The organism is Vibrio sp. D54, assembly GCF_021728075.1.
GTDB classification, from domain to species: Bacteria; Pseudomonadota; Gammaproteobacteria; order Enterobacterales; family Vibrionaceae; genus Vibrio; species Vibrio alginolyticus.
Window position 1 is genome coordinate 1 of sequence record NZ_JAKKCS010000001.1, and the last position, 115,343, is coordinate 115,343.

At 45.7% G+C, this 115,343-nt stretch carries 114 protein-coding genes, 1 rRNA gene and 1 riboswitch; of the genes, 63 read left to right on the forward strand and 52 right to left on the reverse strand.

Annotation, left to right across the window (positions count from 1 at the left end; translation table 11 throughout):
• Window positions 1-372: ribosomal RNA gene (locus tag L3V37_RS00005) — 16S ribosomal RNA — on the reverse strand; the annotation flags it as partial.
• 468 nt (window positions 373-840) lie between these two features.
• Window positions 841-1,365, reverse strand: coding sequence for a DUF3087 domain-containing protein (locus tag L3V37_RS00010; RefSeq protein WP_237305593.1), 525 nt, complete (start codon window positions 1,363-1,365; stop codon window positions 841-843).
• 160 nt (window positions 1,366-1,525) lie between these two features.
• Here L3V37_RS00010 and trmY point away from each other — a divergent pair, with 160 nt between their 5' ends.
• A complete protein-coding gene (gene trmY, locus L3V37_RS00015; protein ID WP_017634347.1) occupies window positions 1,526-2,125 on the forward strand; it encodes a tRNA (pseudouridine(54)-N(1))-methyltransferase TrmY in 600 nt (199 codons plus the stop codon).
• A 77-nt stretch (window positions 2,126-2,202) separates the two neighbouring features.
• Here trmY and L3V37_RS00020 read toward each other — a convergent pair whose 3' ends face one another.
• A complete protein-coding gene (locus tag L3V37_RS00020; RefSeq protein ID WP_237305594.1) occupies window positions 2,203-3,546 on the reverse strand; it encodes a TldD/PmbA family protein in 1,344 nt (447 codons plus the stop codon).
• Window positions 3,546-4,931 carry a TldD/PmbA family protein gene (locus tag L3V37_RS00025; protein WP_104976329.1) on the reverse strand — a complete coding sequence of 462 codons (1,386 nt, stop codon included), beginning with the start codon at window positions 4,929-4,931 and terminating at the stop codon, window positions 3,546-3,548. Before L3V37_RS00025 ends, L3V37_RS00020 begins: the two co-directional genes overlap by 1 nt.
• Window positions 4,932-5,242: 311 nt before the next feature.
• Window positions 5,243-5,350: riboswitch (TPP riboswitch) on the forward strand.
• A 97-nt stretch (window positions 5,351-5,447) separates the two neighbouring features.
• Here L3V37_RS00025 and thiD point away from each other — a divergent pair.
• The 8 genes from thiD to L3V37_RS00065 all read left to right on the forward strand — a co-directional run bounded on the left by thiD (window position 5,448) and on the right by L3V37_RS00065 (window position 11,980).
• Window positions 5,448-6,305, forward strand: coding sequence for a bifunctional hydroxymethylpyrimidine kinase/phosphomethylpyrimidine kinase (thiD, locus tag L3V37_RS00030; RefSeq protein WP_005383329.1), 858 nt, complete (start codon window positions 5,448-5,450; stop codon window positions 6,303-6,305).
• Window positions 6,295-7,050 carry an ABC transporter ATP-binding protein gene (locus L3V37_RS00035; RefSeq protein ID WP_213969193.1) on the forward strand — a complete coding sequence of 252 codons (756 nt, stop codon included), beginning with the start codon at window positions 6,295-6,297 and terminating at the stop codon, window positions 7,048-7,050. Before thiD ends, L3V37_RS00035 begins: the two co-directional genes overlap by 11 nt.
• Window positions 7,043-7,843, forward strand: a complete 801-nt coding sequence (locus L3V37_RS00040) for an ABC transporter permease (protein WP_213886347.1) — start codon at window positions 7,043-7,045, stop codon at window positions 7,841-7,843. The genes L3V37_RS00035 and L3V37_RS00040 overlap by 8 nt, the downstream gene beginning before the upstream one ends.
• A 47-nt stretch (window positions 7,844-7,890) precedes the next feature.
• The gene (locus L3V37_RS00045; RefSeq protein WP_005374293.1) at window positions 7,891-8,841 is read left to right on the forward strand and encodes an ABC transporter substrate-binding protein; all 951 of its coding nucleotides are present in this window, start codon (window positions 7,891-7,893) and stop codon (window positions 8,839-8,841) included.
• Between the two features lie 54 nt (window positions 8,842-8,895).
• Window positions 8,896-9,564, forward strand: a complete 669-nt coding sequence (gene tenA / locus L3V37_RS00050) for a thiaminase II (protein WP_053304011.1) — start codon at window positions 8,896-8,898, stop codon at window positions 9,562-9,564.
• A 12-nt stretch (window positions 9,565-9,576) separates the two neighbouring features.
• The gene (gene thiM / locus L3V37_RS00055) at window positions 9,577-10,368 is read left to right on the forward strand and encodes a hydroxyethylthiazole kinase (protein WP_158159445.1); all 792 of its coding nucleotides are present in this window, start codon (window positions 9,577-9,579) and stop codon (window positions 10,366-10,368) included.
• 61 nt (window positions 10,369-10,429) lie between these two features.
• Window positions 10,430-11,044, forward strand: coding sequence for a thiamine phosphate synthase (gene thiE, locus L3V37_RS00060; RefSeq protein WP_237305595.1), 615 nt, complete (start codon window positions 10,430-10,432; stop codon window positions 11,042-11,044).
• Window positions 11,045-11,254: 210 nt separating this feature from the next.
• Complete coding sequence (locus L3V37_RS00065; RefSeq protein ID WP_206949219.1) at window positions 11,255-11,980, forward strand: phosphatase PAP2 family protein; 726 nt, start codon at window positions 11,255-11,257, stop codon at window positions 11,978-11,980.
• A 70-nt stretch (window positions 11,981-12,050) separates the two neighbouring features.
• Here L3V37_RS00065 and L3V37_RS00070 read toward each other — a convergent pair whose 3' ends face one another.
• Together L3V37_RS00070 and L3V37_RS00075 are read right to left on the reverse strand one after the other, a co-directional pair.
• Window positions 12,051-14,498, reverse strand: coding sequence for a trimethylamine-N-oxide reductase 2 (locus L3V37_RS00070; RefSeq protein ID WP_237305596.1), 2,448 nt, complete (start codon window positions 14,496-14,498; stop codon window positions 12,051-12,053).
• A gap of 22 nt (window positions 14,499-14,520) precedes the next feature.
• Window positions 14,521-15,615, reverse strand: a complete 1,095-nt coding sequence (locus L3V37_RS00075; RefSeq protein WP_237305597.1) for a NapC/NirT family cytochrome c — start codon at window positions 15,613-15,615, stop codon at window positions 14,521-14,523.
• A 270-nt stretch (window positions 15,616-15,885) separates the two neighbouring features.
• Here L3V37_RS00075 and L3V37_RS00080 point away from each other — a divergent pair, with 270 nt between their 5' ends.
• The 5 genes from L3V37_RS00080 (at window position 15,886) to L3V37_RS00100 (ending at window position 18,762) form a co-directional block, all read left to right on the forward strand.
• Complete coding sequence (locus L3V37_RS00080) at window positions 15,886-16,401, forward strand: GNAT family N-acetyltransferase (protein ID WP_130545278.1); 516 nt, start codon at window positions 15,886-15,888, stop codon at window positions 16,399-16,401.
• A gap of 9 nt (window positions 16,402-16,410) precedes the next feature.
• Window positions 16,411-17,142, forward strand: a complete 732-nt coding sequence (locus L3V37_RS00085) for a glucose 1-dehydrogenase (RefSeq protein ID WP_017821007.1) — start codon at window positions 16,411-16,413, stop codon at window positions 17,140-17,142.
• Between the two features lies 1 nt (window position 17,143).
• Entirely contained in the window at window positions 17,144-17,614 is a 471-nt protein-coding gene (locus L3V37_RS00090) for a GNAT family N-acetyltransferase (RefSeq protein WP_237305598.1), read from the forward strand.
• Window positions 17,615-17,733: 119 nt separating this feature from the next.
• Window positions 17,734-18,201, forward strand: a complete 468-nt coding sequence (locus tag L3V37_RS00095; RefSeq protein WP_005374312.1) for an HAD family hydrolase — start codon at window positions 17,734-17,736, stop codon at window positions 18,199-18,201.
• A gap of 33 nt (window positions 18,202-18,234) precedes the next feature.
• Window positions 18,235-18,762: a GNAT family N-acetyltransferase gene (locus L3V37_RS00100; RefSeq protein ID WP_025768768.1), complete on the forward strand. Its 528-nt coding sequence runs from the start codon at window positions 18,235-18,237 to the stop codon at window positions 18,760-18,762.
• 37 nt (window positions 18,763-18,799) lie between these two features.
• Here L3V37_RS00100 and L3V37_RS00105 read toward each other — a convergent pair whose 3' ends face one another.
• The 3 genes from L3V37_RS00105 to L3V37_RS00115 all read right to left on the reverse strand — a co-directional run bounded on the left by L3V37_RS00105 (window position 18,800) and on the right by L3V37_RS00115 (window position 20,797).
• Window positions 18,800-19,390, reverse strand: a complete 591-nt coding sequence (locus tag L3V37_RS00105) for a type II secretion system protein (RefSeq protein ID WP_262591170.1) — start codon at window positions 19,388-19,390, stop codon at window positions 18,800-18,802.
• Between the two features lie 153 nt (window positions 19,391-19,543).
• Window positions 19,544-19,831: a hypothetical protein gene (locus L3V37_RS00110; protein ID WP_005374318.1), complete on the reverse strand. Its 288-nt coding sequence runs from the start codon at window positions 19,829-19,831 to the stop codon at window positions 19,544-19,546.
• A 66-nt stretch (window positions 19,832-19,897) separates the two neighbouring features.
• A complete protein-coding gene (locus tag L3V37_RS00115) occupies window positions 19,898-20,797 on the reverse strand; it encodes a DMT family transporter (protein WP_017634359.1) in 900 nt (299 codons plus the stop codon).
• Window positions 20,798-20,889: 92 nt separating this feature from the next.
• Between L3V37_RS00115 and L3V37_RS00120 the strand changes: the two genes are divergently transcribed.
• Window positions 20,890-22,326, forward strand: a complete 1,437-nt coding sequence (locus tag L3V37_RS00120; RefSeq protein WP_237305599.1) for a PLP-dependent aminotransferase family protein — start codon at window positions 20,890-20,892, stop codon at window positions 22,324-22,326.
• A 96-nt stretch (window positions 22,327-22,422) separates the two neighbouring features.
• Here the strand turns inward: L3V37_RS00120 and L3V37_RS00125 are convergent, their stop codons facing one another.
• From L3V37_RS00125 to L3V37_RS00135, 3 genes are all read right to left on the reverse strand, one after another.
• A complete protein-coding gene (locus L3V37_RS00125; RefSeq protein ID WP_213897428.1) occupies window positions 22,423-23,559 on the reverse strand; it encodes a glycerate kinase in 1,137 nt (378 codons plus the stop codon).
• 16 nt (window positions 23,560-23,575) lie between these two features.
• Window positions 23,576-24,928: a GntP family permease gene (locus L3V37_RS00130; RefSeq protein ID WP_005391886.1), complete on the reverse strand. Its 1,353-nt coding sequence runs from the start codon at window positions 24,926-24,928 to the stop codon at window positions 23,576-23,578.
• Between the two features lie 158 nt (window positions 24,929-25,086).
• Entirely contained in the window at window positions 25,087-26,229 is a 1,143-nt protein-coding gene (locus L3V37_RS00135; protein ID WP_237305600.1) for a sugar diacid recognition domain-containing protein, read from the reverse strand.
• A 233-nt stretch (window positions 26,230-26,462) separates the two neighbouring features.
• Between L3V37_RS00135 and L3V37_RS00140 the strand changes: the two genes are divergently transcribed.
• Window positions 26,463-26,636 carry a hypothetical protein gene (locus L3V37_RS00140; protein WP_005374332.1) on the forward strand — a complete coding sequence of 58 codons (174 nt, stop codon included), beginning with the start codon at window positions 26,463-26,465 and terminating at the stop codon, window positions 26,634-26,636.
• A 70-nt stretch (window positions 26,637-26,706) separates the two neighbouring features.
• Here the strand turns inward: L3V37_RS00140 and L3V37_RS00145 are convergent, their stop codons facing one another.
• Window positions 26,707-27,069, reverse strand: coding sequence for a hypothetical protein (locus L3V37_RS00145; protein ID WP_017634365.1), 363 nt, complete (start codon window positions 27,067-27,069; stop codon window positions 26,707-26,709).
• Window positions 27,070-27,345: 276 nt separating this feature from the next.
• Here L3V37_RS00145 and L3V37_RS00150 point away from each other — a divergent pair, with 276 nt between their 5' ends.
• The 5 genes from L3V37_RS00150 (at window position 27,346) to L3V37_RS00170 (ending at window position 31,378) form a co-directional block, all read left to right on the forward strand.
• Window positions 27,346-29,193: a M3 family metallopeptidase gene (locus L3V37_RS00150; RefSeq protein WP_237305601.1), complete on the forward strand. Its 1,848-nt coding sequence runs from the start codon at window positions 27,346-27,348 to the stop codon at window positions 29,191-29,193.
• A gap of 69 nt (window positions 29,194-29,262) precedes the next feature.
• A complete protein-coding gene (locus tag L3V37_RS00155; RefSeq protein WP_151515199.1) occupies window positions 29,263-29,799 on the forward strand; it encodes a DUF924 family protein in 537 nt (178 codons plus the stop codon).
• Between the two features lie 24 nt (window positions 29,800-29,823).
• The gene (locus L3V37_RS00160) at window positions 29,824-30,153 is read left to right on the forward strand and encodes a DUF4144 domain-containing protein (protein ID WP_017634368.1); all 330 of its coding nucleotides are present in this window, start codon (window positions 29,824-29,826) and stop codon (window positions 30,151-30,153) included.
• 139 nt (window positions 30,154-30,292) lie between these two features.
• Complete coding sequence (locus L3V37_RS00165; RefSeq protein ID WP_005374344.1) at window positions 30,293-30,778, forward strand: VOC family protein; 486 nt, start codon at window positions 30,293-30,295, stop codon at window positions 30,776-30,778.
• Between the two features lie 174 nt (window positions 30,779-30,952).
• Window positions 30,953-31,378: a VOC family protein gene (locus L3V37_RS00170; RefSeq protein ID WP_017821017.1), complete on the forward strand. Its 426-nt coding sequence runs from the start codon at window positions 30,953-30,955 to the stop codon at window positions 31,376-31,378.
• Between the two features lie 77 nt (window positions 31,379-31,455).
• Here the strand turns inward: L3V37_RS00170 and L3V37_RS00175 are convergent, their stop codons facing one another.
• Window positions 31,456-32,592 (reverse strand): MBL fold metallo-hydrolase, encoded by a 1,137-nt coding sequence (locus L3V37_RS00175; RefSeq protein ID WP_237305769.1) that lies wholly within the window; start codon window positions 32,590-32,592, stop codon window positions 31,456-31,458.
• A gap of 180 nt (window positions 32,593-32,772) precedes the next feature.
• On the opposite strand from L3V37_RS00175, the gene L3V37_RS00180 reads away from it, so the two are divergent.
• Window positions 32,773-33,018, forward strand: coding sequence for a Rho-binding antiterminator (locus L3V37_RS00180; protein WP_005374351.1), 246 nt, complete (start codon window positions 32,773-32,775; stop codon window positions 33,016-33,018).
• Between the two features lie 96 nt (window positions 33,019-33,114).
• Here L3V37_RS00180 and L3V37_RS00185 read toward each other — a convergent pair whose 3' ends face one another.
• From L3V37_RS00185 to ompW, 3 genes are all read right to left on the reverse strand, one after another.
• On the reverse strand, window positions 33,115-34,605 hold the full coding sequence (locus L3V37_RS00185) for an MDR family MFS transporter (protein WP_005383288.1): 1,491 nt from the start codon (window positions 34,603-34,605) through the stop codon (window positions 33,115-33,117).
• Window positions 34,602-35,627 (reverse strand): HlyD family secretion protein, encoded by a 1,026-nt coding sequence (locus L3V37_RS00190; RefSeq protein ID WP_054575254.1) that lies wholly within the window; start codon window positions 35,625-35,627, stop codon window positions 34,602-34,604. The genes L3V37_RS00185 and L3V37_RS00190 overlap by 4 nt, the downstream gene beginning before the upstream one ends.
• 214 nt (window positions 35,628-35,841) lie before the next feature.
• A complete protein-coding gene (ompW, locus tag L3V37_RS00195; protein WP_064354457.1) occupies window positions 35,842-36,486 on the reverse strand; it encodes an outer membrane protein OmpW in 645 nt (214 codons plus the stop codon).
• A gap of 495 nt (window positions 36,487-36,981) precedes the next feature.
• On the opposite strand from ompW, the gene L3V37_RS00200 reads away from it, so the two are divergent.
• Genes L3V37_RS00200 through L3V37_RS00210 form a run of 3 tightly spaced genes read left to right on the forward strand, consistent with a single transcriptional unit; the run spans window position 36,982 to window position 38,611 of the window.
• Window positions 36,982-37,632, forward strand: a complete 651-nt coding sequence (locus L3V37_RS00200) for a Qnr family pentapeptide repeat protein (RefSeq protein ID WP_005374358.1) — start codon at window positions 36,982-36,984, stop codon at window positions 37,630-37,632.
• A gap of 9 nt (window positions 37,633-37,641) precedes the next feature.
• Entirely contained in the window at window positions 37,642-37,953 is a 312-nt protein-coding gene (locus L3V37_RS00205) for a cupin domain-containing protein (protein WP_047725283.1), read from the forward strand.
• Between the two features lie 37 nt (window positions 37,954-37,990).
• The gene (locus tag L3V37_RS00210) at window positions 37,991-38,611 is read left to right on the forward strand and encodes an HAD-IB family hydrolase (protein WP_033907205.1); all 621 of its coding nucleotides are present in this window, start codon (window positions 37,991-37,993) and stop codon (window positions 38,609-38,611) included.
• 116 nt (window positions 38,612-38,727) lie between these two features.
• On the opposite strand, the gene L3V37_RS00215 is transcribed toward L3V37_RS00210, so the two are convergent.
• Window positions 38,728-39,906, reverse strand: a complete 1,179-nt coding sequence (locus L3V37_RS00215; protein WP_213905611.1) for a lytic polysaccharide monooxygenase — start codon at window positions 39,904-39,906, stop codon at window positions 38,728-38,730.
• 214 nt (window positions 39,907-40,120) lie between these two features.
• The gene (locus L3V37_RS00220; protein ID WP_031780811.1) at window positions 40,121-40,561 is read right to left on the reverse strand and encodes an Lrp/AsnC family transcriptional regulator; all 441 of its coding nucleotides are present in this window, start codon (window positions 40,559-40,561) and stop codon (window positions 40,121-40,123) included.
• A 114-nt stretch (window positions 40,562-40,675) separates the two neighbouring features.
• Here L3V37_RS00220 and L3V37_RS00225 point away from each other — a divergent pair, with 114 nt between their 5' ends.
• Both L3V37_RS00225 and L3V37_RS00230 read left to right on the forward strand, forming a co-directional pair.
• Window positions 40,676-41,260 carry a LysE family translocator gene (locus L3V37_RS00225; RefSeq protein ID WP_237305602.1) on the forward strand — a complete coding sequence of 195 codons (585 nt, stop codon included), beginning with the start codon at window positions 40,676-40,678 and terminating at the stop codon, window positions 41,258-41,260.
• A 179-nt stretch (window positions 41,261-41,439) separates the two neighbouring features.
• Window positions 41,440-42,213 carry a siderophore-interacting protein gene (locus tag L3V37_RS00230; RefSeq protein ID WP_017821025.1) on the forward strand — a complete coding sequence of 258 codons (774 nt, stop codon included), beginning with the start codon at window positions 41,440-41,442 and terminating at the stop codon, window positions 42,211-42,213.
• A gap of 99 nt (window positions 42,214-42,312) precedes the next feature.
• On the opposite strand, the gene L3V37_RS00235 is transcribed toward L3V37_RS00230, so the two are convergent.
• Both L3V37_RS00235 and L3V37_RS00240 read right to left on the reverse strand, forming a co-directional pair.
• Window positions 42,313-43,185, reverse strand: a complete 873-nt coding sequence (locus tag L3V37_RS00235) for a LysR family transcriptional regulator (protein ID WP_237305603.1) — start codon at window positions 43,183-43,185, stop codon at window positions 42,313-42,315.
• Between the two features lie 80 nt (window positions 43,186-43,265).
• A complete protein-coding gene (locus L3V37_RS00240) occupies window positions 43,266-44,072 on the reverse strand; it encodes an arylamine N-acetyltransferase (protein WP_237305604.1) in 807 nt (268 codons plus the stop codon).
• Between the two features lie 293 nt (window positions 44,073-44,365).
• Between L3V37_RS00240 and L3V37_RS00245 the strand changes: the two genes are divergently transcribed.
• The 5 genes from L3V37_RS00245 to L3V37_RS00265 all read left to right on the forward strand — a co-directional run bounded on the left by L3V37_RS00245 (window position 44,366) and on the right by L3V37_RS00265 (window position 48,833).
• Window positions 44,366-45,514 carry an S-(hydroxymethyl)glutathione dehydrogenase/class III alcohol dehydrogenase gene (locus L3V37_RS00245; RefSeq protein WP_237305605.1) on the forward strand — a complete coding sequence of 383 codons (1,149 nt, stop codon included), beginning with the start codon at window positions 44,366-44,368 and terminating at the stop codon, window positions 45,512-45,514.
• Between the two features lie 62 nt (window positions 45,515-45,576).
• A complete protein-coding gene (gene fghA / locus L3V37_RS00250) occupies window positions 45,577-46,416 on the forward strand; it encodes an S-formylglutathione hydrolase (RefSeq protein ID WP_005374382.1) in 840 nt (279 codons plus the stop codon).
• 444 nt (window positions 46,417-46,860) lie between these two features.
• Entirely contained in the window at window positions 46,861-47,316 is a 456-nt protein-coding gene (locus L3V37_RS00255) for a hypothetical protein (protein WP_005374384.1), read from the forward strand.
• A gap of 5 nt (window positions 47,317-47,321) precedes the next feature.
• Complete coding sequence (locus tag L3V37_RS00260; RefSeq protein WP_005383270.1) at window positions 47,322-48,419, forward strand: GGDEF domain-containing protein; 1,098 nt, start codon at window positions 47,322-47,324, stop codon at window positions 48,417-48,419.
• A gap of 24 nt (window positions 48,420-48,443) precedes the next feature.
• A complete protein-coding gene (locus L3V37_RS00265; RefSeq protein WP_017633832.1) occupies window positions 48,444-48,833 on the forward strand; it encodes a hypothetical protein in 390 nt (129 codons plus the stop codon).
• 94 nt (window positions 48,834-48,927) lie between these two features.
• Here the strand turns inward: L3V37_RS00265 and L3V37_RS00270 are convergent, their stop codons facing one another.
• Complete coding sequence (locus L3V37_RS00270) at window positions 48,928-49,731, reverse strand: HAD family hydrolase (RefSeq protein WP_136976761.1); 804 nt, start codon at window positions 49,729-49,731, stop codon at window positions 48,928-48,930.
• Between the two features lie 94 nt (window positions 49,732-49,825).
• A complete protein-coding gene (locus L3V37_RS00275) occupies window positions 49,826-50,713 on the reverse strand; it encodes a LysR family transcriptional regulator (RefSeq protein ID WP_136976762.1) in 888 nt (295 codons plus the stop codon).
• Window positions 50,714-50,839: 126 nt separating this feature from the next.
• Between L3V37_RS00275 and L3V37_RS00280 the strand changes: the two genes are divergently transcribed.
• The 3 genes from L3V37_RS00280 to L3V37_RS00290 all read left to right on the forward strand — a co-directional run bounded on the left by L3V37_RS00280 (window position 50,840) and on the right by L3V37_RS00290 (window position 54,108).
• The gene (locus L3V37_RS00280) at window positions 50,840-51,697 is read left to right on the forward strand and encodes an MBL fold metallo-hydrolase (protein WP_136976763.1); all 858 of its coding nucleotides are present in this window, start codon (window positions 50,840-50,842) and stop codon (window positions 51,695-51,697) included.
• Entirely contained in the window at window positions 51,691-52,311 is a 621-nt protein-coding gene (locus L3V37_RS00285) for a DsbA family protein (RefSeq protein WP_136976764.1), read from the forward strand. The genes L3V37_RS00280 and L3V37_RS00285 overlap by 7 nt, the downstream gene beginning before the upstream one ends.
• Window positions 52,312-52,428: 117 nt before the next feature.
• Window positions 52,429-54,108: a pseudouridine synthase gene (locus tag L3V37_RS00290; protein WP_237305606.1), complete on the forward strand. Its 1,680-nt coding sequence runs from the start codon at window positions 52,429-52,431 to the stop codon at window positions 54,106-54,108.
• Window positions 54,109-54,206: 98 nt separating this feature from the next.
• Here the strand turns inward: L3V37_RS00290 and L3V37_RS00295 are convergent, their stop codons facing one another.
• Entirely contained in the window at window positions 54,207-55,547 is a 1,341-nt protein-coding gene (locus tag L3V37_RS00295) for an MATE family efflux transporter (protein ID WP_237305607.1), read from the reverse strand.
• 507 nt (window positions 55,548-56,054) lie between these two features.
• Here L3V37_RS00295 and L3V37_RS00300 point away from each other — a divergent pair.
• A complete protein-coding gene (locus L3V37_RS00300; RefSeq protein WP_237305608.1) occupies window positions 56,055-57,203 on the forward strand; it encodes a GGDEF domain-containing protein in 1,149 nt (382 codons plus the stop codon).
• A 3-nt stretch (window positions 57,204-57,206) separates the two neighbouring features.
• Here the strand turns inward: L3V37_RS00300 and L3V37_RS00305 are convergent, their stop codons facing one another.
• Together L3V37_RS00305 and L3V37_RS00310 are read right to left on the reverse strand one after the other, a co-directional pair.
• On the reverse strand, window positions 57,207-57,488 hold the full coding sequence (locus L3V37_RS00305) for a hypothetical protein (protein ID WP_025768744.1): 282 nt from the start codon (window positions 57,486-57,488) through the stop codon (window positions 57,207-57,209).
• A gap of 132 nt (window positions 57,489-57,620) precedes the next feature.
• Window positions 57,621-57,905 carry a pyrimidine/purine nucleoside phosphorylase gene (locus L3V37_RS00310; protein WP_005383244.1) on the reverse strand — a complete coding sequence of 95 codons (285 nt, stop codon included), beginning with the start codon at window positions 57,903-57,905 and terminating at the stop codon, window positions 57,621-57,623.
• Between the two features lie 328 nt (window positions 57,906-58,233).
• Here L3V37_RS00310 and L3V37_RS00315 point away from each other — a divergent pair, with 328 nt between their 5' ends.
• Window positions 58,234-58,737: a DUF2850 domain-containing protein gene (locus tag L3V37_RS00315; RefSeq protein ID WP_237305609.1), complete on the forward strand. Its 504-nt coding sequence runs from the start codon at window positions 58,234-58,236 to the stop codon at window positions 58,735-58,737.
• A gap of 369 nt (window positions 58,738-59,106) precedes the next feature.
• The gene (locus L3V37_RS00320; protein ID WP_237305610.1) at window positions 59,107-61,653 is read left to right on the forward strand and encodes a glycosyl hydrolase family 18 protein; all 2,547 of its coding nucleotides are present in this window, start codon (window positions 59,107-59,109) and stop codon (window positions 61,651-61,653) included.
• A gap of 168 nt (window positions 61,654-61,821) precedes the next feature.
• Here the strand turns inward: L3V37_RS00320 and L3V37_RS00325 are convergent, their stop codons facing one another.
• Both L3V37_RS00325 and L3V37_RS00330 read right to left on the reverse strand, forming a co-directional pair.
• Window positions 61,822-62,679, reverse strand: coding sequence for an alpha/beta hydrolase (locus tag L3V37_RS00325; RefSeq protein ID WP_017633823.1), 858 nt, complete (start codon window positions 62,677-62,679; stop codon window positions 61,822-61,824).
• 128 nt (window positions 62,680-62,807) lie between these two features.
• Window positions 62,808-63,398, reverse strand: a complete 591-nt coding sequence (locus tag L3V37_RS00330; protein ID WP_086047588.1) for a TetR/AcrR family transcriptional regulator — start codon at window positions 63,396-63,398, stop codon at window positions 62,808-62,810.
• A gap of 247 nt (window positions 63,399-63,645) precedes the next feature.
• On the opposite strand from L3V37_RS00330, the gene L3V37_RS00335 reads away from it, so the two are divergent.
• Window positions 63,646-64,671 (forward strand): acyltransferase, encoded by a 1,026-nt coding sequence (locus L3V37_RS00335; RefSeq protein WP_130545296.1) that lies wholly within the window; start codon window positions 63,646-63,648, stop codon window positions 64,669-64,671.
• 420 nt (window positions 64,672-65,091) lie between these two features.
• Window positions 65,092-66,522: a sodium:proton antiporter NhaD gene (gene nhaD / locus L3V37_RS00340; RefSeq protein ID WP_130545297.1), complete on the forward strand. Its 1,431-nt coding sequence runs from the start codon at window positions 65,092-65,094 to the stop codon at window positions 66,520-66,522.
• Between the two features lie 37 nt (window positions 66,523-66,559).
• Here nhaD and L3V37_RS00345 read toward each other — a convergent pair whose 3' ends face one another.
• Entirely contained in the window at window positions 66,560-66,955 is a 396-nt protein-coding gene (locus L3V37_RS00345) for a GFA family protein (protein WP_237305611.1), read from the reverse strand.
• Window positions 66,956-67,155: 200 nt separating this feature from the next.
• Between L3V37_RS00345 and L3V37_RS00350 the strand changes: the two genes are divergently transcribed.
• The gene (locus L3V37_RS00350; protein ID WP_005374427.1) at window positions 67,156-67,764 is read left to right on the forward strand and encodes a YitT family protein; all 609 of its coding nucleotides are present in this window, start codon (window positions 67,156-67,158) and stop codon (window positions 67,762-67,764) included.
• A gap of 70 nt (window positions 67,765-67,834) precedes the next feature.
• On the opposite strand, the gene L3V37_RS00355 is transcribed toward L3V37_RS00350, so the two are convergent.
• From L3V37_RS00355 to L3V37_RS00365, 3 genes are all read right to left on the reverse strand, one after another.
• Window positions 67,835-68,653, reverse strand: a complete 819-nt coding sequence (locus tag L3V37_RS00355) for a hypothetical protein (RefSeq protein ID WP_237305612.1) — start codon at window positions 68,651-68,653, stop codon at window positions 67,835-67,837.
• 100 nt (window positions 68,654-68,753) lie between these two features.
• Window positions 68,754-69,236, reverse strand: a complete 483-nt coding sequence (locus L3V37_RS00360) for a methylated-DNA--[protein]-cysteine S-methyltransferase (RefSeq protein ID WP_237305613.1) — start codon at window positions 69,234-69,236, stop codon at window positions 68,754-68,756.
• A complete protein-coding gene (locus L3V37_RS00365; RefSeq protein ID WP_237305614.1) occupies window positions 69,233-70,600 on the reverse strand; it encodes an AlkA N-terminal domain-containing protein in 1,368 nt (455 codons plus the stop codon). The genes L3V37_RS00360 and L3V37_RS00365 overlap by 4 nt, the downstream gene beginning before the upstream one ends.
• 194 nt (window positions 70,601-70,794) lie before the next feature.
• Here L3V37_RS00365 and L3V37_RS00370 point away from each other — a divergent pair, with 194 nt between their 5' ends.
• From L3V37_RS00370 to L3V37_RS00380, 3 genes are all read left to right on the forward strand, one after another.
• On the forward strand, window positions 70,795-70,998 hold the full coding sequence (locus L3V37_RS00370; RefSeq protein WP_017633816.1) for a hypothetical protein: 204 nt from the start codon (window positions 70,795-70,797) through the stop codon (window positions 70,996-70,998).
• Between the two features lie 324 nt (window positions 70,999-71,322).
• The gene (locus L3V37_RS00375) at window positions 71,323-71,766 is read left to right on the forward strand and encodes a DoxX family protein (RefSeq protein WP_237305615.1); all 444 of its coding nucleotides are present in this window, start codon (window positions 71,323-71,325) and stop codon (window positions 71,764-71,766) included.
• Between the two features lie 9 nt (window positions 71,767-71,775).
• Complete coding sequence (locus L3V37_RS00380; RefSeq protein WP_237305616.1) at window positions 71,776-72,471, forward strand: pirin family protein; 696 nt, start codon at window positions 71,776-71,778, stop codon at window positions 72,469-72,471.
• Between the two features lie 81 nt (window positions 72,472-72,552).
• On the opposite strand, the gene L3V37_RS00385 is transcribed toward L3V37_RS00380, so the two are convergent.
• Window positions 72,553-73,446 carry a LysR family transcriptional regulator gene (locus L3V37_RS00385; protein WP_005374436.1) on the reverse strand — a complete coding sequence of 298 codons (894 nt, stop codon included), beginning with the start codon at window positions 73,444-73,446 and terminating at the stop codon, window positions 72,553-72,555.
• A gap of 149 nt (window positions 73,447-73,595) precedes the next feature.
• Between L3V37_RS00385 and L3V37_RS00390 the strand changes: the two genes are divergently transcribed.
• A complete protein-coding gene (locus L3V37_RS00390; protein WP_005374439.1) occupies window positions 73,596-73,949 on the forward strand; it encodes a DUF413 domain-containing protein in 354 nt (117 codons plus the stop codon).
• 147 nt (window positions 73,950-74,096) lie between these two features.
• Here L3V37_RS00390 and L3V37_RS00395 read toward each other — a convergent pair whose 3' ends face one another.
• Window positions 74,097-74,348 (reverse strand): DUF3081 domain-containing protein, encoded by a 252-nt coding sequence (locus L3V37_RS00395; protein ID WP_005374440.1) that lies wholly within the window; start codon window positions 74,346-74,348, stop codon window positions 74,097-74,099.
• Between the two features lie 374 nt (window positions 74,349-74,722).
• Between L3V37_RS00395 and nagB the strand changes: the two genes are divergently transcribed.
• A complete protein-coding gene (gene nagB / locus L3V37_RS00400) occupies window positions 74,723-75,523 on the forward strand; it encodes a glucosamine-6-phosphate deaminase (RefSeq protein ID WP_005374441.1) in 801 nt (266 codons plus the stop codon).
• A 90-nt stretch (window positions 75,524-75,613) separates the two neighbouring features.
• Here the strand turns inward: nagB and L3V37_RS00405 are convergent, their stop codons facing one another.
• Window positions 75,614-76,480, reverse strand: a complete 867-nt coding sequence (locus L3V37_RS00405; protein WP_005374442.1) for a hypothetical protein — start codon at window positions 76,478-76,480, stop codon at window positions 75,614-75,616.
• 154 nt (window positions 76,481-76,634) lie between these two features.
• Complete coding sequence (gltS, locus tag L3V37_RS00410; RefSeq protein WP_005374443.1) at window positions 76,635-77,861, reverse strand: sodium/glutamate symporter; 1,227 nt, start codon at window positions 77,859-77,861, stop codon at window positions 76,635-76,637.
• A 413-nt stretch (window positions 77,862-78,274) separates the two neighbouring features.
• On the opposite strand from gltS (L3V37_RS00410), the gene L3V37_RS00415 reads away from it, so the two are divergent.
• The 3 genes from L3V37_RS00415 to L3V37_RS00425 are packed head-to-tail and all read left to right on the forward strand — an operon-like array spanning window position 78,275 to window position 80,330.
• A complete protein-coding gene (locus L3V37_RS00415; protein ID WP_237305617.1) occupies window positions 78,275-78,646 on the forward strand; it encodes a GntR family transcriptional regulator in 372 nt (123 codons plus the stop codon).
• Complete coding sequence (locus L3V37_RS00420) at window positions 78,643-79,500, forward strand: ABC transporter ATP-binding protein (protein ID WP_237305618.1); 858 nt, start codon at window positions 78,643-78,645, stop codon at window positions 79,498-79,500. The genes L3V37_RS00415 and L3V37_RS00420 overlap by 4 nt, the downstream gene beginning before the upstream one ends.
• Window positions 79,500-80,330 carry a hypothetical protein gene (locus tag L3V37_RS00425; protein ID WP_237305619.1) on the forward strand — a complete coding sequence of 277 codons (831 nt, stop codon included), beginning with the start codon at window positions 79,500-79,502 and terminating at the stop codon, window positions 80,328-80,330. Before L3V37_RS00420 ends, L3V37_RS00425 begins: the two co-directional genes overlap by 1 nt.
• 99 nt (window positions 80,331-80,429) lie before the next feature.
• On the opposite strand, the gene gltS (L3V37_RS00430) is transcribed toward L3V37_RS00425, so the two are convergent.
• On the reverse strand, window positions 80,430-81,665 hold the full coding sequence (gene gltS, locus L3V37_RS00430; protein WP_005374448.1) for a sodium/glutamate symporter: 1,236 nt from the start codon (window positions 81,663-81,665) through the stop codon (window positions 80,430-80,432).
• Window positions 81,666-82,527: 862 nt separating this feature from the next.
• Between gltS (L3V37_RS00430) and L3V37_RS00435 the strand changes: the two genes are divergently transcribed.
• The 4 genes from L3V37_RS00435 to L3V37_RS00450 all read left to right on the forward strand — a co-directional run bounded on the left by L3V37_RS00435 (window position 82,528) and on the right by L3V37_RS00450 (window position 86,185).
• Complete coding sequence (locus L3V37_RS00435; RefSeq protein WP_005383215.1) at window positions 82,528-83,322, forward strand: DUF4344 domain-containing metallopeptidase; 795 nt, start codon at window positions 82,528-82,530, stop codon at window positions 83,320-83,322.
• Window positions 83,323-83,346: 24 nt separating this feature from the next.
• A complete protein-coding gene (locus tag L3V37_RS00440; RefSeq protein ID WP_031780806.1) occupies window positions 83,347-83,733 on the forward strand; it encodes a thiol-disulfide oxidoreductase DCC family protein in 387 nt (128 codons plus the stop codon).
• A 175-nt stretch (window positions 83,734-83,908) separates the two neighbouring features.
• Window positions 83,909-85,570, forward strand: coding sequence for a methyl-accepting chemotaxis protein (locus L3V37_RS00445; RefSeq protein ID WP_237305620.1), 1,662 nt, complete (start codon window positions 83,909-83,911; stop codon window positions 85,568-85,570).
• Between the two features lie 120 nt (window positions 85,571-85,690).
• Complete coding sequence (locus L3V37_RS00450) at window positions 85,691-86,185, forward strand: peptidylprolyl isomerase (RefSeq protein WP_109169412.1); 495 nt, start codon at window positions 85,691-85,693, stop codon at window positions 86,183-86,185.
• Between the two features lie 140 nt (window positions 86,186-86,325).
• Here the strand turns inward: L3V37_RS00450 and L3V37_RS00455 are convergent, their stop codons facing one another.
• From L3V37_RS00455 to L3V37_RS00485, 7 genes are read right to left on the reverse strand one after another with little or no spacing between them, the layout of a single operon-like run.
• Entirely contained in the window at window positions 86,326-87,117 is a 792-nt protein-coding gene (locus tag L3V37_RS00455) for a LytTR family DNA-binding domain-containing protein (RefSeq protein WP_237305621.1), read from the reverse strand.
• Between the two features lie 15 nt (window positions 87,118-87,132).
• Window positions 87,133-88,155 carry a sensor histidine kinase gene (locus L3V37_RS00460; RefSeq protein ID WP_237305622.1) on the reverse strand — a complete coding sequence of 341 codons (1,023 nt, stop codon included), beginning with the start codon at window positions 88,153-88,155 and terminating at the stop codon, window positions 87,133-87,135.
• Window positions 88,156-89,502: a hypothetical protein gene (locus L3V37_RS00465; RefSeq protein ID WP_237305623.1), complete on the reverse strand. Its 1,347-nt coding sequence runs from the start codon at window positions 89,500-89,502 to the stop codon at window positions 88,156-88,158.
• Between the two features lie 45 nt (window positions 89,503-89,547).
• Window positions 89,548-90,333 (reverse strand): outer membrane lipoprotein-sorting protein, encoded by a 786-nt coding sequence (locus tag L3V37_RS00470; protein ID WP_017821055.1) that lies wholly within the window; start codon window positions 90,331-90,333, stop codon window positions 89,548-89,550.
• Window positions 90,326-91,594 carry an ABC transporter permease gene (locus L3V37_RS00475; protein WP_151515219.1) on the reverse strand — a complete coding sequence of 423 codons (1,269 nt, stop codon included), beginning with the start codon at window positions 91,592-91,594 and terminating at the stop codon, window positions 90,326-90,328. The genes L3V37_RS00470 and L3V37_RS00475 overlap by 8 nt, the downstream gene beginning before the upstream one ends.
• Entirely contained in the window at window positions 91,582-92,280 is a 699-nt protein-coding gene (locus L3V37_RS00480) for an ABC transporter ATP-binding protein (protein WP_237305624.1), read from the reverse strand. Before L3V37_RS00480 ends, L3V37_RS00475 begins: the two co-directional genes overlap by 13 nt.
• 12 nt (window positions 92,281-92,292) lie before the next feature.
• Window positions 92,293-92,958: a hypothetical protein gene (locus L3V37_RS00485; protein WP_053303974.1), complete on the reverse strand. Its 666-nt coding sequence runs from the start codon at window positions 92,956-92,958 to the stop codon at window positions 92,293-92,295.
• A gap of 393 nt (window positions 92,959-93,351) precedes the next feature.
• Between L3V37_RS00485 and rodA the strand changes: the two genes are divergently transcribed.
• Window positions 93,352-94,434 carry a rod shape-determining protein RodA gene (gene rodA, locus L3V37_RS00490; protein ID WP_237305625.1) on the forward strand — a complete coding sequence of 361 codons (1,083 nt, stop codon included), beginning with the start codon at window positions 93,352-93,354 and terminating at the stop codon, window positions 94,432-94,434.
• 73 nt (window positions 94,435-94,507) lie between these two features.
• On the opposite strand, the gene L3V37_RS00495 is transcribed toward rodA, so the two are convergent.
• From L3V37_RS00495 to L3V37_RS00505, 3 genes are all read right to left on the reverse strand, one after another.
• Window positions 94,508-95,224, reverse strand: coding sequence for a YebC/PmpR family DNA-binding transcriptional regulator (locus L3V37_RS00495; protein ID WP_005374482.1), 717 nt, complete (start codon window positions 95,222-95,224; stop codon window positions 94,508-94,510).
• Window positions 95,225-95,359: 135 nt separating this feature from the next.
• Window positions 95,360-95,569: a DUF3283 family protein gene (locus tag L3V37_RS00500; RefSeq protein ID WP_005374484.1), complete on the reverse strand. Its 210-nt coding sequence runs from the start codon at window positions 95,567-95,569 to the stop codon at window positions 95,360-95,362.
• Between the two features lie 100 nt (window positions 95,570-95,669).
• On the reverse strand, window positions 95,670-97,568 hold the full coding sequence (locus L3V37_RS00505; RefSeq protein ID WP_237305626.1) for an ATP-binding protein: 1,899 nt from the start codon (window positions 97,566-97,568) through the stop codon (window positions 95,670-95,672).
• A gap of 68 nt (window positions 97,569-97,636) precedes the next feature.
• Here L3V37_RS00505 and L3V37_RS00510 point away from each other — a divergent pair, with 68 nt between their 5' ends.
• A complete protein-coding gene (locus tag L3V37_RS00510; RefSeq protein ID WP_005374490.1) occupies window positions 97,637-98,392 on the forward strand; it encodes an ABC transporter substrate-binding protein in 756 nt (251 codons plus the stop codon).
• A 68-nt stretch (window positions 98,393-98,460) separates the two neighbouring features.
• Here L3V37_RS00510 and ribA read toward each other — a convergent pair whose 3' ends face one another.
• Window positions 98,461-99,522, reverse strand: coding sequence for a GTP cyclohydrolase II (gene ribA / locus L3V37_RS00515; protein WP_017635221.1), 1,062 nt, complete (start codon window positions 99,520-99,522; stop codon window positions 98,461-98,463).
• 230 nt (window positions 99,523-99,752) lie between these two features.
• Window positions 99,753-99,950: a PA3496 family putative envelope integrity protein gene (locus L3V37_RS00520; RefSeq protein WP_005374493.1), complete on the reverse strand. Its 198-nt coding sequence runs from the start codon at window positions 99,948-99,950 to the stop codon at window positions 99,753-99,755.
• Window positions 99,951-100,311: 361 nt separating this feature from the next.
• On the opposite strand from L3V37_RS00520, the gene L3V37_RS00525 reads away from it, so the two are divergent.
• From L3V37_RS00525 to L3V37_RS00535, 3 genes are read left to right on the forward strand one after another with little or no spacing between them, the layout of a single operon-like run.
• The gene (locus L3V37_RS00525) at window positions 100,312-101,160 is read left to right on the forward strand and encodes an ABC transporter ATP-binding protein (RefSeq protein WP_005374497.1); all 849 of its coding nucleotides are present in this window, start codon (window positions 100,312-100,314) and stop codon (window positions 101,158-101,160) included.
• A 2-nt stretch (window positions 101,161-101,162) separates the two neighbouring features.
• Window positions 101,163-102,095 (forward strand): ATP-binding cassette domain-containing protein, encoded by a 933-nt coding sequence (locus tag L3V37_RS00530; protein WP_053350124.1) that lies wholly within the window; start codon window positions 101,163-101,165, stop codon window positions 102,093-102,095.
• Window positions 102,095-102,562 carry a transcriptional regulator gene (locus L3V37_RS00535; RefSeq protein WP_065275567.1) on the forward strand — a complete coding sequence of 156 codons (468 nt, stop codon included), beginning with the start codon at window positions 102,095-102,097 and terminating at the stop codon, window positions 102,560-102,562. The genes L3V37_RS00530 and L3V37_RS00535 overlap by 1 nt, the downstream gene beginning before the upstream one ends.
• A 289-nt stretch (window positions 102,563-102,851) precedes the next feature.
• Here the strand turns inward: L3V37_RS00535 and L3V37_RS00540 are convergent, their stop codons facing one another.
• On the reverse strand, window positions 102,852-104,822 hold the full coding sequence (locus tag L3V37_RS00540; RefSeq protein ID WP_237305627.1) for a replication initiator protein RctB domain-containing protein: 1,971 nt from the start codon (window positions 104,820-104,822) through the stop codon (window positions 102,852-102,854).
• Window positions 104,823-106,060: 1,238 nt separating this feature from the next.
• On the opposite strand from L3V37_RS00540, the gene L3V37_RS00545 reads away from it, so the two are divergent.
• The 4 genes from L3V37_RS00545 (at window position 106,061) to L3V37_RS00560 (ending at window position 112,324) form a co-directional block, all read left to right on the forward strand.
• Window positions 106,061-107,278 carry an AAA family ATPase gene (locus L3V37_RS00545; protein ID WP_005374503.1) on the forward strand — a complete coding sequence of 406 codons (1,218 nt, stop codon included), beginning with the start codon at window positions 106,061-106,063 and terminating at the stop codon, window positions 107,276-107,278.
• Window positions 107,279-107,285: 7 nt separating this feature from the next.
• Entirely contained in the window at window positions 107,286-108,260 is a 975-nt protein-coding gene (locus tag L3V37_RS00550; RefSeq protein WP_237305628.1) for a ParB/RepB/Spo0J family partition protein, read from the forward strand.
• A gap of 105 nt (window positions 108,261-108,365) precedes the next feature.
• The gene (locus L3V37_RS00555) at window positions 108,366-110,393 is read left to right on the forward strand and encodes a tRNA(Met) cytidine acetyltransferase TmcA (RefSeq protein ID WP_237305629.1); all 2,028 of its coding nucleotides are present in this window, start codon (window positions 108,366-108,368) and stop codon (window positions 110,391-110,393) included.
• Between the two features lie 251 nt (window positions 110,394-110,644).
• Window positions 110,645-112,324 carry a DUF342 domain-containing protein gene (locus L3V37_RS00560; protein WP_237305630.1) on the forward strand — a complete coding sequence of 560 codons (1,680 nt, stop codon included), beginning with the start codon at window positions 110,645-110,647 and terminating at the stop codon, window positions 112,322-112,324.
• Between the two features lie 55 nt (window positions 112,325-112,379).
• Here the strand turns inward: L3V37_RS00560 and catC are convergent, their stop codons facing one another.
• Window positions 112,380-113,039, reverse strand: a complete 660-nt coding sequence (catC, locus tag L3V37_RS00565) for a type C chloramphenicol O-acetyltransferase (protein WP_154204102.1) — start codon at window positions 113,037-113,039, stop codon at window positions 112,380-112,382.
• 88 nt (window positions 113,040-113,127) lie between these two features.
• Between catC and L3V37_RS00570 the strand changes: the two genes are divergently transcribed.
• On the forward strand, window positions 113,128-114,039 hold the full coding sequence (locus tag L3V37_RS00570; protein WP_237305631.1) for a LysR family transcriptional regulator: 912 nt from the start codon (window positions 113,128-113,130) through the stop codon (window positions 114,037-114,039).
• A 208-nt stretch (window positions 114,040-114,247) separates the two neighbouring features.
• Here the strand turns inward: L3V37_RS00570 and L3V37_RS00575 are convergent, their stop codons facing one another.
• A complete protein-coding gene (locus L3V37_RS00575) occupies window positions 114,248-115,303 on the reverse strand; it encodes a porin (protein WP_237305632.1) in 1,056 nt (351 codons plus the stop codon).
• Between the last annotated feature and the right edge of the window lie 40 nt (window positions 115,304-115,343).

Sequence of the window (115,343 nt, forward strand, 5' to 3'; positions counted from 1 at the left end):
CCCCACTGCTGCCTCCCGTAGGAGTCTGGACCGTGTCTCAGTTCCAGTGTGGCTGATCATCCTCTCAGACCAGCTAGGGATCGTCGCCTTGGTGAGCCCTTACCTCACCAACTAGCTAATCCCACCTAGGCATATCCTGACGCGAGAGGCCCGAAGGTCCCCCTCTTTGGCCCGTAGGCATCATGCGGTATTAGCCATCGTTTCCAATGGTTATCCCCCACATCAGGGCAATTTCCTAGGCATTACTCACCCGTCCGCCGCTCGACGCCGTTATCGTTCCCCGAAGGTTCAGATAACTCGTTTCCGCTCGACTTGCATGTGTTAGGCCTGCCGCCAGCGTTCAATCTGAGCCATGATCAAACTCTTCAATTTAAGATTTTGTTCGGCTCAATGAATACTGAACATTACATAAAGTAATGTTTGAATTGACTGTGCTGAATCCGAAGATTCAATGGTCACTTCGTTTCATTGAAACCTAATTTGATACCGAGGTATCGAATTGGATTATCATCAACGAGTGCCCACACAGATTGATAGGTCTATATTGTTAAAGAGCTTGCTTCGTAAGCTTTGCCATCGAAGCGGAGGCGTATTCTAAGGAATTAATTTTCAGTGTCAAACACTTTTTTAAATTAATTTTTAGAAGTTTTCTTTCGCCTTCTTGCCAACCGCTTTTGCGTTTCCGCTTTGCCCTGACAACGGAGGCGCATTATAGGGAGATGATTTTTCTTGGCAACCCCTTTTCAGAAAAAAAATCAAAAAAAAGCGTCGAATGATTAAATCTCACTCAAACGCTTAATTTTAGCACTCAGTTGTTAACTTCAAGTAGCAAATAGGCAATCAATATGTGTCTAGCCAAGACTCTTCAAAGCCTGTGATATCGAGACTCATTGATTGCGCCGCTTCGATTTGCTCGATAGCCTCCAATTCTTTATTTACACTGCTCATCGTCAGTGTGTTGTTGTCTAGCTCAAACACCTGACTTTGAGTCGTATAGTAGAACTTAAGGATCGTCAGCGCTTTTACATCGCCATTGTTCGCGGCTGCTTTAATGCTTCTTAGTTTACGAAAGATCTTGTTGTGCAGCTGCTTGAGTTTCCAAACGTACAGCACTTCTTCCATGTATGGTCGAGTTTTAATTTGATTCAATAAAGAGAGGGAAGTTGCAACTGCGAGAACGACACCAATCAAATTCCAATGGAAATTGCCCGTTGATTGTTCTGGTACGACTTCAGTGTTGCCGAACAAAACAATCAACAAGGTACTAAAGGCAAGAGAGGAGATGGCGAGCAACGCAACAAAACCGCCAATCACAAGGTTTACTTTCTTTTTATAAATGTCTTTATTTATCTGTTTGATTTCCATATACCACTCCTAACAGGGTTGCCTCCTATTCTAACCAGCACACCCAGCTCCACAATCGAAGCTTTGTAAGTAAGTTCACATTTGCTATTAAACTCGCATCCCTTCCCTGCTTGGGTATATACTTCCGCGCATTCACTCTTCCTATATAGAGGCTAAATTCATGCGCTCTTTTGTTTTACGAGCTCGCGCGGCGCCAACCACCAGCAAAGCACTGTTAGAAGGTGTTGGTAATGAAGCGCATACAGAGATTCTTGCTCATACCATGATGAACACGATGTTCGTTGCTCAATCACACCGTGAAGATGTGGTTGTTCACTTGGTTTTAGAAAGCACAAAAGATTTCTCACGCACCATTACTATTCGCTCTAACGACATCACCAACATTGGCGGCTTCCATGAGTCAACCTTGATTGCAGCAGTGGCTCGCGCTTTGGATGCTTCGGTTGGTATGGGCAAAGAGCAACTTCGTGAAGTCGAACCTGGTATTACCGTTCGTACAGTGAGCTTTGAACGCCTAGTACAAGAGCTGGCAGAAGATCACCAACTATATATGCTGGATAAGAAAGGCGAATTTGTTCGTGATGCAGAAATTGGTGAAAATCCATGTTTCTTGCTAACTGACCATATACCGATGCCGAAGAAGTCTTTTAACAGCTTGAAGCGCCTTGGCACAGAGAAAATCAGCTTAGGTCCTAAGATGCTTTTCGCTTCTCAGTGTGTGGTATTGATCCACAATGAGTTGGACATTCGCGAATTTTAATTCTCGCGAGTTAATCACTCTATAAAAGAAAGAGGACTCCATTGAGTCCTCTTTTTGTTTCTATAGGAATGCTACGTTTACTTACCACCAATGCTCAAGCGTGCAAAGCGAACGTCTGGCGAGAAGAAAGTGCGGCTATCGTTAATTAACTGAGTATCACCCACTGCCTCAACTTCTTGCAGCATCTTGTAGAAGTTACCCGCTACTGTAATACCACGTACTGGTTGAATGCGCTCACCATCACGGCACAAGAAGCCACTCGCCCCAAATGAGAAATCACCACTCACTGCATCCGCACCAGAATGGACACCTTGAAGCTCGACTAACTCTAGGTACTCTCCCGCTTTTACTTCTGATGCACTGCTGTTGCCTGTCGCAATCACTTTGTGATTCGCTGATACGTCTAGGCTCGATTTTGCACCGCGAGCGGCACTTGCTGTCGAGACTGCGCCCAAGTAACTTGCGGTCTGGCTGTTGTGTAGCAAGGTTTTCAACTCACCATTAGCAATCATGACATTATCTTGAGTAGCGAAGCCTTCACTATCAAAACTCGCGATTGCCATACCATTTGGCATGTAAGCCGTATCAGTAAAGGTAATTAAATCACTCGCAACACGTTGACCAAGCTTGTCACCCAGTGGCGTAATGCCTTTCATCGCGCTTACGCCAGAGAAAGCACTGCCGAAAGCACCGAATAAACTTGCTAGCGCATTGATGTGGAAAATAGCAGGGTAGTTACCTGTCGCAACCGGAGCACCTTCCAGAAGATCACGAGCAAGGTTGTAGCCACCTTCTATACAGTAAGCTGGATTCAACTCATCAAAACGGCGACCAAGTGACATTCTGCCCGCCATTGACTGTTTGCCATTTTTTTCAAACAAGGTATACGCGTAACAAGTGAACGAGCGCTCGAAGTGTTGACACAATGTGCCTTGAGTATTGGCAATGATCAGTTGTGTTTCGCCATCGCTGTAACCATTGTAAGGTGCGCTAGAAGCGTGAGGCAGAGCCACTACGCCTTGCTCAAGTGCGAGAGACAGTTCGATTTTTTCGTCAACAGAAGTGGTATCTTCTTGCGCTATCTCAGCAACATCAGTCGTGATTTGGCTGTTAACGCAACTAATAGTCTGATGTTCATCTTGCTTGGAAAAGCGAGCACTTTGCAGTGCATTAGTTAGCATTAAATCCAAGCTTGGTTGCTCTAACGACTCAGAGTAGCTTGTCGCAACGCGCGCATCTTTCACAACACGAACACCCAGCACTTGGCTTGAGCTGACTTTGTACTCATCCAGCTTGCCTTGGTTTGCTTTCAGCGAAAAGCTGCTGTTACGGTTCACAATCACATCCGCTTCCGCACCTTGCCGTTTGGCTTCTGACAGGACGTAATCAACCGCGTTAAGAAGTTGTTGTTCTTGGCTCATTAGTTACCGCCTCCTACCAGAATGTTATCGACTTTCAGCGTTGGCTGACCGACTGTTGTTGGCACTGAACCACTTACGGAACCACACATGCCCGGCGCAAGCGCCATGTCTTTGCCGACCATGCTGATTTCTTTTAACACTTTTGGACCCGTGCTGATCAGCGTTGCTGTTTTCAGAGGCTTGGTGATTTTGCCATTTTCAATGAGATAAGCTTCACGAACAGCAAAGTTAAACTCACCCGTACCCGGTTGAACCGAGCCGCCGCCCATCTTCTTCGCATAGATACCACGTTCAATGCCTGCAAGCATGTCATTAAGTGAATGCTCGCCCTCTTCGATAAAGGTGTTACGCATGCGCGAGGTTGGTGCGAACTTGTAGTTTTGACGACGACCAGAACCCGTAGGCTCATAACCTGTCTTCATGCCACCCATTTTATCGACCATGAAGCTGGTTAGCTTACCGTCTTTGATCAGTTGAGTGCGCTGAGTCTTCATACCTTCATCATCAATGTGAATCGAGCCCCATTCGTTGGTCATGGTGCCATCATCGACTGCATTCACTGCGGTGTGAGCAACCATTTCGCCCATCTTGTCGTGGAAGACTGATGCTTTCTTCGCAACGGAAGTGGTTTCTAGCAAGTGACCACATGCTTCATGGAAGATAACGCCGCCAAAGCCGTTACCAATCACCACCGGCATTTCACCCGATGGACAAGCATCCGCGCCAAGTTTTACTAACGCTTGCTGCGCGATAGTTTGACCTAGCTCTTTGGCATCAAGCTGTTCACTGAATTCCCAACCAGCAAGAGCGCCAGGACCTTCCATACCAGAAGACTGCTCATTACCTTTTTGCGCGACAGTATTACCAGCAACTCGTATGTAGTGACGGGTATCGTCAACGTGTAGACCTTCTGAGTTGAAGATAGACACTTGCTGTTCACGCTGAAGCACACTGCCAATGAACTGGCTGATATGTTCACTCTCTGCGCGTGCGGCTTGGTCAACTTGCAACAGGAAAGCAATTTTAGAATCTAGGTTAGCGTCTTTGCCAAGTGGCATACGACAACCATGTTGAATTGGGTAGCGGTTCAAATTCAAAGAACCCGCTGACGCGATTTGCTCACGCTTGTCTTTTGCAGCAAGCAGCGAGGTTACGCGCTTTAGTTCGGCTTCATCTGTGCTGTTGGTGTAACCGTAAAGCACCTTATGACCGAAAAAAAGACGAATACCGATACCAAAATCGATACCTGAGTTAACCTTATCCACTTCACCAGATGCGATCTGGACAGTGTTGGTTTGGTGATGTTCAACGAATAGTTCAGCGAAATCAGCCCCCAAAAAGAGCGCATGATCGATCACTGACTTCGCTGTTACAGAATTAAGCATGAAGTCTCCTTGCTCGATGATCGTCTTAGCCATCCTAATTAACTGTGAAAAAGTTCAACAAAGTTAAATTGGCAACACGTTAAATTTTAACAGTTTTTCAACCTTGTTTTGTGCTAATCCTTGCTTAACGAGACCACGATTATTTATTAAATATTCCAGGTTCTGCTCATTCACCAGAGCGTTGCACTAGTAAATTCCACCCAGCAAACCATTTAGGTGCTTACTTTATCACTCACCTCGCATAATTGAGTACTCATTATAATTACGCTCAAAAAACGTATCCCTTCCGCAATGGTCCTGCTATCATCCGAACGAAATAGTCGGGGGGCCACACGACAAGTGTTGGCTGAGATCGAAATTCGAGACCCGTTGAACCTGATTCAGTTAGCACTGACGTAGGGAACTATGCACACTTTGCCTTTCGTCGCCCCTCTTAGGTAAGCGATAGCGATCGAAAAATCGATCTATCTGCAACGGTCAAAGTCAGTTCCTATACGTCTTGTAGTAGGAGCGACCATGACGCAGCAATCACAACCTCATTCACATCACACGCCAGCCTTGCCTACCCCTATCGTATTGACCATCGCGGGCTCAGACAGTGGTGGCGGTGCAGGTATTCAAGCCGACATCAAAGCGATGTCCGCAACCGGCAGTTTTGCTTGCTCGGTAATCACGGCGATTACTTCGCAAAATACCCAAGGCGTTTCTGCGATTTTCCCCATTCCTCTCGACCATGTAGAGAGCCAACTTGATGCAGTATTTACCGACCTCAACATCGTTGCAGTCAAAGTGGGCATGCTGGCAGATTCCAACATCATCAAAGTCGTTGCAGACAAAATTAAACAATACCAGCCAAAACACCTCGTGATTGACCCTGTAATGGTGGCCACCAGCGGCGATCTATTACTGGAACAGTCGGCAATCAGTACTTTAAAAGAAGAATTGATTCCGCTCGCAGACATCATTACCCCTAACCTACCCGAAGGCGCAGCATTGACGGGTAAGCCAATGCCTCAATCAGAATCTGAAATGAACGATATGATTACCGACCTTCGTGCGCTTGGCGCCAAAGCTATTCTGCTCAAAGGCGGTCACCTTGAAGAAAATGAAAACAGCAACGATCTGCTTATCATGCAAGACAGTGCCGAGTTAATTAGCGCCAAGCGATTTCCAACCAAAAACACCCATGGCACAGGCTGTACACTTTCTTCCGCCATTGCGTCTTATCTTGGCCAAGGCAACAACCTACACAAAGCGGTGCACCTGGGTAAGCAGTACATCAGCCAAGCTATCGCACACGCTGATGAATTGGATGTAGGTAAAGGCCATGGCCCTGTGAACCACTTTTTTGCGGGTCATACTTATGTTCGCTAACGCGATTGGCATTCAGCTTTCCGATGCTAGCCTGCGATACAAAGATAGCCAAACACCGACTTTAGCAGGAATGAACATGACCATTCCCGTCGGTAAATGGACGGTATTACTCGGACGAAGTGGCTGCGGGAAAACCACAATATTGCGTTACTTAGCTGGCCTACTGGATGACCAAGTTGACTGGCATGGCGAACTCATCACAACCGATGGCGCTGCACTGCATGACCGTATCGCTTACATGGCTCAACAGGATTTATTGCTACCGTGGTTGAATGTGTTAGACAACGTCTGCCTCAGTTCTCGATTTTCTCAAGAGCAAGCACCAGAGCAAAATAGACAACGTGCACTGACTTTACTAAGCCAAGTGGGACTCGCCGATTACGCGGATGCTAAGCCAGCTCAGCTCTCTGGCGGCATGAGACAACGTGTTGCCCTTGCTCGTACTCTGATGCAAGACAAGCCTCTGGTTCTGATGGATGAGCCCTTCTCTGCGCTGGACGCGGTTACTCGCCATAAGTTGCAAACCTTGTCTGCCGAATTATTGAAAAATAAGACGGTTGTTCTGATTACCCACGATCCACAAGAAGCGGTGCGATTAGCGCACCAACTCTATGTGTTGCAAGGCACACCTGCGCAAGCTCAGCACTTGGTCGTTCCAGACTCCAAGCCGCCACGAGTTCTCGATGGAGAGTGCGCCGCGCTTCAACAAGCGATTTTGGATCAATTGGAGAAAGACTATGAGTGATATGACTCAGTACAACTCCGTTTCGGCACGTATTAGTAAAAAAGAACGCGTGACCCATCCGGCTCTGCGCTTAGTTATCAGCACAGCGGTGATCTTGGGATTGTGGCAGTTGGTCGTGGTGATATTCGACATGCCAAACTTCATCTTACCTTCACCAATTGAAGTGCTGGATAGATTGGTCACTCGTTACGATGTCCTGCTCAAACATACTTGGGTTACCGCGCAAGAGATCTTATTTGGCTTGGCGCTTGGATTATCGATGGGTTTGCTGTTCGCATTGCAAATGCTGATGTTCGAGCCGCTGAAGCGTTGGTTATTGCCTATTCTGATTGCTAGCCAAGCGATCCCTGTGTTCGCCATCGCGCCAGTGCTCATGCTTTGGCTGGGTTACGGCATTGCATCAAAAGTAGTCATGGCGGCGATCATCATCTTTTTCCCTGTCACGACATGTTGCTATGACGGCTTGCGCAATACGCCAACAGGTTACCTCGACCTTGCCAAGACCATGGGCGCGTCTAAATGGCAGTTACTTCGTCATATTCAATTGCCAGCCGCCCTACCAACTTTAGCCTCAGGCATTCGTGTTGCCGTCGTTATTGCGCCGATTGGAGCAGTGGTCGGTGAGTGGGTAGGTTCAAGTGAAGGCTTGGGTTATCTGATGCTCCAAGCTAATGCTCGCATGATCATTGACGAGATGTTTGCGGCGCTGTTTATCCTCGCCGTACTGTCTATCTCACTCTACTTCATCACCGATAAGTTATTGAAAAAAGCCATCCCTTGGGAAAGCAAATAATTACAGAAAATAACCAAAGAAAATTGGGAAAGAAAAGGAAGAACCCCGTGAATAAAAACAAACTTATGAGCGCTGCTGCTCTACTCGCTTCAGTGGTATCAACCAACGTACTCGCTGCTGAAAAAGAGATGACGCTGATGCTGGATTGGTTCGTCAACCCAAACCATGGTCCTATCGTGATTGCCAAAGAGCGTGGTTACTTCAAAGAACAAGGTTTGAAGGTCAATATTCAAGAGCCTGCAGATCCAAGCACACCACCTAAGTTGGTCGCGGCAGGTAAAGTCGACATGGCGATTTCTTACCAGCCAAGCCTAACTATCGATGTCGCGGCTGGTTTGCCATTAATCCGCTCTGCGACTTTGATTGCTACGCCACTCAACACGTTGATGGTGTTAGACAACGGTAAGAATGAAAACCTTGGCGACTTAAAAGGCAAGAAGATCGGTATTGCGATCGCAGGCAACGAAGAAGCAACAATCGGCACCATGCTAGCTCAAGAGAACGTGAAGTTTTCTGACGTACAAATCATCAACGTAGGTTGGGCGCTGTCTTCGTCTCTTGCGTCTGGCAAGGTGGATGCGATTTGGGGCGGTCTACGTAACTTCGAAACCAACCAACTGGCACTAGAAGGTTATAAAGCTAAGGCCTTCTTCCCTGAAGAACACGGCGTGCCAGCGTATGACGAGTTAGTCTTCGTAGCCAATGCAAAAAACTACGACAAAGAAGCCATCAAGGCATTCAACAAAGCACTAGAGCAAGCGACCACTTACATCGTTAACCATCCAAAAGAGTCGTGGAAAGAGTTCGTGGCTTATTCACCAGACACGCTCAACAACGAGCTTAACCAACGCGCTTGGAACGACACGCTAACTCGTTTCGCTCTTCGTCCATCCGCAGTAGATCTGAAACGCTACGATGATTATGCGCAGTTCATGTATTCACAAAACATCATCGAAACACTGCCAAAAGCGAAAGATTACGTACCGAGCTTTGACTAATTCTACTGACCTTAGGATCTAAGCCTAGGGTCTTTTGATAACGAGATACTCATAATGAAATACCAAGATTTGATCGACGCTTGCCGCCAAGATTGGCAAGAATACACTGAGCATGCTTTCGTGCAGCAATTGGCGCAAGGCACTCTGGCTCAGCCTTGTTTTCTGCATTACCTAAAGCAGGATTTTCTTTTCCTAAAGCAGTACGCACGAGCTTACGCATTAGCGATCTACAAAGCACGTACTTTGGATGACATGCGCCGTGCCCTACCAAGCGTACACGCATTGCTCGATTCTGAAATCGCCCACCACGTGACTTACTGTGAGCAATGGGGACTGACAGAATCCGACTTAGAAAACGAGCCAGAAGATTTCGGCACTGTGGCTTACACCCGTTACGTATTAGATGCTGGCATGACGGGCGATCTTGTTGATCTATACGCGGCACTAGCACCATGCTCTATCGGTTATGCCGTAATCGGTAAGATGCTGATTGAAGACGAAAGCACTGTGCTCGAAGGTAACCCATACGCAAGTTGGATCAACCTCTACGGTGGTGAGGAATTCCAATCTGGTGTCGCAAAAGGTGCAGAACACTTTAATCAGTTATTGGCGGAAATCGATATCAATAGTCAGCGTGGTCAAAACCTGATTCAGGTATTCAAAACTGCAACGCGTATGGAAGTGGCATTCTGGCAACAAGGTCTAAACGCTCAGCAAGATTAATCGGAGAGTCTCATGTTAATTGAACAAATCACCCAAGCATTAACCGCAGTACGCCAGCAAAAGCCATTAGTCGTCAACATCACTAACTACGTGGTGATGAACAACACGGCAAACGCGCTATTGGCTATCGGCGCTTCTCCAATCATGGCGCACTCCAAACAAGAGATGACAGAGATAATGTCGTTCGCTGGCGCATTGGTTATCAACATCGGTACCCTAGACAGCGTTTGGACACCACGTATGAGCTATGCCGTAGAGCAAGCCAATGCCAACGGTAAAATCGTTGTACTCGACCCTGTCGGTTGCGGAGCAAGCTCACTACGTACCGAGACATCACGTGAGATCGCACGCCTTGCCGACAAGTTGATCATTCGTGGTAACGCCTCAGAAATCATCGGTCTCGCTGGCGAACAAGCACAAAGCAAAGGCGTCGATGCGTTAGACAGCAGCGACGCAGCACTTGGCGCAGCGAACTTCTTAGTTTCAGAGTATGGTGCAAGTGTGGTGATTTCTGGCGAGACTGATTACATCATCACGAAAGAGCAAACTGTGCAGCTAAACAACGGTCACGAGATGATGCCATACGTAACCGGAATGGGCTGCACACTAACGGCACTGACGGGTGCTTTCGCTGCTGTTGGTGATCACTCCGGACTTGCTGCCGCGGCGGTACTGGGCGTTGTGGGTGAAATTGCGGCTGAGCAAGCGCGAGGGCCAGGCAGTCTGCAAATGAACCTGTTGGATGAGCTTTACCAACTGGATGAAGAAACACTGGCAAAACGCCTAAAACTCCAAGTGAGTTAAGCTTTCTCTAACAAATACCGGCCTCTCATTCCCTGTAGATGAGAGGCCCAAAGGAAACAAAATGAACGCCTATCGTTTATATTTGGTCACCGATGACCAACAAGATTTAGCCACACTAAAGCGTGTTGTGAGAAAAGCCGTGGAAGGTGGCGTGACCATGGTACAAGTCCGCGAAAAACACGGCGATGTGCGTGCGTTTATCGAACGTGCTCAAGCCGTGAAAGACATCCTTAAAGATACCAATGTGCCTTTGATCATCAATGACCGCGTTGATGTTGCACTGGCAGTTGATGCCGATGGGGTTCACCTCGGGCAATCAGACATGCCCGCAACTATCGCTCGTGAGTTGATTGGACCAAACAAAATCCTCGGCTTATCCATCGAAAATGAAGAACAGCTTGCACAAGCGAACTCTCTTCCGATTGATTACATCGGCTTGAGCGCAATCTTCGCGACGCCGACCAAAACCAACACAAAAAAACATTGGGGTATTGATGGTTTGAAGATGGCGTTAGAGACGACTTCACTGCCGATTGTTGCCATTGGCGGCATTAACGAAAGTAACATTCCACAGCTTAGCGCCACTGGTGTTCACGGCTTAGCTTTGGTTTCAGCGATTTGCCACGCAGAAGATCCAAAAGCCGCATCGGAATATTTATTAGGGTTGATGAGCTAACCTTGCTCACGCCTGACCAAAGCGCTTATGGATGAGCGCGTTTGCCTTTCAGTACTTTCAACAACCTCTCCTTTCACAACGAAGAGCTGCAATGTCACTTTCACGCTCGAATTGACAGAGCGTTGATAAGTTTTTCACGCCAGATAACGTAAGATAAGCCCCTTATTTTCACGTGGTTGAATAACCCTCAATAAAAACAAAACGCTCTCAATGAAAACCAAAAAATATGGATTGATGATGCTCGCCTTGTTTGTTCTTGGCATCATCCCAATGTCGCTGTTTGGCTCTTATCACAATCTCACTTCACAGGTGCCTGAAAGTCTGGGTATTACTTTTACTTTGCTCACAGATTCTGCTGGTAGCAAAGGCTTTTTAATTACGTTAACACTGCTACTGCTTTCTTTATTTCGCTTTAAACCAAGTCGCATTGAGTGGATACAAAGACTCTCAATGTTAGGGTTGTTACTTGTGATTGGTTTTGCCAGCAAAACGGGGCTAAAACTGATGACAGAAAGCCCGCGTCCCTACGCCGAACTGCTTGCTGCAGAGCAATTGATTGAGCACCCAGAAGCGTTTTATCAGTTGGATACAAAGCAGCAAGCCAACGTAATTAACCAGATTTCTGAACACGTCAGTGATTGGCGAACGCGCCATTGGCAAGGCGAGAAAGACTATTCTTTCCCATCCGGCCATACGATTTTCGTTTCGATTTGTTTGGCTTTCTTTGGCGGGTTGTTCTTACAGAACAAGTGCTATATCTCTGCACTGTCATTATGGATGTGGGGAATGAGCGTCGCATATAGCCGCTTATGGCTGGGGATGCATCGCCCTGAAGATTTAATAGGCTCAGTCTTGTTTGTCGCGATTGTATTTACTTTACTCCCGACATTTCAGATTAAGAAACAGATGCCATTTGTTTCTCTCGCTTCGCGCTAATGTGAACGATTACTAGATAAAAAAGAAGCCAGCGATTCGCTGGCTTCTTGCTTTAAAACGCTACTTTTTTCTAGCCATTTTTTGGTGGTTCAAACGCTGTTAGTTCTAATTCTGGGCCAGTGTATTTTTCAATACGAACCAGTGCCGAGTTCGCCGCACAGCCGTTTGCAAGTCGAGAGGTCGGAATATCCAACGTTAACACGTTACAACCGCCGTTCTTACAAATGCCGGTTTTCGGATCCAGATCCGGCCAGCCGCCTTCATGAATACACACTGAACCTTGCTTGATTCGGTCAGTCACTTCTGCACCAACCAATACTTGGCCACGGTTGTTAAACGCACGAACTAAATCGCCCGTTTTAATACCACGCGCTTTCGCATCTTCAGGGTGAATCCAAATAGGTTCACGGTTTGCAATTGCGTACTCTTCGCGAATCTTCGCGTAGTTAAACTGGCTGTGTAGACGATGCGCTGCGTGCGCGGTCATTAGCTGCAACTCGCCGTCTTTTGCATTGCCAGTGTACTCGGTTGGTGCCATCCACGTTGGGTGTGGAGGACAGTCTTCCAACTGATAACCTTCAATGGTTTTCGAGAAGATTTCAATCTTACCACTTGGCGTACCTAGCGGGTTCATGATCGGGTCTTCACGGAAATCTGCGTAACGAACAAACTGTGCGTTCTTCTCGTTCCACTTCATCTCGATCAGTTGGTTATCTTCCCAGAACTTGCTGAAGTTCGGCATTGCTACGCGAGAGCCACGGCCACCTTGTTGCGCCGCCTTGTAGAAGCCGTACAGCCATTCCATTTCGGTTTTGCCTTCGGTGTATACGTCACGGCCACCCGGAGCTAGCATCTCTGCCATGTCCGCGAATACATCGAAGTCATTACGCGCTTCACCTTGCGGCTCAACCACTTGCTTCATTGGCACCAAGTGTTGGTTACTGTAGTCACCCGTCATCGTTAAGTCGTTACGCTCGAACGATGTGGTGATTGGCAGAACAATGTCCGCGTGCTTCGCAGCCGCCGTCCAGTAAGGCTCTGAAATCACGATCAGCTCAGGCTTTTGCCACGCTTTAATCAAGCGGTTGGTGTCTTGGTGGTGAGTAAAGTTCGCACCGCCAGCCCACCAAATCATCTTAATGTCCGGGAACGTCAGTTCATGACCGTTGTGATGGTAGGATTGACCTGGGTTTTCCAACGCCTCAACAATACGTGCCACAGGGAAGCTTTGCACCGCGCCAGACACCGCCCAGTCGTTCCCCGCAGAAGAGCCGCCACCCAGCGATGCCGAAATCGCAGGAAGTACTCCAGCATCACGAGCAGGGTTACCACCGTTTGAGTAGTGGTAAGAGAAACCAAAACCACCGCCCGGTAAACCGATCTGACCCAACATCGTTGCCAGTGTAACCAGCATCCAGTGACGCTGCTCACCGTATTGTTGGCGCTGCATGCCCCAACCCGCCATCAGCATGGTGCGGTTTTTACTGAAGATGTCAGCCAGTAGCTCAAGTTGCTTCGCAGGTACGCCACAGATTTGTGATGCCCATTCTGCTGATTTTTCTACGCCGTCTTCTTCGCCCATCAGGTACGCTTCAAACTTGTCGTAACCTGCGGTGTATTTATCGAGGAAGGCTTTATCGTGCTTACCTTGTTTCACCAAGGTGTGTGCGATACCCATCATCATTGCCACGTCGGTCATTGGGTGAGGAGCAATCCACTCCGCATTCTCGCCAAAGAACTCGATGGTTTCAGAACGAATTGGGTCAATCGCAATAACCGTCTTGCCTGATTTTTTCAATTGATGGAAGAATTCAAGACCAGCACAGTCTGTTGAGCTCCACGCGATTTTTAGAGTGTTGATTGGGTTTAAGCCCCAAAGCACAACCACATCGCTGTGCTCTAATACCACTGGGTACGTGGTTTGTTGCTCGTACACTTCGATAGAGCCCACAACGTGCGGCATGATGATCTGCGCAGCACCCGTTGAGTAGTCACCCAAGTGGCCTGAATAGCCACCCGCCATGCTCATGTAACGTTGCAGCAAGGTTTGTGCTTTGTGCAGCACGCCACTTGAACGCCAGCCGTAAGAGCCTGCAAACACAGAAGCCGGGCCATATTCTTTGCGAATTCGCATGTGCTGTTCGTGGATCAGCTTGTAAGCCTCATCCCAAGACACACGCACAAACTCATCACTACCGCGCACACCTTCTGGCGACGATGGGTTTGCCAAGTAGCCTTTACGTACCATTGGGTACTTCACACGCGCCTTGGTATGCACTTGGTCAGGCCCAGTAGTTTGTAGACTATTTGGTACAGTTTGTGGAAGAGCATTAGTAGTCGAAACCAACTTACCGTCTTGCACTTCACACAGCATTGGGCCCATGCGGCCCGCCGTTAGAATGCCTTTGCCGCGAGCATTAGAAGAAGCAACAGACATAGGTGCAAATGAAGTGAATGCCATTGCACCAGCCGCCATACCAGTGCCTTTTAGAAATCCGCGACGGGTCATATTAGTCATAATCTTATCCTTCTATTTATCGTTAGTGACCAACCACATCTTTCGCGTGGTGCTGGAAGAACTTGGTTAGAATTTCTAGGTTCTCGGCTGAAATATCAGTTCGATCACCCATACTTTTCGCTACCGGTCCCCATGCATTCACTGTGAAGTGATTTGAAGGAATTTTCGCGTGACAAGTTGCACAGTAAACGTTGTCCAATTCTTCTGCGTATGACCATACGGGTTCAAGCGTGTCTACAACTGGAGAATCAATAGCACCTGTTAGAGAAACCGCGCGCCATTCGTTGCCGTAAACATCTGCCTCAAATTCACCAGTTTCAAGCGCTTGTTGGCCTTGCTCTGTTAGCGTTGCTACGATGGCACGTTGACCTTCTCCCATGTAAAGCACTTGCTCTGCGCCTTTCATTTGGAATGCGTTCAACTTAACAGTGCGGTTGTCGCCTTCAGAGCTGATTACTTCCAACTTCGTCGTTGGGTTAATTTTACCCATCTCACCCATTGCGATTTCAGTCACAGGGTAAACGACTTTGGCACCAGGTGATGTTTTTGTGGTGAAGCTCATCAACGTTTCAAATGCCTTGCTGTCTAGCTCTGCTTCTGGTGCAAAGTGCGCCACACCTTTATGACAATCGATACACGTTTGATCGTTTGCTTTCGCGTAAGCGTGCATCTTCGCCGAATCACGTGATTGCTCAAACTCTTCCATTGCATCGAAATCATGACACGAACGACACGTCGCTGAATCATTTTCACGGAACTGAGCCCATACCGTTTCAGCCATATCTTTACGATGTGCTTCATATTTCTCTGGCGTGTCGATCTTACCTGTCACAAATTCATGGTAGATGTCTTTCGACGCGCGAATTTTGGTGATCAGGTAATCCATTGGTTCTTGAGGAATATGACAGTCAGAACATTCCGCGCGAATGCCTTTCGCATTACTGAAGTGCACTGAGCCTTGGTACTCTTTGTAAGGGGTTTCCATAGAGTGGCACGAGAGACAAAATTCAGTATCTGAGGTGTAATGCATTACTGCCGCACTCCCCCCCAAAGTTAACCAGCCCACACCAATGCCGGCAGCAACCAGCAGTGCAACATATCGTTTTTTTATTGACATAATTAGCAACACTTCCAAATAAAATGTAATTATAGGTCGCGAATTACTACTTTATAGGTAGCCCTCTCTTGATCCACATCATTTCCGTGTTGCTCTGTATGCCTCAAGTATGAAATTTTGTTATTTGCATCTCAAAGATGAATATATGGCAATAATCCATTACCCAGCCAACCATTCACCACATAAATCACTTTTCTGAATGCAACTATTTGATTAAACAGATAAGAGGATGAGAGACTAAATCTCCACATTGATGCAGTAAGGACACGCATGTCAGTTTATATCGAGACGCACAGAAGCCAATTAAGACCCATCAAAGCCAGTGACTGGGAACTCTTTCAACGATTACTCTCCGAACAAGAGGTTATTGCACTCTGTTTCGATCGTCCCAGCGAAACAGAAATAAGAGAAAAATTTGCTTCGCGATTATTACCATGGACCCCAAATTGTCAGCATTGGCTTTGCCTTGTAATACTCGATAGGCAATCTGAGCAACCCATCGGCATCACTGGCTTTGCTATTGAAAACGGTAAGGCAGAGGTAGGTTACTTACTTTTGCCGGAATTTCATGGCCAACAGTTTGGAACAGAAACTCTTCAAGCGCTTCTATACTGGGCAACCTCGACACATAACATCAACCACTTTTCCGCGACGGTCACTGAAGGCAATATTGCGTCAGAGCGTGTCCTGATAAAATGTGGTTTCGAACTCATTGAGGTCATTCCAGACGCATACCAAATTGGTGGCAAACCCTACGCCGATAAAATCTACTCACTACAAAAATAAGGACGTATTTTGAATAAAGTAGTCATCATTACCGGCGCAAGCCGAGGCATTGGAGCCGCAGCGGCGAAAAAGCTGGCCGAGCAAGGCTATCGCGTTTGCGTTAATTACCGCACTCAGCAAGAGGCCGCCGACCAAGTTGTGGCAGAAATACAAGCAAACGGTGGCAAAGCGATTGCCATCGCCGCAGACGTAGCCGATGAGAAGCAAGTGCTCTCCTTGTTTGATGAAACAGAACGTGAATTTGGTGCAGTGACGCACTTGGTCAACAACGTTGGCATCCTATTTACTCAATCGCCTTTGTCAGAAATCAGCTTGGAACGCTTTCAGAAAGTAATGAACACCAATGTGAATAGCTGTTTTCTCTGCTGTCGAGAAGCGGCGAGGCGATTCAGTGCAGGCGGTGCAATTGTGAATGTCTCCTCTGGAGCGTCGCGCTCAGGAGCGCCATTTGAGTATGTCGATTACGCCACATCAAAAGGCGCGATGGATACCTTAACTAAAGGGCTCTCGCTAGAGTTGGCAGAGCGCAATATTCGCGTCAATGGCGTTCGACCTGGTTTCATTTACACTGATATGCATGCCGACGGCGGAGAACCAAACCGAGTAGATAGACTCAGCCCTCAAATTCCTCTTAAACGCGGTGGCACGGTAGAAGAAGTGGCAAATGCGATCGCTTGGCTATTAAGTGACGAAGCCTCTTATGTCACAGGATCATTTATCGATATTGCAGGGGGCAGATAGAATGCAAGTCCATATCCGACAAGCGATTCCCGATGATTTAGACGGAATTTTTCAGCTTAATTTTCAAATTAATTCACTGCATTTTGCGAATGCGCCAGAAGCCTTTGTTGCGCCTTCAGAAGCTGACCGTGAATTTCTTGCACAAGCACTAGAGAACAAAGAGCGACTCTTTTTGATTGCCGAACGCGAAGAGCAAATTCTCGGCTTCTTAACCGCGATGATCACCCAAAACGACACCATCAGTTTTCTGATCAAAGACCCAATTTGTCGCGTGGGAACAATTGTTGTCGATGAAGCGCAAAAGCAGCAAGGAATCGGCCGCCAACTGCTCCAAGCCTGTGAGCAATGGGCGCGCGATGCCAATGCCACACAAGTTCGATTGGAAGTGATGGAATTCAATCAGCCAGCACAGCGCTTTTACGATAATCAAGGTTTTAAAACTAACTCACGCATTATGCTGAAACATTTGTAACGATAACGACAATTAAGCGCTTTTCACGACTAAACCCACCTAAATCGCATTTATCGATGCAATTTACCCCCCTGATTTTAGAAAAAGACGATATGATGTGCGGATAAGGAGATTCGAACATGATTTATCTTTTCGATTGGGGGAACACCTTGATGGTAGATTTCCCTCACGCACAAGGAAAAATGTGCGATTGGGAACACGTAGAAGCAGTTCCTCAAGCCAGAGAAACACTGGCAATACTTTCCCAAAATCATCCCATCTACATTGCGACCAGTGCATCTGATTCCAACATGGAAGAGGTTCAGCGTGCATTTGTTCGCGTCGACTTAGACCAATACTTAAATGGCTATTTTTGTTTTGCCAACCTCGGCATCGCTAAAAACCAACCTGAGTTTTACCTCGCCATCGCAAAACAGTTAGGGGTTAACGTGAGTGGAATAACCATGGTTGGCGATTTACCTCACAAAGATATTTACCCTGCGATGAAAGCGGGCGTAAACACAATTTGGTTTAACCCAACGGGCGCTGATGCACCAGCCGAAGCCATTCCTAACCAAATTCGTTGTTTATCTGAGCTTATCCCCTAACCGTTACTAACCTGCACTAATCAAGGAAGATGAATGCAAATCAGATCCATCAAGGTGAGCGATATCGCGCGCTTCACCGCGCTTTGGAATCGAGTGTACTCCGAAGGGGAATTTTTGATTTCTCCTGCACCCGATAACGCAACGCTTCGCAGAATCCTGCAACGTGTGGAAAACGAGTCCATCCCTCAGTTTGTCGCGTTTGACCGCCAAAAACTTATCGGTAGTGTTGAAATCTACCCAGCTGAGATGTGCGGTTACGAAAGAGGGCAACGCCTTCGCGTCGGTATTCTTGGTATTCACATCGACAAAAACTACCGAGGCAAAGGATTGGGGCGGAAACTGTTGGCAGTCGCGATCGCACGTGGTTGGGAATTTGGTTACGACCAAATCGCACTCTACGTATACACAACCAACACACCAGCGATTGCTTTGTATGAACGGTTTGGATTTGAACATCAGGGGGAACTTGGGGAAGTGACCTTGCCAAATGGTAAAGTCTTGATGAGTCAAAAAATGGTATTGTATAAAGCGCAAAGCCGTTCGAAAAACCCCGATTTGTAGAGTCACGATAACCGTTGTTCGCAACACTTATTCGGGGTTAACACCCTTGCGTCACATGCCCTCGAACAATTGAATCGTTAGAGGCTTGATTCACGTAGTAGAAATAGCACGCTTCTTCTGCCAATGTGTAACCCTGCGGCCAAATGTACACCACGCGATCAACGCCCGATTTATCTAAGAACTGATAATCAGGAATCGCGACAAAATGAGCGCTGTTCGGGTGCTGCTGACCGATGATACAAAAATCACTGCCTTTGCACGGCACGTCAATTTTCGAGTAACCTCTAGCTGGTAGATCGATTTCTAACAAAGCTCGAATACTATCGGCACTCGCTTCTGGCATGCCTTTGCGTGTTTTGACTTGTTGGTCAATGTAGTGAACGTGCTCTTGGCCGTAAGCGTTATCAATCACTGATTGAGCATGGAAGAACTTGAGAGCCGTACCCAAAGAAGACTGAGAACTGTGCAGCATCGCAGCGTATGCTTGGCGATGAATATCGAGTAGTACTGGTAAAGCAGCTAATGCGATGAAAGCCAAAGTGGTAAGCACTATGGTGATTTCCATCAGCGTAAATCCCTTTGATTTCACGTTTCTTATCTCAACTAGCCCAAGACAATAGCCCCACATCCATGTGAGACCGAGCCAATATATCGCCAATTTCTTACGATTAAAGGCTTAAGGGGTAAGAAGAGACAAACACCACGCAAACTTGAGAACAGCACCCAAAGAGCAGTGTAACAAAACGACGCTATGTGTCAGATATTAGACGATTTTTACTCTCTAGTTACTGAGTAAAGGCACATTATTTCGCACCAGACCACGACGAACATTCGTGCACATTTTGCCAAAACGACGAATCTCATCGAACTGCGGAACAATGCCGCGCTCCATGGCTGACTCCCAATAAGTGACTTCTGAATCGACCATTTCCAACAATTTCTTCGGACAGCCAATGCACTGCCCTTCTGGTCCACATACAAACGTTTCTGGTTCATAAATTGGTAGTTCCGCTTTTACTTGCTCGATGATGCTACGCATGGCGGTCATTCGATCTGGCTTTACCTTCATCATTCTGCTCCACGGATTAAGATGAAGCAGATTGTACCCACTGATACGCAAATGTCCCTACCCAATTTAGGTATATTCTGTTTGAATCGATTTCTTTATCGTCAGATCCGGCTTTTTAACCACCAAATACACCGCCGTAGCTGCCAGTACGAAACCAGAAATCCCCATCCAATCAAATGACTCTCCAAACGCGAGCCAAGCCTGAATCGCCGTCGTTGGCGGCACCAGGTAGAATACAGAAGCTACGCTCGATGCAGCACCGTTCTTAACCATGTACAGCAGCAGTAGAATAGCTACACAAGAGAGCACGACGACCAACCACAACACAGTCAAAATAAACTCCAGTTCCCACTGCACTTGCATGGTTTCAAACTGCATCGCAACGGGCAGAAACATGACGAGAGCGGCCAAATATTGCACCGTCGCACCACCCACCATATCCACTTGTTGGCAATGTTTTTTCTGATAAAGCGTCCCTAGCGTGATACCAACCAAAGCCAATAAACACAAACCAATGGCCAACACTTTATGCTGCTCGGATTGCCACTCCATTTTGCCCATCAACACCATAGCGATACCGACAAAACCAAGAGCCAAACCCAACCATTGCGAGGGTTTAAATTCCTCACGAACAAACGCCACCAACAAAGCCGCGGTTAAAATCGGTTGAATACCCACCAGCAACGAACTCAACCCAGCAGGCATACCCAAGGCGATAGCGAAATAAGTACCGCCCAGATAGAAACCGTGGATCAACGCACCAACTACACAGCTGTGCCAAAAATCTTTTCCTGTCGGCAACCTTCTACGCAATACCGCCACAAGAACCAAAAACAATAAGACATTGAATGCCATACGGATAGAAAGTAGTGTCGCTGGCTCGGCATATTGCAAACCAAAACGCGCACCAACGAATCCAGAAGCCCAAAGGATGACAAATACAAAAGGGATGGCTCGGATTAACATGATCGCCTCACTCACGCTTGTTTTATGTTTTGAGATACTGCTAATGTAATTAGGTACAGTGTTTTCAAAAAGTGACAGATGGAAGTGTTTTTATGGGTACAGATTTATTGGGAAGCGGTGAAGGGAATAAGTACCTCGTGGTGGAAAAACACCTCAAACAAGCCATCAATGGTGGCGTTTATCAGGCGGATGATCGACTGCCCTCCATTCGCTCGTTGAGCCAAGAATTAAACGTCAGTAAAAATACCGTGATTCGTGCGTATCAAGAGCTGGAAGCACAAAACTTGGTTTACTCGGTTCCCAAATCGGGTTATCGAGTGAAAATCGCCTTGCCGACCTCTCGCTCAATTCCGGATCCGACTCGCGTGGATTTGCTCTCGATCTGCAAAGAAATCCTTACTTATCCTGAATACCAAGAGCGTTTGCCTACCGGTTCTGCCCACCCAAACATTGACTCCCCCGCGATCAAAAGCTTGTACGCCGAGATCGGCCGCCACAGCCGCCAGCAAACGCATGTACCGAGCCATTACCAATTACCACCCGGTGATCACCTCTTAATCAAACAACTAGCGAAAATCACACAAGATTTGGGCACGCCAGCCAAGTTGGATGAGATCATGGTGACGCACGGCGCGCAACAAGCCATTAGCCTAGCGCTGCGCGCAACGACACAAAAAGGCGATATCGTCGCGGTGGAGTCCCCTTGCTATTTTGGCAACTTATTGATGCTAGAATCACTCGGCCTCAAAGTGGTGGAAATTCCGAGTTGCCCACGCGACGGTATGTGCCCCGAAGCCTTAGCAAAAGCAATGGCGACATGGGACATAAAAGCGATCATCGTAACGCCAAACTTCACCAATCCAACTGGTGCCATGATGCCGCTAGAAAAGCGTCAACAATTACTATTGGCGTCCGGCAATATTCCTATTATCGAAGACGATGTGTTTGGCGGGTTAAGTTATGATAAGCCGTTGCCAAGCTTGAGATTGCTCGATGACAAGCAACGCGTAATTTACGTGAATTCGTTATCCAAAACGCTCGATTCGCGTTTGAGAATTGGTTGGATGTTGGCGGGGCGATATCGAGACCAAATTGAACAATATCTACTGTGTGAGAACATGGGCAGTTTGAACCTGATGCAATCCGCCGTGGCAACGTTTCTAACGTCAGGCAAGTATCGAACGCATACTGCACGAATGGGTCGGGTTTATCAAAACAACATGCGACGATTTATCCAGATGCTTCATCAATACTTGGATGAATACGAACCTCTAAAAAATCGATACCAGATCAACGCCGTGCAAGGTTCGTTCTTGCTTTGGTTGCGACTGCCCGAAGACACGGACAGCTATGCGTTGTATCAAGCATGCAATAAGTACAGAATCAGCCTACTTCCCGGCACCGTATTTGGCACTCAAGGGCAATATCGGCATTGCGTACGCCTCAGCGTGGCAAACTTTGGTCATGAAACCGATTGGAGTCACGCGATGCAAACACTGGCAAAATTGATAGCAAAGCATGTCTGTTAACTCGCTCTTAATAAATGAACTTATGCCCACACACGCAAACAGGTAACAACAAAAAACTCCACGCAAAGGTGGAGTTTTCTCGTATCGTTATCGCCCTCAGTGCGACTTAATTTGCCACATTCTCGCGACGTTTTCGGCTAAATTAGCAACGTTGACGTCGGCCTCTTTCATGGCCTCAGGTAAGCTCATCGCCCTTGGTACACAAGCAAACACCGCATCAATACCGCACTCATAAACCGCCTGATAGTTGTCACCCACACAGCCTGCTAATGCAATGACTGGTAAATTACACTGCTTGGCCACCTGAGCAACGCCCATCGGCGTTTTGCCATGTGCGGTTTGATGATCGATTCGACCCTCGCCTGTAAATACGATATCCGCATCCGCAACATGCTGAGCAAGTTTGACCGTTTCAAGCACAATCTCAATTCCCGGTTGCAAACGTGCTGGCGTGTACCCAAGCAAGGCTGCGCCCATACCACCAGCAGCACCCGCCCCTTCACGAGTCAGTACATGCTTACCCGTCGCTTGTTCCGTCAACTCGCCAAACTTGCGCAATGCGTTATCGAGCAGAGTGACGTCTGATACGGTCGCTCCCTTTTGAGGGCCAAAGATAACCGACGCGCCTTTGTCACCACAGAGTGGGTTATCAACATCGCACGCTACCAACACTTCGCAAGTTGCTAAACGAGGGTCAAGACCAGAAATATCGATGGACGCAAGCGCCGCTAACCCGCCTCCATTTGGGGTAATTGCATGACCAGACTCATCAAGAAACGCCACCCCCAACGCGGTCAACATGCCCACGCCACCATCATTGGTAGCGCTGCCGCCCAAACCAATGATTAAGCGTTGAATACCTCTATCTAGCGCGTGTTTGATCAGCTGTCCAGTACCAATGCTACTGGTCAGTTTTGGGTCGCGAGCATCACTCGGCACAAGGTGCAGACCACTGGCCTCCGCCATTTCAATAACCGCGGTTTCGCCGTCGCCGAGGATGCCATAAAACGCTTCAACATCATTCCCTAATGGCGCGGTCACCGTTGTGAAGACTTGTTCGCCTTGAGTTGCATCTATCAAAGATTGAACCGTGCCTTCGCCACCGTCTGCGACCGGAACCGTAACAAACTCGGCATCATGCCATACGCGAGCAAGACCCGTTTTGATCGCCTCGCTCACTTGTTTGGCGGTTAAGCTTTCTTTAAATGAATCAGGTGCAATTACCACTTTCATACGTATTTCCAGAGACTTATAAGAGAACGAGGCTCAAAATGTACACCAATGCCATTGCCGTGACACCTTGAACGAGCGTAGCCATGGTTTGCGCGCGGTACGCTAAGCCCACCGACATGCGACTAAACTGCGAAACTACCCAGAAGAAACTGTCGTTTGCATGAGAAACCGTCATCGCACCTGCACCGATCGCCATCACCGTTAATACGCGGCCCATTTCTGAATCGAGCCCCAATTGCGTAAGCATAGGCGCAACCAAAGCTGATGTGGTCACCAGCGCAACCGTTGATGAACCTTGCGCCGATTTTAGCGCAGCCGCAACGATAAATGGCATGAAAATACCCACGCCCAGCGCCGATAACGTCGTACCTAAGTATTCACCTAGCGGCGTTGCTTTTAATACCGCGCCAAAAGCACCACCCGCACCGGTAATCAAAAGAATAGGCGCAGCAGCCGTAATACCTTGGCTGATTCGCTCGCCAAATTCTTCAATCTTGTTGTCTGACTTGAGTAGGCGAACAGAAAGGAACAGGCCAATCACCAATGCCGTTAGTGGCTGTCCTAAGAAAGTCAGAACATCAAACACAAAACCTTCGCCCAGCGGTAGGCTTGGGAATTTCGCGATAGAGCCAAAACAGATCAATAAGATAGGAACAAAAATAGGAGCGAATGCTTGGCTCGCCGTTGGCAATTTGCCGTAAGACGCTTTGAGTGCTTGCCAGTCTTGCTGAATTTCTTCTACGGCTTCAATGCCATCTGGTTCAACATGTTGGAATCGGTTCGCCCACAACATACCCGCTAACGCCGCAACCGCTGCAACAAACACACCCACACCAATCACTAAACCAAGGTTAGATTCCAGGCCTAAGTTACCCGCAGCGGCAATCGGGCCAGGAGTTGGCGGCACAAACGTGTGCGTTGCGTATAGGCCAGTTGCCAACGCCACACTCATCGCAACGCTTGAGGTTTTTAAACGCTTCGCGAGTGATTCTTTGAGCGAGTTCAGAATGACAAAGCCTGAATCACAAAATACCGGAACAGAAACGATGTAACCTATGATACTCATGGTCAATGTTGGGAAACGCTCACCCAACACTTTGATGACCGTATCGGCCATGGTGATCGCCGCACCACTTTTTTCCAAAATAACACCAATGATAGTACCTAAAACGATAACCAAACCAATGTAACCAAGGATGCCGCCAAAGCCAGAAGCAATGGTTTTGGCAATGCTATCTGCCGGTAAGCCGTAAGCAAATGCCGCAAGGAACGCCGCGATGATCAGCGCTAAAAAGGGATGTAATTTGAATTTGGTGGTCGTGAGCACAATAAATGCGATCACCCCGAGCAGGATTAATATAAGGTTCATGATAACTCCATTTATTCTTATTTTGCTGAGCGAGTCCGTGTTGGCTCACTCAACATGTAGGGACGCATGAATTATTAATCGTTTGCTTTAGAATTCCTTTAGGCGGAGTGACAAATGATGTGGTCAAAAAATGACGCGTATTGTGCAGATGCACAATATCACGACATTTTTGAGAGCCGAGTCGCAATATAAAGCTCCGCTAACCCCACAAAATTGGTAGTTGGTAGCCCTGTTATCTCGGTGATTTTCTCTAACCGATAGCGCAGAGTGTTCCGGTGAATAAACAGCATTTTAGAGCATTCTGTTACGTTGCCATTGCATTCAAACAGTGCATCTAGGGTTTTCAATAATTGCCCAGATTTGTCTTTCTCTTTCAACCGTTTCACACCATCAATAATTTGTTCACCTTGCCAAATATCCGCCAACGGCGCTAACAGCACAGGCAAACGAAGTTCATCGAACAGGTACTTACGTTTCTCTGGGTAGAACTGCTTGCCAATGGCTAATACCTGTTTCGCGCTTTGGTATGACAACGCGACATCTTTAGGTTCATTAAACAGCTGCCCTAGCGCAATGTGAAACGTATGTGAATCGTGATCGCTTAAACGCGACATCAACTTATCAATGCGTTCACTTTCAACTTGGCTATCCCACTGCTTGGCGGAATGACACGGTTTCAACACCACAATTTCATTCACCGAGACAATCGCAACCAGGTTGTTACGCTCTGGGTATTCAAGCAGCTCAACAATATTGCGCACACTCTTCATGCTTTTCGAGGCGGACGGCGTCGAGACTTCAATCACCGTTGCCACCCGTGGTTGAGTAACATCGATAGAAAGACGCATCGCCCAATCTTTCAGCTCTTCATCGGTCAATTTGCCATTGATCCAAGCCAGAATAAACTCTTCACGATGACGTCTGTCCCACTGAAATTTTTCCACCAGCGCAGCTTGCTCGATTGTTAGTTCAGCGGTCATTTTAACCAGTTTTGCAAAATCTCGGATTTTCTCCGGCTCTCCTGTGACGCCAACAATACCGACCACGTCGCCATGTAATTTCAACAACATATTGATACCGGGTTTGACACCCTGCAACGTCAAACATTGCTGCTCATTAAGCTCTAGCGAATCGCCATTATTCAGCGCCAGTACCGCGCCATCATGCACTTGCCCAACACGTTTAGGGTCGCCACTGCCAATGATGATGCCTGCCGAGTTCATCACATTCACATTGTGACCAATGATGGACATGGTTCGATCAACAATTTGTTGTGCTAAAGCGTGGTCGAGAATCACCATTTCGAGTTTCCAAATTGACCGTTTAATCACTCAATAAATCACAAATGGCAAACTATCGCGATGCTGCGGTTCTAAATAACGGAAGCAGCTCAAAGCATTATCCAATTACCCATATTTAAAAAGTGGATTAACCTTCATTTTTAGCAGCGGGTTATATACTTAGAACAAAGGTTACCAATGCATTCTTCACTGTGCATTGATGCCACTCGTCTACCTACAGAGGAGAGATCAACATGGAGTTACGGAATAAATCGGGGGAAGTTGCAAATATTGCTGATAACCTCACTTTGAAGGAAATCACAGAAATGGGCTACACCGTAGATTTATGCGATGAAGCATTTGCTCCTGGAGAGCATTGGAAAGCGGAAGGTAAAACGCAAGGTATGGGCGAGTATCCAGAGGAGTAAACGTCCTGACGAACCAGCGCAAAAAAGCGCTCCACAAACAGAAAAGCCGAGCGACTTAACGCTCGGTTTTTTACTTCTGAACTTCTTGAATAAACAAGCTCATCTCTTCAAGATAGTTGCCGTTTGAGCATCCCCAGTCGGTGACCTCAATCAACTCTGTAACTAACTGTCCAGACTCATCATCTTGCACTCTCTGCACAAACGCTTCAAAACGTTCCAGTTGCGCCTGACTCTTAACGCCATGCACGGCATATTCTACAAGCAAGCCGTTATAAGTCTGCCAGCGCTGGTCGCCAGCAACATCATTGCTTAAAATCACAGAACACTTTTGTTGAATGCTTTCAACCGCATCATTTCTTGGTGGCGCGACTGTAGAACATCCAACTAAAATCGTACCTACCGCCAATAACGTAACTTTTGTTTTATTTATCATATTGTTTCCAACTGTATCGCCACGATATGGAAATCTTATTACACCTGATAAGGATCATCGATAGCGCATCGCGGATTAATTACTTAATAAACTGTAAACTCCATACCAGTCTTAATACTGCAAGCTCAGAACTCCTATTAACTCACCCAAAGGTAAACAAATAGTAAAATCACCTTTACGCGATGCAAAATCGACAAATGAGATTAGCGTTCCTTTCTCGCGACCAAGCGTGCAATAATCAACTGTCTACATAACGAAACCATTTGAAGGATCAAAATGACCGCAACGGATTACCTCAACGACCTCAATCAACGTTACCTTGCGATTCACCGCACCAAAGAAGATTTCTTTTGGGAAACTTACATGGGGATCAGCGATGACCATGATGACTCGACGCAAGCACAAACGGCATGGACAAGCTTTTTAAGCAACGCCGAGCAAATTACTGCCATCAAACAACAGCTTGAAGCCGCGGACTCAATTACCGACCCACAAGAGAAACAACAAACCATGACGGGTCTATCTGGTTGGCTGGCGATGTTTGAATCTCACGCTATCGAGGGCGAAAAAGCACAAGCGTTGAAAAATCAGCTCATTGCCTTTGAAGCTGAGCTGTTCGAGAAAAAACAGAACCACGTACAAACGTTTACCGATGAAAACGGCGAGCAAGTGGAAGGTTCACTGCCAGTATTGAGCTCAACCATTCGCACCAACAATCATGAAGAAGTTCGCCAATCGGCTCATCAAGCGTTGCTGAACCTTGAACAATGGCTACTGCAAAACGGCTTTATAGAACTGATCAAACTACGCAACCAGTTCGCTCGCTCACTGGGTTATGCGACCTTCTTTGATTACTCCGTGCAAAAAACGGAAAAGATGAGCTCTGAGCAGCTATTCGAGATTTTGGAAGATTTCGAACAACGCACGCGAGATGCGCACCTCAACAGCTTAGAAAACTTGGCGAAAGAGAAAGGCGCAAGCGCACTCACCGGCTTCAACTTTGTTTACTCGTTCGCGGGTGACGTCATGCGTGACCTTGACCCATACGTGCCGTTCTCTAAATCTCTGAGACGCTGGGTAGAATCGTTTGGTCGTCTGAATATTGATTACTCTGGCGCGACGCTAACGCTGGATTTGTTAGACCGCAAAGGTAAGTACCCGAACGGGTTCTGCCACGGCCCTATCCCTTCATTCTACAATCAAGGCGAATGGGTCGCAGCACAGGTGAACTTCACCAGCAATGCCAAACCAGACCAAGTGGGCAGCGGCTACGATGGCATAAACACGCTGTTCCACGAAGGTGGTCACGCAGCACACTTTGCGAACGTAAAAATGAACGCGCCTTGTTTTTCGCAGGAGTTTGCGCCGACGTCGATGGCTTATGCAGAAACTCAGTCGATGTTCTGTGACAGCCTGTTAACCGATGCCGATTGGCTAAAACAGTACGCACTGGATGATGAAGGGAATTCGGTTCCTAATGAGATCATTCAAGCGATGATCAACAGTCGTCAGCCATTCAAAGCTTATGAAGAACGTAGCATCTTGGTTGTGCCATATTTTGAGCGCGCGTTGTATCAATTGAGCGATGACGAGTTAACGCCAGAGCGCATCACTAAGCTCGCTCGCGATTGTGAAAAACAGATCCTTGGTTTGGAATGCAGCCCTCGCCCACTGATGGCGATTCCACATTTGCTATCCGACGAAGCAGCTTGTGCGTATCAAGGTTATCTACTCGCGCACATGGCGGTGTATCAGACCCGTGCATACTTCCTTGAGAAGTTTGGTTACCTGACGGATAACCCAGAAATTGGCCCACTGCTGGCAAAACACTACTGGCACGCAGGCAATCACTTGTCGCACAACGAAACCATTGTCAGCCTGACTGGCGAAGGCTTCAATGCCAAATACCTTGCAGACGTGTGTAACCTGTCGCCAGAACAGGCATGGGAAGTGCAGCAGAAGAAAATCGACTCACTTGCGACGCGAGAGCGAGCATCAGTCGCTTCACTGAACGCCGCGATTAAAGTCGTCGACGGCAGTAAAGAGCTGGCAAGCAACACCATCTCTGACGAACAAATGTGTGACGATTTTGAACGTTACATCGTAGAGACTTACGGTCGATAACACGCAGAAAGCCAGGAGCTCGCCTTCTGGCTTTTTATTCTTTAGCTAATGCAATAGGAAGGAAGATCCATGTACCAAGAAGTCATCAAATTTTGGTTCGAGGAGCTATCGCCCCAAAATTGGTTTGAAAACAACCCAGAACTGGACAAGCGTATTACATCGCGATTTGCCTCGGTATTAGAACAAGCCGCTCGTTGTGAACTGTTTAATTGGCGTGACAGCGCACAAGGACGATTGGCCGAAATCATCGTCCTCGACCAGTTTTCACGTAATGTGTATCGCAACACCCCAAAAGCGTTTGCACAAGACCCACTCGCATTAGCATTGGCTCAAGAGGCAATTCGGTTAGGTCACGACAAAGAATTAGCGCCCGAGCAGCTAAGCTTTTTGTACATGCCGTTTATGCACAGCGAATCTCGCCTCATTCATGTCCAAGCTGAAAAATTGTTTCGCGCATCAGGGCTTGAAAATAACTACGATTTTGAGCTAAAACACAAAGCCATCATCGACCAGTTTGGGCGCTATCCTCATCGCAATGCGATACTGGGAAGAAAGAGCACTCCCGAAGAGTTAGCGTTTTTGCAACAACCTGGGTCAAGTTTCTAAATAACAATGAATAATGAGTTAACCATGAGAGACCACGCAGTATGTTGGCCATGCTTGCTAAAACTAGACGGCGACGATGAGCTGATCTACACGCATTCCCAGTCCGACTTAGACTCTGAATGCGAAGCCCTCATTTTTGGGCAAGATGATTACGTTATCGACTCAAATGGCAACACGTTTGAATTGAAAAACAATGGCTCGAACACCACTCTTTTACATCTAAAAGAACGAACGCTGTCCGTAGAAGAGGTTACGTCATTAATCCAATCGCATGAATTCAGCCTCGCGCAACGGTGCATTATCAAGATTCATTTCACCTCGGTGAGGCAAGCTGTTGAGGCCTTAGCTCACTAAATCAATCCCAACATGCAAATCATTAAATAAAATTATCATTTTTATAATTTATGATAATTTCATGTAATTAACATCACGCCATATACTCTCCCACATCGAAACAAGACAACGTTCAAACACACATGTTGGGAGCAAACAAATGAAAATGAATCATGTCGGTATTATGGTCGGAGATATGGACAAAGCAGTTGAGTTTTACACGCAAGCGCTAGGTTTAAAAGTCGTTATGGGCAACACGAAAGTGATTGAAGAACGCGAAACGGCAATTGGCAGAATGTGTATTGCGGTCTTTGGTGAGGGCTTTAAAGGCTTCAACATTGCGCACCTTGTGACAAGTGATGGCATCGGCCTTGAGTTATTCGAAATGAAAGAGCGTCAAGAGCGCCATGAAGTGGATTTTTCTCGCATCGGTATCTTCCATTTCTGTTTACAGACAGACGATTTTGAAGGTGCTATCAAACGCACCGAAGCACTAGGTGGCAAAGTTCGCATGGACATCATGCGTTACCACCCAGAAGACGATAATAAGCCTGCGAAAATGGTTTACCTAGAAGACCCATTCGGCAACCTATTCGAGCTTTACTCACACACTTACGAAGAAACTTACGCTTCTGATTACGAGTAATAGCCCCATCCATATTCCAAAAGGCTAGCAATACGCTAGCCTTTTTTGTTTGCTTTGAGTTGCAGTGTTTCTGCACTCGCTCTAGCAAAAAAACATCTGGAATTTGATCATTTCTCTCACCACTTTTAAGGTCACTTTATACTTACCTCAACACAATGCAAAAAGGAGTGAAGCATGCCCACCAAAAATCCAATCGCCATCAAAGCGCTTGATCATGTTGTTTTAAGGACCTGTAACCTCGATGCTATGTTGCATTTCTATCGAGACATTTTGGGCTGCCCTGTCGAACGCGAAGTAACGGAACTTGGTTTAACTCAACTTAGGGCAGGTAACGCATTGATTGATGTAGTGACGGTAGACAGCGAATTGGGTCAACTCGGCGGAAAGCCACCTGTTCAAAATGGTCGTAATATTGATCATTTTTGCCTGCAATTGGCGCCTTTTTCCGAGGATGAATTACTGGAATATCTGCGTTCGAACGGCATTGAAACCGAAGAGTTTGCGAAACGCTACGGCGCACAAGGATTCGGTCGCTCACTCTATATTCATGATCCGGAAGGAAATGTCGTCGAGTTAAAACCTCAAGTGATTGATGAGTAAGCGAGTAAAAAACCTTGTTATATTCTGAAAATAACAAGGTTAACTTCTAAAATAATTATTGAAGTAAGAACATATTATTAAGTCAAAATTCTAGCTGGCTCACCTGTTTCTTTTTCTCGCCACCATTGTTTATTTATCTGTTTTTTATGAACGTAAAAACTCTCCCCCGGCATTGGCGTCAGCAGCGTTATATGTTCTTTTTGACAATGGGCAAGCAAATCTAAAATCGGTTCGTCCCAACGGTGAGTAAATAGCTCGTATGTAGCCCAATGCACGGGCAACAGTTTTTTCGCATTTAAATCGTGAAACGCTTGCACGGTATGGTGAGCCTGCATGTGCCCCCAGTTTTCGACCGGATAACCTTGGCCTTTCACATCGGCAGCCACTTCCAAACAGGCAATGTCGATTGGCCCACATCGCTTTGCGATCTCGGAAAAGTGCGAATCGTAAGCTGAATCGCCACTAAAATAGAGCGTATCTTCTTTACCTTTGATGACCCAAGAGGCCCACAAGGTCGAGTTTTTATCGAAATAAGTACGACCCGAATTATGGTTAGCGGGCGTACAAATCAGTTCGATTCCGGCATAGTGCACGCTATCCCACCAATCGAATTCCACGATGTTGTCTGCGCAAACGCCCCACTTTATCAGATGCTTGCCAACCCCTAAGGGTACATAAAACGTCACGGGTTTATCGGCGTAGAAACGTATGGTCGATGCTTCTAAATGGTCGTAATGATCGTGCGAAATCACGATAATTTCAGGAATCGGCAAACAATCTCTGGCATGGGTATTGGGAATATTGCGTTCAAACCACGCTTTTGCGATGAACGGAGAAGCGTAATCAAATACCGGATCGGTCAGAATTCGAATGCCATCGACCTCCACCAGCATGGTGGAATGGCCCAGCCAAGTAACGCGCATCGATTCACTTCGCTGCGCAAACTGCGTAGGTTGAATTGGGAAATGTGGCAGATGTTCGTTAGGACTCAATGGCGTTCTACCACCAAGATAGCTCCAACACACCTGCCAGAATGATTGCGGGCTAGGGACATTTGGCATCTCGTTTTTAACGCGGCCGTTTTCAAATTGAGGCGAGTGGTGAACACGGTGCGCCAACTGCTCATGGTAGGTTTGAGGGGAAATCAGTGAACTTGGCTTTTGTGTCTTTTGTTCACTCGTTAGGTATGTGCGCTTAAGTATCGTCTCAGACATATCGTAGTTTTGTCTCGCTTGTGAACGCTCAACAGTAGGTTTATTAAAACGTGCGTGTATGTCTATTTCGTGACCAAAATGAGGTGTAAGATGAAGATTCAGTTTCAATCAAACGTCTCCTATTTAAGGATACGGTTCTCAAACCTTCTGAATACTGCGTCGGTTTGAAAGGAGAAAACTATGGTGACTTGCAGCCAATACGATTTTATTGAAATCGCCTGTATGTTTAAGCTCCCTATCGAGATCACACTAAAAAATGGTGAAACTCATCAGGGCAACGCGTTCGACACAGGCTACGACATGCAGCGACAAGAGTGCTTGTTTTTAGATATGGATGGTGAGCACACCGCTTTCCCGACTGAACAATTAGTCGCAATGCGCGCGCTCAAAACCAATCCGCATTTTGACGAAGTGACGTTTGAGTAAACGTCCTTCTTTCACTGGCACCGTCCAATAAAAAACGCCTCTCAAGCTGACACAACTTGAGAGGCGTTCTCTTACACTATTCACCGGAACTTCATGTTATTCACGCGACCGAATGAAAACCAGCATCGGCATCATGATCACGAACATCACTCCCACAAGCTGGAAGGTGTGCACAAACGCGACCATTTGCGATTGCTGCTGCAACATCTGTTGGTATTGGTCTAACGCAACCGGGTCGGTAATAGAAAGCCCCTGATTGGCCGCCCAGTCATGCAAGTTAGGATTATAAGGATTAATACCCTCTCCCAGTGCATGCCATTGCTGCTGACTATCACGATATTGGAACGTGGTGGCGATAGAAATACCAAACGAGCTACCAATGGTACGGAACAGATTGTAAATACTCGCCGCCGCAACAGATTGCTCTTTCGGAATCGTTAAATACGCCAAGGTGGATAGCGTCGAGAAGGTTAAACCAAGCCCCATCCCCTGAATCATACTCGGCATCACAATCCAAAATGTATCGATCTGCAGTGAGTATTGCGTCATCAAATAACTACCAATCCCGATGCAGCTTAAGCCAAAGACTATTTTGATTCTGGGATCGAATTGCGGATTGAGCTTAATCACCAAAATCAACATCGCCGCTGACGCCAACCCACGCGGTGCCATTAATAAACCAGTGGTTGAGACCGGATAATCCAGCAAGCTTTCCAACAGCATTGGTTGTTGAGTCGTCAGACCAAACATCGCCATCGACACCACGGCAATCATCAATGACGAGACCATAAGGTTTCGGTCTTTCAGTAGCCACAATGGCGCTATTGGACTTTTGGTTTTCCAACTGCGATAGATCCACATCACCAATCCCATGACTGCGAGCAATATCGCGGTCTGAATCATACGTGAGTCGAGCCAGTCGTCTTCATTCCCTTTATCCAACACAAACTGCAACGCGCCCACACCTAACGCCATGTAACCGATGATCCACCAGTCAAAGTTAGGTTTGGATTTGTTGTCGATATGGATATAGCGATAAATCAGAGAGGTACAGATCAAACCGAATGGCAAGTTGATGTAAAAAATCCAGCGCCAGTTAATGTTGTCGGTGATCACACCACCTACAACTGGGCCCAAAATAGGACCAAGCAAAATGCCGATCGAGAAAATCGCCATCGCTTTGCCTTTTTGCTCATACGGATAGATCTGCACTAACGTCGACTGCGCCAATGGAATCACCGACGCGCCGAAAGCGCCTTGGATAATGCGAAATAGCACCATCTCTTCAAGAGACTGTGCTTGCCCACAAAGCGCACTGGCAATCACAAAACCGATCACAGCAACCAACATGACTTTGCGTTCACCAAAACGCGACACCCAGAAACTGGTCATCGGAATGAAGATCGCTTCCGCCATGCTGTAACCCGTCAACACCCACGTAATTTGGTCTGCCGTTGCGCCCAACGCGCCCATCATGTGCGATAGCGACACGTTCGCAACGGTCATATCGATTAACACCATGATGGCAGAAAGCATCACGGCGACGGTGGCAATCCCCCGTTTGTCTGCCGTAATTTGATGGCTCATTGCACGCTACTTTGCAAATCAATGGTGACTTCTGAGCTCGCACCCACGCGAAGTTGCGGCGCATCGGCCGGTACTTCTAATGCCAAACGTACAGGGAAACGCTGTTTGATTTTAACCCAGTTACCCGTTGCGTTTTCTGGTGGCATCAAGGAGAACGATGTACCACTCGCAGGCGATAGTTGTTCTACCGTTGCTTTCCACACCACGTCTGGGTACATATCAATCACCACATCCGCATGCATGCCAGGTTTAATATGAGTAAGATCGGTTTCTTTAAAGTTCGCGCGTACCCAATAGCTGTCTTTTAAAATCACAGGGAACAACGTTTGACCCACGCTAACGACCGAGCCTACGTGCGTATTGATCTCACCGGCAATGCCATCCACTGGTGACGTAATGTCGGTGTAGCTCAAGTTCAGCTCTGCTTGCGCTAACTGTGCTCCCGCTTGTTGAACAACCGCAGCCTCTGCGCCTTCTTCACCACGGTTCGCAATGGCTTTTTCTACCGTCGCGCGCGCTTGCTCCAGGCTCGCTTGGGCATTGGCTAGTTTGTTTTTTGCCGTATCTAAATCTTGGTCCGACGCCAGTTTGCGTTTCACCAAGGAATCCGTACGTTTGTACTCCACTTGCGCTTCTGTCAGGTTAGAGCGCGCCGCATCTAAGCCCGCAACGGCTTCAGTTACCTGCTTATCGGCAACGTCATGTTGCTGGACCGCCAATTGGTATGCCGCTTTTGCTTGCTTCACTGCCAACAAATATGGGCGTGAATCTATCTTCAGCAGTAGGTCACCTTTGTTAATAGATTGGAAGTCTTTGACATCCACAGAAACCACTTGGCCTTTTACCTGAGGCGCTACCGACAAAATTTTTGCCCTAACGTAGGCATCTTCCGTGCTTGGGTGACTGTCTGAATACTGCCAAGACCAATACATCGCACCAAATGCGATAACACAGAGAGTAAAGAAAAGAGTTTTTACCAGCTTAGATCTGGAGGAGGAATGCTTTGCGATGTCGTCGCTCATTTATATTGTCCACTTGTTCAATTATGTGATCAGTGTAGGACTTTTCGATCTTCCGACAATAAAATGATCTGCAAGGTAAAGATCCAATTTTGCATGTTGCTAAGTGGAGTAAATGATGTGCAATCAAAACGAGGATAAAAAAGAGGGGCAGTCCCCGTAACCGCCCCCAAAGTCATGCCAATAATAGTAATGTGCGTGTAACTACTGGTTTTTCTTAGAACTTGTAACCGCCGCTGATCATAAATACCCAAGGGTTAATTTTGACGTCGGTTTTTTGCTTCTCTCCACCTGCTTTGTAAGTTGCTTCTGTTTCAATGTTTGCGTACCACGCAGCAGCGTTGAGGAACCATTGATCGTTGATCATGTAGTCCACACCAATATTCGCTGCTAGACCGAATGAGTCATCCAACTTAAGATCTGAAAGACCAGCGCCTTTACCCGTGCTATTGAAGCCCTCATCAAAGAACATGGTGTAGTTGAGACCTGCACCCACGTATGGACGGAACTTACTTTGTGGCTCGCCAAAGTAGTACTGCACCATAAGCGTTGGTGGAAGGTGTTTGGTGTCCGCGATATCACCAAGACCTAACAAGTCTGTTGAAATATCGTGGCTGAATGGTGTTGCTGCTAGAAGCTCTAAACTGATGTTGTCTGTAAACATGTAGCCAAACGTCAAACCAAGCTGCGTATTTGAATCCACTTTCAATTCTTCTTGAGAACCAAGAATCTTATCGCTGCTGTCGTTTGGAACGACAGACGCCGCACCAACACGAAGAACGAAGTCACCTTGTTTATGAGCGAAAACACTTGGTGACACGAGTGCAGCAACCACTGCTAGACTGCAGATTGTTTTTTTCATTTTTATTTCCTTTCGTAGGGCTTCGTTATGTCGTACCCAAAGGGGTGCCTGCTAACTGATCTGAGATTTCAAGTAAACTCAGCGCCTTGAAGCACACGGGTATCTATATCTTTTTGAGCTGTGCGCAATCTAGCACATAGAAACCCTACTATTTTGATGGAAATCAATTTGTGAAAAATATAGGTTTTTTGTATGGAGAAACGCCATATTGATCAACAAATTATGCAAATAGGATACAATTCTGTAATGCAAACTGTGCGTGTGAGTTGCCATGCATACCCATAAATGCGAATCCTCTCGTTAAGGCTCGTAGCCAGCAAAAACTTTTTTCGTCCTCTACGTCTTCTATTTTCAAAAAACAACCCACTTAAAACGCTCGTTTGCCCCCTTAAAATCGCGATTTGAGGGGTTTGTAAAGCACTGAAATACAAGAAGTTATTTTTCTGGAAAATCAGTCACTTGGAGTGCTAGTCTGCTCGCAGCTAAGGAGAAGACATGTTAAAAACCGATCTCATTTTTGAACGAGAAAACTTTTCTCATCACGATTTTCAGAATGCTACCTTTAAAAACTGCCACTTTTATATGTGCTGTTTCGACCATGCCGATCTGCGCGATGCTAAGTTCATCGACTGTCGCTTTATCGAATCCAAAGCGCTAGAAGGGTGTAGTTTTCGCTTCGCGAACTTAAAAGACGCTAGCTTTACGAACTGCATGTTGGCGATGAGCCTGTTTAACGGCGCAAATTGTATGGGCTTGGAGCTACGTAAGTGCGATCTCAAAGGGGCAAACTTCCAAGGTGCGAACTTTGCTAATCGCGTCAGTAACACCATGTTTTTCTGTTCTGCTTTTATTACTGGCTGCAACCTCACCTACTGTAACTTCGAGCGAGTGTTACTAGAAAAATGTGACCTCTTTGAAAACCGTTGGAACGGTGCGAACCTCGCAGGGGCAACTCTCAAAGGCTCGGATTTATCTCGCTGCGAATTCTCGCCAGAACAATGGGGAACCTTTAACGTTGAGCAATGTGATCTGACTCATGTCGAACTAGACGGGCTGGATGTGCGCCGCGTTTCTCTGTTTGGTGTTAAGATTTGTGATTGGCAACAAGAGCAATTACTTGCGCCTTTTGGACTGATCATTCTCTAAGGAAAGGCCATGAATCTTTTTAAAGACTTACCGAATAACCTCGACGAGGAAGTGTTCGAAGACCTGCTGACCCACAAAAACCTGCGTATAGAACGCATTGTCTCAACGGGGCAAACCTCGCCCGAAAGTGGCTGGTACGATCAAGAAGAACATGAATGGGTCTTGGTTCTTAAAGGAGCTGGAGAGCTGACTTTTGAATCAGATGTAGTGCAACGACTTGAGGCAGGCGATCACGTTACGATTCCAGCTCATACCAAACACAAAGTGAGCTGGACTGACCCAACGCAAGAAACCATCTGGTTGGCGGTGTTTTATCAATAAACACAAAACGATCTTAAACCAAAAAATAGGCGCGAGTTTGCTCGATACTACTAAGCCGTCACTGGCACTGTTTGATTTTGATGGCACCATCACCCGAGAGGATATGTTTAGCCTTTTCCTCCACTATTCTGCTTATGGCCTGCGCAAACGAGTAGGAAAGGTCGCTATCATGCCATTTTATGCGCTGTACAAACTCGGAGTGTTACCCGCTCGTGTTATGCGCCCTCTCAGCAGTTTTATTGCATTTTCAGGGAAAGAAACGCAGAAAATTGAAGCGATTGGCACTCAGTTTGCCCATGAAGTGATCCCGCTGTACTTACGGCCAGAAGCGATGGAAAGGCTTGCTTGGCATCAACACCGAGGCGATACCATCGTAGTGGTGTCGGCATCACTCAATGCGTATCTCAAGCCTTGGTGTGAGGCGAACGGTTACCACTTGCTGTGCAGTGAACTGATCTCAGAACAGCCAAAACTGAGTGGCTTTTACCAGCAAGGTGATTGCAGTTTAGAAAGAAAAGTCTCACGCGTGAAAGCGGCGTTTTCGCTCGACGAGTTTGCGTCTGTTTATGCCTACGGTGATACACACGAAGACATTCCGATGCTCAAACTGGCAGACTACGCGATGCTCAACTGGAGCGAGTGGAGAGCAAGCGAATAACGATATGTGCTCTGATTTTCAAGACAACCACTCAACCAAAGTGATCGTTTTAGACTGAAAAAACAAACCCTTCTCACATGAGAAGGGTTTTACTGTTCAGGGCCCAAATAACTGGCTTAACGCCATACACCCCATTGACCCGTTGTGCCTGGTTCCTCACCAGAGGTCCACCACTGGGCAGTCCATTCTTTGCCGTTGTGCGTCACCACATCACCTTGGTTGTAAACGGCCGTCTTGTCCCACAAGTTGGTTGGTTCAACTGGTGGCGGTACATCCGCTTTGATCAGTGACAACGCATAACTGAAGTCTGCACTTGGCGCTAATACTTGGTTTGCATTCACGTTCTTACTATCGAACATGTAGTGGTTCATCTCTTGATGCCAAATGCCCACATACCAATCGCCCGTTTGCTGCGCATTAAATTGATCCGCAATTTCTGCCGCCCAAGTCGCCGTATTGTTTGCACTGATTGGTAGTGAAATATCGACAATTTCATTGCCTGTCGCATTAAACGTACGGAAACGAATGGTGTCACCCGCTTCTACTGGCCCAAAACCTTGCTGAACAAAGTAGCCTAGAGATGTCAGATTATTGCCCGGTTCGGTTGGATCAACAGGGTCAGTCGGTGGCGTCGTGCCTGTTCCGTTTAACGTAATGTCACTACAGTTATAGAAACCTTCACCAGCAACATCAACACGCTGCCAACGAGTATAGAGCACCGCATCGCCGGAACGATCAGCAGGGAAAGTCACCTGAATACGGTAGCGTTTTTCCGCATCAACATACACATCACCTGCGGTGTCGATCAGCTCTAAATCACTCCAAGTAAGAGGTTTTGAATCATCATAAGTTGGCTTGGTGAGATAGAATTCCCAGTACGATGGGTTGTGCGGCGCTTTGCCGTAAAACACCAGTTCAATCTGGTTATTTGCATCTGGCGTAACATTGGTGCGCTGCCAGTTTGGAGAAGGAATGTTCAAGCCTTTCTTAGCTGCATCGCCAGCAGAACATAGCTCACCGTCGCGAACCACGGCTTTCACATGCTCCATATCTCGGTAATTTGGTACGTTTGCTGCAATTTCGCTACGCTGCACAAACGGATACGCGCCAGATTCTTCAAAAGCCGCTTTACACGCTTGGTTAGGGATCTCGTTGGTCCAAAAACCACCGTCTAAATAACACGTATTCTGACGAGCACTTGGAAATTCTACCCAGCCGTGGGCGTTGACGTTAAATGAGCTCAATGCGGCAACAGCGCTTAAGCTCAAAAGAGGAAGTGTTACATGTGATTTCATCGTTCATCCTTAATTTTGCTGACTCGCCGCTCTGAAACACAAGCGGTTTAAGCAAAACTAGCAGGATGGGATTATTTAGAAGGTGAGAATAAATATGGAAATTGTAAGAGTGCCATCTGCTTTCCAGCATTTGTTGTGAACCATTCTCATACTCGACTGACTCTTTCGAGTCACTTCAAATTCATGTGCCACAAAAACTGTCACCCTCGTTTGGCTATCGCTCGTCTTTTGGTGTGTCCATCACCACCATCGTTGTGATCGACTTGACGTGTTCGCACTCACCCAACACATCAGCATGGAACGCTTTATAAGCGGCGAGATTTTGCGTCTCTACGCGTATGAGATATTCGTTAGATCCCGTAATGTTGTGACATTCCACCACCTCGTTTACAAAACGCACATGCTCTTCGAAACCCAGCTGTGCCTGCTTAGAGTGCGAGGCCAAACCAATCGACACATAAGCGACAAAACCCACGCCAAGTTGCTGATTATCCAGTACTGCTCGGTAGCCTTTGATCACGCCTTTACGCTCTAAATCTTGCACTCGGCGTAAGGTTGCAGACGGAGATAAACCAACGCGTTCCGACAGCTCCACATTGGAGATTCTTCCGTCTCGTTTGAGCACTTGCAATATTCTTTCGTCAAATCTATCCATGATGATGTTTCATTGCTTATTTAGTTTCTAATCATCAAATAAAAGCACAATATTGACCTCAGTTCTACTTATAGTTGTTCTCAACTTATCGAGAACTGATTCAAGGAACAATCTATGGAATATCATCAACTGGGCGCTTTGGCGTTGTTCGCTTTTGTCTCCACTTTTACGCCGGGTCCCAATAACATTATGTTGATGACCTCAGGGGCAAATGTCGGCTTTAAACGCACTATCCCACATATGTTGGGCATTACCTTTGGCTTTGGTGCCATGCTAATTTTGGTGGGCATTGGCTTGATGAGCCTGTTCCACGCATATCCAATTACACACTCCATTTTAAAAGTATTGAGCTTGAGTTATTTGCTGTACTTGACGTACAAAATCGCCACCAGCGACAAAACCGAAGCAAAACACGATTTTCGCCCGATGTCTTTTTTAGGGGCTGTTGCATTCCAATGGGTGAACCCAAAAGGTTGGTCGATGGCGTTGACGGCCATTACGGTATACACCAGTGGCGGTTCTTGGCTCGAACTGACTTTTATCGCCGGTATCTTCTGTTTAGCCAACTTGCCATCGGTGACATTTTGGACGGCGGCAGGTATGCAATTGCAGCGTTGGTTGACCACCGATAAACGCGTTAAGGGGTTCAACTACAGCATGTCTGCGCTGTTGCTTTTGTCTACGATTCCAATGATATAAGTCCATTTATGGTTAAAAAACGACTCACTTTACGTGGTTAGAGAAAGGATAGAGGTAATATTTTTCTTGAGGCTTTGGCGTTAATTCACAGTGTAAATTTGTTTAAAGACGCTACCCTCTTGTTAGGGAACTTGATAATCTTTAAATGAGAAAGAGAATAATTATCGAGTAAAGTAACAATGAAAAAGAAGCCTCAACCTAAAACGCTTGTTGTCACAGACACAGAAACCATCACTCCAAACATGCAGCGCATTACCTTGCAAGGTGAGGCGCTGAGCCACTTTCCTCGTGACTGCGAAGGCAGTTACATCAAATTACTGTTTAACGATATGGGCGGCGCGGATCTGAGCATCCTGCCAGAAGACGACCGACCAATCATGCGCACCTACACTATCCGACGCTTTCATCCAGAAACCAGTTCAATCGAAGTGGATTTCGTCCGACACGTAACGCAAGATCTGCAATGCGGATTTGCAGCGCGTTGGGCAATGGCCGCGCAAAAAGGCGACACGATCAGCATTGTTGGGCCAGGTAGCATCTCCAACTTAAATACTGAGGCGGATTGGTTCTTCATGGCTGCCGATATGACAGCACTTCCAGCACTTTCTGCGAAAATTCGTACGCTGCCAGAAGAGGCCAAAGGCTACGCTGTGATCAGCGTGATGTCTCCAGCCGACATTCAACCCCTAAACACGCCAGCCGGTATGGAGTTGATTTGGCTAACTGAACAGCAAACCTTGGCTGATAGCGTTCGCGAACTCGAGTGGTTAGACGGTAACGCTTCGGTATGGTGTGCGTGTGAGTTCGATTCAATGCGCGCGCTGCGCCAATATTTCCGCAATGAGAAAGAAGTCGATCGCGAGAACATCTACATCAGCAGCTATTGGAAGCAAGGCGTGTCTGAAGATGGGCACAAAGTGATTAAACGTGAAGACGCGGAATCCAACCAATAGTGATTCATGTCTTTTCGATTCCAGCTCTCATCCTAATAAAAACGCCCGGCATCACCGGGCGTTTTAGCAACTTCAGTTGTATTAAAGTTCATGAAAACTCTAATCCGCTAGTTCCTGCGCTAAAAAGTCGATCAACAACCTCACTTTGGGCGATAAATTTCGGCTTTGTGGATACAGTGCCCAAATGCCTTCACGGTCGTCTCGGTAACCGGTCAGCACCTCGACTAGCTCACCGTTATCTAGAGCTTCTTGAACGTAATAGTCCGGCAACTGCACTAAACCCAAACCACGTTTGGCGGCGCCCATTAGCGCAAAACCACTATTGCATTTAATTCTCCCCGATACGCGCAAAGACTTATCGCGTTTATTTTCCTTAAAATGCCAATAATCGACCGAACCAACTAGGCACTGATGTCGAGCCAGTTCGGATAATGTGTGAGGCTCGCCAAATCGCTCCAAATACATAGGGCTAGCACACACGTAATTTTGACGCGACGAAAGACGCTTTGCGATCATGCTGGAATCTTGCAGGCGGCCAAGACGAATCGCCACGTCTACCCCTTGCTCTATCAAATCCAGTTTTTGATTGGTCAGAACTAAATCGAGATCCACACGCGGGTACTTCTCCAAAAACTGATGCAAGAGCGGTGCGAGGTTCATTTCCCCATAGGTCACAGGCGCTGTCACACGCAGCAAACCTCGCGGTTCGGTTTGCATTTGCGTTACAGCAAGCTCAGCTAGTTCTAGCCCTTCGACCAAGTGTTTGCACTGCTGATAATAAAGCTGTCCAGCTTCAGACAGAGAAACTTTTCGCGTCGTGCGATGCAGTAACTTAACCGCAAGACGCTCTTCAAGTGCCGATACGCGGCGACTGATTTGTGCCACTGACGTTTTCAGTTTAGCCGCGGCAGCTGTAAAGCTGTTAGTTTCCGCTACGGCAACAAACTCGCTGACTCCTTCCCAATTCGCCATGCTGTATTCCTGTCGACCTCTTCTAGACAAATAGTGATTACATTGTTCTCGTCGCGCTACGCTTTGAAAACTGGAAAACTTTACGCGTCAGGTAACGGACGAAGATCGTCGTATTGCGCATCAAGCTCAATGCCAAAATATTCTTTCAACGCATCCAGGTAGGTTTGACCTGGCTCTAGCTCTATTTCTGTTAGCTCTTCATGATTGGTGCATCTGAGTGTGTAGTTAAGCAGCGTCACCAACCCACTTTCTGTCGCTCTAGCAGCGACTCTTGCGCTAGTAAAACGTGAATTAGGCGAAGTCGAGGTAAAGAAGTTGCTACATGCAATGTCACCAGCAAACACAAACTCTAGGTCAAAGCTGTATAGATTGTTCCACGTGTCCGTTCCATCGGTTGAAAGCACTTGGAGGAAATAACCAAACTGAGCATCTTTGACAAAACGGAAGGTTTGTAAATCCGTCTGAATCACTTGGTCAAGGATAAATGGCAATGGCGCTCGAGGGGTATTGGAGCCAAAACCCACATCGACAATCCATGTTTGTTCCTCTAACGTCACTAACGTGATTTGATGACTACGACCTGTTGGTGTACCAGACACATGTACACGCCCTAGCAAACTTCGCGCTTCAAACCCAAGAGTGTTGAGCACATCAAGCATTAAACCATTTAATTCAAAGCAGTAACCACCGCGAGAGTGGTACACGGTTTTTTGAATAATATCTTCAATCTCAACAGAGACGCCTCGCTGCAATGCGATGTCAAAATTCTCAAACGGCAGGCAACGATGCTGCGCCACGTGAATTCTGTGCAATGACCCCAAATCGGCAGGCAATTCACTAGGCAAGCCTAGCTTGGTTAAATAGGCACTCAGATCCGTCTTATTCATAATCACTCTTACTTAGCTGATGGTTTGACAGTTTTCTACTTTAGCCCCTCTATCTAACTTCAGGTCAATCACCTTTTCCATTTCCCTTCCGCTTTAAGGAGGCATCGCACTCTTTTTACACGCTCACCTTATCATTATTACGCATATGTAAAAATCATTTTCAAAATGGACGGATTATCATTTTTACTGAAACACCTAAAATGAGCACCAACAAAACGACGAAGCGCGGTAAGCAAACCTTAACTACGCTTATTACGTCACTCCATATACTGAAAATATAAAGGAAACATCCAATGTCGCTTGAAATCAAACCTGGTCAAACTCACATAAAATCAAAAGCAATGGTCGCTTGGGCTGCAGGTGAGCCGCTTAAAATGGAAGAAGTGGATGTACAACTTCCAAAAGCCGGCGAAGTGCTAGTACGCATCGTAGCAACTGGTGTTTGTCACACTGACGCATTCACACTATCAGGTGACGATCCAGAAGGTATCTTCCCTTCAATCCTTGGTCACGAAGGTGGCGGTATCGTTGAAATGGTTGGCGAAGGCGTAACAAGCGTTGAAGTTGGCGACCACGTTATCCCACTTTACACTGCTGAATGTGGTGAGTGTAAGTTCTGTAAGTCTGGCAAAACGAACCTATGTCAGGCCGTTCGTGAAACGCAAGGTAAAGGCCTAATGCCAGATGGCACAAGCCGATTCTCTATCAACGGCGAAACTATCTTCCACTACATGGGTTGTTCTACTTTCTCTGAGTACACGGTTCTTCCAGAAATCTCACTAGCGAAAGTAAACAAAGAAGCACCACTTGAAGAAGTTTGTCTTCTAGGTTGTGGCGTAACCACTGGTATGGGTGCGGTATTAAACACAGCTAAAGTTGAAAAAGGCGACACAGTGGCAATCTTTGGTCTAGGCGGTATCGGTCTTTCTGCAATCATCGGTGCTCGCATGGCTGGTGCCAGCCGCATCATCGGTGTAGACATCAACGAAAGCAAATTCGACCTAGCGAAACAACTGGGTGCAACTGATTGCACCAACCCACAAAAATTCGACAAGCCAATTCAAGAAGTGATTGTTGAAATGACAGACGGTGGTGTTGACTACTCATTCGAATGTATCGGTAACGTAAACGTGATGCGCCAAGCACTTGAGTGCTGTCACAAAGGTTGGGGTGAGTCAGTCATCATTGGTGTTGCTGGTGCAGGTCAAGAGATCTCAACTCGTCCATTCCAACTGGTAACTGGTCGTGTATGGCGTGGCAGCGCTTTCGGTGGCGTTAAAGGTCGCTCTGAGCTTCCAGAAATCGTAAACCGTTACATGGCTGGTGAATTCGGCTTACAGGAGTTCATTACCCACACAATGGGATTAGCAGATGTCAACAAAGCGTTTGATCTGATGCATGAAGGTAAGAGCATCCGAACAGTTATCCATATGGATCAATAATGCTGCCTCAGGCTCTCCTTTTGGGGAGCCTGAATTCCTTCTGCTAATTAGAGAGTTTATTCATGACCATTGAAAATGTAAGCCAAGCTAAAGTGTTTGGCGGTTGGCACAAGCAATATACACACGAATCCAATGCCCTAAACTGCACCATGCGCTTCGCGATATTCTTGCCACCTAACGCAACGAAATCAAATCCCGTACCCGCGCTATACTGGCTCTCTGGTTTAACGTGTACCGATGAGAACTTTATGCAGAAAGCGGGCGCATTTCGTATGGCGGCCGAGCTTGGCATTGCGATCATTGCACCAGACACAAGTCCGAGAGGCGAAGGTATCGCTGACGACGAAAGCTATGACCTAGGAAAAGGAGCTGGCTTTTACCTTAATGCGACGCAAGCACCTTGGTCACTGCATTACTGTATGTACGACTATGTGACTGAGGAGTTGCCTGCGATCATCGAAAGTAACTTCCCAGTCTCTGACGTGAAGTCAATTTCCGGTCACAGTATGGGCGGCCACGGAGCGCTCACCATTGGTCTGAAAAATTCAGAACAGTACCGTTCTATTTCAGCGTTCAGTCCAATCAGTAACCCAATGCAATGCCCTTGGGGACAAAAAGCCTTTACTGCTTACTTAGGCAAGGAGCTTGAAAGCTGGAAGCAATACGATGCAAGTGAACTTCTAAAACAACAACAATCACCATTACCAATTTTGGTTGATCAAGGTGATGCTGATGGCTTCTTAAATGAGCAGCTTAGACCGGAAGCGCTGATTGCTGCGGCAAAAATACACGATTCAAACCTAACCTTGAGAATGCAACCAGGCTATGACCATAGCTATTACTTCATCTCAAGCTTTATTGAAGAGCACCTCAACTTCCATGCAAAATATTTGTTTGCATAGTTAATTTAAGTAAGCTCATGAAATAAAAAATAAAGTCACCAAAACTAGGTGACTTTATTTTCTTTACGTACTAACAAATACATATCTGAATATCGATGATTTAAATATGTAAAATAATGTAACTTAAGAACAAATTCGACATCCATTTCTCGCCTTATTAAATTCTCATTTCCGACACAGTATCTTTATTAAAAATGACACAAAGTTGCACTAAAAACCAATTAAATACCGCGAAATCATTACGAAACTCTACCATCATCCCAATACTCTGAGCTTTTAATTAAGAAGCAACTTAATAACCTTGACGTGACGTAAACCGACAGTTATTTTTGAAACATAACGTATTATAAAATCTCATCCGGTTGGCTCTATAATTATAAATAAATTACCGCTAGCACCTTTGTCCTAGCTAAGAAAAAAGAATAAAACTCAAAAGGGCATATGATGAAAAAGATAGTCGCGCTAGGTCTGTTTTTTGTTGCGCCATTCTTGTCTGCAAATACGATCGTATTTAGTAGTAGCCAGCAGCCTAGTGTCATACTGGAACTGGAAGAGATCCAAGCTTTACCTACCACTAGCTACACGATGACATTGCCTTGGCTTCCTGCTTCGTCAGAGTTTTTAGGCGTTAAACTCAGCACGCTTCTTACACACGTCTACGGAAAGGTACCAGAGCAGGTTGATATCAGCAGCTTAAACGACTATCACTCGACATTGTCCCGACAAGATATTCTTCGATATCAACCAATACTGGCTTATCAACAAGATCAGAATTACATAAAAGTCAGGAATAAAGGCCCTTTCTGGGTGATATATCCACTCAATCTCTATCCAGAGCTAAACTACAATAAATATCATGCGCAAATGGTATGGCAAGTAAATGAAATAAAAGAAAAATAATAAGAATGAAGTTATCAGAACCCTATTCTAAGAAACAAAGAATATTGCAATATTCTACCACCAGCAAAATGCTGCTGGTGGTGTTTGCCGTTTCTTTGCTTCTCGCGAATGTCGTGCTTTTACAGCAAACACGTTCACTCTCACAAAATTTTAATAACGAACAAAAACAAGCGACTTGGTTTTTATTCCAACTCTCCAAAGAACTATCAGAACTTGTCGGCGAGGCCAGACGGTTAGATGAAAACGTATTGAATATTGATGGTGCAGAGCTTCAATACGAGTTAGCGTGGAGTCGCTTTGACTTATTGACCAGTAGCACGAAAGCCAATAAGTTCTTTTCTCGGAACAACATGCACCTTTACTTCATTAATCTTTTTGAAGAGTTCAAAGAGCTAGAAAAACAACTAGTAGAAGCTAGAACAGGTGATAGCCAAGCTGCTGCTGCATTTTATCGTTCAACTCAAACACTATATTTAGGCTTAATAGACTTCGTTAATCAAAACTTCCGCCTAAGCAGTAAAGCTTATGAAGCACAAAAAGGTCAAACCCAGCGCTTAATGCAAGCACAATATATGTTGTTTGCGACGTTCGTTTTGTCGATTATCTCTCTAACTTATTTCTTTTATCGTGAATCCCATTTTCATAGAAAATTGGCGCTCAGCGACCCTTTAACGAACCTAGGGAACCGCAATGCACTATTCATTACCCTAAACAAATTTACTCAAGAAAAAAGGCCCTTTTCTCTCTGGATTCTAGATTTAAATGGTTTTAAAGAAGTCAACGACACACACGGACACCAAGTTGGCGACACTGTACTGCGGGAAATCGCTAGGCGGCTTAATTCTATGGCACTCAATGATTTTACTGTTTATCGCATGGGAGGAGATGAGTTCGCGGTTATCCTTGAAGGTGAACATCTCAATGAAGAGAACGTACGTGAGCAGATAAATACCGTCTTTGATGCACAAATATTAAACTCCGATAAAGTCTCAACACTTTCAACAAGCATGGGCTTAGCGCAATACCCTAAAGACAGTGACAATGTTGACTTTCTTATCAGCATAGCGGATAAGCGCATGTACAAAATGAAATTTCAACGTTAAACGGTATATATGATGAGAAAGTTCATGCAAGTACTGCTTCTACTGGCAGTCATTGCGGCAGGTGTGTTGGCTTGGGTATTTATTCCATCGCACGAAACCATCGGGCAAAAAACGCTTGAGCAGGCACTCAACGACGACTACAGCCTCGTTGGACATCGAATCTACTCAACCGATCCGGATGCTGGCAACCGATTCGGCTACTTCGTATTGGCAACGGGCCAGAGCATTGAAGAGCAAGAGCCGTTTTTGGTCACTTCGGATCAGTTTATTCGCATGGAGCAAACGGGTGATAATACCTTGTCTGTGACCATCAATGGCCGTATTTACCATTATCATAACGACTTGTGGGTGCCAAAATCAGACGGGAAATTGCAGCACTTTTTAGTCAGCGCAACCGCCAAGTACGTACGCTAAAACGGGAACCTTACTCCCCCCCAAAAAAACAAAGCCCCGCAGTGTATGCGGGGCTTTTTACGTGAAGAAGAAAATAACATCGAAAAAATGAGCGTTACTTCGCTAACACTTTCTCTTTAATCACTTTGAGTACCCCAGCCTCTTGGTTGCTTGGCGCAGAATAACGAGCAATTTTCTTAATCTCTTCGTGCGCGTTGGCAACCGCGTACGAATGCTCACTGACTTGCAGCATTTCGAGGTCATTGAGGTAATCACCAAACGTCATGGTTTCTGCCGGAGTAAAATTCATCGTCTCTTGAAGATGCTGAATGGCCGCACCTTTAGAGGCCTCGGCATTCATCACATCCAGCCAGATTTTTGCACTCACCACGACTTTATGCGTTGCGCCAAACTTCGTATTCATGGTCGGGAACAAGAGCTCTTCCGAACCGCCAAAGTGACAAATTGCCACCTTAATGAACTCGTCTTCGACCTCAAGCAAATCCGGCACATATTCACAGCGGTGGTAGTACTTTTGAAATTCTTCCAGCGATTGCTGATCATGCGTTTCGATGTACGCCGAGCGCTTGCCACACAATACGATGTTCGCTCCGTCAATTTCACGAGCCGCTTTCACAATCTCCGCCACTTCCGCTTTAGGAATGGTGCAACTGTAGAGCTCTTTGTCTTGGAACATCACCAAGGTGCCGTTTTCAGCCACATACAACAGTCTGTCTTTGATTGGCGCGAACGTGTCTCGCAGGCTGTAATACTGACGACCAGACGCAGCGGAGAACAAAATACCTTGCTCTTCCAGTTGCAAAAACAGATCGAAAAACTCCGGATCCAAACGACCGTATTGGTCAAGCAATGTGCCATCCATATCGGAAGCAATAAATTTGATGCGAACTTGTGACATTAACTAAAACTCTAAATGACGCTGCGAAAATATATCCATGTAAGGTACAGGATCTTGTATGAATCTCAAGTCGGGATGACGACGCCTTTCGCTATTACCAAGGATGCTGTTTAAAGTAATCTTCACTGTGATCGATGAAAGCTCTCACCGCAGGAGACAAGTGTTTACGTGATGAATACAGCGCGTAAATGTTGAGATCATTTGGCTTCCAATCCGGCAACACCGACTCAAGCTGACCCGATTTGAGATAGATATTGCTCAAGTAAGTTGGCAACATCGAAATACCCATGCCTTGTAAAGCGCCATGCAATAACGCCGTGGCCTCATTGCTGGTTAGGCGACACTCAATTCCCACCGATTCGAACTGGTCGCCCTGAGACAAATGCCACACGTGACGCTCAAAGTTTTTGTATCCCAAACAGTCGTGTGAAGATAAATCTCGCGGATGCGTGATCGCGTGGTGAGTTTGCAAGTATTGCGGCGATGCCACCAACACCGATTCACACACCGCAATCGGCTTACCAATCAAAGAAGGATCGGGATCTGACGCAATTCGGATTGCCAGATCGATACGTTGTTCGGTTAGATCACTCACTGAATCTTGCAGATCTATGTCGATATGCACTTTGGGGTGCTTTTGCATAAAACTGTTTACTACGGGGATCAACTGTGAGAATCCAAATGAAGTACTAGACGCAAGACGGATTTTTCCGGACAGCTCACCATCAGCGGCAATGTTCGACGTTAATGTATCGGCCTGTTTTAACCAGCGCTCAATCTGAGGCAAGCTGCGCTCCCCTGCGGTGGTGAGCGACACCTTGCGCGTAGTGCGGTGCAACAAACGAGTTTGCAACCAGTTCTCCATCGCCTCTACGTAACGAGTCACCATTGGCCGAGACATGTCTAACCGTTCTGCGGTCGCGGTAAAACTGCCAGAATACACCACATCCACAAATACTTTTGCTGCCGTTACTCTGTCCATACATTTGCTCGAAATAAGAAATAGTGATGCACATTATTGTGTATTTTTCCGAGCGTATCAATTTCCTAATATAGCTCCCGTTCCCAAGCCATGGTCGCTTGGCCCCAAATTCTTTAGGAGCTTATTATGAAAAAATTCACTTTGATTGCTGCATCCATATTAATGGCAAGCCCTGTCCTAGCCTCTCCCCTTACTCTTGAGGTTTACAACGCCGACGGTAACAGCTTCCACGTAAACTCAACCTTGGTATACGGTGAGACTGACGCCATGGTTATCGACACTGGCTTCACCAAAGCTGACGCGATGCGCATTGCCGCTAAAGTGCTGGACTCAGGCAAAACACTTAAAACCATTTTTATCAGCCAAGCGGACCCAGACTACTACTTTGGCGCAGAGGCCTTACACCAACAGTTCCCTGATGCGCAGATCATCACAACGCCTGCGGTTCAAAAAATTATTAAAGAGAAATTGGCTGGAAAGCTGGCGTACTGGGGACCAAAGCTTGGCGCAAACGCACCGGTAAAACCAGTGATCCCTGTCGCGTACGATAATGCATCATTAGAGCTAGAAGGTCATAAGATTGAAATCCGTGGTAACCATGGCACATCAGCACACCGCCCTTACCTATGGATTCCAGATAACAAAGCGATTCTAGGTAACGTAGCCGTGTACTCAAACGTACATTTGTGGATGGCAGATGCCGCAGACCAAACCGCCATCAATGCTTGGGAGCAGCAACTTAGCGAGATGCTTGCGCTTAAACCTCAAGTGGTCATTCCTGGTCACATGAAAGCAGGCACAAAGCTGAACGCAGACACCATTCGCTACTCGCAACAATACTTGCAGGATTTTCAGCAAGCGAAAAAACACAGCAATAACAGCGCTCAACTCATTGACACCATGTCAGCGAAATACCCAGAAGCTCAATTGCCAATCGCGCTAGAAATCGGTGCAAAAGTGCATACTGGTGAAATGTCATGGTAACCGTGCATTACTTCTTCGATCCCATGTGTGGTTGGTGCTACGGGGCATCACCACTCATCGAAGCCTTGATGGACACCTCTCAATTTAAGGTAGAGCTTCATCCCGGCGGTATGATTGAGAAACGCGCGATTGAATCTGAATTTCGTCAGCACATCATCAACAGTGACGCTCGTATCGCAACCGAAACCGGAGCAACGTTTGGTGAAGCATATCTGCAACGCGTGAAAAGCGAAGATGCGTTTGTTCTTGATTCTTATCTACCCACACAAGCGATCTTGAGTGCGGAGAAAATGGGGCTGAATCCATGGAACATGCTAAAGGCCATCCAATCTGCGCATTATCAACTCGGGTTAAAAGTGAATGAAGCATCGACACTCAAAGCCATTGCAGAATCGCTAGGTTTAGCAAGTGATGCGTGGGAGCAAAACATGACGTTAAGCGAAGCCGAGCTAAACGAGAGAATTCACTCTAGCCGACAGTTGATGCGCCAGTTACACGTTGGTGGTTATCCAACCATGATTGCAGAAGTAAATGGCGAGTACTTGACCTTGCCGCACTCGACCTACTACGACAAACCGGCACAGTGGAAGCTTGCATTACAAAAACTGCAATAAGCTCTTCCCCACTCGCTCTTGTTCTTAATCCAAGAGCGATTGCCAACACTGACATGGCAATCCTGACTCAAACAGGTACAATCCTCGCTCGAATTTTTACTCGCGCGGATACCCACCATGCACTCGCCTGAACATTGTTTTACTCGTTTTACTGCTGATACTTCTGGTTATGAATTACCAACGCAGTTTACGTTTCCGTTCTACTACACGCCGCATCCTCTTTGCGTTATAGCCGCAAAGCAATTGCAACAGCATTTATTAGCGCAAACCGACTTCGAACACGATTTTGGTTTGGTTAATGAAGAAACGGGGCGAGGCAAAATGTTTGGCGTATTGCTGGTAAAAAGCCCTCAAGGCGAGCTCGGCTTTTTAAGTGCGTTTTCTGGCAAAATTGCTGACCAAAACTTGATTCCAGGATTTGTCCCTCCTGTGTACGACATGCTGACCGATGAAGGCTTCTTCCGCGCAGAAACGGATGCCATCAACGCCGCCAATGCGGAGTACAAAACCTGTGCCGCGAATCCGGAATTGGCAGATCTTAAAGCGCAAATACAAGCCGACCGAGCCGCTTATCAACAAGAAGAGCAAACACAGCGCCAAGTAATGATTGACGGCCGCGCCGCACGCAAACGACAGCGTCAACAGGGCGAGCAAACACTCAATGCCGATGACCTCAAAATCTTATTGGATGAGTTGGGTAAGCAAAGTGTCGCCGAGAAAAATGTTCTCAAATACTTAAAGCAAGCGTGGGATGAAAAGCTTGCAATCAAAGAAGCGCGCTTGGCTGAGTTAGAGCAGCAACTTGCTCATCTGAAAGAACAGCGCAAAACGCTCTCCAACGCTTTGCAGCACAAATTGCATAAACAATACCGCTTCCTAAACAACCATGGCAAAACACGCGACTTGGTGGACATTTTTGCGGACACCACAAACCCAGTTCCACCAGCAGGTGCGGGGGAATGTGCTGCGCCAAAACTGCTTCAATACGCGTTTAAACACGGATTCAAACCGCTGGCGCTGGCAGAATTTTGGTGGGGTGTGTCGCCAAAGTCTGAAGTTCGCCAACACAAAAAATTCTACCCATCGTGCAACAGCAAATGTCAGCCGATTTTGGGCCATATGATGCAAGGGCTGGATGTCGAACCTAATCCATTGGCGGAGAATTGGGCAGAAGACAAAGAACTAGAGATAATCTACCAAGACGACGCTATGGTCGTCGTCAACAAGCCTTCGGGCTTACTTTCAGTGCCTGGTAAAACTATCAAGGACTCTGCTTATACGCGCCTACAAGCGATGTACCCTGATGTGGAAGGGCCGTTTGTGATTCATCGCCTCGACATGGCGACCTCTGGCATTTTGGTGTTTGCCTTAACTAAGCGCGCGAACAAAAGTCTGCAAAAACAGTTTATGTCTCGCGGCGCACAAAAACGTTATATGGCACTGCTCGAAGGCGTATTGAACGCGCCAGAAGGGGAAATTTCACTGCCAATGCGTGGTGACCCCGACGACCGCCCACGTCAACTGGTGTGTTTTGAACACGGGAAACATGCAGAAACCTACTGGCAACTGATTGAAGTCAAAGATGGACGCAGCAAGGTATACATGTATCCGAAAACCGGGCGAACTCACCAACTACGTGTACACAGTGCTCATCACATGGGGTTAAACATGCCGATGGTTGGTGATGGTTTATACGGCGAAAAAGCGAATCGCTTACACCTGCATGCTGAGATGCTAGAGCTGGATCATCCATACAGCAAAGAGCGCATGGTGTTCAAAGCTGAGTGCGAATTCTAACGTCTTCCCGATTTTAAATAACAAAAAGGCACTGACTATCAGTGCCTTTTTTTGTTTTCTAACAACAGAATAAGCGTGATGCGCGATACCGAAAACCGTTAGCTCACCTTAAACTTGGTCCACACCTGAGAGCGCCAACGTCTTGCCATGATGATACCACGTACCCATTCATCGAGAGCGATTGCCATCCAAGCCCCTAAAACGCCATAACCCAAGTGGATGCCAAAGATGTAAGAGAAAAGCACGCCTAGTCCCCACATACTCAAAATCCCCATTTGCACTGGGAACTTGATGTCACCCGCGCCTTTGAGCCCCGCGATAAAAATCAGGTTAAACACACGTCCGGCCTCGAGCAAAATTGAGCCCATGACTAACGAACCTGCCAATGCGAGTATCTCTGGTTGATCGGTAAATACGCGCAGAATCTCTTCTCTAAACAGGTAAATCAGTGTGGTTGCCGCCGTTGATGCCACAAATCCTACTAAGAAGTAGATTTGTACGCGTTTTAAAATGCTGCTCACCCAACCTTTACCGATGTAGTAACCAGTCTGAATTTGCGCTGCCTGACCAATTGCCAGCGCGAAAGCAAACGAGAAACGGGCAATGTTTTGCGCATAAGTGAAAGCCGCTAACGATGCCGTCCCCATTTGCACCACAAAATACACAATGCAGATTTGCGCCACGTTGTAAGACAGCACCTCACCCGCGTTCATGCCGCCGATTTTTAAGATCTTTTTGTAAATCTCTACGGGCACTTGTTTCATGGTCGACATTGGTAGCTCAATGCTGCTGCGCGCGAGAATAAACCATAACATTAACGTACCGATGACTTGGCTGACGACGGTTGCTATTGCCACGCCTTGCACGCCATACACAGGTAAACCAAATGGCTGGTAAAGCGCAATATAGTTACCAATGATGTTGAACACACCCGAGATCAAATTCACCACCATTGGGGAACGTGAATAACCATGACTACGCAGAATAGTTGTAAAAACAACGCCAATCGTAACGTTAAACGTCATCGCACCGCTTATCAGCAGATATTCATGAGCGTACTGCTCGACTTGCGCTTCCAAGCCGTAATATGGGAGTAGATATATCGCACCAAGCACGGCAATCACACTCAATAGCACACCGACGAGCACAGACAACGCAATACTCGCAACACCAACGCTCACTGACTCTTGCTCGCGTCCAGCGCCATTGTATTGGGCAATCAAAATCCCCGTACCGCTACTGACAAAGGTCGAAACGATGATTAAAAAGAAGGTAATCTGCGTGATCACACCAACAGCGGATACGGCTTTGTCTGAGTAGCTACTCAGCATGAACACGTCACTGGTTCCTAAAGCCGTCCGTAGCAAAATTTCGACAAGAATTGGCCAAGCTAATGCCACGATGGACATTCGTTGGTTGATGTTTTGGCTTTTAGGCATGCTTGTAACCTTTCCTACAACTAAAAACTGCCTCACAATATTTGTGAAGCAGTTTAAAAATAGTGACTCGAACGAAGCTCGATATGAGGTTGTGATTTAGCGCGGATTCTAGTCGCATATTGGTCATAACGACAACAATATTTCGCCCTGTTTCGGAAAAATATTTCTAATGCATTTTCGAAACGACATATGCCTTGACGATACGTAGAGCAGAGATTGGTGAACAATACTCTCAATCAACGAGCACCGAACAGAATCAGGATAATCAATAGAAATATCTCCAGCTAGATACATTACTTTGAGTTATCAGTCCAACCATATAGAGCCATGAAGAACCGTCATGAAAACCTGCATGCGCCACCATTCCTCTTTGAACACTCGCACCAAATCACACTGATGGCTTTGCACTAAAAATGACTGATATCACATTTGGAAACTTTGTTGTTCTATTTATCGCGAAAATACCGCCTAGAATAAGCGTACACGTTAATTAAGCAAGGATACGTAATGTCGACATTGGCTGGGGCGCGCTTAGAAGAAATGGCGGACATCCGCTCAACAAGAAAAAAGAAAATTGTCTTTTTATGCTCCAGTATCGCCGCTGCCTGTTTAACTTATGGTTCCATTGCTCAATCACTTGAGAATAACTGGGGTTTAAGCTTTTTCCATGCTTTGTGTGCCTTGGCATGCTTAGCAATCAGTTATGTAATAAAAGTCCAGCGGCACCATCAATACGCCGACTTATGGCTAAGTGCTGTCTTAATGTTCGAAGGGTTATTGTTACTTCTGTATAACGACGCTCCGTCAGGCAAGATGCTATGGCTATATCCTATTGTCGCCACTCTGGTATTAATTAATGAGTTTAAGGTCGGTCTGTTGTTCAGTGGCACCTACATTTTACTGATCTTTTTTGGGGTCGCTTTTTTAGATCGACTGCCAACAGCCACAGAAATCATAGAGCAGAGATTGATGCTGACCCTGATAGCGACCGCGTTTGTGTGTCACACGTTCTCGTATTACTACACGAAAGTCCTCAATTACATTCAAACACTGTATCGTGAGGGGATTGAGGAGTTAGCATATTTTGACCAGCTCACTGGGCTTGCCAATCGCTGGAGCTTTGAGACTTGGGCGCGCGCAAAGCTCGATGAAATCAAGCACTCATCTGATGACAGCATCACCGCATTGGTCTTTCTCGATATCGATAACTTCAAGCACATCAACGACACCTACGGGCACGATATTGGTGACCAAGTACTTCAAGCCTTCGCAACTCGATTAAAAAATAACATTCGCAACAAAGACAGAAAAACCGATAAACACGACTACTCCATCGCTCGATTTGCGGGCGACGAGTTTGTAATCATGCTTTACGATGTAAAAAGTAAAGATGACCTCGACAGCATCCTAAAACGGATCGTAAATCTGTTTCCGACAGGTTACCGAAGCTACGATATGATTAACGAGTTAACGATGAGTGTAGGTGCTGCTATCTATAAGCAAGATGCAAAGGATTTGTCTGAATTGACTCGATGTGCAGATAAAGCAATGTACGCAGCTAAACATACTGGTAAAAACCAGTACGCCTTTTATGAGCACTGCAATACGGAAGAACAGTCAACATCTGATGCACCAGCTGTACCAGAAGCTTGCTAATGACTAAGCGAACACATGCATCACCCAAAGCCCCACAACGAGGAATACGATTAACCACACTACTTGCAACGTTCTGTTCGGCTTGTCTTGCTGACGAGTGGGGTAATCTTTAAACGCACGGCCCTTCATTTTGCCCATTAAGCTCTTTCCTAGAGCACGTCGATAAAATTCACGTCTCTTATGAGCGGCATTGGCAACTTCGGTAAAGCGCTGTCTTTGCTCATTGGTGAGATCTTTGTCCTCGTAACGAGGAGGGAGATCAGAATGCTTGCGTTGTACTGCCATCACTTCCTCCCTGGTCGATGGGTACATTTTTATTAAGTATATACCCAAATAACCAAAAAGATGCGTTATAAGTGAAGCACATAGACGAAAAAACCACCCGAAGGTGGTTTTATGACGAGCAACAAATGAACGCTAGAAGTACTCACATAAATACGCAGTCGCTTCTTTCACTTGAAGCTCAAATGAAGAATTACCTTCCACTTCAAAAAACTCACCACTTTGATAAGTCGTCCAATCGCTCTCGCCAACACGCTTGACCACAAGCGCACCTTTTACAACCGTCATACGCTCTGGTGCTTGAGTACCAAACGTGTACTCACCAGGAAGCATCACACCAACGCTAACATCCTGATCTTTCTGGTTAAAGCCTAGTGATTTTACACTACCAGCAAAATAGCTATTTTCCTTAATATTCATTATTGGTTTCCTTATCAAAAGTCCGCTCTTTTTTACCTTGTTTCTTTCCGTTACTCAAGCTTTGAAAGCCATTAAACTCAACGTAATAACGCACATCCTTTGCTACTGAGCGAGAACCTCTTTTCGCGAGGATTAATCAGGCGACCTAAACCGAGCAAGAAAACCTGCGAAGTAATGAATGTGAGCAAACAACAAAACCATCAATAAGATGTGTATCTGAATGTAAAAGTGGACATTAGATCATAGTTTCGTCGTCTCAATGGCGGGATTGTTTGTTTTTAAAAAGGAAGGTTTCCACCATGTTAAAAAAGTGGAGAAAATTAGATCTATGAAGGACTCGACTCGCCGAAGGCGAAAAGCACGACAAGAACCAAAACTTTCATTTTTGGCTCGCCACCAATCCAAAATCCTCAAGAGTACATTTGTCTGCTTCGGGATGGGTCTGTTGACGTTTTTTGGCTATCAAATCCACCTCTCCTATCAAGACCACATTGATCCGGAAAAGGTGTACGGCGAATGGATTGAGATTGGCGCGCCACCCTACCAAACAGAACGTCTCGTTTTCACTGAAGATGGGGTATACCGAAACCATCGACTTATTACGACGGAATTTGAATTCGATGGCAAGGTCATCACGTTGAATACCGGATTAGGAAAGACAGCGTATCAGATCTCGGGCTCTCATCTTTCACCTCAAATACGCCGTATTGAGCCTCTTATTCCAGATCAGCGATTCATTCGTAAAGGATTTGAGCATACCGTTCAGGGCTCAGAAACCGGTGCAGCCTCTAAACGTCGCGCCGCGTTGAGTGAACACTTCAGCCGTGACTAATACGTCTTCACGGCTATTTTTCCTTTCAATTCTCTTTCTATATCAATGAAACAAAACCTTAATAAACAACAAAATAAGGCCTTCATCGCATTTAACTAACTCGTTACTGAGTAAACAATAATTTTAGTTTCTGCTGAGATTTTATAAATTATTGACTCAGTCTGACACTTTCTGTGTAACAGAGTGCGAGTTTTAGTTAAGTTCTCTCAAGTGCCTCGAAAACCGTCTTAATTTTTTTTGACGAAAAAAAACTCTCTGAAATGCTGAGTGTGATGCTTTTGCACGTGGAGTAAATCCAATCATCTTATCTGGTGCAAGAGCAGCCTATGTTCTAGGTAGAACATGAATCCAAGGATTGAGAGAGAAGTTATGATTCGATTTAACCTATGTGCAGCTGGAGTTGCTTTAGCGCTATCAGGCGCTGCAGTTGCGGCTCCAACCGCACCAAGTATCGATATGTACGGTTCCAACAACCTTCAGTTTTCTAAAATTGAACTCGCGATGGAAACCACGTCAGGCTACTACGACATGGTGAAATACCATGAGCAAGCGAAGATTACTGTTAAATTTAACCAGTGGAGTGGCACACCTGGTGACACTTACAACGTCTATTTTGATGGTGTAAAAGTAGCAAGCGGCCCTATCACTGGTAGCCAAACGACAGCTTCGTTTGAATACGGCCAAGGTGGCTTATACCAAATGGAAATCGAAGCATGTGATGCGACAGGTTGTGCGAAAAGCGCACCAGCTGAAATCACAATTGCAGATACCGATGGTTCTCACCTGAAGCCACTAACGATGAATGTTGATCCAAACAACAAAACCTACAATACCGATCCAAGCGTCGTGATGGGTACGTATTTTGTTGAATGGGGCATCTATGGCCGTGACTATACAGTCGATAATATGCCGGTCGACAACTTGACTCACATCCTTTACGGTTTTATCCCAATTTGTGGCCCAAATGAGTCTGTGAAGTCTGTTGGCGGCAACAGTTTCAACGCGCTACAAACTGCTTGTACAGGTGTGCCTGATTATGAAGTCGTTATCCATGACCCTTGGGCTGCTTATCAGAAGAGCTTCCCACAAGCTGGTCATGAATACAGCACGCCTATCAAGGGTAACTACGCAATGCTAATGGCATTGAAACAACGTAACCCTGATCTAAAAATCATCCCATCGATCGGTGGTTGGACACTGTCTGACCCATTCTTCGATTTCGTGGACAAGAAAAACCGTGACACATTCGTCGCATCAGTTAAGAAGTTCCTGAAAACTTGGAAATTCTACGACGGTGTTGATATCGACTGGGAATTCCCTGGCGGCGGCGGTGCAGCAGCCGATAAGGGCGACCCTGTAAACGATGGCCCAGCATACATCGCACTGATGCGTGAACTGCGCGTAATGCTTGATGAATTAGAAGCTGAGACAGGCCGTACTTACGAGCTAACGTCCGCTATCGGTGTCGGTTACGACAAGATTGAAGACGTAGACTACGCAGATGCGGTTCAGTACATGGATTACATCTTCGCAATGACTTACGACTTCTACGGCGGTTGGAACAACGTTCCTGGTCACCAGACTGCGCTTTACTGTGGTTCATTCATGCGTCCTGGTCAGTGTGACGGTAGTGGCGTTGATGAAAACGGCGAACCGTACAAAGGTCCTGCTTACACAGCAGATAACGGCATCCAACTTCTTCTTGCTCAAGGCGTTCCTGCGAACAAGCTAGTACTTGGTACAGCAATGTACGGTCGTGGCTGGGAAGGCGTAACTCCAGATACGCTAACCGATCCAAACGACCCAATGACAGGTACTGCTACAGGTAAACTGAAGGGCAGCACAGCGCAAGGTGTTTGGGAAGATGGCGTAATTGACTACAAAGGCATTAAGTCATTCATGCTAGGTGCAAACAACACTGGTATTAACGGCTTCGAGTACGGCTACGATGCACAAGCAGAAGCACCATGGGTATGGAACCGTACTACGGGCGAGTTGATCACATTTGATGACCACCGTTCAGTGCTAGCAAAAGGTAGCTACGCGAAATCTCTGGGTCTTGCTGGTCTATTCTCTTGGGAAATTGACGCGGATAACGGTGACATTCTAAACGCGATGCACGAAGGTATGGCTGGTGGTGTGGTTCCTCAACCAAACCGTAAACCAACCGCAGCCGCTGGCGCAGATCAATCGGTAACAGGTCCTGCAAATGTGGTTCTAGATGGCAGCCTATCAAACGACTCTGACGGCACCATCGCAAGCTACGCTTGGGAACAAGTATCTGGCACAGCAGTGGTACTAACAGGTGCAAACTCAGCGAAAGCAAGCTTTGATGCAGCAGAAGTTACTGTTGAAGAGCAATTAACTTTCAAGCTGACGGTGTCTGATAACGAAGGTGCAACGGCATCTGACCTCGTTGTAGTAACAGTGAAACCAGCAGGTGTTGTTGACCCAGTGAACAACGCACCAGTAGCGCAAGTTGTTGCTCCAGCAACAGCAAACGCTGGTGACGTTGTGGTTGTAGATGCATCTGCGTCTAGCGATGCAGACAACGATACCCTGACATTCAACTGGACTCTACCTCAAGGTCTGAATGCAACGGTTGAAGGCTCTAAAGTCACGTTCACTGCTGCGGAATACCCGCAAGACACAAGCTTAAGCTTCACTGTAAGTGTGAGCGACGGTAAAGCGTCTTCATCGGCAAACGCGACAGTGGTTGTTGCACAGCACACAACCGATCCGAACCCTGGTACTTGTGACAACGCATGGGATGCGAGCGCAGTGTACACAGGTGGTAACCAAGTGACTCACGCAGGTAAAACGTGGGAAGCGAAATGGTGGACTCAGGGTGACGATCCTAGCCAATCTGGCGAATGGGGCGTTTGGAAAGAAGTTGGCGTAGCTAACTGTAACTAATTTCAGCCTTGCAGACTTTCTGCTAAATAAACAAAGGACAGCTTCGGCTGTCCTTTTTGGATTTAACCTCTTAACGAGGAGAGCAACACCAGAGACGAAAAAATCTGAGGTGTTACTTTCAAATCGAATTAGCGCAAAACGGAGCGAGTCAATCAGTAAAAGTAAGGGTTACCAAGCACTATCGAGCAAACGGTCAAAACTACTGAAGACTTGCTCACACTTCATCACTCGACCATGCCCCTGACCTTGTGTTGTCACTAACTCAACGTTTTTAATCTCTTCAGCCGCTTTTGCCGAGACACTGTATTTGGTGAACTTGTCTTGCTCATCGTGAATAATAATGGTGTGAGACGGACGCTCAGACAAACGCTTCATCGGATCAATGGACTGTAACGGATAACCAAATTGGTCTTCAACTTCTGAAACCACAGCATTAAAAAGCTTCATCGAGTAACCGGAACGTGCAATGCTACCGAATAAGTTCTCTACGTAATTTAATACCGGAGCAATAAGCAGCAAAGGCTTGTTTTCTAATTTACTGTGCCTACACTCAAGAGCAGAAGCGGTGCCCATGCTGTGCCCAACTAGGCCAACAATATCCTCGACCGTATCCAACACATCTTCTAATCCTCTGACAAACCCCGGAATGTGCCCATACTGCCCCTCACTCTCACCATGTGCCGGATGATCGTACGCCAAAGCAGTAAACCCTTTCGACGCAATATGTTCCATCAGTGGATAAAACTGACTTGCCGTTCCAGACCAACCATGAGTTAGCACCCAAATAGGTCCAGAGCCCAAAGTATAGGTTTTGATGATGCCTGCATGCCCTTTAATTTCACCTTTGATAAGCCCTTGAGGCTCAATATTTTTAGGTTGCGTACGAGCAGGTGTCAGAAGAAGCTTGCGCGCGGTCTTCTTTGCATGTGACGGGGCCAGTGTATGGTGTAACCGAGTACTAATGTTCACCAAACTGCGCTTAATACTGAAACGTTGCGATGTATTAAAGTAAATTTTTTCACTCATAATCATGTCCTTAACTATCAGCTTTGCACAAAATAGAACGGTCGTGCTTTTTATACTGATAAGAAAGAGCGAACTCAGCCGCTCTTTGTGATTTTATGTCTACGAATCTGGGAAGCGATTAACCGATATTAGTCTTTCCAGCGAGAAAATAAGTTGTCGATCCCTTGCCAAAACAGACGCAAGCTTTCTTGCTCACCTTTAATTGAGTAAAAAACATGCGCACTCAAATAGAGACCGTACAAATCAAACGTTGCTTGGCGTGTATCTAAGTCTGCTGCAAATTCTTGCTTCTCTTTGCCTTTCGCTATTTGGATCTCCAAATAACTCAGCCAAGTGTCTATGGATTTACGCAGTCCGGCCTGAAGCGGGCAATCTTTATCTGCCGTATCATTCCAAGCGTCAAGAAACATACAACTTCCTTGGAATGCGTGATTCCAAGTCATCCAAGAGTCGAGCAACCCTCGAATTTTACGCTCGATATTGCCATCCCCGAGTTCTCGAGCAGGCTCAATAACCCGATCAGCGAACACTTTATTGGCGTGATCAAGCACCGATAGCTGTAAATTCAACTTCGAATTAAAGTGGGCAAACAGACCACTTTTCGACATACCGCATTGCTTGGCTAACTCTCCAATCGTAAGACTTTCTAATCCGTCTTCGCTGGCGATCTCAAAAGCCCGCTGCAGAATAAACTCTTTTGTCACTTTTCCTTTTTGCATAATCTTATTTTTAGCACGATCGTTCTTTTTTGCAATCTAGAGTTAACTGGTCTAACCATTATTCAGTGCTATTTTCGACTCACGAATCAGGTATTGATTGCGTTAATAGGTTAATAATTAAGAAGTTTGAAGTAAGTCTTAATTTTCGAAACAGCTTCAATGTAAGCGCAAGTCTGTTGACTTTTTCACGTATTACTTCAACAACCTGCTATTTTCACCTAAGTTTTTTATTTAGGTAAACAATGTAATGGCAAAGAAACAAAAAATAGCCAGCTTAGAGTTTGCACGTATCATTGCGATGCTTGCGATTGTGGGTTTGCATTGCCAGATGGCACTGACGTACTGGCAGTGGGATGGGATACCATGGGTTGGCTATATGCTCAACCAACTGGCTCGTTTTGCTGTTCCGCTGTTCTTTCTCATCTCGGGTTATCTAATCCAGCCGAAGTTGAGTCACTCACCTATCTATACTCTTAAGAACTACGCCAAACCGTTAATGAAGGTTTGGCTCATTTGGAGCATGATCAGTTTACTGATGCCATTCCAATGGCAGACGGTCGCTGAGGCAGGGTATCTCGCCGAAAGGCAAGGTTATTGGGGGTACTTAATGTCAACCCCGATCAATTCACTCATCGAAGGCGGACTCGTTCATCTGTGGTTTATTCCGGCTCTGGTCATTGCCGTAGCGTTAATTGCCTTTCTCGTGCATATCAATATGGTGCAACTGATACTGCCAACCGCAGTATTGCTATACATATACGGGGTCTTTGCTGGCAGTTATGCGACCATTACCGACCTGCCAGCGCCTTTCTTTACTCGTAACGGGCCTTTTTTCAGCACGTTGCTAGTTGCTCTAGGTTATTTCGCACGAGAAGCGCAGTGGCGGTGGTCGAGAAACAATACGGCTCGATGCATTATTCTTGGCATGGCACTGCATTTTGGTGAAGCTTACTGGCTGATGCAACATGACATCGCTTTCAACTCGCACGACTTCCTATTCGGTACCGTTATCTGGGCTGTAGGTGTCTTTATGTGGCTTTTGGCTCACCCTCATTTTGGCGACATGCCCTGGGTCTTCAAACTATCTCCTAGCGTGTTAGGAATATATGTTAGCCATCTGCTTATCATAATTGTCATGATGAATGTCGCTGGATTTATCGGCCTGCAACACCTCGCGAAAGATGTGTTTATTTATCCTGCAACGATTGTTGCAACCATACTGCTTGTGAAAGCAATTGACGCTTCACCGTTGAAAAAATGGCTCCTACGCTAAATGCATTCAGCTCTAGATATAGCTAGCTTTAACTCAAAAGGGTTAGAGCTAGCCAGTTAAAAATGAGATTTCTCTCTCACTGACCAATTTTTGACTTTCTAATCCTTCAGAATTTGCTTTCACTCACAAAAAACATTGTTCATTTCCTTTAAATTGGCTCGACTATTACAACATTGCTCATTAAACGGAGGCTGTATGTGGGCAGGTCAAGGACTCGTTCCTTTTTTAGAGATTAGTCACTGGTTAACTTACGGTTTATATGCCGCTGTGGTTTTATTCGGCGCAGCAAGCATTGCGTCACTCAGAAAATAGTAGCGCACACTATCATTTCCTAACTCCTACTGTTAATTCGAGCTCTCTCACAACTAACTCATTCATTTGTGGCTAATATTTCTCCAACCAGACAAAGGAGAAATGTCTATGCCAATCTATCCAATTGTGGCTTTCTGCTGTTTGTTGTTCTCTAGCGCCACCTTTGCTGCATCAACCAATGAACTGAATCTTGTTAATTCTAGTGTCGGTTACGCGGCTCTGATTATCTTTTCGATCGCTTACATACTGGTTATGTTGGAAGAGTATCTGAAAATGAGAAAATCCAAGCCAGTGCTGCTCGCTGCAGGGTTAATTTGGATTCTGATTGGCTACACCTTTGCTCAGCACAACCAGCCTGAAATCGCCAAATCCGCACTAGAACACAACTTGTTGGAATATGCCGAGTTGCTGCTGTTTTTGCTCGTGGCGATGACCTACATCAACGCAATGGAAGAACGCAAACTCTTCGATGCCTTACAGGCGTGGATGGTTGGTAAAGGTTTTGGATTCAAAAAGTTGTTCTGGCTGACGGGGTTTCTCGCTTTTGTCATTTCACCGATTGCCGATAACTTAACTACGGCCCTTTTGATGTGCGCTGTAGTGATGAAAGTCTCTGGTGATAATCCTAAGTTCGTCAATCTTGCTTGTATCAACATTGTTATCGCAGCCAACGCTGGCGGTGCATTCAGCCCATTTGGTGATATTACAACCCTGATGGTGTGGCAGGCCGGTCATGTCAGCTTTGCTGAGTTCATTCCGTTGTTTGTACCGTCATTGGTGAACTACTTGGTTCCCGCGTTTTTGATGTCACTGTTTGTTCCAAACACAAAACCGAATACGATTCACCAACACGTTGAGCTAAAACGCGGGGCAAGGCGTATTGTCGCGTTGTTCATTTTGACGATTGCCACCGCAGTCTCTTTCCATGCTGTGCTGCACTTCCCACCCGTTATGGGCATGATGATGGGCTTGGCGTACTTACAGTTTTTCGGATATTTTTTGCGTCAAACTCTTAAACACTCACTCGCAAAAAAAGCAGCTATGGCAATTGCCAATGGCGATGATCAGGCATTGAAGCGCTTAGGCTCAGTGGTTCCGTTTGATGTGTTTCATCGTGTGTCTCGAGCCGAATGGGACACCTTGTTGTTCTTCTACGGTGTTGTGATGTGTGTTGGCGGTTTAAGTTTACTTGGCTACCTCGAACTGGTTTCAAACGTCATGTACACGCAATGGAACCCAGTCTGGGCAAACGTAATGGTTGGTGTCCTATCTGCAATTGTCGATAACATTCCGGTTATGTTTGCTGTACTGACCATGGAACCAAGCATGTCGATGGGCAACTGGCTACTCGTCACATTAACCGCAGGTGTCGGGGGCAGTTTGCTTTCCATTGGCTCCGCGGCAGGCGTCGCTTTAATGGGAGCCGCGCGTGGTCAATACACCTTCTTTGGCCACCTAAAGTGGGCTCCCGTCATCGCCTTGGGTTATGCCGCCAGTATTGCGGTACACTTGTGGATGAATAGCGGCTTATTTACTTAAAAGCACCGATAATCAGGCACTTAAATCGCAATATAACCTAGCAGTCGGATGGATGGTTAACGCCATCCATCACTTCAATCGCTCCCAACTCATATGGGTTGACGCCCTCTAAGCAACCGACATTATAGCCATACTCACTCGGGTCAGAACGACGCTGATGGTGCGTATAAATACCGCACTCGCCACAGAAAAAGTGCTTCGCAGTGTGTGTATTAAATTGATACTGCTTCAAGACGTCTTCGCCTTGCACAATACGAATACCGTTCAAAGGTACAGATGCGACAATCGCGCCACGACGTCGACACATAGAACAGTCACACCGTCTCGGTTTCTCAATACCATTGGGTAACGCCAGTTCCAACTCAACTTTTCCACAGTGACAACTCAGTCGATGTAATGTGTTGATTTGGGTGTTGCCAACTTTCTTAATCATAACTTTTCCTTGTTGTTTTTCTATCTGTGTACATTATGTTAAACAGGTTAATATCATCATAATCTCGTCCAAAAACTCGACATCCATCACTTTTCGCGACATTTTATTGGCCGATTTGTTAGTTGCTATTTTGGCGACTGTCTATCGCGTCCGTGAGACGTGTTATCTCCGGCGCGGTTTTAAACCAAGGAAATTAATTTATGGACAAAGATCATAGCCTAAGAGAGAACCTCTTGGCTCTGACGCTCGGCAGTGCGTTGGTGTCACTTGGGGTGATATTTTTTAGCAAAGTAGGATTGCTCACTGGTGGTACGGCTGGTTTGGCGATCTTCCTAACCAAAGTGAGTGACTTCAGTTTTGGTCAGATATTTTTTGCTCTTAACCTCCCTTTTTATATTTTATCTGTGATGCGCATGGGTTGGCGCTTCACTATCAATACCTTTATTGCGGTTTCGATTGTCTCTTTTGCGGTCGATCATCTGCATCATGTGATTGAGATTTCACGAATCGAACCTTTCTATGCGGCACTTTTGGGTGGTGGGCTGATTGGAATCGGTATGTTGGTAATTTTCCGTCACAAAATGAGTTTGGGTGGCTTTAACATTCTAGCGTTGTACCTTCAGGAACGTTTTGGAGTTCGAGCGGGTAAAGTTCAAATGGCGTTAGATTGTGCCATCGTGGTGATGTCACTGTTCATTGTAGATGTGCACCTTATCGCTCTATCTGTTCTAGGTGCCATCGCAACGAACTTGATTTTGGCGATGAACCATAAACCAGGACGATACCAAGCAAAAGCGCAAGCAGCATAATCATCGCTGCATAGTCAACAACCCTAAAGCCCCAGCCAGTCGCTCGGGGCTTTTTCATTCAACGCTAAGATCACGTCAACGAGCTCGTTTTGCAGTGCTGCTGCATCTCTTCATCCAATTTAGCTTTATATTTCTGGCTAAGATGGAAGTGTACTTGCATCAACAAGTCATGTGCGTGGAACAGCTCAAACGCGTCGCTACCATTTTGCTGACAAATAGCCTCACAGCGCTCAGCATGCACTTTGGCTTCTTGCGGTTTATCCGCTTTAAGCAAGCTCATCGCTAAGCGATACTCTGCGCGCTCTTCTCGCATCCACCCCCCTGCCACTTTCCAATAGTCTAGCGCGAGTGTCGCTGCTTCTAACATCTTCGATTTTTCCATGCACGTGCGCTCAGCCAGCGCTTCGTACTGACATGCTAAGTTGTTCGCAGTGATCGCGATAGCGCGCGCTAATGGCCCTTCTGCATCGTTCGGCGTCATTCCTAACGCTGCCTTCACCAACCATTGACTCGCCAGTTCAAGCTGAACAAGTGCAGAAAGTTCATTCGAAATCAAAGCGTAAACTCGGCGTTGTTCTTGCTCTTCCAATAATTCCATATTGTCAGTGCCATCTACGAAATAGCGCGCAACGGCAATACTGCGTTGAAATGCCAAACTCTCGGCAACCTTGCGTTCATCAAAGTGCTCTAAACAAGTAAGAAACTGTTCTGGGCACTGGAGGTGCCCAATAGCGGTATGCAGCATCAATGCGAATATTCGCTCGATTTGGGTAACGTCTTCCACCTCGCTCAGAGCCGTTTCTAGCTGAGCATAAACTTGTTCGGGATTTTCCTCGTGATGCTGCCAACACTCACTCATGAAGGCATCAAAATCCGTTTTGAAAGGCATGTCCTTATTGTCCTTCTTCTATTCGTATAACGATTATGAAACTCTACACTATCGTTACCCCTGTGTAGCACGCTTAATCCCAATACGAGAATCGCCTCACTTAAAGCGGTGTACCTTGCTCCAACGCAAGCAAACGTTGCTTGCGCTCCACTCCACCTGCATACCCAGTCAGTTTTCCGCTTTTGCCAATAACACGATGACAAGGCACCACGATAGAAATCGGATTCTTCCCGTTTGCTAACCCAACAGCACGCACAGCTTTAGGGTTACCTATCGCATTCGCGAGATCTTGATAGCTCCACGTTTCCCCATATGGAATGGTCGTTAGTGCCTGCCAAACTTGATTTTGAAAATCAGTGCCTGTCGCTGCAAGGGGCAAATCGAATTCGTTGCGCAGACCAGCAAAGTATTCATCCAGTTGGGTGATAGCTTGGCGCAAGACCGGATGCTGCTCGTCTCGCACCCCCAGCTCACTCGGCTTAGTGGTGCATGTTTCAAACCAAATGCCAAGTAAGCCCTCAGCGTTCGATTGGATAGTCACCGTTCCTAGTGGACTCGGCATTTCGGTATAAAATGTTTTCATGATTGATTCCATAAGTGAAACGTCGCGTAGCTTCCCCAAGGGGCCGCAGTGTGCGTATTCAGTGATGGGTAACGCTGCATCGCCTTTTTCACCACTAAGTCTTTATCTAGAAAGCAATCGGGTTGAGATTGCCCTCGCAGTTGAGCATAACTGACGGTCCAAGGTCCAATGCCTTTCAAAGTTAGCCACTGCTGGGGGTCAGCTTCTGAGTTGTCCTGCATAAACTGGGCGAAGCGCACTAGCGTCTCTTTACGGCTTTGCGGCATGCGCAAAAAGCTCACGTCGGAGTTCGCAATATCACTGGGAGTCGGGAAAAAACGTTTTTCTGACTCTCCGCTAAGTGTGGCCACCAATAAGTTAAGTTGACCAATCGCCGCTTTAACCGACACCTGCTGGCCTAAAACCGCTCTAACCCCTGCTTCCCATGCACTCCATACACCAGGAATACGAATACCTTTACTCGACACGAGCCCAGGCGCGACATACTCCAAATGCTGCTCAACAGTACAAATATCAGCGTCAAGATCGAACATACGACGAATGTCAGACACCAAGTTTTGCAGCTTCGTTACGTCTTCAATTTCAAACGCCAGTTCTAAGTATCCTTCACCTTTTGTCGCTTTAAACCAGGCTTTGCTGTTATCCAAAAAAACGTTGCGCTGATAACTCTCATCACTCACCAGCTCAACTCCCTCAACCGCTCGCAAACGATAGAAGTCCAACATGTGCGACCAATTCAACTCACCTCGATAAGGTAAGGCAATTCGATTGCAAACCGCACCATCAAACTCTTTACGGCGTACTTGAGAAGGCGTTAGTTTGAGAAACTTTTGAAAAGCATCGTTAAAGCGGCGCGTACTGTTAAAACCTGACGCAAACCCCACGTCGGTGACTGACATAGAGCTGGAGTGAAGCAACTGTTTGGCGAACATTAGTTGCTGATATTGCGCATACTGCTTGGGTGACATACCTAGATACTGCTCAAACAACATACGTAAGTAACGGTCAGAAATCCCAACACGCTCAGCCAACTCAGACACCGAATGGTGATGCAACTCCCCTCTATCAATTAACGAAATCGCTCGTTGAAAGGTCGTCTCGACACCTTTCCATGCCCAAGATCCAGGCGCGCTATCAGGTCGACAGCGTAAACACGGACGGTACCCTGCTTGAAGGGCTTGCGTCTTATCAGCGAAATACTCAACATTTTCTTCTTTAGGCAAATTTGCCGGGCAAATCGGACGACAAAAGATTCTCGTTGTTTTTACCGCCACATAAAATCGCCCATCAAAACGACTGTCTCGCGCGACTCGCGCCTTGTGACACTGCTCGAAGGTCAGTGAGGTATGGGGGTGAATAAACATAGTGCTTTCCTTGCTCATGCCTTTTGTCATTTATTGTTCATAGGCATCGTTCAATATAGTGTTATTGTAGCTTGCTTAAGCGCCCACAATTAGCCATTTTCGGAACTCAATATTGAGATTTATTGGCATTAGCGCTTTTGTACACTAAAGTTAGATCCAGAACATCACAACAACGTCGGCTAAAGGGAATTGGCATGGACTTACATACTTGCGTAATTGTATTAAGAAACCAAAAGGTTATTACCAGTAAATCCGTAGATCATTCTATTGGAATTATCGAACGAGACTCAGATAACGAGATCTCAGAAATTCAGATTAATGCGACGGATGGACGTAATATTCGAACTTATCACTACAACAATGTAGAGGAGTCATTAGAGAGCTTAATGAACCTCTGACGGTTTTCTTTAACACACCTTTCTCCCTTGTTAAAAGCGAAAGCAATAGAGCACATTACATGTGCTCTTTTTTTGTTTAACAGCAAAAATGTTTATCGAAAATAATGACAGACCTTGATTTAAAACAGAACATAATAGGCAAAAAAAACCCAAAAATACATTGCAATATATTGATTTAAATTAATAAAACCCACTCATTCAATTTTTTAGAATGAGTTTATCAAAATCCTCCCGTTATTTTTATGTTCGCCTCTACCTAAACTGTTCTCAACAGCACGGGAGCACACGCTTCCCACTCATTGAAAAGAGTCAGAGGACAGAATCATGAAAGCACTATTACAGAAAATTACCACATCAAACGCAGGTTACAGCGCACTATCACTTCGCGTTCCAATCGGCATTATCTTTATGGCGCACGGCGCACAAAAACTATTTGGCTGGTTTGGTGGCTACGGGCTAGAAGGCACAGGTCAGTGGATGGCATCTATCGGTTTAGGTCCTGGCATGCTCATGGCGTTACTTGCGGGCAGCGCAGAGTTCTTTGGCGGCTTGTTCATTTTACTTGGTCTGCTAACTCGACCAGCAGCGGTTGCTTTGGCGTTCACGATGGTGGTAGCGATATTCTCTGTCCACTTTGAAAATGGCCTATTCATGGCAAACAACGGTTACGAGTTTGGCTTGGCATTACTGGCAGCGAGCATTTCTCTGGCGTTCTCTGGCGCAGGTAAAGCAGCGTTAGATAACTTTTTAAACAAAAAGCTCTCTTAAGGAGGCCTTATGATTACGGTAAGACATGCAGCAGACCGAGGTCGAGCAAACTTTGGCTGGCTTGATAGCAAACATACGTTTTCTTTTGGTAGCTACTACGATCCTCAACATATGGGCTTTTCTGAGCTGAGAGTCATTAATGACGATGTAGTCAAGCCTGGCGCGGGTTTTGATACACATGGCCACCGTGATATGGAGATCATCAGCTATGTGTTGGAAGGTGTTATCGCACACAAAGACAGTGAAGGTAACGTCAAAACACTACCTGCAGGTGAATTCCAACTCATGTCGGCAGGGAAAGGGATTTACCACAGTGAGTACAATGCATCGAACCAAGATACGCTGCGGTTTCTACAGATTTGGATTCAACCGAACACATTTGGAACCAAACCAGGTTATCAGCAAAAAGATTTTGGTCGCAATCCTGGGTTAACGACTATCGCAACTCCAACTGGAGAAAACGGCACGCTACTTATTAAGCAAGATGCGACTTTGCATCAGTTAATTCTTGCGCCAAGTAGCGAACTAAACTTTGAGATTGAGTCGGGCCGAAATCTATTCATCCATCAAGTGACTGGGAGCCTTAGTGTCGACAATACCACTTTGACGGCTGGCGACGGCGCGAAGGTTGAACACCAGAGTAAGGTTGTTTTGCGCAATACATCAAACGAAAGCACAACAGCCCTGTTGTTTGACTTACCATAACTATCGATTCATCGAGATAAAAACAAAGCCGCCTTGATTTCTCAAGGCGGCTTTTTCGTTTTTCTGACTTTTCATTCAACGCTATTCGTCGGAAGTGCCAGAACCAATTTGCTGAAAACTGTAAGCGGTCAGTGGATCGATCTCTTTGACAATTTCTTCCACTTGCTTAATCGCGTCTACAGACGAGCTAGCTTTACGATAGCTCAAATAGATAGGGCGACACCAATCTTCTACTCCAGACACCTTGTGAAGCTGCCCATTAGCGATAAATGGCTCCACGAGAGAGATTGGTAAGTACGCGGCTCCACCCTTCTCTAAAATAAAGTCCAATGCGATACGCGCTGTTGAAGTGCGTAAATATGGAGCCGGAATCTTAGGGTGACGCTCTGAATGCTCTGAGGAGAAACGCGTCCCCCAGTCAACGTACACATATTTGTTTTCGAAAACGGTGTCTAAAGAATCTTTCTCAGTTGATACCAGAACGAGAACAACATCCGCCACTTTTTTACAGTTAAGCTCATCAGCTTTGATCTGATCGAACGCAAATGCCATATCTAACGTGCGCTCTAGCAAGCTACGACTGAGCATCTCACGTCCCATCACTTCTGCCATGAAGCCATAACCACCAAACGAATCTGTGACGACACTTAAACAATTCTGTAAATAAGCGTCCCAAATGTTTGGCGTGCCACCTAACGTTAGTTGCAGCGCTTTGCCATCTTCAAGCGATAATTCTAGCTTCGCTTGTTGCAATGTAGTGACCATTACCTCGGCATAGCTGATTAAGCGCTCACCTGCAGAGGTCAACTTTATGTTATTTCGATCACGAATAAACAATTGCGTATCGAAGTAACTTTCCAATTGTTTGATACGTGCGCTCACAGCGGCTTGGGTAATATAAAGGTTCTCAGCAGCACGTCCGAAGTGACGAACTCTTGCCAGCTCTAAAAATGTTCGAAAGACTTTTACATCCATAAACCATCTCCTGGTTAATATAAAACCAGATTAACAACTAATTAAAATCATGACGACAAAAAAGTTTTGTTTTTCTTTTGTTAGATTTAAGCCTAATTTTCGCCGTAAGTTCACTACATTCATCAATAACGGTTACAGAGGCTGTTGACATGTCTGACACTGAATTCCGTCATGGCAAAAAACGTTTTTACGATAACGTAAAATTCCCACGCGGCTTTGCAAAGTCTGGCGATTTTACTCTTTCAGAAGAGGAAATCCTAACAATTTATGGGGATACAATGCTTGGCTTAGAGTCAGGCGAATTAACACCTGAAAACAGCGAAGAGAAACACTTCATCAAGGTGTTAGAAAACCCGGGCAAAGCAAAAACAAAACTTGAGCGTACGTGGCTAAAGTACACCCAACTTGCTCGTGGTCGCAAGCGCTTCCATACGCTAAATGGTCGTAACAAGCCTGACGCCACAGAAGAATACATTGAAGAGAGTTTGGTTGAAGACGATTAATAACCAATAACCTAGTTCTCGCCTTTTTCTAGCAGTAGGCGAAAGCTCGTTTGACTTTACTGAGCGAGCAAGACAAGCTCATTTCTTCTCCTAAAGCCCAAGGGGGCATTCTCCCAAGGGCTTTTTTAATATTTAGGTGATGACCGTTTACTTGGCGAGCGTCGCAATCTTTTTCAGAAAGCTCTCTTTCAAATGCTCTTGGTCATATTCCAAGTGATAGGTGTTGTGGAAGCCAATTTTTAGCTCAACACCATTCCCTCTCAAGAAAACGTTGTACCCATCGTAGTCAGAAAACGCTTCTACACCTTCATACATTTTACCAAATTCGGTTGGCGTACCGTTGTTCATCACACATTCGTAAGCCTGTAGTACTTTGCTCGGATCTAACTCATTTTTCATACCGAATTCCTCACTGGTTTACACATTTCAATTATGGTTAAAGAATGAGCGCCATGCCATATCTAACCCATAATATTTGAAGTTCGTGTGCGATTTCGCACTCTGTAGGTTGTTAAAAAACAAGGTTAAGTGCGAAGGCAGAACTTAATTTAGATCATAAATTTTATCTATTGATTCGTCAGTTTCATAATGCAATTTCTTTGTAAAAAATCGTCTTATAAAAGCATTTAGATATAAAAATCGTCGACAAAACCAACATTGGTTAAAGAAAAAGCAAAATTTTGACCTAAAACAATAGCAGTTCGCCATTACTTATTTTATAATGCGAATTAATGTTTCAGTACATCGTCAATTCCAATAACTAGGGGCACAAAATGAGACTTATCCCGTTAACTCGAGCAGCACAAGTAGGTAAGTGGGCAGCTGCGCATATCGCTAAGCGTATCAACGACTTTAAACCTACTGCTGAGCGTCCATTCGTTCTGGGTCTACCAACTGGTGGCACTCCTCTAGCAACCTACAAAGCCCTAATCGAGCTTTACCAAGCCGGCGAAGTCAGCTTCAAAAACGTCGTGACTTTTAACATGGATGAGTACATTGGCATCCCTGCGGATCACCCAGAATCTTACCGCTCATTCATGTACAACAACTTCTTTAATCACATTGATATTCAAGAAGAAAATATCAACCTACTGAACGGTAACACAGACGATCACGACGCAGAATGTAAGCGTTACGAAGACAAAATTAAGTCTTACGGCAAGATCAACCTGTTCATGGGCGGCGTGGGTAACGACGGTCACATCGCGTTCAACGAGCCAGCGTCATCTCTTTCTTCTCGTACTCGCATCAAGACCCTCACTGAAGACACTCGCATTGCGAACTCTCGCTTCTTTGACGGCGATATCAACCAAGTGCCTAAATACGCGCTGACTATCGGTGTTGGTACGCTTCTAGACTCAGAAGAAGTGATGATCTTGGTCACTGGTCATAACAAAGCTCAGGCACTTGAAGCAGCCGTGGAAGGTTGTGTAAACCATCTATGGACAGTTTCTGCACTTCAGCTTCACCCTAAAGCGGTGATCGTATGCGACGAACCAGCTCAACAAGAACTGAAAGTGAAGACAGTGAAGTACTTCTCTGAGCTAGAAGCAGAAAACATCAAAGGCTTTTAACCCATAGGATGGCAGCCTAGAAATACACTAAAAATACAAAACCCGTGTTGAACACGGGTTTTTTCTTATCTGAACAGCGGGCTTAAGTCGTCAATAAGCTTTAATACCAAACTGACGAAGACGCTTAGGAAGCACTTCATCCAACTTGTCTAGTTCACTCGGTTCGACTTCGATAAGATTGAAATGATGCTGCTCATAAACAGTACGAATGGTCTCACGGTCGGCCTGAGCCATCTCCCCATCGTCACTTCCCCAAAATTGCAAATAGACTTTGCCACCTGGCAAGTAAAAATCGCTAGTGACATCTTGGTCAATCGGCAACTGACGCTCATAAGCGTGCACAACACCAGCCAAGTACAGCCAGTTGTCGATGAGCAACTCCCCCTTAGAGCGCACGTAATGCCCATCTAATGTTCGGTGCTTGGCTTCAAATTTTTGGCGAAAGCTTGAGTACGATTTATCCGTAGAATGTGACTCCGCGTCTTGCCCTAAAAACTCAATGACAGACTGCTTAAGACGCTTGTTACGCAGCACCACATCGTGCCATACGACAAAGGTATTTTGTGTTTCTTTATCGGTTCTTTGCTGCCCACCAGCGCGCACACCAGCTTCTGTGACACTCCATCCCTCTTCGGATTTGGTCAACCAACCCAGTTCACTCAAAAGCTGGTTCATGCGCTTCGCATTCAATTTCAGCTTTTCACCCAGTTGTGTCGCGCTCAATGTTTTCCCTGAGCTGGGAGTCAGCTCAATATGTAAGTTGGTCGGCCAGACGATGAACTGGCCAAATTTAGGGTGATCCACATACTCACCGCCAAACTTTGCCCCTTCTTCGGTCAAAATCCACTTTTCATCTTGGCGAACGATGTAGCCTGCACGTTTGAGATCGGCAAACAGCAGCTTAGCTTCTACCTTGCGCATTTTCGCTAATGCCGACGTCGATATTTTTTCAGACATGTGGGTACCTCATGCTGCTGCAAAATTGAACACTATGTCGTCATAGTAACGCATTGATTTCACGGCTTGAAGTCAGGCAAACAAGATTTCGTGTTACAAATAGCAAAGCCAGCGTATAGGTGCTGGCTTTGTTATTTCGGTAAAAAAGCGAATGTTATCGAATAAAAGCGATGCATCCTTGCAAAATCACTAAATTCACAATGTCGATGAAGAATGCACCGACAATTGGAACCACCATAAATGCTTGTGGTGATGGACCATATCGACTCACGATGGAGCCCATATTCATGACCGCAGTCGGTGTAGCACCTAACCCAAAACCGCAGTGTCCGCTAGCGATCACCGCCGCATCGTAGTTGCCTCCCATCATGCGGAATGTTACGTAGTAAGTGAACATCGCCAACACTGCCGACTGAATAGCAAGAATAATAAGGAATGGGATCGCAAGATCGAAAATATTCCACAATTTCAAACTCATCAAGGCCATGGCAAGAAATAGAGATAGTGCAACCGTGCCAAGAATATCAACGGTTTCTAAATCAACCTTGCGCGCCTTCGTCACTTCCATGATGTTAGTGATAACAACACCAATAAACAGCGCATACACAAAATCGGGAATCATTAACCACTTGATGTCAAAACTGCTTACCCAACTCTCCAGATACTTCGCGCCTGTCACGCAAAGTAGAATGATGGATAAGCTTTCAACGACTCTTTTCGCTGTGACGCGATCTTCCTCATGTTCGTTGTACGTCACCAGTTCAGGGAAACTCTGATGACTTTGATTGGTGCGTCCGTATTCCGATTCCAAGTTGTGTTTGTTTAGTAGCTTTTGTGCAACAGGGCTGCCAATAATCCCGCCCATCACCAAGCCAAATGTAGCAGAAGCCATTGCCACCTCTAGAACATTATGCAAACCATACATTTCTTGAAAAGTTTGCGACCACGCAGCTCCAGTTCCATGTCCGCCAGAAAGCGTAATGGATCCGGCGATCAACCCCATGAGTGGATCTAACCCCAACGCTGTTGCTAAGGACACGCCGACCGCATTTTGGATAAGAATGTAGACCGATGCCACAACTAGGAAGATGAAAACCTTCGCACCGCCTTTAATCAGTTGGGTGTAATTTGCCGCTAAGCCAACGGTTGCAAAAAACATCAGCATAAAGACGTTTTGCAGTGGTAAATCAAAGGATACATCCACACCGTTTAAGTGCATCGTCGTGATTACGCAAGCGACCACTAGGCCACCAACAATTGGCTCTGGAATATTAAATTTTTTTAAGGTTGGTAACTTGGTATTGATGAACTGCCCTAAAAACAACACGCAAATTGCGACGAGGAACGACTCCTGTGGGCCGATAGATATTACCTGATTCATGAGACCTCTTTACTCTACTCTTTCTCATTCATTGAGCACGCGCTCAACGTGAGATAGGTGCCTAAGCCAGTCAGATTGCCTCTCGAAACTTTTGTTTTCTAGGCCTCTTTGACCATCAATTCTCATCAAGTAAGAAATAGGAAGACCTAAAATCATGCTAATTATCATTCAGTGAGAATATTCATTTAGAACAGGCGATAAGTTTATTGATGGGAAGAGAAAAACAACACTTCTCAACTTATGAGAAGCAATTAATTTCCATATAAAACAAAACCTCAAAACAACGACCACATAGGTGGATATTTAGAGCGAATGAGACAGGCGGATACACTAGGTTTTAAATTATTACTTTCTCTCTAACGCACTAGGTGTTATACATATATATAACACTATCTCAACCAAGAGATTCACTCATGACTAATTGGCATGATCGCCAACCGATATTTCGACAGTTGGCAGACCAGATCACGCAGCAAATACTGCAAGGTGTCTGGCAAGAAGGCGATGCTCTGCCCTCCGTCCGTAACATCTCTGCAGATATGAAAATTAACCACCTCACCGTTATGAAAGGCTATCAATTGCTTGTTGATGACGGGCTAGTGGAGAAAAAACGCGGTCAAGGTATGTTTGTCGCTTCAGGAGCAAAGCTCAAATTACTCGCAGACGAGAAGGCACGTTTTCTTCAGCAACAAATTCCGCAGATAGCCGACACAATACAGCGTCTGGATATGTCACTCGACGAATTCATTCAACAACTAAAACCACACTTGAAAGGTGACCAATGAGCGCATTAGTCAGTGTAAACAACGTCTCCAAGCAATATCAGCAACAAGGAGAAGCACTGCATGAAGTGAGTCTCGACCTACATGCAGGACAAGTACTTGGCTTACTCGGCCATAATGGCGCAGGTAAATCAACGCTTATTAATGCCCTACTCGGTGCACATGAATATCAGGGCACTATTCGTATCAACGGATTTGAACCCATTATGCAACGCGACAAGATAATGCAGAGCTTATCCTACATCTCGGATGTCAACGTTCTGCCAGATTGGATGACCGTTGCTCAACTGCTTAACTATACCGAGGGCGTGCACCCAGGGTTCAATCGCGCCCAAGCAGATACGCTACTTCGTCAAACGGACATCAAACCTCGTGCGCGCATCAAATCTTTATCCAAAGGGATGAAGGTGCAATTACACCTCGCGATTGTGATCGCGACCAACACCCAAATCCTCATATTGGATGAACCGACACTCGGGTTAGATCTCGTTTATCGTGATACGTTTTATCGTCACTTGTTGGAATGGTTTCACGACGGCGAACGCGTGTTGATCATCGCCAGTCATGAAGTATCAGAGATTGAGCACTTACTGACTGATGTGCTGATTCTCAAGCATGGCCGCCCTGTACTACAAACCTCGATGGACAGTATTAGTGAAGACTACTTCATCCTTGAGGCCAGCGACGAATACCGCACACAAATTGAAGCGATGAACCCACTCTCGTCACAAAAAGGCCTCGGTTCAACGAAATGGTTACTCAAAGCCCAGTATGCCCAACAAGCAGAAACAATGGGCTCCATCCATGGGGTGAAGTTAGCGGATCTATTTTTAGCATTGCAGAAGGAGGCAGCGTAATGCGTTCAGTTGTCGCGATGTTGCAAAAAGAGTGGTTAGAGAACCCTCTTGTTTTACGTATTCCACTGTTTGTGTTGGCGTGTGGAGTTATTCTCTTTGTGAGTTTAATGAGTAACGACACTCTACAACACAATATGTTTTTCCAAATGAGCTTTGGTGGCGATGTCAGTGACATTCACAGAGAGCTTGGTGATGACGTCAATATGTTGATTTCCGGAGGAGCAGGACTGCTGTCTATCTTGTTAGCCGTTCAGTACTTCCCAAGAACGCTACGCAAAGAACGGGCGGAAGGCAGCATTATGTTTTGGCGCAGTATGCCTGTCAGTGACATAAAAACCCATTTAGTGAAGCTAGGATTTGGCTTATTGGTGATTCCGCTCGTCTGCTCGGTGCTCGTACTCGCTGCAAATTTAATGTTGTGGTTGCTGAACATCTCTACTGATCACCAATTGGCTTTATTGTACCGCCAAGCCTCGTTAGGTTACGTGCTGCTGCATTGGGGAGAGTTTTTAATCAGAATGTTTTTCGCCGGTATTCTGCTGTTACCGCTGGCATTAACTGCGATGGCTATTTCACAAAAAGTGAACTCACCACTGGTCATTTTGTTTATCGCCATTTATGCGCTGCGTTGGATGCCTATCGCACTTTTTGGTTTCTACGGGCTAGATCAGTTTTTCTCCGAAGTGCTTTACCTTCCGCTGCACGCCATTATTACACCAAACCCATTCAATGCCATTCCTCAAGCGGGTTGGTTAAACGTCGGCATTTACGCCTTCATTGGTATTCTTGGTTGGACAGCTAGCCTCAAGTTCAGCCGAACTATCCAATAATGCTTCGTCCGATAAACGACCAAACCAAGTCATAAAAAAACGGTCACAACCAGTGTTGTGACCGTTTTATTTCGCCTCTAGGAGCTCATCCACTTAACTTTAACCAAGGAATGAAATGTAGCCTTGCAAGATAATTAAGTTGACGATGTCGATAAAGAAAGCGCCCACAATTGGCACCACCATAAATGCTTGTGGCGACGGGCCAAATCGGTTAACGATTGAACCCATGTTCATTACGGCTGTTGGGGTTGCACCCAAGCCAAAACCGCAGTGCCCCCCTGCAATAACCGCAGCATCGTAGTTGCTTCCCATCACTTTGAACGTAACATAGTACGTAAAGATAGCTAAGACGACAGACTGCACAGCTAAAATAACCAAGAATGGAATCGCTAGATCAAAGATATTCCATAACTTCAAGCTCATCAGAGCCATCGCTAGGAATAGAGATAGCGATACCGTACCTAACATATCGACCGTTTCGGCATCTAACTTACGAATTTTGGTCACTTCCAAGAAATTCGTAATGATCACACCAATGAATAGCGCATATACGAAGTCTGGAATCATCAGCCATGAGATTTCATACGTGCTTACCCATTGCTCGACATACTTGGCCCCAGTAACACAAATCAGTAGGAAGAAGAGTTTCTCCACCACTTTTTTCGCCGTTACTTTATCTTCTTCGTATTCATTGTAAGTCACCAACTCCGGGAATTTCTCGTGAGTTTTGGCATCTCGACCACCACGACCATACTCAGACTCTATGCTGTTCTTTTCCACCAGACGCTGCGCTACAGGGCTACCAATGATACCGCCGATGATCAAACCAAAAGTCGCTGATGCCATTGCAATTTCTAAGACGTTATCCAATCCATACACGTCTTGAAAGGTTTGTGACCACGCAGCACCTGTACCATGACCACCTGACAGAGTAATCGAGCCAGCAATTAACCCCATCAAAGGATCTAAACCGAGCGCCGCCGCAAGTGAAACGCCAACGCCGTTTTGTATGATGATGTAAAACGATGCGACAGCTAAGAAGATAAAAACCTTCGCACCTCCTTTCATCAACTGAGTGTAATTTGCGGCCAAACCAACTGTCGCAAAAAACATTAACATAAACGTATTTTGTAATGGCAAGTCGAACTCTAAGTCGATGCCGTTGAAATGAAGAGCAGTAATCATGCAGGCCACAATAAGACCACCTACAATCGGCTCAGGTATGTTGAATTTCTTTAAAATCGGTAGCTTAGCATTAATAAAATGCCCCAGGAAAAGCACACTGATTGCGACCAAGAAGGACTCCAGTGCACCTACAGATATTAAATGATTCATATCGCCTCTTATTATTGTTCTCTTCATTCTCCGTAATGAATGAGTGTTAGTTTAACCTTCGTTCAATAGCAAATTTTCTCGCTTTATTGTTTCGAAAATACTCAAAAAGTTGGTGTAGATGCGCCTTAGGCTAGTTTAAGGGGCGCTCCTTAAGCGATGTGTCAGTTTTTACGCTGTTAGCAAGCCCTTAAATGTGAAAGGAGCTGATACAGCTCCTTCAAATGGCCCCTCGCAATACCTGTGCGTTATCGCTTGGGGTGTCGTGTTGTGAGTAAATTCTGGGTGACACTTTCTGAACCACTTCGGGCTCCCTTACTTAAACAGAATGTGTCAATTACTATCAAACAAAGTTCCTTCCCGTTGTAACCGCTAAACGCCGAGAGCGCGTTCAAAACAATTGGGTTTGCCTGTTCCTGTCGTAGCTTTTCAACTCTGGCTCATGGTGTATAAACGAGCCGAATCCAAGGAAACTCTCAGGCTGCAACAAACGTTTTCGTCACAACGGAGCAGGATTATAACATATCGCTGATAATTTTCTTCAATTCAGTGACATTCACCAACCCCATGGTTAAACCTTGCAATGATTAACTGCCTATTATCATTTTCACAGATAAAGATCGAAGCACAGTTACTCAGTAAGCTTCTTAGAAAACGATGCATAGCTAATAACTTCACCGCCGTTCTTATCCAAGAGGTCTTGATAAACGCCCTAGAGAACCAAGCAGCCGAAATATGCGATGTTATCATGATTGCTTTTCGAGACCGACGTCCCGACTTTGGCTAATGAGTACAACCCCAACTATGCATCAGGCAAAAACATGTATAATTTTTTATACAAGTTATTCAATAACAAGAGTCCCACATGAACATTCATTCGCTTTGCGCTGCGCTATTACTCAGCGTCGTCTCATCAGCTACAGCAGCTGAAAACATTCGTATTCAATATTCTCCCGTAGAGACAACTCATGAAAAAATCGCCCAACAATCGATTCAAAGCAGCGATGTAAACACCATCTTTGCTGAGCTATCTCAGGCCTACTTTCCATTTGATAAAGCTCTCACGCTGGTTTACGGCGGAGAAGATGGTCCAATGTATGACCCTGATACACACACAATATACGTTCCTTACACTTTTTATTTGGAGTCGCTCAATTACTTCTCCAATAATCAGTATGAAGAACGCTTCGGAAAATCCCCAAAAACAGGGGCGCTAGATACGTTATTGCACACTTTACTTCATGAAGCTGGACATGCTTACATCGAAGATCAAAGCATCCCTGTTCTCGGAAAAGAAGAAGATGCGGTCGATAATTTTGCCACTATTTTAATGATTGACTTCCTAGAAGATGGCGCAGATATGGCCATTAGCGCCGCCGACATGTTCGCATTCGAATCCGACGACAGACCGGACTACTACGATTTTGGCGAGTACATTGACGAACACAGCTTTGATTTGCAGCGTTACTTTTCAACGTTATGTTTGGTGTACGGTAGTGATCCTGAGCAATACAAAGCCTTACTCGATGAAGTAGAAAAAGACTACCTGCGTGATCGCAAAGAGTTCTGCCAATTCAATTACGGCAACATTCGCGACAATTGGCTGCATTACTTGCAAAACAATGAACCAAAAGAAAATTCGCCACGTAAAAGCGATTAGAAAACCTCAAACAAGAAAACCGCAATGACAAAACTCACCATATTTTATGACGGAACCTGCCCGCTTTGTGCCAAAGAGATGAAGGCGCTAAAACAACGCGATGCCAAGCAGCAAATCAAAACCGTCGATATCTATAGTGATGCATTCGCAGATTATCCTCAGATCGATCCGGAGCAAGCCAACACCATTTTGCACGCCCTCAACGAAAAGGGGGAACTTCTGCTGGGGTTGGACGTGACTCATCGTGCGTGGCAATTAGTTGGTCGCGGTTGGCTCTACGCTCCACTACGTTGGCGACTCGTTAAACCTGTTGCTGACTGGCTTTACCTCAAATTCGCAAAGAATAGGTATCGCGTCTCATATTGGTTAACAGGGACTTCTCGTTGCAATAGTGGGTCGTGTTCACGTTAATTGTGATCCTGCTTAAAAATGCTACGACCTTAGTCTAAATTTATAAACTTCCAGTACTTCTGATTGATTAACTCGGTTAATCTCTAAGCATTACAACAATAAGTATTAATAATTTTATCAGGCAAGCTTATTCAGCTTGTCACTTGTAACGCTGCGCCGAGAGAAGGACGTCTCTATGAATCTGACGATCAGAAAACGACTATATATCCTTTCAATAATTCCAATTCTAACTATGGCAATAGGCATGATGTGGTTCACCTACGCACAAACCACAGCCTACAACGAGCACGAGATTGAGCAAACTCGAAGTCGAATGATGGAGATGAAAAAAGCCGAACTCAAAAGTTACGTACAAATGGCGCGTTCCGCTGTCGAGCCGCTACTCGCACAAAATGCCCCACTGGAAGAGGCTCTGCCTATCTTGAAACAACTAGAGTTTGGTCAATCCGGCTACATCTTTGGTTATGATTCAAAAGGCGTTCGCGTCGTGGTGGGTAAAAACACCAAAGGCATCGGGGAAAACTTCTATAACTTGCAGGACAAGAAAGGCAATTACCTGATTCAGGATTTGCTAAAAAATGCCAAAACTGGTGAGTTCACGACTTATTACTTCCCGAAACTCGGTCAGAGTGAAGCACTACCGAAACTCAGCTACTCAGTCTTTATTCCTGAATGGGATTTAATGTTGGGTACAGGCTTCTACACTGATGATATCGACGCCATTGTGGCAAACATGGAAGAAGCTGCGCATCAGGCCCTCAACACCACACTGACGGCTATTGCTCTGTTCTGTGTTTCGATTGCAGCGATCGTCGCGGTCTTCGCGGTGTTTGTTAACCGCAGTATCATGAAGCCTATTGAGCAGTTTGATGCCTCAATCCACTCTTTCGCGCAAGGCGATGCCGACTTAACCGCGCGCATGGAAGAATCAAGCGTGCCGGAGTTCACCCAACTTAGCCGTAACTTCAATATCTTCGTTGAAAGCCTGCAAGGCATCATTAAGAGCGTTAGCCACTTAGGACAAGAAGTGGTTTCAGAGACCAACGAGATGTCACAGCGTGCATCGCAAGTGGATGAATTAGCTTCTGGTCAACGTGAAGAGACCGAACAAGTCGCAGCGGCAATGACCGAGATGACAGCAACGGCGCACGAGATTTCAAACAACGCTAACCAAGCAGCGCAATCAGCCAGAGACGCCGATGAAAACTCACAACAAGCAAAACACATTGTTGATTCGGCAGCGAACTCTGTCGAAGCACTCGCGCTAGAGGTGTCGGAAGCCAGCACGGTGATTTCTCGTTTAGAGAGCGACGTAAAAAACATTTCTTCTTCTCTGGAAGTGATTCAGGATATAGCCGAGCAAACTAACCTATTGGCACTGAACGCAGCCATTGAAGCAGCCCGTGCAGGCGAACAAGGTCGCGGCTTCGCAGTCGTTGCCGATGAGGTTCGTAAACTGGCAAGTCGCACTCAAGACAGCACAGGCGAAATTCACCAAATGATTGAGCAATTGAAGTCTGGCTCGGATGCGGCAGTGAAAGCCATGGGCTCAAGCCAAGCGCGTGGTGAAGCAACGGTTGAGGAAGCACGAGCTGCCTCTGCCGCACTGCAAGAAATCCAAGCCGCAATTGCTAACATCATGGACATGAACACCCTGATCGCAACGGCAACCGAAGAGCAAAGCCAAGTTGGGCAAGAGATTTCACAACGTATTGAAGTGATCTCTCAACAAAGCAGCCAATCGGCGCAACTTGCGAATCAAAACCGCGCAGGTAGTGGCAACCTAAACCACAAAGCTAACGAGCTATACGACTTGGTCGGTCGCTTTACGGTTTAACGCTTTCCTCACCCATTCACTATGCAAACAGCGACACCAAACGTCGCTGTTTTATTTCTGCTATCCTCATACGACTTAGCTATAATGCCGCCAACTAAGCACCCACAAGGGCAAAACCAGATGATTACCATGACCACCAATTTCGGTGACATCGAGATTGAACTGAACCTAGAACGAGCACCAGTTAGCTCAAAGAACTTCAAAAAATACTGTGAAGATGGCTTTTACGACGGCACCATTTTCCACCGCGTTATCGACGGCTTTATGATCCAAGGTGGCGGTCATACCGAAGACATGGCAGAAAAGCCAACACGCGCCCCAATCGCAAACGAAGCAAACCGTGGTCTAAAGAACCTTGTTGGCACTATCGCGATGGCGCGTACCGATGCACCGCACTCTGCAACGGCACAGTTCTTCATTAACCTGGAAGACAACGATTTCCTAGACCACACCGCAACCACTAACCTAGGCTGGGGTTACGCGGTATTTGGTAAAGTGACCGCGGGTATGGATGTCGTAAACCGCATCGCGAAAGTAAAAACGACCTCTAAGCTTGGTCACGATGATGTACCATGCGATCCAATCATTATTGAGAAAGTGACAGTCAGCGAATAAGCCCATTCGCCTCTTGGTAGAAATCGTCGCTACAAAACGAAAAAAGCGCCTAATGTCTTATGACTTAAGCGCTTTTTGTTTTTGTTGCTGAAACAAATGAGCAGCGAGTTTACAGTGTAAAGAGTGAGCAGTTCTAGCAATTACATCCCTTTGAACAAACTTTGAGATGCACGGCTCACAGGGAGCTTAGTTTCTCCAACGTGCACAAACATTCTGCCAGCAAAGTCTTTGTTTACTTTGCTAATTTTGCACACTTGCACCACGCTTGAACGGTGCACTTGCCAGAACTGTTCTGGGTTAAGCTGCCCTATCAACTCTTTCAACGATGTGCGAATCAAATACTCCTGCACTTTGCCCAGTCCTTGTTGAGCATACACAGAAACGTATTTTTCTTCCGCTTTGAAATACAACACATCAGACGTGGCAATCAGATGAATATCTTCCCCTTGCGTCGCTTTGATCCACTGAAGATATTGCGGCGTTTGTGGCGCGGATAATTGTTGTAACTGTTCTAACAGGCTGCTCATCTGCACATTGCTGCTTTCTTGCTCTCGCTTAGCAAGGCGTGCTTTCACTCTTTCACACGTCGTCAGAAGGCGCTCATCCGAGATAGGCTTGAGCAAATAATCGGCGGCATTTTGCTCAAAAGCTTTGATGGCGTAATCATCGTACGCGGTGACAAACACAATCAAAGGTGGATTGGCGAGTTGATTGAGTTTTTGCGCTAAGGTCATACCATCCAAAACTGGCATACGAATATCAAGAAACGCAATGTCAGGTTGGTTTTGCTCAATGGCTTGCAACGCTTGTTCACCATCGGCGACTTTGGCTATCACCTCTAGCTCTGGCCACACTTCAGCTAGGCTTTTATCAAGATGACGCCTCAATAGCGGTTCATCATCAGCAATAATGGCAGTAAACCCTGTATTCATTCCTTTCTTCCTTGGTTACGATTCCATTGGCCAACTCAGGCGAACACAAACGCCACCCTGAGCAGACTCACTGATAGAAACCTCTCCTTGACCTGCGAACAAAGCTTCAACTCGCTGCTTGAGATTACTTAGACCCACGCCAGAACCCATGTGCCCACTAACGTGATTCAAGCCAACACCTGTGTCTCTGACTTCAATCTGCAAGTTCTGTTGTTCGCGCTTAATCTGCAAACTCACTTCGCCACCTTCACGCTTTGGCTCAATACCATGGATGATGGCGTTTTCGATTAAGGGTTGTAGCATCATCGGCGGTAACTCGGTTCTGCCTAGCCCCTCTTCCACCTCAATCTTGTAACTGAGTCGTTCACCCAAACGAGTTTGTTGAATACCCAAGTAAGCTTCAATTAACGCCGTTTCATTGTCTATGGTGGTGTGCTCTTCGCGTGAGCTTTTTAGCGTTGCACGCAACAGCGCGGTTAACTGCTCTAGCATCAGCTTGGCTTTATCGACATCTTGCGACATGAGTGCACTGATATTCGCCAAGGTATTGAATAAGAAATGCGGTTCAATCTGGCTTTGCATCTGCTTAAGCTGACTCAGCAACAGCGCACGGTCTTGCTCTGCTTTCTCGCGCTTGATGGCTTCCAACTCTCGTTGAGCGATCGCATGTTGCTCGCGTGAGTAGAAATAGAAAAAGCACATGGCGCTAAATAACAACCCCATGAGACCAACCGACAGCATACTTGAGATACCGAAGTATTCCCCAAGCCAAAGCTGGGCGTTCACCACACCAAACAATAGGCAAGCCGTCAGCGAGATAGCCACTTCCGCCATACGAGGAATGGTAGGAAACAGGCGGTCGACAAGCCATGAGAAGAAGATAGCCGAATAGCCAAATCCAAAGCTAACCACCACATGAATGTAAAATGGACCGCCCCAAACCGAGAGCGTCATTGCTGCGATAAAGAGACAAAATGCCGTGGTCACTAATAAGCTACGCGGCCATCCACTTTTCACCACTGATTTTGCTGAACACATTTAGAATTTCCCTTTGATGTTAAATACAATCATATGCTTATCATTGATTTGTGCGTAAGCAGATTGGTCGTCTCCGGTTAAAAAGCGTGCGGCAACTTCCACTTCTACATTTTGATCGCCGGTATCAATCCATTGGTAGTTAAGCCACTGCGTGACAATCACACCGTCATCTTGCGGCGACAGCATCACATCCAACGTAGGGGTTACATCACTTAACCAGCCCATATCCGCTTTGCCGTTCCATGCAGCCCATGCTTCCAAATCCCAACTCCAGTGCAGTATTAGGCTATGCTGAACGATATTGGCATGCTGAAACCCTTGGGCGTAGCTTGTCGCAAGTAGAGCGCTGCTAGCCAATAGAGAGTTGTTAGGATCAGGGATCTGAGAGAGTAATTCGCCGCGCTCTATTGCTTGTTGCCATTCGCTTTTCGACCATGCACGGCTGTCGTACCAATATTCGGCAATCACGTTGTGTCCAGCTTGGTTTGCCCAGTTCAATCCAATTAAGGCTTGGAATGCGCTGCCCTGCTCCTCAACCGAAACGGGTTGGTAAAGATCACCCTGCTGAAACTGATAGCCAACACTTTGCTTTTGCCACAGCATGGAACTGTGCATGGCGATGGATTCATCCCACACAGCAATGGCACTGGCTCCGAGTAAACCTCGGCGCACATCATCGTAATAACCAATAAGTTGATACTCGGTGTCACCCACCAGCGCATAATGACGAATACCAACACCTTGTTGCTCTGCGGCTTGATCAAGTGCACTTTGGCCTTGTTGCCCCCAGCTTGAATCCGTCGCAATCACCGTCCACTCGCCTGCCATATCGTAGTGTGAAAGTGAAAACACACCCGCGCCCTCTTCTGCGACTAAGCCAACAGGATTTTGTCGATAAGGCTTAAACAGATCCAAAGGTCGGTAGCCATAACCCACTCCCCAATCCACGCGCAACTTACCCAAACTCACATCAAGAGTGGTGTCACCGACTTGCCACTCTCCTAGCCAAGCAAGCTCTCGAATCAACAGTTGGTTATCAGCTTCACTCCACCAGTCACTCTCTCCTTGTTGGTTGAGGTACAACCCTTGGCTGTACAGAGCAAACAAGCCGCTGAAGTTCTGATAATTCACCTGCACATCCAACAGTGCATTAAGTGAATCACGAGAACTGCCCTGCGTCTGCATAAACACGCTATCACGCTGCTTGGCCCTTTCGTAACTGACAGCCCAATCCCACTCAAAACTCAGCTCATCATTGGCAAAAGCAGGGACTGCTGCGCCCACACACAATGAGGCTGCAATCAACAAACTGGTGCTTTTGTTAAGGTTAGGCTGGTGCGGTTTCATGTGACTTCCTTGCTCGTTTTCATGCTTCTATTTGCAAAGCTCAGACTAAAGCTGAGTCGTGTTGGCTTTCGGCAAATAGCTTGGGTTGTAAAACTTGTTATCCAGTTGCCAAGGCACGATTTCTTGATACTCGATAACGGTCTTTTTGCTCGGCTGAATGCTATCAAGCAAGGTCATCTCACTGACGTAGTCTTCGCCATTATCGCTTGCACGTCCGTATTGCGCTTGCTTGGCGAGTTTGCCAGAGCGCAAGTAGAGATCAGCTTTAATTGGAAACGCATCTTGCTCAGACAACCATAAGTCGATCTTCTGATAACTCGCCCCTTTGGTTTTCGCGGTTAAAGCAAGATGATAAGCTGCGACACTTTCCCCGTTCACCGAAACGGTTTCTGTCGCTTTCCATTCACCTTGATAATCTTGGCTCCACGTCAGGGTTGAGATGTCGCCGATAGACGCTTCCCCAAGCAACTTCTGCATTGGCGTAATGCGAATCGGGCGGCGGCTCTTTGGCATTTGCAGCCAGTAGTTATCGCCCATCATCAACATCTTTTGCCCTGCTTCAACCGCCGATTTGAATACCACCAGCGATTCACGATTTGGACGCGTGTACACGTGGTAAAGGCGAGTTTTATCTAATTCTTGGTCTTGATATAAGCGCACCAGTGACACCACTTTGGAGGAGTCATCTTGCAAGCGGTAGCTGTCGGCTTTTTCAATCAATTGCGCAACTTGCTGTGCATCTAGTGCTGTTTCATTCGCACTGACATTCATGCTTGCAACGCCAGTTACCGTTAGCAATGCAATTGGTAATAGTGATTTGAAATTAAACATAAATCAGTGCCTCCGTAATTGGCTTGTTCACCCCTTTGCGTGCCGAGAAAAACGCCGCAACCAAACAAATCATCAATACTGCGAGTCCAGCTATAGCCACCAGCTCCCAAGAGAAGTAAATCGTTAATGGGTAACCTTCTGTTCGTCCTGGCGGTGGCGGCATTTGCACATCCACGACCATCAGTAAGACGGTGACTAGCGCCGTAAACAAAGCACCGATTAAGCTGCCAATCACGGCAAGTAACCCTGCTTCGCGCAAGAACCCAGCAATAATTTCGCGAGGGTAGCTACCAAGTGCTGACAAGGTGCCAATTTCACGTGTGCGTTCCGTTACCGACATGGTCATGGTGTTGAACAGCGCGACAAAGACTACCAACGCCATTACTGCGCCCATGATACCGAAGATGCGGTCGTACAAATCTTTCACTTTGAGATAGAAGAACGCACGTTCTTGCCAAGGCGTAATCTCAATATCTTGATCACCAAAGTTCTGCTTTTGCTTACTCAGAACCGAAGCCACTTGTTGCTCGACTTGGCTCGTTAAACTGGTATCGAACAGGAAGACCGATAACGCACTGACTTTGTCTGAACCGAGCAGCGATTGCGCGCTGTTGATGTGCACGTAAAGCTGGCGTTTATCAAGCTCTGGCACGCCAGTTGAGTAGATGCCACGAACTTTGAAGTCATACGCGTTCAATGCACCGTCGGTTGTGGTCGCCAGCAAGGTAATCCAATCGCCAACGTGTACGCTTAAGTTGTTCGCCAAATCAACGCCAAGCATCACTTCCGGCTCTGCTGGGTCATAACGCGATGCATGAATGTTGGACAGCGTCTGCCCTTCACGCACGTCTAAAAACGGTCCTTTCATATCGAATTCGCGTTCGTTAACGCCAATACCGATAAAGATCGACGACTTGTTGCCGTTGGAAATCAAGCCACTGAACTCAACTCGAGGCTGCACACCTCGCACTTCATTCAACCCAATCAATTGCTTGGTGATGTCGTCGGCATGAGTTAAACCGTTACTCAGCGGCATCTCTTCTTCTTTGGCGAAATAACCCGGCGTGGTTAACGTCAGATGCCCCGTGTCACGTGCTGTCGACTCTTTCAAACTGTCGTAGGTGTACAGACCAAAACCGCCCGCACTGGTTAACGCAAACACGGCAATGGCAATGATCAACATCGACAACAAACTGCGACGGCGATTGCGTTGCAGGTTCAACCAAGCAAGGCGAACCGAAACGGGAATTAGCTTGCCCATGAAACCTCCTCCACACTTGCGTGCGTTTGAGTAATTTTGCCATCCACCAACTCAATGGTTCGATCGCAGCGAGATGCCATACGAGGGTCGTGTGTTGCGACGATAAAAGTGGTGCCAAGCTCGTGTCCGAGCCCTTTCATAATGTCGATGACCTTGTTGGCAGTTTGGCTATCAAGACTTGCGGTTGGCTCATCAGCGATCACCAACGCTGGTTTGTGCACTAACGCACGAGCAATTGCCACACGCTGCTGCTGACCGCCCGACAAGTTATCGGGCATGTGATGAATAAACTCACCCAAGCCAACGTGTTCTAGCATTTGTGTGGCGAGCTCGGTTTGTTCTGCTTTTGAAACGCCTTTGAGATGCAGCGGATACGCCACGTTCTCTAGCGCCGTCATCACGGGGACAAGATTGAATTTTTGGAACACAAAACCAAGCTTTTCTCGGCGTATTTTCGCCGCCTGCATTTGTCCGGTTGGGTATGGGCTGCCTGCAAATGTCACCTGACCTTGGTATTGAGTATCCAGCATGCCAAGCACGTTAAGTAAGGTGCTTTTGCCTGAGCCCGACGGTCCACACAATGCCACCATTTCGCCGGCAAATACTTCACCAGACACGTCTCGCAATGCACACACGGTTTGGCTGCCAAGGGCGTAATCGCGGCTAAGTTGATTAAAAACGATCATGACGCCTCCCTACTATTTCGCTAGCAGCGCTTTCGCGGTTTGCGTTTCTAAATTGCTGTCACCCAACTTCTCCATTTGCGCTAACCATGTTTTGGCTTGTTGGACATCTTCAGCGCGTAGTGCTGCTTCAATGGCGTAGCGATAAATCCACGAAGTAGCCGCGAAAGGTTGTTGGCTAAAACTCGGCTCATCGAGCAATGAAAGGTACAGCTCGTAGCCACGCTCAAAGTGATTGAACATGTCTGGCAGAGAGGTAAACGTAGTGGCTGCCATGGCAGTGGCTAATTGGTATTCCGGCAAGCCTTGTAAGCGCTGTTGCTCTTGCAGTGGAACTGGCTGATTCGCCATTAGATCCAAACCTTTTTGGATTGTGGCAAGACCGCGCTCGGTGAACTTCATCTTGTTCCAAGGCATAAACGCCTCACGACCTTGCAACGTCTCAGCACTGCCCAAGTAAACCAAGGTCACCGGCGTTGCGCCCTGCTCTTCGAGTTGTTTGGATAGTTCGCCATAAACAGTATCAACTAAGCCAGAGTCACCCTGCGCCGCTTGGTTGAATTGACTGAGTGTGCGCTCGCTTGGGTTAGCCAGAGCCAGATTGCTGCTAAGTGCAAATGCGGCGATAAACGTACTTGCCAGTTTAAGAGCTTTGATTGAGCGAGATTGAGAAACCATCATGTACTGTCCTTAGTTGAACGTGATTTGATGGTTTCAGATTAAGGGAGAAGGTCGCACGCTGCTTTTGCATGCGACCAATGGCAGTTATGCAGAGTGAATGGTATTGAGAGAGGATGAATGACATTCACTTAAACAGAAAATACAATTCCGCTCATTCGTAACTCTACATTTTTACGGCAGTCACAATAAAAACACTGGCTTAAAATCTGAGGCTAGTGTATTTATCCATCCGACAGCTACCCATAACAGACAGTGTCGCACTCTCCTTTCTTACACACCTTTGCATGGTGTCTGTTGTTTCCAAATCGAGATTCTTAGCATCGGAATAGTTTGAACTCTTCGAGTTTTAGTTGTTTTCGCACTCAAAATAGGTGCGTTATTAGGTCGTTGAAAATGAATAAGCGTTATTTCCCAAGAGTTGATTTGCCACTACTCATGGCGATCATTCCGATCATGCTGTTAAGTTCGCTCACTCTCTGGAGTGCCAGTAGCTTTAATAAGGCGATGCTCTTCAAACATTTGGCGCGCTGCGGACTGACATTAGTTTGTATCTTGGTCATGTCCTCGATTCCAGCGTCCAGCTATCAGCGCTCAGCTCCATATCTCTACATTATTGCGGTTGCGCTGCTACTTGCTGTCGCTTTATTTGGTTATAGCACCAATGGCTCTCAACGTTGGCTCGATATCGGCTTCTTCCGCTTTCAACCGTCTGAGCTAATCAAACTTTCCATTCCAATCATGATCGCCTGGATGCTGCATATTGAAGGAGGTCGACCAAACAGTCGGAAAATTGCGTTTTGCTTACTTATTACAATGATTCCTGCCGGGTTAATCGCGCTACAACCGGATTTAGACGGTGCAGTTTTTACCATCATTTATGCATTGTTCGTTTTGTTTTTGGCTGGCATGAGCTGGAAAATAATCTGCGGGTTTATTGCGAGCATTTTAACGTTAGCACCTATTTTATGGTTCTTCGTTATGGAAACCTATCAAAAGAGCCGTGTAACACAGTTCTTGCACCCTGAGTCCGATCCACTGGGGTCGGGCTACCAAATCATCCAATCTTTGATTGCGATTGGCTCAGGCGGTATGAAAGGCAAAGGTTGGATGAATGCAACGCAGGGAACACTTGGCTTTATTCCAGAAAGTCATACGGACTTTATTTTTTCGACCTATGCGGAAGAATGGGGCTTTGTTGGCAGTTTAGTCTTACTCGGATTGTACTTGTTTATTACTGCACGCGTTATGTTGCTTGCATGTCAGTCTGACCACTTTTTTAGTCGGCTGGTAAGTGGCGCATTAGCGATGAGCTTTTTTCTGTATGCTTTTATCAATACGGGCATGGTGAGTGGCTTGTTGCCAGTAATGGGTAGCCCACTTCCCTTCTTTAGCTATGGCGGCACGGCGATGCTAACTCAAGGTATCTGTTTTGGTGTAATCATGTCGCTGTGTTATTCCAAATATCGTAACGCATAGCTCTACTTGAGAAAAAGCGATCAAAAAAAGGCTTCCCTGAGGAAGCCTTTTTACAACGATATGAGCGAATTAATTACAGCTCTGCGTTGTGGTAAACCTGCTGAACATCATCACAGTCATCTAGAAGATCTAGGAATTTCTGGAACTTCTCAGCATCTTCACCCGATACAGGCGTATGAGTTTGAGGAACGAATGTGATTTCTTCAACATCGATCGTTAGATCTGGGAATGCACCGTTAAGCGCAGTTTTTGTTTTGAAGAATTCTGTGTGAGGTGCGAATACAGTGATAACACCGTCTTCTAGCTCAACGTCAGTAACGTCTACGTCTTCCATCATTAGCGTTTCTAGGATGATTTCATCATCGTCGCCTTTGAACTGGAATACCGCTTGGTGATCGAACATGTGAGAAACCGAGCCCTCAACACCAATTTTCGCACCGACTTTCACAAAGCATTGGCGTACATCTTGGAAAGTACGGTTGCCGTTGTCTGTTAGACAGTCAACGATAACGCTAGTACCGCCAGGGCCGAAGCCTTCGTAACGTGCTGGAGTGTAGTCTTCACCACCGCCACCGTTCGCTTTGTCGATCGCTTTATCGATAACGTGCGCAGGAACTTGGTCTTTTTTCGCTTTTGCGATCAGGTGTTTCAAAGACAAGTTCATGTCTGGATCACCACCACCGTTTTTCGCGCACATGTAAATTTCTTTACCGTATTTGGAATAAACTTTAATTTTCGCGCCTGCAGTTTTCGCCATAGAGGCTTTGCGCACTTCAAAACTTCTTCCCATCGGGATGTCTCTCTAAATTCAAATTTAATGCGAAGGATTTTAGCAAAAAGCGAAACCTTTTCAATTTCGCTTAGCAAAGGAATAGGGAGGTTACCTCATTCGTCGCATTGGATTGAACCATTGCCACGGTTCGCGTTAAGCGACACCCATTACTCGTTTGTACTTTTCGACCGATTGCTGGAAAAACGCCTTTTCATCAGCATCGTTAATCTTGGACAACTGTTCTTCTATTGCTTCAGGACCAGATTTGGCCTCTCTGAGCTTCCAAACCAAAAACGACGCCTGCTTATCCAGTTCGATTTTGTTTTTTTCGTCAGGCGGCAATAGGGATAGATTAAACGACATTCACAGCCTCAAGGTACTTTAAATACTAGCCGGGCACTATATCACACAGAGTTACAATTACAGAATAGAAACGCACTTAACTTGATCGATTTCAAGTTAACTATTTAGGCACAGCGCTGATTTTCAGTGCTTTTGGTAAATGCTGTTCGAATATTTGTTGTAATCGAGTCTTGGTAACGGGTTTAGCCACGAACTCGTTCATCCCGACATCGAAGCAATGTTGCTGATCCTCTTTAATGACATTGGCACTTAGCGCAATAATTGGAACGTGTTTCCCCCACTCTCCCATTTTTCGAATTCGCTCCGTAGCAATAAACCCATCCATCACAGGCATTTGGCAGTCCATAAAAATCAAATCGAAAGGCTGCTGATCACACAGCTGCAATGCTTCTTCGCCATGGTTGGCGACACTCACTCGCACACCCAGTTTTTCTAACATGATGCGAACTACCTTCTGATTGACGATGGTATCTTCAACAACCAATACCCAGGGTTTATCGTTATCTTGAGGGCTGATTTCGTTGTCTTCCGCTTTCGGGAAATCTAATACATTAAGTTGGTCGGTATAGGTCGATTGCGCATTTATTACAGCAACAGGAATCGAAAATTCAAAACAGCTTCCCAGCCCAAGCTCACTTGTTAGTTGTATTTCCCCTCCCATCAAGTTAACCAACTGTGCAGCTATCGCCAAACCAAGCCCTGTCCCACCATACTTTCTGGTGGTACTACCATCAGCTTGTTGGAAGCGTTCGAAGATTGCTTGTTGGTGCTCTTTCGCAATACCAATACCAGAATCCACAACTCGAAACCGGATATGAGCGGTCTCTCCATCAAGTCGAGATAACGCTACAAGAAGCTTCACATGGCCGCGCTCGGTAAATTTAATCGCGTTGCTCAACAAATTGTTCAGAACTTGTTTCAATCGTGTGGCATCACCTTGCACTTCCATTGGCAAGTGAGGATCAATATCGCTGAGCAGCTGTAAGTTTTTCTGCTTGGCTTTGACACTATGTAAACTGATGACATCGTCAAGTAGCTCCCGAAGATCATAGCTCGTGTATTCCAGCTCTACTTTACCAGCTTCAACTTTAGAGAAGTCCAAAATGTCGTCGATGATCGTCATTAGTGAGTGAGAAGAACTGTCAATGATCTCTACAAACTCTTTTTGCTGGGGATCGAGGTCGGTGTCATTGAGCAACGACGACACACCAATAATGCCATTCATCGGTGTGCGGATCTCATGACTCATAGTGGCGAGAAACTCACTTTTTTTACGATTAGCGACTTCTGCCCTATCGCGTTCAGCCTCTAACTCAGTCTGGTGCTCTTTCACTTTCTCAACACTTCGGTTGTATTTCTCTGCCAAAACACTCACTTCATCAAAGCACCATCGTTTAGGGAGAGTCACTTTACTCGGCACTGTACCGCCACGAAAATCGCTCACCGCACCAGACAGCAATTGTAACGGATTGACCAACAAGCGAAACGCCACCCAAAGAACACCAATGATGAGGACAAGAATTTTGATCGCTTCTGTCGTAATTAGAAAAAAGAACTGCTGCCAAAGATCTTCATATATCGCGCTAAGATCCGATTGAACCGTTAATATCGCGAGATCATACGTTTTATCGCCGACCCGATACTGCATCGGCCAGCTTCTCTCGACAATATCCTCAGAAAGCGCCGAACCTAATTCAATGATAACTTCGTCTTCACTAGCAATACGTAAGTAGTCCACCGAGGGCATACGCATTGCACCTTGAGCTTGTGTCAGCAACAGCTCCCTATCCTCTACCCACAAACTCGCAGAAAAACTCGATAAATAGCTAGACTCAACCTGCTTTAATTCAACATCTAAATGGGCTAAATCTTCGTGAAAAACTCGATATAAGCTCACTGTAGAAATGATGACCGTAAAGATTAAACTCAACGTTAATACCGCCAACATAAGTTGGTTACCGATACTAAAACGACGTTGAGATCGCTCTTTTTCATCCATATGAAACCGCTCCGATAAACTTGCGCTACTCTAAATATAGCTACGCACAAATAATAATCGAGGATACGATGAAAAGACTTCTACTTAGATTGGCTTTTAGCTTAATTGTTGTAAGTTCTCATGTGACCGCAAATCAAGTGAACTATTACGTCATTGCTGAACAAGCTCGACCATTTCAAATTGAACAACAGGGACAAATGCACTCCGGAATTGTGACCGATATCGTCAGCGCTATCTTCGCGGAGTCGGATTACCAAGTGAATTATCATACTTATCCATTTAAACGTATGATTTCCATATTGGAAGAAGGCGCTGAGCCAAACTGGTTAACTTATGGCAGCCCGAACTGGGGCAAGGTGCAATCGGAAAATTTATCTGAGGAGCCCATTTACACTGTAAAACATGTACTGGTGTCGAGTAGCGAGAAGCCTTTAGAATTCAAAAATATGGATACGATGCATGGTCGTTCTATTGTATTACTGCTGGGGTTTGATTATCCAAATTTAACACCGTTCTTTGAAAATGGCAGTGTCAATGAAATGCGTGTGAAAGACTACAACGCCGCATACCGAGTGATAAGCCGAACCCCTGGAGATACAGCTTTTGTCGAGATGGAATCCCGAGTCCTTTACAACTTAAAGCGACTCAATTTGCCGTTAGAGAATTTTCAGATACAGCCTTTCAGCTCGGTTATTCCTGACTACTCAATCTACCTGGCTTTTTCACCTCAAATGCAACCAGAAACTCAAAATTACATCAATACACGACTCGTTGAATTAAAAGCCTCAGGGGAAATTGATGAAATCATTCAAAAGTATCAATGAATCAACTCATTAACAAAAACGCCAACGATGATACGTTGGCGTTTTTGTTTCTGGGAAATCTGTAGCACTTACTTAGTGTGGTTAACAAACTTAGGATCAAACATGTGCCCCAATTTACTCGCCTTGGTTTGCAGGTAATGTTGATTACTTGGGTTATTCCCTTCTTGTAATGGCACTCGTTCAATGACGTTAATATCAACCGCTTTTAAGGCGGCGAGCTTGCGTGGGTTATTCGTCATTAGACGCACAGCGTCAATCCCCAAATGCTCTAGCATTCCTTTACAGAACGCGTAATCACGCATATCAGCGGCAAAACCTAAACGCTCATTTGCTTCCACGGTATCTGCGCCATCATCTTGTAAGTGATAGGCACGAATTTTATTAATCAAGCCGATTCCACGCCCTTCTTGACGTAAATAAAGCAGCACGCCACATCCCTCTTTGACGATGTTTTGTAGCGCTCTATTAAGCTGAAAACCACAGTCACAACGCGTGCTAAATAGAGCATCTCCGGTAAGACACTCCGAATGCAACCGAATAAGTGGTGCTGCACTTTTTGTTGGCTCACCATAGACCAGAGCAAGATGCTCTTTATTTGTCGCGGCTTCAATAAAGCCGTACATCATAAATGTGCCCCACTGGGTGGGCAATTTGGCTTTATCGATAAACTTCACGAGATTGTAAGGCTCAACATGTCTCAGCTCTGCCCGCACATTCATCAGAATCTCTCCTAGATGATTTTCTCCTTTACCATCTCCCCCGTCTCCCCAAAAGGCATCTTTATGAGAATGCTCTGTTAGGCAAGCGTTACCCGTTCTCATTAATTGCTGCGCTAATGGTGGATTTTGTAGAAACTTTTCCCTAACGATGAAAGCCATAACAGCCAACTTTATATCGTCCCAATCGCTTCTGACAAAGTGTTCGTATTTACGGCTTAAAGCAAACGCTTCATCAGGGGTGCTTGCGTGCTGAATTTTACTTTGCAACTGAGCATCGAGAAACTTTTGGGCTTGGTAATAATGTTCACTGGTGGGCCAAGTTTGGGAGGATATATTGACTGGGGCATGGCAAAAATTTGAGAGAAAACCGTGGGGCTCATCGGGCTCATAAAAAAGGATTTGATCAACCATACTTGCGCTCCTTGCTTTGTGGTTGCGATAATCAACAAAAAGCATATCGCTACTGATATATCTAGTAACACAAGGTCAGATTGTCAAACTTCTTCGGGACGGGACGTGAGTGTGAAACTCGTGCTTTTGAGGCGCAAGACAGATAAATGGCGAGTTTGAATAAGAGAGTAAAAAAATAAAAAGGGCAGTCCGTCGACTACCCTATGGGTTGCTAAACCAACCTGAGGCGATCAGTGTATCAAGCCAAGCTCCCTTGCTTCTTCAATGGTCAACCCACTTTCACGGATCTCACGTAACGCTTCAATGCGTCTTCTGGCTTCTGCTGATTTCACTGTTTTCTCTGGCTTCACAACGGTTTCCTCATCAGGTAATTCCCATTTGTGAGCGATGTTGGTCATCTCGTCATGGTCGATAGAATTAATGGACATATTTCCTCCGAACACACCATGTTTTCGATGCGTAATCTATAGCAAAACCGGAACAAGGTGGTAAGAAAAACTGTAGGGAAATGTGACCCCTCCCGCCCTTTCGTTAACTCCTTAATAGATTCATCATTTAAGTTTTGCCAAGGGACAAATTTACGATTAAATTTGAGTAATTCCCCCTACGAAAAGTGTGCTGATCTAGCTCTCAATTCTGCTCTTCTTTAGTTTTATCAACGACGCATTACACCACTTCCTGTTTCACCTAACTTTCGAGTCACTTCACTGATTCATGGTTTGATACTTTCTAAAAACCGTCACACCTGATAATGATAATAATTATCTTTTAGATTGGTAAGGTGTTTATATGGATGGTATTAACTTAAGTCATGCATACCACAATGACCCGGTCATCCAGATCCGAGATTTGTGCGTCGATTACATCACTGATAATGGTGATTTTAATGCGGTAAAGTCCGTCAGCTTTGATATCGGCAAAGGCGAAGTATTTGGTCTTGCCGGTGAATCTGGATGTGGTAAAAGCACAATCGCATTCTCAATAAATCGTCTTCATAAGCCGCCAGCGTTCATTTCTGGCGGTAAAATATGGTTTGATGGCAAAGATATCCTTAGTATCTCAGACTCTGAACTGACCGCTCTAAGGTGGAGTGAAATCGCCATGGTGTTCCAGAGCGCGATGAACTCACTCAACCCTGTCTTAACGATACAAGAGCAATTTGCAGATGTGTTACGACATCATCAAGGCCTCACTAACGCTCAAGCAAAAGATAGAGCAGAAAAGTTGTTGGACTTGGTCAATATTCCTCGAGAACGCTTAGCAGAATATCCTCATCAATTTTCAGGAGGAATGCGTCAGCGGTTGGTGATAGCCATTGCTTTGTCTCTAAATCCAAAACTGATCATTATGGATGAACCCACAACAGCATTAGATGTAGTGGTACAGAGAGAAATTTTACAACAAATTTATCAGCTTAGAGATGAGTTCGGTTTTTCAGTCCTCTTTATCACTCATGACCTGGCACTCATGAGCCAACTATGTGATCGAATTGCAATCATGCGTCACGGAGAAATCGTCGAAGTCAATCGAGCATACGATATACGCAATCATCCTCAACACCCCTACACGCAAAAGCTATGGGCTTCTTTCCCAAACATCCATGACGTCCACAAACAACCAGAGTTACAAGGAGCGTAACCATGAGCCAGCCTATCATCCAAATGAAAAATGTGATTAAAGAATTCAAAGTGGGCGGTGGTTTAGCGAAAGAGGAAACCTTTCGTGCGCTTCAAGGAGTGACTTTTGATCTGTACGCAGGAAAAACCTTGGCTTTGGTTGGAGAGTCAGGCTGCGGTAAGAGTACTTGCGCTCGTTTAATAACCAAAGTCTACCCTGCAACGCAAGGCGAGATCCTTTTCAATGGCACTGACATAAATGAGATCACGTCACGATCGGCTCTACAAGAATATCGCAGTAAAGTACAAATGGTGTTTCAAGATCCGTTTGGCTCTCTCAATCCAACTCATACCATTCGCCATCACCTAACACGTCCTTTAAAAATTCATAAACAAGTCAAAAACGAGCGCGACATCCCAGCCCGCTTGGAAGAGCTCCTAAAGCTGGTGGAACTACCTGAAGAGACATTGAATAAGTTCCCTCACGAACTCAGTGGTGGGCAACGTCAGCGAGTAAACTTAGCAAGGGCTTTAGCGGTAGGTTCGCAAATCATTCTTGCGGATGAGCCTACGTCTATGCTGGATGTTTCTATTCGCTTGGGAGTGTTGAATTTAATGCAACGAATGAAGCAAGAGCTGGGAATTGGTTTTTTATACATCACTCATGATCTGGCGACTGCGCACTACATCGCGGAAGAAACCGCAGTAATGTACAAAGGGCAAATCGTTGAATGGGGCGACACTCATTCAATACTTAAGAATCCGCAGCATCCTTATACTAAGCTGTTGATTTCTGCCGTTCCTGATCCTGACTTACCTTTTGGTAACTTAGTGAAAAATGAGCCAAACTATTCGATAGATGCCGATGAAATTCGTCAACGTAGCAGCATAATTGTCGACGAATTTGATCAAATAGGGCCAAATCACTATGTAAAACAATGGACTGAGGCAGCGTAATGGATTTGAGTACTTGGCAAGATCAAATCGCCATGTGGTACGAACAGCGGAAACATGATCAAGTAGAAAAATTGGAAACGATCTTATATCAGGTGCCTGATGACGTGTTTGGACCCGAATTGAGTGATCTTCAAAGTAAAGCGATTGCTTGCTGGTTGGATGGATGTTTACGCGTGTTTCAACATGCAAGGTACCAAGACCCTCAGAAAGCATATCAAACCTTGCTTTATACGAGTGCAAAGCTTGAACAAGCAGCATGCCAAGTCTCGACTGATATTCTGATCAAAGATTGGTGTTTGAGACGACTTCAGCATCTCACCGTTGTGGCGTTAGAGTTTTGTAATCAGCAGTGTGATCAAAACAAGTGGCAGGAACAAGCCCATAGCTTAATCGAATCACATGTTGCGTTGATGCGTTCATTACACTGGAATGAATCCAAGAAGCATGATCAAGGTTTACCTCATTAGTCCGGAAAAATGATCAAGGCTTAATTAGCGGAATTTTAGGCAAAAAAAAGCGAGTTTCCTGAGGAGAAACTCGCGAAGTCTATTCAGAATGAATGTAACAATATGAGCCAATCTATTAATCATCAGAAAGGACAAAAGGTTGTCTATTCGGGATAAATAGTAGTATTAGGCTTGGCTTCTAATGTCAGTGGTTTGTTAGAGTTAAGTCTGTTTTTTATCATCGAAAGACATTGTTACATTTCAAACCGATACATCACACCTATAGCTTGATACACATCAAGCGACACTTTTAAATCGCCATTTCATCCAAGGCACGAAATACCATTTCATCCATGTGACCATCGAAGATTTGACGACAAACTTTCCGACGCACCGCTAACCCCGCAATCAAGCGCTCGATGGTAAGATGCTTAACATCGTTCTGGGTGTTAAACAGCTCGACGGTTTTACTTAATGTCTCATAAGGAATCGGCTCATCCCCTACCCTTAGCCAATCGAGCTTCTCTATGTAATCTGAGCACTCTTCTTTGATTGAGGCATACGAGTGCCCTGTCATCGCAGACAAAGCCGTTATACTGCGTTCTAGAGCCTCTGGTGAGGTATATTTAGATAGAGTAATGGTGATCTCATCAGCATTGATCTCTACCAAATGTTTTCTTTGCTTCACGCGTCGCCCTAAATTTCCTCTTGGAGACGGTGCTTTGCGTTGAATTGGCTCAAATTCGCCGTCTATGATGCCTGAGAGCTCCTCAAGCTGCTGTCGGGTTACCATCTCATTACGAAGCGGGTTTGGCAGCGTAGGCGCCATGTTGCGCTTGCCTGCGTTGGTTGTACGAGCACGTGAGTAACGCAGCACCTCTTCGACGTCACATTTGATGTCGATCTGGTAATCCATCACTTTATCATTCTCGATCATAGTTTCGATCGTTAAGTGATAGCCCCATAAGTTCACCACAAAAAGATCGTCTGTCCCTTTGCCGTCTGACAAGCGTTTCAGCTCACGGATCAGATCCATGGAGAACCGACGCCATTCAATGTTACGTGCAAGCTTCTGATTTAACTCACTCAGTAGCATGCAATCCGTGTGACGACGAACCATGCGACTACGGAAGAAAGAGTACAGTTGAAACACCAACGTATGTTGTTTCAAGATCTCTGGCGGAAACAAGAAGAAATAATCGCGCGTTAACAGCTCTTCATAAAACGAAGGTTCCCAAACTAAAATATATAAGTTTGGCTTGATACGAATTTCACCATCGCTTCCCTCCACAGGTGCCTCTTCAGAGGCTGTGATGGTTCGTGCAAGAAAACGAAAACGATCACTTTTGAAGCCCTCTGGCATGTTTTCACTTAGCCAACGTCCAGTAAGTTCATGGAGCTGAAAATCAGTGAACTCAATGCGATCAATGCTATCGCGAATGGAATCACGAGCTGGGCCACTGTCTTTTTTGCCTCTGAGCGACAAAATATCAGTGATGTATAGCGGCGTTTTGTTTGGTACGTGAGCCGCATCAAGCTGATACTGATCTTTGTGATGATCATGATATTGAACCGTTAACGTGAAGAGAGCGAACAGGGTCATGAGATCATCCACAGTCATGATATTTTTGGATGATCGCGTCTCGATAACGGCTTTTGTGCCAGAGATCGACACCATGGATTTCTGATAACTTTTTCGAGTTCTTGGTGGCGCAAGTGCTTGGTCAATGATCCCAGCCCAATTTGTTGGAGATACAACAAATTGATCGGCTTCATCTTTCATCGTGGGAGGTGTGTTTAACCCGTGCTCATTCAACAAACGTTTGTTTACTTGAGTCTGAGCCAATGCTTTCGAACGTTTTTGTTTCTCGTTCTGGCGAACTTTGTCGGTAACAAGACTTGTTGCTCCCAACACAGATATAAGCTGATTGGGATTCACAAATTTATGTAGCATCGTTTTACCAGCAAGTCCCTCTTCAAAACGCACTGGAGTTTGAGTAAATAAACCAATATTTACTGCCGCGCGCAAACGTTGTTGCAGGGCTGCGCGTGTGAGTTGCCCATCTGTTGCTTCCACAATCTCTGTGGTTGAAACCAAACCATCCTTGCTGCTGAAGCCTCGTAATGAGATCAGATTAAGCAACTCTAAGATGCTTTTGGTCACCCCTTTGAAATGTTGGTACTGCTCTACCCAATCCGCAGAGGATTCATGTACCGCAAAAAGATGGCCATCTTTGTGGCTTCTCGGTGCTTTAATCAGAATTTTTTCATCAGCCGTCATTTTAGATCCAGATCACACTAGCCGTAGTTGTGCTATGGTTCCGAAGAATAAAGAAAAACAGATCATAAATAAAGAAAAAAGATTGTTTTTTAAATAACTGATCTTTTTGATTAATCTGATCTTAATTGATTATATGATCTAATGATCTGGCTTGAAATTTCTCGCTAAGCTTTTGTTCTATAAGACTATTATTTCCATGTATTTCGGAACTATGATCATAAGAAGTCTGAAAGTATGATCAACAATAACCTGAAAGCATGATCATATTTATTCGTAAGCATGATCATTAAGGTTATGAAAAGATGATCAAAAGAGTCTTGAAACGATGATCATGATGTTTTTACAGGTTATCCACAGATGCAGTATTTAATAATGATCTTCACGATGATTATATTGTGCATTGGTGATGTTATTTATACTCGGATCGATGATCAAGAGCCAATATATCTATCGTTCTGGCGCCCATATTGATGAGATATCACTCATCTGATTAAAATACATTCAAGTCGCTCATATTTAGAAGTAAATCCTAGTCTCTGCTTATTTACAGGAAGCATGATCATGAGAGCGTGATTTATCATAGCAACTTGAGCAATTTCATTGTTCCGGCTTCTATACCGTCAATTTCTGCTCAATCCCCCATTCTGTCTGCACTCAACCGTAAATCAGAGAAGAAAACTCATGCTTCCGACAGATTCTAAGGCTTGATCATATTTCCGATTAATGGATCTTATTTTATTTGCGTGTTTACACCGTATTCTGCTCTATTTTTCCATGATCATGCTTTCGGATTTGTTTATTAACACGGAAGCATGATCATAAGTATACCTTGATCATACTTCCATAGATGTTTCGCTGGAACTGCCCTATTTTGCTCGGAGACATGATCAAGGTGTTCAGGTCTTTATTGTTCCGATATTACTTACTATCTTTCGTTTAAATTAGGTTGGTCTAACATAATCCGTAATTTAGCTTAAGATTATAATCGTTCCGGTATAAAATTGATTTACATTGTAAATGAGTGACGCTGTAACACTTTTTATTTTTAAGTTTAGGTGTCCACTTATGAGAAGATTATTTGATTAAAAATAGTTATCTTTTTGACCATAAATCATAAAAGCGTCGATTTGGGTGTTTTTTTATGTGATGGTTATTCAAAATGTTCGTGCACCTTTTTGTTGTTTTTGGTCTTTACTGCTGTACAATTGCAATTATAAATCCTTCCAACGGAATTTGGCATGAAAAGAGAAAAAACGATTGAAAACCTTCTTGAGTTAGCGGAGCTGACTCAGCAGGTTCAAGCTGACCGTATTGAAATTGTTTTAGAAGAGCGAAGCGATAACTACTTCCCACCAATGTCGAAAGCGATGATGGAAACCCGTTCTGGTCTAACTCGCCGTAAGCTCGACGACGCGATTGGTAAAATGGAAGCCGCTGGGCATCAATTTACCAAAAACAACGCGAATCATTATTCAATTACGTTAGAAGAAGCACACATGCTCATGGATGCGGCTGAAGTGCCTAAATTTCATGAGCGTAAAAAGAATTCAGGTAACAAACCTTGGATTATTAATGTGCAGAACCAAAAGGGCGGTACAGGTAAATCAATGACCGCGGTTCATTTAGCGGCATGTTTAGCGCTAAATTTGGATAAACGATACCGTATTTGTTTAATCGACTTAGACCCACAAGGCTCGCTACGTTTATTCCTCAACCCGCAAATCAGCATGGCAGAGCATGATAATATCTATTCTGCGGTAGACATTATGTTGGGTAACGTGCCAGATGGTGTGGAAATTGACAGTGAATTCTTACGTAAAAACGTATTGCTGCCAACGCAATATCCGAACTTAAAGTCGATTTCAGCGTTTCCAGAAGACGCGATGTTTAATGCGGAAGCATGGCAAACGCTATCTGAAGACCCATCACTCGATATCGTCCGTCTGCTGAAAGAGCAACTGATTGATAAAATTGCTGATGACTTCGATATCATTATGATTGATACCGGTCCACACGTTGACCCATTAGTATGGAATGCTATGTATGCATCAAATGCCTTGCTAATTCCTTGTGCGGCTAAGCGTCTGGACTGGGCTTCAACAGTAAACTTCTTCCAGCATTTGCCTACGGTATATGAAATGTTCCCGGAGGACTGGAATGGTCTTGAGTTTGTTCGCTTGATGCCAACCATGTTTGAGGACGACAATAAGAAGCAAGTTTCTGTTTTAACTGAAATGAACTATCTTCTAGGTGACCAAGTTATGATGGCTACTATTCCTCGTAGCCGTGCGTTTGAAACCTGTGCCGATACCTATAGCACAGTATTTGATCTGACAGTAAGCGATTTTGAAGGCGGTAAGAAGACACTAGCTACCGCGCAAGACGCTGTTCATAAAAGCGCACTGGAATTAGAGCGTGTGCTGCACTCTAATTGGCCGTCATTGAATCAGGGGTAATAAGTAAATGGCTTTGAAAACGTCTGAATTAAACGCGAAATTATTTGGCAAAACGAATAAGCGTCGTGTTGTGACTCCGCAAGAGGCGCAAACTGCGGCAAAAGAGAAAGCTCAAACGATTGAACTAGCAGTTGCAGGTGAAAATATTGTTCAGTTTGAACTTGTGCGTATTCCCGCAAATAAAGTTGCGACAGAAACAACAGTATTTGTTGATAACGCTCGTGAGCAATCGTTCTTAAACGAACATGCTTTATCTGATGTTTTAGCCACACTCAAAGAGCGTGGCCAACAATATCCAGCTGTGGGTCGTAGAACTGAAGATGGCAAGATCGAAGTTTTAGATGGTAGCCGTCGTCGCATGTCTTGTATCCTCGCTGAACAAGATTTTTTGGTTTATGTTGCTGACAACATCAATACTGACCATGCTAAGTTTTTGTCTGATGTGGCAAATGCTCACAAGCCGCTCTCTTTATACGAAAAAGGTAAAGAGATGCAAGCTAAGCTTGATAGTGGTGAAGCTGAGGATCAGAAAGCATTGGCAAAAATGTTCCAGTGCAGTGAAGCGTTGGTAAGTGGCGCTTTAAAAGCCGCAGCATTACCGTTAGAACTGCTTCAAGCGTATCCGAATGTTGGCGATCTCGGTCGTCCAACAATCGTGAAACTGCACAAACAGTTTTCAACGCTAACGCCAGAGCAACAGCAAGAGCTGTTAGATAAATGTCGCTCTAGCGAAGGGTTTTTATGGCAGCGAAGCACAGCTCAAGGCGTCGCTCGTCTGACAAAAGAAGTCACGGAAAGCATCGAAAATTGGATTACTGAACTTGCACCAGCAAAACCTGGTAAGAAGACGGAAAAAGTCGACTTAGTTAAAGGTCGAGCAAGCTATAGCCGAAAAGGTAGCAGCCTGGCGTTGAACTTGAAGAAAGTTGACGACAGCTTAATGGAAGAGATTCTTGCGTTTGTACAAACCAAACTGCAATAACAAATGATGATTGAATCAACCGCCTCCGGGCGGTTTTTTTATATCTCAGAAGCGTCAAATTAAAGATGTGATACCATTGCGTCAGTTCAACGTTGGATAGACAAAATGCAGACACAATCTGATTTCCTTTCATCACTTCAACATCAAGCTCACCAATCTTTCCAAAGGATTGGTGTTGTCATTCAAGGCGAGGCTTCTTGGCAAAATGCGTTAATGTCAGAGTTCCATAAAACGCAGCGCCATCAACGTTGGTTTTCTGTTGGTGATTTTGGTTTGAAAAACGTATCCAGTGTTTCGTCTAAACAAGGACACATGTTGCTAGGCAGAGAGTGTGACGTTCTATTGTTTGATGCTCGAAATGGCTTTGACGCCAATAGTTTTACCGCCGCGCTTGGCTCATTGGTTGGCGGCGGTTTTCTTATTGTCATTACTGAGTCGCGACAAAATGCGAATTTTGCTCAGCAATGGATGCACAAACAATGGGAGAAGCTCGTTGTTATTGAGCAAGACAAACCATTGCCAACGGCTCCAGACATCAAGCAAGCAGAAAAAGAAAGCCACTACACGGAACAAGAACATGCCATTTCTCTAATTGAAAAGGTGGTGACAGGACATCGAAAGCGACCGTTAGTTTTGACCGCTGATCGTGGACGTGGAAAAACAAGTGCCCTCGGAATTGCGTGTGCGAACTTATTACAGCAGAAGCCGCTTAGAATCTTAATTACGGCACCATCTATAAAAGCCGTTGAGCCTGTTTACCAACATGCTTTACGTTTACTCCCTAGCGCACAGCGTATTAAGAAGGACAGATTAGAATCAGGGCAGGGAGCCATTCAATTTATTGCTCCAGATGAACTATTATTGAGTCGACCTGAGTGTGATTTGTTATTTGTCGATGAAGCGGCTGCAATTCCAGTTCCTATGCTCAAAAGCATTACCGAACATTATCATCGACTCGTTTTTTCTACGACTGTTCATGGTTATGAAGGTTGTGGCCGGGGCTTTACGATTAAATTTGTTGATTGGCTTCAGAAACAGCGTTCGGTAATGAAAACATGGCACATGACACAGCCCATCCGCTGGAGCATGAATGATGCGCTTGAATCATGGCTCTATGACGCGTTTTTGTTGGATGCGGAGTTAACGCACCATCAACTTAAGCAGGTCGACTCAATTTCCCTTTCTAAAGCCGATAAGAACAATTTGATATCGCAGCCTAGTTTGCTGCGTGAGTGCTTCGCTCTTTTGGTGAATGCTCATTATCAGACCTCTCCGAATGATTTGATTCACCTTTTGCAAGACGACAACAGTCAGCTCTATTTTGCTAAGCAAGATAATGCGGTTGTGGGGGTGATATTAGCGGTCGAAGAGGGGGGCCTTGACGATGAATTGGTTGAAGAAATCCAGCTTGGTAAGCGTCGTCCTAAAGGACACTTAGCCCCAATTACGATTGCAAACCACCTAGGATTCCCGAATGTCGCGAATCTATCGACGCTGCGAGTCATGAGAATTGCGGTTCATCCAGCATTGCAAGGCAAAGGCATTGGTCAAAAAATTCTGCAGGAACTTGAGCAAATGGCTGCTAAACACATTGCCTACTTATCCACGAGTTTTGGTGCGACGGAAGAGCTGCTCTATTTCTGGCGACAATCGAACTTCCGTACAATTCGCTTAGGGTCAATGCGCGATGCTGCTAGCGGTTGTTATTCAGTCTTGATGGTCAAACCTTGTGATTCCCAACAGACGGTTTGGGTCGACCAATCTCAGGCGCTATTTGAAGAAATGTTGTCTAACAATGTGGCTGACGTCTATCCAAAATTAGAAGCCTCTATTTTTCGAGCTCTATTACCGCAACCTTTGGGAATGAGTCCACTTCATCCCGCTAAGTTATTACTAATTGAATGCTATGCTGATGGTGGTAACAGTTATGAGTCCGTGTCTGCTTGGCTTCAGCAGTGGTTACTTAACTTAGGTTTGAACTCCGCTTCCGACTTGATGATCAGTAAGCTTTTTCTTAACCGTAGTTGGACTGAATGTGCTCAGCAATTTGGTTTACCTGGAAGAAGGCAAGTTGAGCAGCAGTTAAGGGACGAAGTAAGACACATTTGGAGCGATTTACACTGTAAACAATAAAGGGAAATTTACACTGTAAATGAAATTATTGGGAGCTGATTTTACACTGTAAATCCAGCTCCTTTTTGTTTCAGCGTGTATTTTGATTGAGCTTTAGGTTAAATCGAGTTTTCTCTTAATATGCTGTTTAACAGTTATTGATGGATTACTTTCTTTAGTGACGTGAGCCCTATAATAAGAAATGCGAGGTTTGTTCAGAAAACGGATTTGGTTAGACTGAAAGTGTTGATGGGAAGCAAAGTGGTAAGGGTATGTGGAAGCTGTGTCTTGAGTTATCTGAAGATAAGACCAAGGTGATAGCCCGTCTTCCGGGGGAAGTGGATCTCGGTGGTGAGCTAAATCAAAATGAATTAAACGAGCAGCTCGTCGTAATGAACGCTGAAAAGATGTTTATTGTAGAGGGGGAAGTCGTGAGATTCATTAACTGCGCCAAAGAACGTAAAGCTGAAGCTTACGAAGGCATCGTCATTGCAGAAAAACGCAACGCGCAAGTTGAGGTTGAATTATCGAATAATGACATGCTCGCCAGTATGAACGTTGTCGGTGCGTACGGAGGCCGAGGTTTACGTGGCCCCGAGATTGTTCAAGCCCTTGCTCAAGCGCGAGTTTCGAAAGGCATCAACAAACTGGCTTTGAAGAAAGTGTTGGTTGTCAGCACTCAGCTCAAACCCGGCGAAACTTTTTCTCAACCTGTAGCGGTTGGTAAGCAACCTATCAAAGGCAAAGACGCTCTTTTTACTCCTCTTGTTAAAGACATCACCAAACGCATCCTCAAACCCAAAGACGGCCAATCTGCTAGTGACAAAATTGATTTACGTAATCTCGGTGAAACTATCGCGGTTGGCGTAGGCGATGAGGTGATGCGCCGCACGCCTGCGACCAAAGGCACGCCTGGTTTTACTGTTCAAGGGCGAGTGATTCCTCCACAAGCCGGAAAAGACAGCCCAATGAAGCCGGGCAAAGGCACTGAGATAAGCAAGCAAGACCCAAACCTATTGATTGCATCGGTATCCGGTACGCCTCTGATTAAAGACAAAACCATCGAAGTTGATAACGCACTCTGCCTCAATAGCGTTGGCGTGAATACAGGCCACGTGAAATTCAAAGGGAATGTGATTATCGGTGGCAACATTGAATCTGGCATGATTGTTAAAGCGACGGGCTCTATTACTGTAGGCGGCTTCATTGAATCGGCTGACGTACAAGCGCAAGACGACATCCAAGTTGGTAAAGGGATCATTGGCCACACCGTGAGTGATGGCCAGCCAAAGAGTTGTCACGTCAAAGCCAAAGGTTCGATTCGTGCCAGCTACGCCCAATATTGTGATTTGCAAGCCGGCGAAGATATTGAGTTGGCGGTGCACAGCATGAATAACGATATTGTTTGTGGGCGCAATCTGACGGTGCTAGACGCGAACGGTAGGAACGGCACGCTCAGCGGCGGAGATGCAAAAGTCGGTGGCAAAGTGGTGTGCTTACAATTGGGCGTAGAAGGCGACACCGCCACTAAGGTAGAAGCGTTCGCACGCTATTCTGCATTTAAGGAACGATTAGCAGAGCTTAAAGAACAATACAAACGCGCTCAAGAAGGCACGATGGATGTGATTCGTAAAGAGCTCGAATTTAAGAAACGTCCTAAAGCCGAACGTACCGACGAAGAACAAGCTCAGATTGATGTGATGAAAACACAAAACAACGAGCAGCTTGAAGCGATAAAGCAAAAGCTAGAACAAACGGAACACGACTTTGAAGTCGCGTTAGAAAAAAATATTGTCGAAGCCAAAGAGCGTGTCTTCACACGCGTGACGGTGCAGTTTGGCGACGAGCAAGTAACGACAAAGCGCACTCATGGCGGTTGTTCGTTCCGTTTCAATCAATACGAAATTAAAGTCTCGGCGAACTTGGAAGAAGAGGACGTCGCTGCGGTTTAAGCTTTCTTACTCACTGAGCCCACACGTCGCAACAAGATGTGTGGGCTTTTTTTATCTACAAATCGACAATGTGCTCTTGATAGTAGTCCGCAAGCGCACCGACTTGGCTGCTACACATTACTTTCATTGCTTGTTTAATGTGTTCTATTGGCCAGTTCCACCATTGGATATTGAGTAGAGTTTCAATCTCTTTATCGCTGAATCGTTGACGTACGACTTGGTTGTTTCCAACCACCACAGAATAAGGTTGCACGTCTTTCGTCACTACGGTGCGTGTTCCGATGACGGCTCCATCGCCGATGTTTACTCCGGGCATGATCATCGCCTCGCTGCCAATCCAAACATCGTTCCCCACCACCGTGTCTCCGGCACGCTCGAAACCGTCTTGTACGCCTTCTCCAAATTCTTCAGGAGAGAAGGGGAAGGTCGAAATCCAGTCAATGCGATGACCTTGGTTTCCTGCCATCATGAAGGTGGCTCCAGAAGCGATGGAACAAAACTTGCCAATGATTAATTTGTCGATGCTATTGGGTTCTCTACTTTGCCATTCTTGAAGTGTGACGGGGTCACCCAACAAGTAGCGTACTGCTTGCTCTTCGAAGCTTTTTTGATGATAGAAGCCCGAGTAATAGCTGTAATCGCCAACGATGATATTGGGATTAGTGATGTGATCTTTAATGACTTGACCTTTTAACCACGTGTCGAAAACACTCATAACTCATCCTTTCAAATTTAGGTTGTACAGAGTTTAGAGGCTTTCTATTATTTCCAGTAGTTTGATTTTAGAGATTCAGAATTACTGTATGGAAATAAAATGGCTCAGCTACGTACCACTTTACGTCGCTTTGTGCGAGGAGCGAAGTATTGCTGGCGCAGCAAAGCGCCTGAATTGTTCGAATGCGCATGTAAGTCGGCAACTTAAACAGCTTGAAGACATGTTGTCGGTGCAGCTTATTCAGCGAACTACGCGCCAGTTTAATTTGACCTACGATGGTTTGCGGTTTTATCAGCAGGTAAAGAAACTGCTCGAAGGCGCTGAGCAGATCAATGAGCAAGTCATGGCAAACGAGATCGTATCGGGAAAATTGAGAATAGCGGCGTCCGCTTCTTTCGGAGCTGCGTTACTCAGCCAAACATTGATCGAGTTTCGATTGCAACATCCACAAGTGAGTGTTGAAGTGATCTTCACAGAGACACCTCTCGACTTGATTGAGGCTGGGTTTGATATCGCATTCTACTTTACCGATACTCCCCCAGAGGGATACGTCGGCCATCAGCTACGCACTTTACACTGTAAACCGATCGCTCATCGCTCGTATTTAGCTGATAAACCAAATGTAAGTACGCCAGAGGAGCTTGGTGACTTAGAGCACATCCTTTATAAAAGTCGTGACTTGGTGTTAGACAAGTGGACGTTTACGCATAAGCAAACTCAACAGCAGTGCAGCATTGAGTTAGAAAGTACGCTGAGTTTTAATCTTGTCCAGTCCATGTTGGATGCTACTTTGGCTGGCTGTGGTGTAGCCATGTTAGATGAATTTGCACTGGCTAAACTCGACCCTGCACAAAAAGAACAACTCGTGAGTTTGCTGCCAGAATGGCAAACGGATGCGATTTTGCCGCTTTATCTGCTTTACCCAAAACGTGAGCACTTACCAAGAAGAACGCGAGCGTTCATTGATCACTTTAGGAACATATATTCTGTCGGCGAATAGCGACAACAAACTTAGCAACAATTGAGGAAGCAAAGGAATGCGAAAACACTGTCACCAGCTTCCCTGATGCAGGCGTGTTTGTTAAAACAGGTAACGAAGAAAACATATTGCGAGGGTGAGCTTCTTCAAATCAGCATTAAAGGCAATAACTACTGACCGGACACAGAAGAAGCTCATGGATTCAGCTAACTTACATTAAGTATCGTGCTTACAGCTCGTAACGTAGACCTAAGTGGTAGTAGCTTTCGTCTGCGTGCGCACCGCCAAACGAGACTTCTTGTCCATTGCTGTAGCCACGCGAGCCGTTACGATCAACGTAGTTTGTGTAGATAGAAGAACGAGGCGTCAGTTTGTATTGCACTTCTAGCGTTGTATCTTTCAGCTCTAGCTCGTCACCATCACTGTTTTCTAAAGAACGATAACCAGCACGTAGTACCCATTTGTCATTTACACTGTAAACCGCCGTTAGTTCCATCACTTTGTCGGTACTGGTTTGTGAGTAATAGCCCTCTAGTTCATCTTCCGAGTACAACGCACCCAACATCAAATCACCTAGGTAGTAACGCGTACCTGCGCCCCAGAATGTGTAATCGGTGTCGTTGCTTTCACGTGCATCACCTTTATTCTTCTGCATCGCTATCACTGGTGCCAAGGTACCCAAATTCCCTATGTCTAGCGTATAACGCAGTGCAGCGTTGTAACCGTAGTCGAGCTCAGAAGTGTTGTTTCCTAAAATGTACGCGACAGAAAAATCGACATTACCTAGGCTGTTTTGGTATTGCAGCGTGCCATCTTGACGGAAAACTTGCGTTGCGGTTTTGTCGACTTTATTCGCTTGGCGCGCCATAGAAACATCGGAAGAGGCGAACACATCACCAATGTCGGTAAACATAATCAACCCAGATGCCACGCGACCACCAGCAATGCGACCATAATCTTTCGCATCAATACCCGCCCATACATAACGTGCGGTCAGAGACGGTTTGTCGTTTACTTGGTTTGCGTATTCAGCGGCACCCACTTGGTATTGCGCTTGGCCGATGATCGACGCGTACTCGTTGATGGTTTGTGAACCGTTTAAACCAATACGGCCATCAAACTCGCCATTTGCATCGCCGTGCTCATCATTTTTACTGGTGACATTGAAACCAAGACGAGAGTAAATATTTAAAACTGACCCATCTTCCGCTTGATACAGCTGCGCTGCCATTGCGTTTGATGCCATCAATGTAGGGAGAAGTAGAGTCAAAATGTGTTTTTTCATGATTAACGACCTTTCATTTCTATTGTTTTAGGTACAACAA

Coding starts and splice junctions, on each gene's coding strand:
- L3V37_RS00010 (WP_237305593.1), bottom strand. CDS start 1,365: ATGGAAATCAAACAGATAAATAAAGACATTTATAAAAAGAAAGTAAAC.
- trmY (WP_017634347.1), top strand. CDS start 1,526: ATGCGCTCTTTTGTTTTACGAGCTCGCGCGGCGCCAACCACCAGCAAA.
- L3V37_RS00020 (WP_237305594.1), bottom strand. CDS start 3,546: ATGAGCCAAGAACAACAACTTCTTAACGCGGTTGATTACGTCCTGTCA.
- L3V37_RS00025 (WP_104976329.1), bottom strand. CDS start 4,931: ATGCTTAATTCTGTAACAGCGAAGTCAGTGATCGATCATGCGCTCTTT.
- thiD (WP_005383329.1), top strand. CDS start 5,448: ATGACGCAGCAATCACAACCTCATTCACATCACACGCCAGCCTTGCCT.
- L3V37_RS00035 (WP_213969193.1), top strand. CDS start 6,295: ATGTTCGCTAACGCGATTGGCATTCAGCTTTCCGATGCTAGCCTGCGA.
- L3V37_RS00040 (WP_213886347.1), top strand. CDS start 7,043: ATGAGTGATATGACTCAGTACAACTCCGTTTCGGCACGTATTAGTAAA.
- tenA (WP_053304011.1), top strand. CDS start 8,896: ATGAAATACCAAGATTTGATCGACGCTTGCCGCCAAGATTGGCAAGAA.
- thiM (WP_158159445.1), top strand. CDS start 9,577: ATGTTAATTGAACAAATCACCCAAGCATTAACCGCAGTACGCCAGCAA.
- thiE (WP_237305595.1), top strand. CDS start 10,430: ATGAACGCCTATCGTTTATATTTGGTCACCGATGACCAACAAGATTTA.
- L3V37_RS00065 (WP_206949219.1), top strand. CDS start 11,255: ATGAAAACCAAAAAATATGGATTGATGATGCTCGCCTTGTTTGTTCTT.
- L3V37_RS00070 (WP_237305596.1), bottom strand. CDS start 14,498: ATGACTAATATGACCCGTCGCGGATTTCTAAAAGGCACTGGTATGGCG.
- L3V37_RS00075 (WP_237305597.1), bottom strand. CDS start 15,615: ATGTCAATAAAAAAACGATATGTTGCACTGCTGGTTGCTGCCGGCATT.
- L3V37_RS00080 (WP_130545278.1), top strand. CDS start 15,886: ATGTCAGTTTATATCGAGACGCACAGAAGCCAATTAAGACCCATCAAA.
- L3V37_RS00090 (WP_237305598.1), top strand. CDS start 17,144: ATGCAAGTCCATATCCGACAAGCGATTCCCGATGATTTAGACGGAATT.
- L3V37_RS00095 (WP_005374312.1), top strand. CDS start 17,734: ATGATTTATCTTTTCGATTGGGGGAACACCTTGATGGTAGATTTCCCT.
- L3V37_RS00100 (WP_025768768.1), top strand. CDS start 18,235: ATGCAAATCAGATCCATCAAGGTGAGCGATATCGCGCGCTTCACCGCG.
- L3V37_RS00105 (WP_262591170.1), bottom strand. CDS start 19,390: ATGTGGGGCTATTGTCTTGGGCTAGTTGAGATAAGAAACGTGAAATCA.
- L3V37_RS00110 (WP_005374318.1), bottom strand. CDS start 19,831: ATGAAGGTAAAGCCAGATCGAATGACCGCCATGCGTAGCATCATCGAG.
- L3V37_RS00115 (WP_017634359.1), bottom strand. CDS start 20,797: ATGTTAATCCGAGCCATCCCTTTTGTATTTGTCATCCTTTGGGCTTCT.
- L3V37_RS00120 (WP_237305599.1), top strand. CDS start 20,890: ATGGGTACAGATTTATTGGGAAGCGGTGAAGGGAATAAGTACCTCGTG.
- L3V37_RS00125 (WP_213897428.1), bottom strand. CDS start 23,559: ATGAAAGTGGTAATTGCACCTGATTCATTTAAAGAAAGCTTAACCGCC.
- L3V37_RS00130 (WP_005391886.1), bottom strand. CDS start 24,928: ATGAACCTTATATTAATCCTGCTCGGGGTGATCGCATTTATTGTGCTC.
- L3V37_RS00135 (WP_237305600.1), bottom strand. CDS start 26,229: ATGGTGATTCTCGACCACGCTTTAGCACAACAAATTGTTGATCGAACC.
- L3V37_RS00140 (WP_005374332.1), top strand. CDS start 26,463: ATGGAGTTACGGAATAAATCGGGGGAAGTTGCAAATATTGCTGATAAC.
- L3V37_RS00145 (WP_017634365.1), bottom strand. CDS start 27,069: ATGATAAATAAAACAAAAGTTACGTTATTGGCGGTAGGTACGATTTTA.
- L3V37_RS00150 (WP_237305601.1), top strand. CDS start 27,346: ATGACCGCAACGGATTACCTCAACGACCTCAATCAACGTTACCTTGCG.
- L3V37_RS00155 (WP_151515199.1), top strand. CDS start 29,263: ATGTACCAAGAAGTCATCAAATTTTGGTTCGAGGAGCTATCGCCCCAA.
- L3V37_RS00160 (WP_017634368.1), top strand. CDS start 29,824: ATGAGAGACCACGCAGTATGTTGGCCATGCTTGCTAAAACTAGACGGC.
- L3V37_RS00165 (WP_005374344.1), top strand. CDS start 30,293: ATGAAAATGAATCATGTCGGTATTATGGTCGGAGATATGGACAAAGCA.
- L3V37_RS00170 (WP_017821017.1), top strand. CDS start 30,953: ATGCCCACCAAAAATCCAATCGCCATCAAAGCGCTTGATCATGTTGTT.
- L3V37_RS00175 (WP_237305769.1), bottom strand. CDS start 32,592: ATGTCTGAGACGATACTTAAGCGCACATACCTAACGAGTGAACAAAAG.
- L3V37_RS00180 (WP_005374351.1), top strand. CDS start 32,773: ATGGTGACTTGCAGCCAATACGATTTTATTGAAATCGCCTGTATGTTT.
- L3V37_RS00185 (WP_005383288.1), bottom strand. CDS start 34,605: ATGAGCCATCAAATTACGGCAGACAAACGGGGGATTGCCACCGTCGCC.
- L3V37_RS00190 (WP_054575254.1), bottom strand. CDS start 35,627: ATGAGCGACGACATCGCAAAGCATTCCTCCTCCAGATCTAAGCTGGTA.
- ompW (WP_064354457.1), bottom strand. CDS start 36,486: ATGAAAAAAACAATCTGCAGTCTAGCAGTGGTTGCTGCACTCGTGTCA.
- L3V37_RS00200 (WP_005374358.1), top strand. CDS start 36,982: ATGTTAAAAACCGATCTCATTTTTGAACGAGAAAACTTTTCTCATCAC.
- L3V37_RS00205 (WP_047725283.1), top strand. CDS start 37,642: ATGAATCTTTTTAAAGACTTACCGAATAACCTCGACGAGGAAGTGTTC.
- L3V37_RS00215 (WP_213905611.1), bottom strand. CDS start 39,906: ATGAAATCACATGTAACACTTCCTCTTTTGAGCTTAAGCGCTGTTGCC.
- L3V37_RS00220 (WP_031780811.1), bottom strand. CDS start 40,561: ATGGATAGATTTGACGAAAGAATATTGCAAGTGCTCAAACGAGACGGA.
- L3V37_RS00225 (WP_237305602.1), top strand. CDS start 40,676: ATGGAATATCATCAACTGGGCGCTTTGGCGTTGTTCGCTTTTGTCTCC.
- L3V37_RS00230 (WP_017821025.1), top strand. CDS start 41,440: ATGAAAAAGAAGCCTCAACCTAAAACGCTTGTTGTCACAGACACAGAA.
- L3V37_RS00235 (WP_237305603.1), bottom strand. CDS start 43,185: ATGGCGAATTGGGAAGGAGTCAGCGAGTTTGTTGCCGTAGCGGAAACT.
- L3V37_RS00240 (WP_237305604.1), bottom strand. CDS start 44,072: ATGAATAAGACGGATCTGAGTGCCTATTTAACCAAGCTAGGCTTGCCT.
- L3V37_RS00245 (WP_237305605.1), top strand. CDS start 44,366: ATGTCGCTTGAAATCAAACCTGGTCAAACTCACATAAAATCAAAAGCA.
- fghA (WP_005374382.1), top strand. CDS start 45,577: ATGACCATTGAAAATGTAAGCCAAGCTAAAGTGTTTGGCGGTTGGCAC.
- L3V37_RS00255 (WP_005374384.1), top strand. CDS start 46,861: ATGAAAAAGATAGTCGCGCTAGGTCTGTTTTTTGTTGCGCCATTCTTG.
- L3V37_RS00260 (WP_005383270.1), top strand. CDS start 47,322: ATGAAGTTATCAGAACCCTATTCTAAGAAACAAAGAATATTGCAATAT.
- L3V37_RS00265 (WP_017633832.1), top strand. CDS start 48,444: ATGCAAGTACTGCTTCTACTGGCAGTCATTGCGGCAGGTGTGTTGGCT.
- L3V37_RS00270 (WP_136976761.1), bottom strand. CDS start 49,731: ATGTCACAAGTTCGCATCAAATTTATTGCTTCCGATATGGATGGCACA.
- L3V37_RS00275 (WP_136976762.1), bottom strand. CDS start 50,713: ATGGACAGAGTAACGGCAGCAAAAGTATTTGTGGATGTGGTGTATTCT.
- L3V37_RS00280 (WP_136976763.1), top strand. CDS start 50,840: ATGAAAAAATTCACTTTGATTGCTGCATCCATATTAATGGCAAGCCCT.
- L3V37_RS00285 (WP_136976764.1), top strand. CDS start 51,691: ATGGTAACCGTGCATTACTTCTTCGATCCCATGTGTGGTTGGTGCTAC.
- L3V37_RS00290 (WP_237305606.1), top strand. CDS start 52,429: ATGCACTCGCCTGAACATTGTTTTACTCGTTTTACTGCTGATACTTCT.
- L3V37_RS00295 (WP_237305607.1), bottom strand. CDS start 55,547: ATGCCTAAAAGCCAAAACATCAACCAACGAATGTCCATCGTGGCATTA.
- L3V37_RS00300 (WP_237305608.1), top strand. CDS start 56,055: ATGTCGACATTGGCTGGGGCGCGCTTAGAAGAAATGGCGGACATCCGC.
- L3V37_RS00305 (WP_025768744.1), bottom strand. CDS start 57,488: ATGGCAGTACAACGCAAGCATTCTGATCTCCCTCCTCGTTACGAGGAC.
- L3V37_RS00310 (WP_005383244.1), bottom strand. CDS start 57,905: ATGAATATTAAGGAAAATAGCTATTTTGCTGGTAGTGTAAAATCACTA.
- L3V37_RS00315 (WP_237305609.1), top strand. CDS start 58,234: ATGAAGGACTCGACTCGCCGAAGGCGAAAAGCACGACAAGAACCAAAA.
- L3V37_RS00320 (WP_237305610.1), top strand. CDS start 59,107: ATGATTCGATTTAACCTATGTGCAGCTGGAGTTGCTTTAGCGCTATCA.
- L3V37_RS00325 (WP_017633823.1), bottom strand. CDS start 62,679: ATGAGTGAAAAAATTTACTTTAATACATCGCAACGTTTCAGTATTAAG.
- L3V37_RS00330 (WP_086047588.1), bottom strand. CDS start 63,398: ATGCAAAAAGGAAAAGTGACAAAAGAGTTTATTCTGCAGCGGGCTTTT.
- L3V37_RS00335 (WP_130545296.1), top strand. CDS start 63,646: ATGGCAAAGAAACAAAAAATAGCCAGCTTAGAGTTTGCACGTATCATT.
- nhaD (WP_130545297.1), top strand. CDS start 65,092: ATGCCAATCTATCCAATTGTGGCTTTCTGCTGTTTGTTGTTCTCTAGC.
- L3V37_RS00345 (WP_237305611.1), bottom strand. CDS start 66,955: ATGATTAAGAAAGTTGGCAACACCCAAATCAACACATTACATCGACTG.
- L3V37_RS00350 (WP_005374427.1), top strand. CDS start 67,156: ATGGACAAAGATCATAGCCTAAGAGAGAACCTCTTGGCTCTGACGCTC.
- L3V37_RS00355 (WP_237305612.1), bottom strand. CDS start 68,653: ATGCCTTTCAAAACGGATTTTGATGCCTTCATGAGTGAGTGTTGGCAG.
- L3V37_RS00360 (WP_237305613.1), bottom strand. CDS start 69,236: ATGAAAACATTTTATACCGAAATGCCGAGTCCACTAGGAACGGTGACT.
- L3V37_RS00365 (WP_237305614.1), bottom strand. CDS start 70,600: ATGTTTATTCACCCCCATACCTCACTGACCTTCGAGCAGTGTCACAAG.
- L3V37_RS00370 (WP_017633816.1), top strand. CDS start 70,795: ATGGACTTACATACTTGCGTAATTGTATTAAGAAACCAAAAGGTTATT.
- L3V37_RS00375 (WP_237305615.1), top strand. CDS start 71,323: ATGAAAGCACTATTACAGAAAATTACCACATCAAACGCAGGTTACAGC.
- L3V37_RS00380 (WP_237305616.1), top strand. CDS start 71,776: ATGATTACGGTAAGACATGCAGCAGACCGAGGTCGAGCAAACTTTGGC.
- L3V37_RS00385 (WP_005374436.1), bottom strand. CDS start 73,446: ATGGATGTAAAAGTCTTTCGAACATTTTTAGAGCTGGCAAGAGTTCGT.
- L3V37_RS00390 (WP_005374439.1), top strand. CDS start 73,596: ATGTCTGACACTGAATTCCGTCATGGCAAAAAACGTTTTTACGATAAC.
- L3V37_RS00395 (WP_005374440.1), bottom strand. CDS start 74,348: ATGAAAAATGAGTTAGATCCGAGCAAAGTACTACAGGCTTACGAATGT.
- nagB (WP_005374441.1), top strand. CDS start 74,723: ATGAGACTTATCCCGTTAACTCGAGCAGCACAAGTAGGTAAGTGGGCA.
- L3V37_RS00405 (WP_005374442.1), bottom strand. CDS start 76,480: ATGTCTGAAAAAATATCGACGTCGGCATTAGCGAAAATGCGCAAGGTA.
- gltS (WP_005374443.1), bottom strand. CDS start 77,861: ATGAATCAGGTAATATCTATCGGCCCACAGGAGTCGTTCCTCGTCGCA.
- L3V37_RS00415 (WP_237305617.1), top strand. CDS start 78,275: ATGACTAATTGGCATGATCGCCAACCGATATTTCGACAGTTGGCAGAC.
- L3V37_RS00420 (WP_237305618.1), top strand. CDS start 78,643: ATGAGCGCATTAGTCAGTGTAAACAACGTCTCCAAGCAATATCAGCAA.
- L3V37_RS00425 (WP_237305619.1), top strand. CDS start 79,500: ATGCGTTCAGTTGTCGCGATGTTGCAAAAAGAGTGGTTAGAGAACCCT.
- gltS (WP_005374448.1), bottom strand. CDS start 81,665: ATGAATCATTTAATATCTGTAGGTGCACTGGAGTCCTTCTTGGTCGCA.
- L3V37_RS00435 (WP_005383215.1), top strand. CDS start 82,528: ATGAACATTCATTCGCTTTGCGCTGCGCTATTACTCAGCGTCGTCTCA.
- L3V37_RS00440 (WP_031780806.1), top strand. CDS start 83,347: ATGACAAAACTCACCATATTTTATGACGGAACCTGCCCGCTTTGTGCC.
- L3V37_RS00445 (WP_237305620.1), top strand. CDS start 83,909: ATGAATCTGACGATCAGAAAACGACTATATATCCTTTCAATAATTCCA.
- L3V37_RS00450 (WP_109169412.1), top strand. CDS start 85,691: ATGATTACCATGACCACCAATTTCGGTGACATCGAGATTGAACTGAAC.
- L3V37_RS00455 (WP_237305621.1), bottom strand. CDS start 87,117: ATGAATACAGGGTTTACTGCCATTATTGCTGATGATGAACCGCTATTG.
- L3V37_RS00460 (WP_237305622.1), bottom strand. CDS start 88,155: ATGTGTTCAGCAAAATCAGTGGTGAAAAGTGGATGGCCGCGTAGCTTA.
- L3V37_RS00465 (WP_237305623.1), bottom strand. CDS start 89,502: ATGAAACCGCACCAGCCTAACCTTAACAAAAGCACCAGTTTGTTGATT.
- L3V37_RS00470 (WP_017821055.1), bottom strand. CDS start 90,333: ATGTTTAATTTCAAATCACTATTACCAATTGCATTGCTAACGGTAACT.
- L3V37_RS00475 (WP_151515219.1), bottom strand. CDS start 91,594: ATGGGCAAGCTAATTCCCGTTTCGGTTCGCCTTGCTTGGTTGAACCTG.
- L3V37_RS00480 (WP_237305624.1), bottom strand. CDS start 92,280: ATGATCGTTTTTAATCAACTTAGCCGCGATTACGCCCTTGGCAGCCAA.
- L3V37_RS00485 (WP_053303974.1), bottom strand. CDS start 92,958: ATGATGGTTTCTCAATCTCGCTCAATCAAAGCTCTTAAACTGGCAAGT.
- rodA (WP_237305625.1), top strand. CDS start 93,352: ATGAATAAGCGTTATTTCCCAAGAGTTGATTTGCCACTACTCATGGCG.
- L3V37_RS00495 (WP_005374482.1), bottom strand. CDS start 95,224: ATGGGAAGAAGTTTTGAAGTGCGCAAAGCCTCTATGGCGAAAACTGCA.
- L3V37_RS00500 (WP_005374484.1), bottom strand. CDS start 95,569: ATGTCGTTTAATCTATCCCTATTGCCGCCTGACGAAAAAAACAAAATC.
- L3V37_RS00505 (WP_237305626.1), bottom strand. CDS start 97,568: ATGGATGAAAAAGAGCGATCTCAACGTCGTTTTAGTATCGGTAACCAA.
- L3V37_RS00510 (WP_005374490.1), top strand. CDS start 97,637: ATGAAAAGACTTCTACTTAGATTGGCTTTTAGCTTAATTGTTGTAAGT.
- ribA (WP_017635221.1), bottom strand. CDS start 99,522: ATGGTTGATCAAATCCTTTTTTATGAGCCCGATGAGCCCCACGGTTTT.
- L3V37_RS00520 (WP_005374493.1), bottom strand. CDS start 99,950: ATGTCCATTAATTCTATCGACCATGACGAGATGACCAACATCGCTCAC.
- L3V37_RS00525 (WP_005374497.1), top strand. CDS start 100,312: ATGGATGGTATTAACTTAAGTCATGCATACCACAATGACCCGGTCATC.
- L3V37_RS00530 (WP_053350124.1), top strand. CDS start 101,163: ATGAGCCAGCCTATCATCCAAATGAAAAATGTGATTAAAGAATTCAAA.
- L3V37_RS00535 (WP_065275567.1), top strand. CDS start 102,095: ATGGATTTGAGTACTTGGCAAGATCAAATCGCCATGTGGTACGAACAG.
- L3V37_RS00540 (WP_237305627.1), bottom strand. CDS start 104,822: ATGACGGCTGATGAAAAAATTCTGATTAAAGCACCGAGAAGCCACAAA.
- L3V37_RS00545 (WP_005374503.1), top strand. CDS start 106,061: ATGAAAAGAGAAAAAACGATTGAAAACCTTCTTGAGTTAGCGGAGCTG.
- L3V37_RS00550 (WP_237305628.1), top strand. CDS start 107,286: ATGGCTTTGAAAACGTCTGAATTAAACGCGAAATTATTTGGCAAAACG.
- L3V37_RS00555 (WP_237305629.1), top strand. CDS start 108,366: ATGCAGACACAATCTGATTTCCTTTCATCACTTCAACATCAAGCTCAC.
- L3V37_RS00560 (WP_237305630.1), top strand. CDS start 110,645: ATGTGGAAGCTGTGTCTTGAGTTATCTGAAGATAAGACCAAGGTGATA.
- catC (WP_154204102.1), bottom strand. CDS start 113,039: ATGAGTGTTTTCGACACGTGGTTAAAAGGTCAAGTCATTAAAGATCAC.
- L3V37_RS00570 (WP_237305631.1), top strand. CDS start 113,128: ATGGAAATAAAATGGCTCAGCTACGTACCACTTTACGTCGCTTTGTGC.
- L3V37_RS00575 (WP_237305632.1), bottom strand. CDS start 115,303: ATGAAAAAACACATTTTGACTCTACTTCTCCCTACATTGATGGCATCA.